Source organism: Comamonas sp. SY3 (assembly GCF_041730275.1).
GTDB lineage: Bacteria > Pseudomonadota > Gammaproteobacteria > Burkholderiales > Burkholderiaceae_C > Comamonas > Comamonas sediminis.
In genome coordinates, this window is sequence record NZ_JBGTYN010000010.1 from 57,672 (window position 1) to 169,200 (window position 111,529).

The window sequence follows — 111,529 nt, forward strand, 5'->3', positions numbered from 1 at the left end:
ATGACCGCATCACGGTCTCTGGGGCGGATCGGTGCGTTCATGCTTCCAGCTTCTCCAATAGTTCAGGGTTCACGGTCACGACATCCTCGCCTTCGGTGAACGGTACGTCGTGCAGGTCGAAGGCCGCCTCATTGAGGGTTTCAATGGCGCCGTCGAGCATCAGGTCCAGATCTGCTGCTGCATCGCCAAGTTCGTCCTTCGTCCACTCCGGCCGCGACAGCAGCAGGCGTGCGAGCGCACTGTGCGCCTCGTCCAGGCCAAGCAGTCCAGGTGGCGTCGGCTCCACATCACCTTCAGGCTCGGGTTCGGCGAACACCGGCTCGGGCGGGCTCTCTTCTTTGAAGATACCCGACAGCAGTGCTGATACGGCCTCGGTGTCCTTCTGGAGGGCGGCAATGCGTGCGGGATCGAGCTTGAACCCCGTTTCCTCGACCTTCGCGGTAGCCGCCGCCGTTGGTTTTGCCCCCGCAGCCACTGCATGCACGTCGGAAAACACCTTCTTGGGTTCGACGCCGAGAGCCTTGTAGACCTTCTCCAGCATCTTCACTTCTGTCGGCGACACATTTCCATCGGACTGCGCAACCGTGGCCATGAAGGTGGCTATGGTCTCCTTAGCGCCAGCGTCCAGCGGCTCCAGCTTCTTTCTGAGCGTGGTCAGCGATGCCGGCGTCGTCATCAGCAGACGTAGGTGCGCCAGAAGCCTGCGGACATGGTTCGGCGTGAGATGCGCCCAGGACTGCACCTGCGCCCGGAGATACCCCATTTCCTCGACACTGAACTCGCCATCAGCCGCAGCCACGGCCGATGCCAAATCCAGCGTCAACGCGGCGGCTTGATAGTCCGGCGTCGATCGGCTGGTGACCTCTCCTGGCGGAACGGAGAACAGCACGACCTTCTCGTCCGCCTTGGGCAGCTTGGCCCCACCCAAGACATCGGGCTCGATGCCGATGTTCAAGGATTCGAGAGCTCGCGCCAACGCCAGCGTTCGGTCCCTCGTCAGCGTCGTCTTCGCATCCAGGCTGCCAAGCAGTTCCTGGAACGACATGGCGATCATCCCCTCGCCCATACGCGCTTTCAGGGCGTGCAAGGCCTTCTGGGCACCTTCGGGCCACAACGCGGCGGGCAATTGCAGCAGCCCCTCCAGCGCATGCCTGGAATCCGGGTTCCGCCCCACATAGCGGCTGAACGGCTCCAGTTCCTTCGTGGCCGCCTCAACAACCTGGCGCAGCTTGTTGATGGGCCCTGTAAGGACCGTGACGTCGGGCGTGTTCCCAAAGGACAGGCTCAAATCCGTGTACCCGCGAAAGCCGGCGGAGGCTGGTCGGTGAACCAGCTTGATCTTGGTCTTGTTCCTGGGAAGAACCAAGCCCTCCCCAAACGTCTCGTGGTACTTGGATACGAACAGCTTGTCGAACTCCTCCGCGCAACGCGTTGCCGGTGTTCGCAGGTAGCTGGTCGGATCCAGCTTGGCCCAGGCCAGTGCCAGTTGCGCTGGCACCGGCACACCATCCACCGCCGCCTGCCCCAGGGCGACACGGATGTAGAGCGGCAGCTCGTAGGTCTTGGGAAAACTCGGAATGGGCTTGAGATAGGCTTTCTCGGGGTGCTCGGCCAACGAGACCCAATCGAGCAGCGAACCGGCGTAGCTTTGGAATGAGCCCGACTTGGCGCCATAGATGTCCAGCAGCCGACGCAGCTCTGCCGCAATCATGGGCCAATCGCCCTTGGCCGCCTCGTCCTTCGAGGCATCCAGAATGGCGCGACGCTCCAACCCGTAGAAGAAGATGAAGACGTACCCGACATCCGCCTCGGGATCCTGCCTGCCGCCCGCCAGCCAATTCAGGTAGGCACGCCGGGCGGAAGGCGAAATCTCCGAGTAGCTCGGCCAGTAACCCATCTGCCGCTCTGTGTAGTCGCCATGCGACGCAACAGACTTCGATGGGTCGATGAGACACGGATCATTGCCACCCATGGGCGTCGGCAACGACGTACCAACATAGACCAGGCCACCGGAAATCAAGATACCACCGACTTCTATCGTTTCTCCAGCAGGGATCCAGGCACCAGGACCGAAACGCTTGGGCGCTGCCGGAATGCGAAACGACGGTGCGGCAGGCGCCGGGCTCGCCGCGACCGGTACAGGCTGTTGCTCATCCGAGAGCCGGCTGGCCACGCGGGAATTGACCACGGGACTCGACACAACCGGTGCGCGACTCTCGGGACGAGGGACAGCGGGAGCGGGAGGAGCGGCCTCCTGTGGGGCAGCTTGCGCACTGCCCTTGGACTTGAGATAGAGATAGATGCCGACGCCAACGGCGGCGAGTACTCCAACCCCGATCCAGACCTCGCGCGGAATGGCGGCCAGTAGCACCAGCAGCCCCACGACGACTGCGCCAATTCCCCCTCCGGCCCCCGCTTTCTTCCGCCTCGCCATGCTTTGCACCCTCCTACCGCTGCAAACAATCGTTACGAATATTGTGCACGGCAATCAGGAACACCCTACTTCCTTACTCGTATTTGGGAAGGAGCGCGATCTTGATATGGCGTAACCAATGAACACCTTCAATGAGCTTATGAGCTAATGGGAGGTCTAGACAAATATATATTCAGATATCAGAATACAAATTCAAATATCGCCCACCAGTAATTGTGATATCGATACTGCCCCAGACGCTCCTGAAACTGTCTACATGGAACGGGTCCCTTGAAGACCTCGCCGCAACGGCAGGGCAGTTGCTGCTCGAGCAGGGCAGTTGGCAAGGACATCCTCTGCGAGCACCCACTCGATCCGTGGTCGTGGACTACCGCAACGTGGGCATCATCGCCCCTGCGCTGCGCAAGCGCTATCAGTGGCGCCACTTGGTGCAATTGGTTGTGGCTTGCGTGCTCGTACAGCTCGGCCAGACGCGAAAGTCAGTGAGCAAGCGCATGCAGTCGCTGGCGCCGACCGAGCTTGTTGCTTTGCTTGAGCACGCATCTTCAGAAAACGCCTCGCCGCCCGGACCACATGCACCATCAGTGACCGTTGACGAGTCGCGGGCGCTGGAGCTGGCGCACGAGGCCGTTCCATTGTTGGCGGCCGGGCTCGCGGATCATTTCCGGCGCGCACGTGCGGGGCAACCTCTCGTGCACGACGCTGCCATGTCCCACTGGCTGCGCGCTGCGATGCTGCGCCTGGCCAGCCTGTATGTACTTTACGGCCGACCGGTGCAGGCCGATGGCGCCCACACACTCGTGGCCAACAGTACACTGCCCCTGCGCGAGCGCGAATGGGACTTGCCCGTCTTCGACACTCCGGGGTTCCGCTTTCATGGCGTTCGGTTGCTGGACCCAGGCACGAGGCTGCCGACCATCGAGTGCATCGACCTGGCACGTCAGACCGCGTCTGAACTCGACCTGAAGGAGCAGCAGGCCTTCGCTCAACTGGAATCCGCATGCGACCTGTTCGGATCGCGCGGCAGCGAGGTGTACTCGGCGCTGCGCGAATTCATTACGCGCCACCCGATCAGCTCGGCCGCGGAGCAGCGCCGTTTTCTCGAGGCCGGCAATCTTCAGCTTGCGGCCCCTTTTTTGGCCTCTTGCTACGAGCAAGTTCAGCCGCATCACCTTGTCAAAGGAGGTTTATTCCGATGCGCAACGTGTGGGGCGCCTTTGATCGAGTCCACGATCGATGCACACGTGAGCTGCACAGTCCGGCAGTGCAAAGCCTTTGAGTCGCCGGTGCCGCGAGAGCTCGCACGCGCAGTCACGCTACAAGACGCACTGATCGTCAAGGCACACATCTTGGTGTACTGGTGTGGTCCTGGCCAGGACGAGATTGCCCTGTACGACACGGCGACAACCGAGCCTTCTGGATTGGATGCCGCGCTGTACCCAGGCCGTGACCGATGCGATTTGAGCCTTGACGCCGAAGGCACTGGCATCGACGTCAAGAGCCACGCAAATCCTTTTGTCCTTGCCGCTAGTCTCAATCGCAGCCTTGGTGGTCTCGAGCTCTACACCACGAAGGTCATCGCCATCAACGACCAAGCGCTGTCGCGCTTCCCCGACTACTTGGATATCTTGCGCCGGGAGTGCAACCGGCATGACGTCGAGTTCACATCCGTGAGCGCCCTGCGGCGTGATTTGAGGGCCAGGGCATGATCGCTGAGCGCCTAAAGGCCCTGCAATTGCACCGCCTGGATCTGCTGGCGGGCTTCTTCTTTCACGAGCTGGGAGTCAGGTCGCTGCAAAACGCGCCGGCGCTCCTGATGGGCTTTCGCAGCGTCGCGCGCACGCCCTTGCTGCGTGAGCGCGAGACAGAACTCGACAACCTTCGCCGCGCGTGCAGCGGCTTGTCAACGCTTGCCGCTCTGAAAGGGGCAGCTGTTCGCTATAACGACATTTCGCTGGCGTCGGGGCACCGACGGCTGTTTCGGATTGACGAACGGACCTTGGCAATCAAACCGCAGTTCGACATCGTTGCGCCGGAGCTCAGCGAAGCCCTATCCGCCCTGAAAGTGCCCCATGTACCCCAGCCCCATGGCATGACACTGGCTCGGCCAGACAAGCCCATAGCGATCCATGTGCAATTTGCCGGGGAGTCGCGCCGCTACGCCGTCCAGTCTCTTCCCTCCAGCCTGCCGCCACCGACGAGACACGACGCCGAGCGCCCTACGCGGCGTCCGATCATGGTGAGCTGGTCGGACCTCATCAATGAGGCACGGGAGATGGATGCGATCGATGAACGCCTGCATGTCGCACGTCGAGGCAACTGGGCCCAGCGCCTACAAGCCGTAGCATTGCAAAGCGTTGACGCTGACGGTGAGTTCAAGGTGGAGGGTGAGCTGGCGCTGGACGGGCTGAAGCACCTGATCGGCCTGCCAGGCGCTGGCAAGACGACGCTGCTGATGTGTCTGCTGCGCTATCTGGGAGTGCGTGGCATCAAGGCTGCCGTCTTCTTCCCGTCGATCGAGGTGTGTCGTCAGTACCTCGAGGACTTGTGCCGCTACGGTGTCGCCGCAGGCCTACTAGTGGGTCAGTCACGCGACACCCGATTGCGTCACGCGCACAAGCTTGCCGAGGCGTTGGCAACAGACGACCCCCTGCGAGGGTTCTGCACGACAACGGCCAGCGCGGCATTGTTCGAGGGCGTCTGCGCCCTGCCCGCCCTGACATCCGCGCCCAGCGCAGCCTTCGCTATCGCTGACAGCTTTTGCTCACGCATTTGGCAGCGCCGTACAGCGGAACCGAGTGACGATGCCGAAGGCAAGGACCTCGAGCGCCGGCTGTGCCCAGTGTGGTCGCTTTGCGGTTTCACACGGGCACCGCGTGAGCTGCCAACTGCCAGCGTTTGGTTGGGCCACATCCTCTCGGCAGACACTCAAGTTCCTCGTCAGACCACGGCACTCGACGAGCGCTACTTCGACCTTATCGCGCGTGTCTTCGATGTCGTGATCTTCGATGAGGCCGACCGAGCGCAACAAGACCTGGATCGCGGCGGGATTGCCGAACTTAGCCTCTCGGGTCACGACAGGTCATTTCATCGCCAAGTGCAGCGCGGCACGCTGCAACCCATCGCCTCGGGACAGAATGCAGTGCTGCATGGCGTCGACTATGCTCAGTTGGCCATCGAGATCGCCGAGTTCGAGAAGCTCAATGTCGCTCTGACGCACGCCGTCCTACGCCTCACGGACGATCTGCGCAAGGCGTTTGACGGGTTGCTGATGTCTCCGCTTCGCATCATCGGTGATTGGCTCTCGCCCAAACGTCTTAGCACTCTGGCGGACGATCTCGGTGCTGACCCTCAGGCGCAGGCCAAGGATGCACTGTGCGAACTGTGGGAGGGTGCGGCCATTCGCGCGTTTCAGCTACGTGGCGCCCGCTCGGGCAGCGTTGCCGCAGCGCCGGACGCCATCGCCCGTACCGCCAACGCGTTTGGCCTGTCGATCGAGCGCGCTGCGGCCTTACACGACGAGCTCTCGAAGTCGATGTCCGATTGGCTGGCCGAGTCGAGCCTGCAGGAGCTAGCAGGGTTGACCAAGCGCATCGCGGAACAGTTGCGCGAAGTCCGGCGAACCTCCAGCGACGCGGAGGCACAGCAGCTCGTCGGTCTGCTGTTGCCGGTGACCTTCACCATCCTCAGCTATCGCCGCCTGTCGCCTCGGCTCAATGACATGATCGATCAGGGGCTACTCGATCCCGTGCATGTCGACGAGCTCGTGTCCAAGGCTCTCTTGCTGGCCTCTCCAGACAACATCCTCGGGTCTTTGAGCGGCGTGCGCTTCTTTTCAACGCCGTCGCCGCGTGACCCGCTGGGACGCGCCGTCGATTTGCAGTTGCAATACGTAGTGTTCGCCGGCACACCTCGGCTGCTCATGTATCGGATGCACGAATGGATCAAGCGCGCAGACGGCACGCGCGACGGTCCTGCGGTGCTGCTGACCAGCGCCACCAGCTTTCTCCCCCCAAGTCCGGCACACCATGTCGCAGTTGCGCCCCACTATGTGCTGCAGCGCTTGCGCCCGGAGCGTGAAGACGCGCCCGATTCCTACTACGAATTCCGCCCCATCCGAGACGGCCAAGCCGCCGATGCTCCCTTTCTTCGCTTCAGCGGGGAGCGCTCCGAGACCGTTCGCATGGCCAATCTGGAAAAGATGGCGCTAGCACTGCTCGATGGCGGGCCAATCAACTCGCAGCTGGCGCGAGACTGCGCCAAATTCGACCCACGGGATGGCGTGCCGCGCAAAGCTGCCTTTGTGGTGAACAGCTACGACCAGGCACGGCGCCTGAAGCACTTCATCGATCTGCGCCTGCCGGCCTGGCGGGACAAGGTCGTCGCTGTCGTCGATGATCTGCCCGACTTCGGACTCACGACAGGTTATGTGACCTCCTCTCGCGTCGAGAGTCTGGGCGACGACGACCGCTGGCAGGTACTGATCTTTCCGCCCGGGGCCCTCGGACGAGGTACGAACGTTGTGTTCACCACAGGACCCAGGCAGCGTGACGCGGCGATCGGCACCCTGTACTTCTTGACCCGACCTCATCCAACGCCTCACGACATGAGCCTGCCGGTGAGCATGGCTGCGAAGGCAACGCTCGACTTCGATCTGCGCCAGGACGATTCCACGTCGCTCGAACAGCTCGGCCGCCGGTGGCTTGGCGCACGCCGGCAGGCTTATCAGCAGATCGGCCGATTGCTCCGCCGGCCTCTGTACGCGCGCGGGCTAGGCAAGTTGTTCGAGCCCTTCACGGCAAATATCGCCGTGAACCTGATGCAGACGATTGGACGAGCCATGCGCAATGGCTGCCCGGTGCAGTGCTTCTTCGTCGATCGAGCGTGGGCCGAAAAGACCTCGCGGGGCGAACTGGACAATGAAACGAGCAGCATGCTCGTCCAGCTACGCGTCATCCTAGAAAAGGGTGTGTCCTCCGACGACCCGAGGGAAGCTGCGCTCTACCAGGCTCTGTACGGCGCGTTCCTGCGACCGCTGACAGACATGCACGGCTTGAACGTGGCCCCGGTGCTTGAGGACACTTCGGTGGAAGAGGAATGGCACGACAACCCGTTATGGGCGGCCGATGCCCCATTGAAAGTGGAGGAAACTTGATGAAAGCCATTTCGCGCGATGCGGCATTCGCCATGGAATTTGCTGATGACACCACGCCGCTGACGCGCAACGTCGTCGCGGTATCGTGGACCGTTGATGCGCTCAGGGTGCTCAAGCAAATCCGCGATGAAGCAACAACACGTGCGCAAGAAGAAGACGAAGAGGCATTCCTTCATCTACCGTACGCGCACCTTCGTGCCCAGTTGCATTTGCAGATCGACGCCTGGGTTGGCATCGATGACGACATCGGCTTGCGTTCCCTGTACGTGCCGTCGAATTCGGCGGCCGCCCCCGAGGCCTGGGGCTATCTGGTAAGTGCCGATGCGCGCGCAGACCTGCAGAAGATCAAGGATGCGTTCGCGACATGGTCGGAAGGCGTCTTGGCGCGCTACTGCGAGTCACGCGGGGCCTATGCTCCCGGAGTCGCCGCGTTGCGGCGGCTGGGCCAAGAAGATCGGATCGTCCGCACCACCCCATCAAGGGTCCAGATATTTCCCTGGGGCGGGATGCCCCAAGCCAAGTCCGGCACGCCCACGCCATTTGATGTCACGGCCGGGGTGTTGGCTTCCCACCTGGCCGGCCAGGAACTCTTCCCTGGACTCGGTCCGGTAGTGCGCGTGGTCGGAGGCCCTGAACACAACAGTGCAGAAGTCATGACGCGGCCGCACATCGCTGCGGGCGGCCGCTTCAGCCTAGTGTGTGAGCTCAGCGTGCAGACGCTACCTGGCTCCACCAAGCCGTTGATCTATTGCGAGTTCAAGCGCCGCCGCTGGGCCGATGGCCTGAAGAGCGGCTACACCGTGAGTTCGTCGATTCGAGGGTTCGTCCTGCCGCACGCGATGCGGCCGCAAAGTGCATACCGCTTCAGCGTGATGCGCCAGCGAGCCGGGAAGTGGATAACCGACCTCGGCTACCAACAGTACGAATATGCCTTCAACTTGGTCCCTGGACACGAAAACGAGGGCGTCTTCACCTACCCAAGCGAAGAGTCAGCCAGCGTCCTGGTCATGCTCAAACCCGAGGTGACCGAACAGCACCACTCCAAGCTGCAAGCCGGCGTTCCGCTGGTCGACCAGGCGGACGCGTTCGAGCGGATCTCCGCGGTGCTTGGCGAACTAGGCCTGCGTCCCTTCACCGATTTCAGCGCAGCCAAAGCAGTGACCGTGAAGGCCCCGCCCTTGGCGATGCTTAAGGCTGAGGTCACGCTCGGGCGCCTGCTCGATCGCCACGAGCACGACGATGACGAGGCGCCACCCGGTAAGGCACTCGAGGCCATCACGTCAGTTTCTCCTGACCGCTGGTTCAAGGCGGACGTTCCTGCCCCCGATGCCGAACGCGACAGGGTGGTCGCGGCGGTTCGCAAGCTGACTGCAGATACGGCATATATAGCCGACACATCCCGTCATCAGCTCTATGTGGTCACTCAAACACCCGAGGACGTCGAATGGATCAAGACCACGGCAGCAGCCATGCTGGGCGACGTCATCAAGGTGTTAAGCGTGCCATTGCCAGCAAATACCCACGGCCCCATGCAGAGCTTCACCGAAGGCCGGCGCAAGCAGCGCTTCGACGCACGTGTGCGCGAATGGCTCAAGTTCGGCGAGAGCCTCAAGCTGGGACCCCGCTCGATGGTGCTAGTCCAGGCGCCCATGTTCTATAAGGTCGAGGGCGACAAGTTCAAACCCGACGACAACGTCAACAAGCTTGCGGCGCGCAAGGCGCTCGGCAGCCTGGGTTGTACCGTCCAGTACCTGCTGCCTAGCGAGCACGGTCGCGTCGACAAGTTTCTGCCGCGTGTGCAGGCCGCGCTTCTCGACCTGGTGTTCGGCCACGCAGGCTCGGTCTGGGGCCTGAAGCAAGCCGGTGAGGCATGCTTCACGGGATCAGCGTCGCCCCCACGTTGGGTCGGTGCAGTGAGTTCACTGGTCGTGCAGTCCGAATGGTTCCGCGACCGTGCGCAGTCCGTGTTCGTCGCCACCCGCATGGACTGCGAGACCGGTCAGGCTTGGGTGCGTTTCGCCCATCAGACGGCCGAGATCGTGCAGACGGACTGGATGCGCTTCGACGAGGGGGCCAAATACCTGGCATCCACCCGAATGGAATTGCCAGCCCCTTGGGCCGCAAGGCGCGAGCTACTCGCGCAGTTCTTTCAAAGCACCTTCGACGACATGGTCGCCGTCGATCCAAACGCCGTGGTCTTCATCGACTCGACTCGAGCTGCTCGACTGGCTTCGTGGTTGTCTGATTCGGGCATGCGCGAGACCTCGCGCCAAGTGGCACCAGGTGTGTTGACCGCGCAGCGCTGGCCCACCTTGCGCTTGATCCGGATTCGTGAGCAGGCCCCGACGATCGGCCAAGAGAAGATCTTCGGCGTTTCCAACGGGGCAGAGGCGCCGCTGCGTACCTGGACATCCACGCCCCGCCTGTTTCGGGTCAGTGGCGCTTCAGCGCCGACCTTCTGGTCACTGGCCAGGCCCGGGACACATCACAAGCGGGGGGCAAGCTGCTACCGAGAGATGCTCCTGCCGAACAGCAATCAAACAGAGGACAACCCAAAAGCGTTCGTCCCCTTTCCTGCACAGCCCGACAAGCAGCATCTGAACTCCCGAGCCGTGGAGGTCGTCATCCTGCAGAAGCAGGCCGATGACGACGAGGTGCAACTCGCCTCGTTCGCGCAGCATTTGCGGGCCGGCTTGTTAACGGCACGCAATGAGCGATGGGTCACGGCCCCTACCCCGCTGCGCATCATCGACAAACTCACCGAGTACATGAGGGGCGGTTGACGATATCGCGCTTACCCCTCCCCCAGCCAGCCATGCCCCTCACCTACCTCAACGTCGAATACGCTCAGCGCGGCGCCGTAAAGGCGCTCGGCGCAAGGTGGGATGCAGAGGCGCGCAAATGGTTTGTGCCCGAGGGGCGTGACCTGGCGCCCTTTGTCGCTTGGCTGCCTGCTGAGCGGCGGTTCACCGACACGGCTGTTGCGAAATCGAGCAGCGGTGCCGTGCAAGTGCAGCGTCGAGGCAAGTCGCTATCGCTGCTGTTGGCCGGTGTGGCGGATGCTGTCAATCGGACCTTCCACCAGGGCGAGTGGACTATCGTCGACGTCGTGCAGGTCTCCGTCAGGAAGCATGTGTTCCTGGAGCTTGCCGAGCGAGACTCAAATGGCGTCGTGCTTGCCAAGGCGAATGCCATGATCTGGGCCAGCATCGCCGACCAGATCCTGCCGCCGTTCGAAGCGGCAACTGGGATGTCCATCGGACCGGGCATGAAGCTGCTCGTGCGGGCTCGCCCCATATTCAACGTGCAGTACGGCTTCAGGCTCATCCTCGATGCCATCGACCCGGACTTCACTCTGGGCGAGCTTGAGGCCCGCAAGCGGGAAATCCGCGCGCGCCTGCAACAACAGAACCTGTGGGGACTCAACAAGGCGTTGGACTTTCCTTGGGACTTCCGCGCCGTGCTTGTGATTGCACCACAGGACGCTGCCGGGCTCGGCGACTTCCGTGCCGAAGCTCAACGGCTGGACCGTGCCGGTGTTTGCCGCTTTGTGTACGCACACAGCCGCTTTCAGGGTCCTGGCGCCGCAGAGGAAATCATTGAGGCGGCTCGCACTGCGCTGACCGCGGGGAATTCTGTGGGGCAAGTTCTGTTCGACGCAATCGTCTTCATCCGCGGAGGCGGTGCAGTCAACGACCTCGCCTGGCTGAACAACTACGAGCTAGCGCGCTTCGTCTGCGAGCTGAAGTTCCCTGTGCTCACGGGCATCGGTCACGAGCGCGACTCGACGATTCTCGATGAAGTGGCGCACACGAGCTTTGACACTCCGAGTAAGGTCATCGCAGGTATCGAGGCAACCATCGCCAGACGAACCAGGGAAGCACAGACCGCGTTTGCGGAGGTGGTCGCCGCAGTGCAGCGACGCATCGGCCTAGTTCGGCAGGGTGCAGAGCAGGCGAGTTCGCATATCCGCGAAGGCGTATCGCATCAGCTTTACACGGCCCGCGCCGCAGGTGCTGAGGCCATGGCTGATGTTCGCCTGCTGGCACTGCGTGAAGTTTCCGTGGCGTCGCGGCACTCGGGTGAGCTCGTGCGCGACGTTCGCGCATTGACGAGCACCCAGTTGGCCATCGCCAAGGAGAGAGCACCGCTGCTGCTGATACAGACCCGAGATCAAGCGGGAGCGCATTTGCGCACAGCGACGGCCAAATCGAATCAGGCGCTGAACGCGGTGCTGGACCGTGCACATTCAGATGCAGGTCGCGCCACCCGGGACGCCTCTGGCGCCCTGACCGGTCTGATGCACAGTGCACGGCAGCGGGTGACCGGCGCCCGTAGCGGCTCCGAGGCGCTGCTGCGTGAGATCAGCGGCCAGGGCCCACGGAAAACACTGGCCCGGGGCTTCGCGCATATTCGGGATTCGAGTGGGCGAACCGTGATGAACGCGGGATCACTCGCCGCAGGCAATGAGTTCAGCGTGACGTTCCATGACGGAATGGTCGAGGCGAAGGTGCAGGGCGAGGAAAACAAGCAATGACAATGACGTTCAAGGAAGCCTATGGCGTGCTCAATCGGCATGCACAGACTCTGCGCAACCAGCAAGAGCCCAATATCGACGATCTCCTGGGCATCGTTACCGAATCGGTCGAAGCCTACAAGATCTGCAAGCAGCGCATCGATGCGGTCGAGGCGGCGCTAGAACAGGCGTTGGCCGACCCAGCCGTCGCCTCCTCCACATCCGTCAGTGGAGAGGACGGTGCCGCGCTCCGCCCCGCTCCCTCGTCGGCTCGCCCACCGAGCCGCGGAGGCGCGAAGCCGAGCGGATTCGATGACATGGACGACGACATTCCGTTCTAGAAGGGACTGGCGCCGATGGGACTCAATGAACAAACAATGGGAGGAATGCCTTTGACTACCGGAATCAAGCCACCTACGCCCAGCGGAGTGCGCGTGACCGAAGTGCGTGTCTCGAATTTTCGATCACTGGTCAACGTCGTCCTCGAGCTCGACGATTTAACCGTCTTGGTGGGCGCCAACAACGCGGGCAAGACGAGCTTCCTTGACGCGATGTATGCCGCGATCGGCGCAGGGCGCAAGACGCTGGGTCAGGAGGATGTTCATGTGGCTGCAGCCGAGGCGGTCGCACCGCAGGATCGCGTGGTCACCGTGGATGTGCGCGTTCAGCCGTTCGACGCCGACGGCAAGCCTCTTCAAACCTTCCCACAGGGCAGCTACTGGACGTCGCTGTGGGGCACGGGTCTATCTCAAGACCTCGATTTCAACGACTTCATGGCTTTTCGCACCACCTTGTCGTGGAGCGACGTCAAGGGCGACTACGCGCTCGAGCGCAAGTTCCTGACCGAGTGGAAACCCGCAGCGGACTGGCTGTCTGCCACAGTATCGGCGGAAGGCGTCAGCGCCGAACAGCTCGAACATGTAGCGCTGCACTACATCGATGCCAAACGCGACCTCGAGGACGATCTGCGCCGACAGGGGTCGTTCTGGCGTCGCCTGACCGACAACCTTGGACTGACGGAGGCGGATGTCGACGAGTTCGAGCAAGCGCTTTCCCAGCTGAACGACGAGATCGTCTCGAAGAGTTCGGTGCTGCAGCACCTCAAGACAAATCTTTCCGACATGTCCTCAGTCGTCAGCGCAGACAGCGCCGGCGTGGATATCACGCCAGTGGCTCGCCGCCTCAGAGACCTCTCCAAAGGTGTCGACGTCACCTTCGCGACCACTGGCGCACAGGCATTCCCGCTCGCTCGGCACGGTATGGGAACGCGCAGCCTCGCGTCGCTACTTGTCTTCCGGGCTTTCATGTCCTGGCGCTATGCGCTGGCTGAAAAGCAAGGTGACCAGACACATTCGCTGCTTGCACTTGAGGAGCCCGAGTCGCACTTGCACCCGCAAGCCCAGCGGGCGCTGTTTGCCCAGATCAAGTCTATCCCCGGCCAACGCATCGTCAGCACGCATTCGCCTTATTTCGCCGGCCAAGCCAAGCTCGGCGAACTTCGGCTCTTCAACAAGCTGGCCGGTGTGACCGTGGCTCAGCGACTGGACCTCACGAAGTTGACCGCAGACGACATCCGCAAGCTCGAGCGGACGGTGATCGCTACGCGCGGCGACTTGCTGTTCGCTCGCGCGGTGATTCTTTTCGAAGGCGAAACCGAAGAGCAGGCCTTTCCGCTCTGGGCTCAAGCGTACTGGGGCGCGAGCGCACACGAATTGGGCTTCAACTTCGTGGGTGTCGGAGGCACCGACTACTTCCCTTTCATCTGGCTGGCGAAGAGCTTCGGCATTCCCTGGTACGTCTTCTCTGACGGCGAGGATCAGCCCGTCACAAAGCTCAAGGCCGATGCCAAACGCGCCGGAATTGATGACATTGCCAAGCACGCCAATATCGTCGTCATCCCCAACAAGAAGGATCTAGAGGCACATCTGCTCGATGCAGGCTACATGGACGCTTTCGAGGCTGCCATTGCCAATTTCGCCGGTGCAACGGCCCTGGACGACTACATCAAAAGCCTGCATGGCAAGCCAGGCAAGTCCGTGGGTGGAGTCGCCCAAACTCGGGACTATTCCGGCGCCGCAGGGCGCGAGCGCGCGGCGCTTGACATGGTCAGCGACAAGAAGACGCGCTATGCGACGCCCATGGCCAGCGCCATCCTGGCGCTTCAGGACCCCGAGCGTCGTGTTCCCACGCTGGTCGCACAGTTGTTCGAGGCCATTGGCACCAAGTTCGGTCTGAAGAAGGTCGATGCTGCCAAGATGGTCCTTCCTTGACGGAGATGATGATGTCCACTGTTCGCCTCTCTGCAACGCAGCGGCAGGTTGTCGACTTCGGCGAAGGCGCCCTAGCGGTCATCGCGGGCCCCGGATCGGGAAAGACGCGCGTTCTCACCGAACGTATCCGCCGCCTGCTGACCCAAGTGCCAGGTCACTTCCGCGTGCTGGCTTTGACTTTCACGAACAAGGCCGCCAAGGAGATGACCGATCGCCTGGGTGACTTGGCTGAGGCGCGCAAGCGCGCATTCATCGGCACCCTGCACGGCTTCTGCCTCGATGTCCTTGCGGATCGCGGAAAGCACATCGGTCTCGCCACCATGCCGCAGATCTTCGAGCAATACCAGGATCGCAAGCAAATCCTCGCGCAAGCGGTCAGCGAGGATGCAATGCTTTGCAGCGAGATATCGCACTTGTCGACAAAGGAGCAAGCTCAGCGCCTAGACGATTGGCTTAGGAGCGTCGGGCATATCAAGACGCATCCGATCACCACGGCGGTCAGTGGCATCGACGACCCCATCATTGAGCGCGTGTATGAGGGATACAACGCCGGACTGCAAGCCTGCGGTGCTTGCGACTTTGACGACCTGCTGCTCTACACCTATCGGCTGTTCTCTGAATTTCCTCAGGTCGCCGATCTCTATCGGCGCGTCTATGGCTATGTCTGCGTCGATGAGGCTCAGGATCTGAACGAAGCCCAGTACGCCGTCATCCGTGCGATGGCTGGCGATTCGCTGCGCAACATCATGATGGTCGGCGACCCCAACCAATCGATCTACGGCTTCAACACCTCGAGTCCGAAGTACCTCACTGACGACTTCAAAGCGGACTTCAATGCTGCCCAGATTTGTCTTGAGGAGAACTATCGATCTTCACGCGCAGTGGTCCGCGTAGCGCAGTCCCTCGATCCGACTTACACCGTCGCTGGCCAACTTGCCGTGGAGGGTTACGCCCGGAAGATGGTTGGCGATAGTGAGGCCAACGAGGCTTCACGCGTTGTAGACGAATTGACGCGTCTGATGGCTGCGGGACACCCGGACATTGAGGGACCCATAACACCAACGAGCTTCGCCATTCTCGGACGGACTCGCTATACGCTGATTGGCGTCGAGCGTCAGCTCAAGGAGCGTGGCCTGCCCTACTTCAAGCGCTTGAGCGTCACGCACGAAAACGAGTCCGATCTAGCCGATGAGTTCCAACTGGCGCTGAGGGTGCTGTCCAATCCCAAGGATGCCGTGCACCTGAGCGCGCTTCGCAAGCGGTGGAACCTACCCGGCCCGGTCACTGCCCCTGCCGATGCGGCACAGGTGGTGCAGATGGTCCAGTCCATGTCCACGGCAACACAAGGGCCGGGGTGCGTGGCCATCGCCGACGCGCTGGCGGCCGTGCATGCGACCACCGCTCGCCGTCTGGACTTCATGCCCGCCTTCAAGGTCCTGGAGGCGCACGCGGACAAGCTGGATGAGCCGGATCGACGAGCTATTCGCGAAGACGTGGCGGTTTTGCGCGAGGAGTGGGACCACTTTCTGCGATCCGAAGGCTCACGCGCGCGAACACTTCAGAGCTTCCTGAGCAACATCGCCCTGGGCACTTCTGGCCAAGCCACGCGGGACGGCGTAGCGCTGCTGACCGTGCATTCTTCCAAGGGTCTTGAGTTCGATGTAGTCTTCGTCGTAGGCATGGCTGACGGCGTGTTCCCTGACTACCGTGCGACCACCAAGAAGCAAAAGGATGAAGAGCGCCGCAATGCGTTCGTCGCAGTGACGAGATCCAAGCGGTTGCTGTACCTGTCCTATCCGCGCCAAAGGCTTATGCCCTGGGGTGATGTGTGGCAAGGCGCCCCTTCACCCTACATCACAGCAGCGCCGCTACAGAGGCCCTGAAAACTCCGAGGTGGCCAAGAGCACATAAGCGTCGCGCATCCCGATGCTCCACCGAGCATGCCTTAGACATTTCCGAACGAGCAATGGGTACGGGTGCGTCGATTGGAGCGCTATTGCCGTGTTCAGCCAGTTACAGGTTTTGGGGCAGTGTCCCGCCCCCTTTGAAACCCCCGATCCCTCGCCATGAACGCATCCAGCATATGCGGAATCAGAACCACCGCATCGACCGCCTCGCCATACGCCTGCGCGTGCACCGCGGCGTAGCGGTCGAGGTCGACCTTCAGATTGGCCGGGCAGTTGAAGGTCAGCTTGACAGTCTCGGTCTTGGGCAGCGGCCCGAGCCGTAGCTTCTTGGTGGTGTTCATTTCGCAGCTCCCCGGTTGAAGAACAGAGGCTGGTACGGTCGCAGCACCAAATCGCGGTTGACGATGATCCGCACCGACAGGCCCGGACGCTCCGTCAGTGTCGGCTGGATGTTCATGTTGCGCCGGGTCATCTCCTGGCCCACTTGGTTCACGCTGTCCTGCAGGCTGTCGCGTCCGGCGATGATGACGCGGTTGCCGTCTTGCCAGTTTTGCGGCGCAGCTAGCTCGGCACCCACGCCCAGCAGCGTCGTTAGCGCCGCGCCGGCAAAGACGCGATCCCAATGCCAATCGACACCATCCTCCAGGCCAGAGTAGCCGGCCGGATCGGTGCCGGCGAGGTTGTCGAGCTTCAGCGAAGACGTGTCCGGCAGGATGACGCGGTTCCACACCACCTGCACGCGGCTCTGCCCGTAGCTCACCTGGCTGTTGTACTTTCCCAGGATGCGCGAACCTTGGGGGATCAACAGGAACTTGCCCGTGGCCGTGTCATAGACCGGCTCCGTCACCGTGGCGATCACGTCGCCCGGAAGATCGGACTTGATACCCGTCACCAGCGCACCCGCGATCACGGTCCCAGCCATGACCTGGTATGGCGAGGCCGGCATCTGCAGATTCCCGGAATTGCGGGTTTCTGTAGAACCGCCTTTCAGGAAAGCCTCTTTCTGGTCTTGCCGGTTCTGCACGGCGGTCGGGTCGGATGGCTGGGCCGCCGTCGAGGCCGGCCCGGCCGCCAGCGGATCGAAGCCCGCCAAGGCGCTGCCAGGCGAAGCCGCAGCGACTTGGGCTGCGCCAGGCACCGCGGCCTTGCCCTGGTTGCCCGAGCGAAAGAACACCGTCGAGGCCGCTGCGGCCTCAGCCTCCTTGCGCCGTGCATCCTCCGGGTCATGGCCCGGCGGCGCATAGGCCGGCGTCACCGACTGCTGCGACTTCACGATGGCCGGGCCGAGGTCGCCCGGCAGCGGCGGCCCCAGCTCAGGCACCTTCGGCGGCAGCTTGGAGTAATCCGAAGGCAGGCCATCCAGCCCTTCGGACTTCGAGACGCGATCCACGTTGTAAAGCTCGGTCTGCTCGCCCGCGCCGCGCCGATGCGGCTGCAATGACCAGATCGTGGCCCCGAGCACGGCGACCGACAGGCCGCCGACGAGGATGGCCAGCGTGCGCCGGTTCAGGCGCGTGACCGGGCGCGGCTGGGCGCGCAGCGCCACCGCCTCGGGCGCGACCTTGCCCGCTCGCGGAGCAAGGTCAGGGGAATCGTCCTGGTTCATGGTCAATTCCTCCGCGTTCCGTCCGTGCGCTCGACCCGCACCACATCGCCCTTGTCCCCGCCCAGGCGCAGTTCGGCCGCACCAAACAGCCTGTCGACGATGTAATACGGCGACCGAAAACGGTAGTTCACCAACTGCCCGTCGCCCTGCACACCGATCACGAACAGCGGCGGCAGCTCGCCCTGGGCGATGCCTGGCGGGAACTGGATATAGACCTTCTCGCCATCGTCGAAGGCCCGCAGCGGCTTCCACGGCGGATTGCTGCCGCTGACCGCATAACGGAAACGGATCTTCTCCAGCGACAGGCCAGCATCGACCGGCGCGGCGGCGCTGGCCGCCTGCGACTGGCGCTGCAAGGCCAGCATCTTGTCCTTCGGATATTCCCAGGACACCGAGGCCATCCACGTCTTCTCGGTCGAAGTCAGCTCCAGCAGGTAGGTGCGCCGACTGGTCGTGATGACCAGGTTGGTCTTCAACCCTGAGCGGATCGGCTTGACCATCACGTTGACGCGCAGCGCATCACCGCTGCCGCTCGATGTGTCGCCGACGATCCACCGGACGGTATCGCCAGCGGCCACCGTCACCAGTTCCTCACCCGGCTGGAGCGCGATCACCGTCGCGCGGCCCACGGCTGCATAGACCTGGTACAGCGCGCCATCGGTGAAGGGCCAGACCTGGATTGCGTTGACGTAGCCCTCGCGCGTCGGCGCGATGCGCGCCTCGGCGTTGGCGCGGGACACCCGCACGGTTTCATCGGCGGGTTCCGGCGTGGGCTTGGCATCCGGCACAGGTTTCATCTGCGCCGGCATCGGCAGCACCTGCGGCACGGCCACCACTTCCACAGGCGCAGGCGGCTCCGGCAGAGGCTGGGCCTGCACCGGCTCATCGAGCGAAATGGACGGCGGCGGCTTGCCCTGCGAAGCGCAGCCTGCAAACAGGACGGTGGATACCAGCAGGATCACCGGCAAGGCGGATTTACGGAAATGTGCGTTCATGGTTTTGCTCCTTCGTTTCCTTCCAGTTCGCGGCTCCACGACAGACCATTGACGTAGATGCCCAAGGGGTTCTTGCGCAGACGCTGCTCGGTGCGCGGGGCTTGCAGCACCGTGGAAACCACCGCGTTCCAGCGCTCGGTGCGATCCAGCGCACCGTTCACAAAGCGGGTCTCCGTCCAGCGCACGTTGAAAGACGTGTCGCTGGCGCGGGTCACGCTGGTGATCTGCACCGTCACCGACTCCTTGCCGATGCGCGCGAACGGATCGTTCACCCGCGCGTACTCGTTAAGCACCACGGCGCCCTTGTCGGTCGTGTAGTCGTAGGCATCGAGCCAGTTCTGCCGCACCACGATGGGGTCGATGGACAGCGAGCGCACCAGCCCGATGAAGCGGCCCAGGTGATAGGCCATCTGGGCATCGCTGGGCCGGTATGGCGTGGCGGCTTCGCCGACAGCGCGCACTTGGCCCACGTTGTCCACCTCCACCACGTAGGGCGTAACGATGGACTGCGCCGAGCGCCAGACCAGGCCGCCGGCCATCAGTACGGCCAGCGTGAGGCAGCCGAAGGCCATGAAGCGCCAGTTCTTCGCCTGCACGCGGGCCGAACCGATGCGCTCGTCCCAGACCTGGGCGGCGGATTGGTATGGGGTAGCAGGCTGCGGCGTATCGGCGTAGCGCACCTGCGGTCGTTTGAATCGCATGGGAGTTCTCCTTATGAGTCGGAATCGCGAAGGCTTGGGCCTTGACTGGAGCTGCCGCCATCGCCGCCGCGCAGCGTGTGGGCGGCGGTGGTCGCCGCATGGGTGAGCTGCTGCCTGCGATGCAGGCGCTTGGCCCACGCGGGTTGTTCGGCAGATGGAGCCGATCCGGCAGCGTCAGGGCCGGTGGGTGCGGCGCCGGAGGCTGATGTGTCATCGGGCCGGAAGGCGGCAGCGACACGCTCCTTCATCGAGCGTGCGCCTTCGGCCACCTTCTGCCCCGCCGCCTGCGCGCCAGTCTTGGCAACATTGCCCACGCCCGCGGCGGCACCTTTCAGGCCTCCACCGGCCGAAGCGGAGCCCGCCTGGTACGCCGACCTGGCGCTGCTGGCGGTCGATGCCATCGAGCGGGCACCGCTGGCCGCTGCTTTGGCGGCTGCGGGCGCCATGCGCGCGCCAGCCGCCACGGCGCTGCCGACGCCAGTAGCCGCGGCACCGACCGCCACAGCGGTTCCGGCTGCACCGATGGCAGCACCGGCCATCGCGCCCGCGCCGAGCTGCGGCCCGCCCGATACCAAGCCCGTTGCAATGCCCGGCCCGAAGATGCCCAGGGCGAGCAGTGACAACGAGGCCAGCATGATGACCAGCGCCTGGTCGATGGACGGCTCGGAGCCCGGCGGTATCCTGAATTCGGCGAACAGCCCCGAGCCGATGCCCACGATGACGGCGAGTACCAGCACCTTGATGCCCGAGGACACCACGTTGCCCAGCACCTTCTCGGCCAGGAACGCCGTCTTGTTCCAGAGGGCAAACGGAACCAGCACGAAGCCCGCGAGCGTGGTCAGCTTGAACTCGATCAGCGTGACGAAGAGCTGCACCGCCAGCACGAAGAAGCTGACGATGACCACCAGCCACGCGAGGAACAGCACGACGATGGGCGCGATATTGATGAACACCTCGGGGAAGCCCGCCATCTCCCGGATCTGGTCGAGGATGGGCGCCGCCGCGTCGATGCCGGCCTTGGCCAGCCGTCCCGGCTGCAGGAAGTTGCCCATGCTCAAGGTCGAGCCGCTGGCCGTCAGGCCCAGCCCGGCGAAGGAACGGAACAGGATGCCCGCCAGGGTGTTGAAGTTGCCGATGATGTAGGCGAAAGCACCCACGTATAGCACCTTGCGGATCAGCTTGGCGATCACGTCCTCGCCCTGGCCGGTGGCATGCCCCATCGCCCAGAACAGCCCGGCCAACGTCATGTCGATGACGATCAACGTTGCGGTCAGGAACGCCACCTCGCCCTGCACCAGGCCGAATCCCGAGTCGATGTAGCGCGAGAAAACGTCGAGGAAGCGGTCGATGACCGAAACGTCGTTCATGGCCCGGCTCCGTCAGCGGCTGTAGAAGTTCACGGGCTGCGGCGTGTACGGCGTGCCAGTGCCCACGAAGCGCCGATTCACCTCGCGGCCACGCTCCACTGCGGCGGCCTGCCGCGCCAGCTCCAGCGAGGCCGCGCGGTCCTGCGTGATCTGCAAGCGCTGGGTCTGAATGGACTGCTTGGCCTGCAGGGCCAGCAACTGGTTCATGGCCTGCATCGCCTGGAGAGCGCCCACGGCGGACTGGCTCTTGCCCACGAGGTCGGCCAGCACGCCCTCGTCATCGCTCAGGTTCTGCGAAGCCTGGGCCTGCATCTGCATGGTGGTCTGAAGGCCAGTGAGCGTGTTCTTCCAGCGCTCCTGCGCATCGCGGTACATCTGATTGCCGCTGACGGTGGCGGAGTACTGTTCGGGGTACAGACGCTGGAACATCTGGTCCATGTTCGCCACGTCGTAGGCCATGCCCTTGGCCTGGGCGATGAGCCGCTGGGTGGTCGCCAGGTTGGCGCGCAGCTGGCCCACCACGCTGGACGGCAGGCTGGCCAGGTTGCGCGCCTGGTTGATGAGCATCTGCGCTTCGTTTTGGAGCTGGCGGATCTGGTTGTTGATCTGCTCCAGCGTGCGAACGGCGGTGAGCGTGTTCTGCACCAAATTGGTCGGATCGAACACGATGTCGCCAACGCCGAACAGTGCATGCGCGGGCTGCGCAATGCCGAAGGCGAGCACGCAGGCGGTGGTCAGCGCGGCGAGATTGTGGGCATGGGGTTTCATGGCAGGTTCTCCTGGGAATGGCTGGGGATGGGGGCGGCACCCGGCGCGGGGCCGGGGAAATCGCGCAGCAGATCGGCCGCCCAATCGAGGCTGCGGTGGCGCAGCCATGCGGCTGCGAACGGGGTGGAAGCGGAAGGTGTGGAGGTGCTGGCGGCAGCGAGCACCGCGTCGATGTCGCGCTGGTCCTGCGCCGTGGATGCGCCCGCGAAGGCCAGCGTCGCCGGTCCCAGGTCGAGGTCGAACAGGCGATTGCCGAGGCGGGATTGGTAGTAGTAGTCGCGCTTGGGCTGCGCGGTGGCGACGATCTCGATCTGGCGCAAGTTCAGCCCAAAGCCTTCGTAGATCGTGCGAATCTGCGGCTCGGTCGCCTGCGGGTTCGGCAGGAAGATGCGGCTCGCGCAGCTTTCGATGATCGCGGGCGCGATGCTCGAATCCTTGATGTCGGCCAGGCTCTGCGTGGCGAAGATGACCGACACGTTCTTCTTGCGCAACGTCTTGAGCCACTGGCGAATGCGCGCGGCAAACACCGGGTCATCGAGGAACAGCCAGGCTTCATCGAGGATCAGCAGCGTGGGCGCACCGTCAAAGCGCTCATCGAAGCGCGCAAAGAGGTAGTGCAGCACGGCCATGACGGCGGCCTTGCTGTGCATCAATTCCTCCATCTCGAAGCACTGCACGGAGCCAGCGCCCAGGCGATCCGAATCCGCATCCAGCAGCTTGCCGTGGGCGCCGCCCAGCACGTACGGCGCAAGCGCCTGGCGCAGCGCATTCGATTGCAGCAGTACCGACAGGCCCGTCATCGTGCGCTGTTCCATCGGCGCACCGGCGAGACTGCCGAGCGCCGACCAGATAGCGGCCTTCTCTTCGGGGCCGACGGCCACGCTCTCATGCCGCAAGCGCCCTTCGATCCATTCGGCGGCCCAGGTGCGGTAGCCCTCGCGGTCGATGCGGGCGAGAGGCTGAAACGCGATCTCGCCATCCATCCCGAGGTCGTAGTGCTCACCACCCAGCCCGAGGATGGTGGCGCGCATCGAGCGCCCCATGTCGAAGGCAAAGATGCGCGAGCCGCGATAGCGCCGAAACTGCATCGCCAAGGTGGCGAGCAGCACCGACTTGCCCATGCCCGTAGGGCCAGCCACCAGCGTGTGGCCCACGTCGCCGATGTGCGTCACCAGCCGGAACGGCGTCGCGCCCTCAGTGCGCGTGACGATCAGCGGCGGGCCGTCGAGGTGCGCGTTCTTCTCCGGCCCGGCCCATACCGCCGACACCGGCATCAGGTGCGCCAGGTTCAACGTGGAGACGATGGGCTGGCGGACGTTGGCGTAGGCATGGCCCGGAATGGACGACAGCCACGCATCCACGGCGTTGAGCGTTTCGGGGATGGTGACGAAGCCACGCCCCTGGATGACGCGCTCCACCCTGCGCAGCTTCTCGTTGGCCACGGCGGCATCCGCGTCCATGACGGTGACGGTCGCTGTCACGTAGCCGAAGGCCACTTGATCGCTGCCCAGCTCCTGCAAGGCGGCATCGGCATCGGTGGCCTTGTTGCTGGCGTCGGTATCGACCAGCGGGCTTTCCTGCTGGAAGATCGTCTCGCGCAGCAGCGCGATGACGTTCTTGCGTTTGGCGAACCACTGACGGCGCAGGCGGGCGAGTTCTTTTTCCGCCTCGGCTTTGTCCAGGCAGAGAAAGCGCGTACTCCAGCGATACGCGAAGCCCAGACGGTTGAGGTCGTCCAGAATCCCCGGCCAAGTCGAGATCGGAAAACCGCGCACCGACACCACGCGCAGGTGCTGGTCGCCCAGCATCGGCGCCAAGCCACCGATCAGCGGCGCGTCGGCCAGCAGCGCATCGAGGTGGAATGGCACCTCGGGCACGCCCACGCGGTAACGCCGTGTAGACACGGTGGCGTGCAGGTAGGTCAGCGTCTGGCTATCGTCGAGCCAGGCGATCTCCGGCATCACGCCGTCGAGCAGGTCAAAGATGCGTTCCGTCTCCGCGATGAAGGCAGTCAGGCGCTCGCGCCAATCGACGCCTTCGGTCAGCCGGTTCTCGTACAGCAGGCCCGCGGCACGGGCACGGGCCTCCTCGGGCGGCAGGTACACCAGCGTGAGGTGGTAGCCGCTCTCGAAGTGATTGCCCAAGTCCTCAAAGGCGGCCCGTCGCTCCTCGTCCACCAGCCACGACAGCGGCTCGGGAAACTCCGAGTGCGGGTAGTTGGCGGCGGGCCGGCGCTCGGCTTCGATGAACAAGGCCCAGCCCGAACCCAGCCTGCGCAGCGCGTTGTTCAACCGTGCTGACGTAGAGATCAGCTCGCCCTGCGTGGCACTGTCGAGGTCTGGCCCCCGAAAGCGCGCCGTGCGCTGGAAGGAGCCATCCTTATTCAGCACGACGCCCGGAGCGATCAGCCCGGCCCAAGGCAGCCAGTCAGCCAGCAAGGCCGGGCGCTGGCGGTATTCGGCAAGGTTCAGCATGCGATATCTCCCTTTGCCCCTACACGTCCAGCAGCGGCCGGTGCTTGATATGGCGCGCGAAGACTTGCATGAACCGCGGATCGACACGCGCGCCCCAGACCGCCAACGCATGGCCGGCGATCCAGAGCACCAGGCCCGGAATCCACAGTTGCAGGCCCAAGCCCACGGCCGCGGCCAAGGTGCCATTGGCAATCGCCACCGTGCGCGGCGCGCCGCCCAGCAGGATCGGCTCGGTCAGCGAGCGGTGCAGTGGCACTTCGAACCCCGGAGCGAACCCCTGCACGCCATCGTGGGCCGCGCTCATACGACAGCCCCGCCCGAGAAGCTGAAGAACGACAGGAAGAACGAGGACGCGGCAAACGCGATCGACAGACCGAAGACGATCTGGATCAGCTTGCGAAAACCGCCCGAGGTATCGCCGAAGGCCAGCGCCAGGCCCGTGGCGATGATGATGATGACCGCGATGATCCGGGCCACCGGACCCTGGATCGACTCCAGGATGGATTGCAGCGGCCCCTCCCAAGGCATCGAGGAACCGGCGGCCTGCGCGGTGCCTGCGAGCAGCAGCATCAGCGCCGCGAGCATCAGGCCCTGCAGGGCTGGGCGTGCCAAGCCATCCAGCCGCGCGGGACGGCAGCGCAGGGCAAGCGGGTTTGCAGAAATACGGAAAGCAGGAACGATCATCTGCGTCATGGCAGTTCTCCAGGTTGGTCAGGGGACAGGGAAGAAAGGTCGGACTGCGACAGCAGCTCCGGGAATGGAGCCTCCAGCGCATCCGCCAGTTGGTAGCCCGCGCCATCGAAGCCGACGACGCGGGCGATGCTCTCGATGCGGCGCTTGCGTCCGCGCCCGGCGATGTGGATGACCACGTTGACCGCTTCCGCGATCAGCGCACGGGGCGGGTTCTCCGCCACTTCGAGAATCAGTTGCTCCAGGCGCAGCAGCGCGCCCAGCGCGGAGCCGGCGTGGATGGTGGCGATGCCGCCGGGGTGGCCCGTGCCCCATACCTTGATGAGATCCAGCGCCTCGGCACCACGCACTTCGCCAACGATCACGCGATCCGGGCGCAGGCGCATGGAAGAGCGCACCAGCTCGGTCATCGACACCACGCCCTGGCGCGTGCGCAGCGGTACGTGATCGCGCGCCGCGCATTGCAGCTCCACCGTGTCTTCAAGCACCAGCACGCGGTCACCGGTAGCGGCAATCTCGGCGAGCAAGGCATTGGCGAGCGTGGTCTTGCCCGTGCTGGTGCCGCCTGCGATCAGGATGTTCTGGCGCTCGCGCACGGCGCGCACCAGCAGGCCCGCCTGCGCGGCGGTCATCATTCCGTCCTCGATGTAGCGCGACAGTGGGATCACGCCAAAGGCGCGCTTGCGCAAGGCGAAGGCCGGCCCCGGCGCGGCGGGCGGCAGGATGCCCTCGAAGCGTTCGCCCGTCTCGGGCAGCTCTGCCGTCAACAACGGCTGGCCCCGATGAACTTCCGTGCCAACGTGAGCTGCAACGAGGCGGATGATGCGTTCGCCATCGGCCTCGGACAGTTCCACGCCCATCGGCGCGCGGCCCGTGGACAGACGATCCACCCAGAGCGTGCGATCGGGGTTGAGCATGATTTCCACCACGTCCGGGTCTTCGAGCGCGGCAGCGATCAGCGGCCCCATGGCCGTGCGCAGCATCTGGATGCGGCGATCCAGCGAGGTGGCCGTGAAGGAGGAAGGAACGGCGCTCATAAGGCACGCTCCTGGGCATCCGCGACGGCCGCAGCGCCCTCCGGTCGCGTCGGATCGGTGTGCAGTTCCTCCACCACATCCCGCACCAGGCTGCGCCCGCGCAGCAAATGGCGACCGAGCTGCTCGACGAACTGCTCGAAGCGGGCCTTGCCCTGGGCGCGAGCGGCATCCTGATGGGCCTCGGGCACGGGTGTGCTCACCGTGAGGAAATAGCGGATGAACAGCGCCAATGTTTCGATGGCAATGTTCTGGTCGCGCTCCAGGCGCTCGGCGTGGCGCGACAGGCGGTCCAGCCGCTTGGCAATTGCCGCCTCGCGCTGGTCGGCCGCATCGGGCGACAGCCAGGAGGCCAGGGCCGCCGCGACGATGCTGGACTTGGACACGCCCTTCTTGGCGGCCAGTTCATCGAGCCGCTTGCTGTGCTCCGGCTGGATGAACACATTGAGGCGGTGTTGGGTCATAGGTCGATTCCGTCGTCAGGGTCGAGGGAAGCCAGCCGGGCCGTGCGCTGCAGGGCCGGATCGAGCTGGCGAGGAAGGGGATGCGGCATGTCGTCGTCATCGAGCAGCCCGAGGTCGGCTGCGGGCGCAACCAGGTCGGGGTCGTAGGTGACGGCTTCGGAAAGTTCGGGCTGGCGGCGTGGGCCGCTGTCGTCGGCCGAACCCAGGTTCTCCAGCCCATCGGCGGCGTCGGCCGTCGGTGCGACCGGCATGGCGGGAATCGCCAGCCCGCTCCAGTCGTCGGCGCGTTCCGGTGGCACATCGGCATAGCGCCCCTGCATGGACAGGGTTGCAAGCACCGGCGGCGGAAGCACGCGCCGCTTGAAATTGCTGTCCGCGTAGTAGCGCAGCTTCTTGGCCTTGATGGGCGCCACGCTGGACACCATCACCACGGCCTCGTCGGGCGGAAGCTGCATTACCTCGCCCGGCGTGAGCAGCGGACGTGCCGTCTCCTGGCGCGACACCATCAGATGCCCGAGCCATGGCGCGAGCCGGTGGCCGGCGTAGTTGCGCTGCGCGCGCAGCTCGGTCGCGGTGCCCAGCGTTTCGGAGATGCGCTTGGCGGTGCGCTCGTCGTTGGTGGCGAACGTCACCCGGACATGGCAGTTGTCCAGGATCGAATGGTTCTGGCCGTAGGCTTTGTCAATCTGGTTGAGCGACTGGGCGATGAGGAAGCTGCGGATACCGTAGCCGGCCATGAAGGCCAGGGCCGTCTCGAAGAAGTCGAGCCGTCCGAGCGCGGGGAACTCGTCGAGCATCAATAGCAGCTTGTGGCGGCGCGCGATGCCGTCGCTGCCGTCGAGCGATTCCGTCAGCCGTCGCCCGATCTGGTTGAGGATCAGGCGAATGAGCGGTTTCGTCCGCGAAATGTCCGAAGGCGGCACCACCAGGTACAGCGACACCGGATGCTCGGCCGCGATCAGGTCGGCAATGCGCCAGTCGCAGCGCGAGGTGACTTCGGCCACCGTGGGGTCGCGGTACAGGCCGAGGAATGACATGGCGGTGCTCAACACGCCGGAACGCTCGTTGTCCGATTTGTTCAGGACTTCGCGCGCTGCCGATGCCACCACCAGATGCGGCCCACCACCGATGTGCGGCGTGGTCATCATCCGATGCAGGGTCAGCTCGAAGGGACAGGCCGGGTCGCTGAGGAAGTTGGCGACTCCGCGCAGCGTCTTGTCTTCGCCTGCGTAGAGCACGTGCAGGATGGCCCCAACCAGCAGCGCATGCGAGGTCTTCTCCCAATGGTTGCGCCGCTCCAGTGCTCCTTCGGGATCGACCAGAATGTCTGCGATGTTCTGCACGTCGCGCACTTCGTGCGCGCCGCGCCTCACCTCCAGCAGTGGGTTGTAGGCCGACGACTTCGCATCGGTCGGGTTGAACAGCAGGCAATGCGAGAAGCGCGAGCGCCAGCCGGCGGTGATGCTCCAGTTCTCGCCCTTGATGTCGTGAATGACGGCCGATGCAGGCCAGCTCAACAAGGTGGGAACCACCAGGCCCACGCCTTTGCCCGAGCGGGTGGGCGCGAATGTCAGGACGTGTTCCGGGCCTTCATGGCGCAGGTACTGCTGGCGATGCAGGCCGAGGAACACGCCCGCAGGCTGGTCAAGGCCCGCCTTGTGGATGTCCTCCGCATTGGCCCAGCGGGCCGAGCCGTAGGTCGTGACCAGCTTGGACTGGCGCGAGCGCCAGATCGACATGCCGATGGCAACTACCATCGCGATCAGGCCGCTGCCTGCGGCAATGGCACCGCCCGCGTCGAAGATATGCGGCGCGTAGGCGTCGAAGAAGAACCACCACTCGAACAGGCCCCAGGGGTGGTAGACCGGCGTACCGAAGAAGTCGAACCACGGCGAGCCCAGGCGTAGCTGGTAGCCCAGGGCCGCTGCTGTCCATTGCGTGGCGCTCCATACGCCAGCGATCACGATGCCGAAGACGACGGCAATCTGACCGAACAGCACGTTCGTTCCTTGCATTGGTCAACCTCCCACTACGGCACAGGAACGTGCCGTAGTGCCGAGGATCAAGGCGAGCGTGCAGGCCGGTCAAAGACCGTTATGGCGGGGATTCAGGCCAAAAGAGCCAGACTTCTTGCGGTGGCGAAGACAATAAAAATGCCGCATGCGCGAGCGCGCTGCGGCGTGATGAGGTAACTGCGAGAACTTTGTCGCGGCGCCGCGACGGAAGGTTACCTTATTGGGACTTCTGCTCCGGCCGGTCACCAAAGAAGCGGCGATTCGCGGCCTCGGCGGCACGTCGGCAGAGTTCTTCGCCGGCCTTCGCGCGCTCTTCCTTGCACAGGCGCTGGACTTCCTTGAGACGCTCAGGATGGGCCACGAGGAAGTCCACGGTTTCCGTCGGTTGGGATGGCCCACAGGAGGCTGTCAGTGCAGCGGCCATCAGCAGCGACAGGAATCGGGGCATGGCTTGGGTCCTTTCAGCAGGTGGATCAGGAGTCCTCGGCGGCGCTGGAGCCATCCGCCGAATCAATGGAGTCCACTCGTGCGATGAACCGAGCCAGCATTTCGGAGGGCTCCACGTCACGGTGCAGCAGATACGTGGCCAGCATCTGCGACTTGCCCGCCAAGCGCCGGGCCACAACACCTGGCCCACGGCCGGATGCAATGTGCGCGGCGCCCGCCAAACCAAGTGCCAATCCGGCGGAGACTAAGGTCATCATCACCTCATAGGACGCCACGCGCTGGGCGATCAGTGGCTGTTGCTCGTAGCGCTGCAAAACGCGATCAACTTGGCGTGCATGGCCTTCGCATATCGCCGGATCGCATAGCGCCAGCGGATAGCGCAGCACTTCTTCCAACGGAACGTGCTTGTGGGCCAGCACAGGATGGCGAGCTGGGACCGCCACCATCAGCTCGTCTTCCCACGCAGGCCTGACCACAATGCCGTCGCCCACCTCTTCGGCCATCGAAAAGCCGACGTCATACAGGTCATCGTGCAGACCCTTGATCTGTTGGTCCAACGGCATCTCAAATAACCGAATGTCAATCTCTGGATCTTCCTCTCGGCACCGTGCCAGCAGCGTCGGCATTCGCGAGGGCGTGATGCCATCGGACAAAGCGATGCGCAACTGTCCCTGAAACCCACTGGCGGCGGACTTGACGCCGTCACACGCCTGTTTCAGAGCTTCGAAGATTCGCGGCACCCGCTCCAGGAATGCCATTCCGGCAAAGGTCAGGCGGGTGCTTCGCGTGGTTCGCGTGAACAGTTGCGCCCCGAGCTCTTCCTCTATCTCCTTGATGGTGCGCGACAAAGGGGACTGATCGATGTGCAGCTTTTCCGCTGCGCGGCCAAAGTGAAGTTCTTCGGCCACCGCTATAAAGCAACGCAAATGCCGAAGCTCCATGGTGTATCTCATCCAAGTTAAAAGGCCTTGACGAGTTCCGGCACAGCCGCGAACAGGTCCGCCTCCAGCCCGTAGTCGGCCACGCTGAAGATCGGCGCCTCCGGGTCCTTGTTGATCGCCACGATCACCTTGGAGTCCTTCATGCCCGCCAGGTGCTGGATCGCCCCCGAGATGCCCGCCGCCACGTACAGCTGCGGCGCCACGATCTTGCCGGTCTGGCCCACCTGCAGGTCATTGGGCGCGTAGCCCGCATCCACCGCCGCGCGGCTCGCGCCGATGGCCGCGCCCAGCTTGTCGGCCAGCGGGGTGATGACTTCGTCGAATTTTTCCTTGCTGCCCAGCGCACGGCCGCCGGAGACGATGATCTTGGCCGCCGTCAGTTCGGGCCGGTCGCTCTTGGCGATTTCGCTGCCCACGTAGCTGCTCTTGCCGGTGTCTGCCGCTGCGGTTGCCGTTTCCACTGCTGCGTTGCCTCCGGTCGCCGCTGTGGCGTCGAAGCCGGTGGTGCGCACGGTGATGACTTTGGTGGCGTCGCTGCTTTGCACGGTGGCGATGGCATTGCCGGCGTAGATGGGGCGTTCGAAGGTGTCGGCGCTCACCACCTTGGTGATGTCGCTGATCTGGGCGACGTCGAGCTTGGCGGCCACGCGGGGGGCCACGTTCTTGCCGCCGGCCGTGGCCGGGAACAGGATGTGGCTATAGTTGCCGGCGATGGCCAGCACCTGGGCGGCCACGTTCTCGGCCAGGCCGTGGGCCAAGCCTGCGGCGTCGGCGTGGATGACCTTGGCGACACCGGCGATCTGGGCGGCGGCTTGTGCGGCAGCGCCGGCATTGTGGCCGGCCACCAGCACGTGCACGTCGCCACCGCAAGCGGCTGCAGCCGTCACGGTGTTCAGGGTTGCGCCCTTGATGGATGCGTTGTCGTGTTCAGCAATAACGAGTACCGACATTTAGATCACCTTCGCTTCGTTCTTGAGTTTTTCGACCAGGGCGGCCACGTCAGCCACCTTCACGCCGGCGCCGCGCTTGGCGGGTTCGGTCACCTTCAGGGTCTTCAGGCGCGGGGCGACTTGAACGCCGAGGTCTTCGGGCTTGATGGTGTCCAGCGGCTTTTTCTTGGCCTTCATGATGTTGGGCAAGGTGACGTAGCGCGGTTCGTTCAGACGCAGGTCGGCGGTGATGACCGCGGGCAGCGTGAGGCTAAGGGTTTCCAGGCCGCCGTCCACTTCGCGGGTCACGGCTGCCTTGTCGCTGGCGAGCTCGACCTTGGAGGCGAAGGTGGCTTGCGGCAGACCGGCCAGCGCCGCCAGCATCTGGCCGGTCTGGTTGCAGTCGTCGTCGATGGCCTGCTTGCCCAGGATCACGAGGCCGGGCTGTTCCTTGTCGATCAGGGCCTTAAGCAGCTTAGCCACGGCCAGCGGCTGCAGTTCTTCATTGGTCTCGACTAGGATGCCGCGGTCGGCACCGATGGCCATGGCGGTGCGCAGCGTCTCCTGGCATTGAGACACGCCGCACGAGACGGCGACGATCTCCGTTGCCGCGCCTTTCTCCCTGAGCCGCACAGCCTCTTCGACGGCAATCTCGTCGAAGGGGTTCATGCTCATCTTGACATTGGCGATGTCCACGCCGCTGCCATCGCTCTTGACGCGGACCTTGACGTTGTAGTCAACCACCCGCTTGACGGGAACCAGGATTTTCATGGGAGGGTTTCCTTTCAGGATCATTCAGAGTTGATCGTCCGCCAGGGCCAGCGTGCTGGCGGCGCCGCCCGTGACGATGTCGCGCAGCATCGGCGCCTGCACCAGGACATGCGCCGCGTAATGGCTGGCTGTGGCGCGCTTGGTACCGAGAAAGCCCGCATCGCCCGCGCCCGCCGCGAGTTGCGCGGTAGCGGCTTCGGCCATGCGCGCCGACAGCCAGCCGCCGATCACGGTGCCCGCCAGCCGCAGGAAGGGCACGGCGCCCGCCGCGCACTGCGCGGGTTGACCGTCGTGGGCCAGCAGCCAGTCGACCGCTTCGTCCAGCGCCTGGGCAGCGGCTGCCAACGCGCGGCCGATCTGCGCCAGCACTGCATCGGGCGATTCGACCAACCGGCGCGCATCGCCGTCGATGCGGCCCAGCAGCGCCTTCAGCGTGCGCCCGCCCTCGCGTGCCAGCTTGCGGCCGATCAGGTCGTTGGCCTGGATGCCCGTGGTGCCTTCGTAGATGGTCGTGATGCGCGCGTCGCGCATGTGCTGGGAGGCGCCGGTTTCCTCGACGTAGCCCATGCCGCCATGCACCTGCACGCCGTCGGACGTGATGCCCTGCGCGCTGTCGGTACACCAGCCTTTGACCACCGGTATCAGCAGGCCGACCAGGGCCTGCGCCTGCGCGCGCTCCTGCGCATCGGCGTGGCCCGCGGCGCGGTCCATCTGACCGGCGCAGAAGTAGGCCAGCGCGCGCATGGCCTCGGTGCGGGCCTTCATGTCCATCAGCATGCGCCGCACGTCCGGGTGGCCTGCGATGGCGGTGCTGCCGCTGATCAGCGGCTTGCCCTGCACCCGCTCCAGCGCATAGGCGCGTGCGCGCTGGTAGGCGCGCTCGGAAATGCCCACGCCTTCCAGGCCAACGTTCAGCCGCGCGTGGTTCATCATGGTGAACATGCAGGCCAGCCCCTGGTGCGGCTCGCCGACCAGGTAGCCGATAGCGCCGCCGCTGTCGCCAAAACTCATCGACGCCGTGGGGCTGCCGTGGATGCCCATCTTGTGCTCAATCGACGTGCAGGCCAAGTCGTTGCGTTCGCCCAGGGTGCCATCGTCGTTGACCAGGTACTTCGGGCACAGGAACAGCGAGATGCCTTTCACCCCCGGTGGCGCATCGGGTAGGCGCGCCAGCACCAGGTGCACGATGTTCTCGGCCATGTCGTGCTCGCCCCAGGTGATGAAGATCTTGTTGCCGCTGACGTGGTAGTGGTCGCCCTCGTGTACGGCACGGCTGCGCAGCGCGGCCAGGTCAGAGCCGGCCTGGGGCTCGGTGAGGTTCATGGTGCCCGTCCAGCGGCCCTCGACCATGGGTGCCAGGAAGCGGCGCTGGAGTGCGTCGCTGCCATGGTGCGCAATGGCCTCCACCGCGCCCAGCGTGAGCATCTGGCACAGGCTGAACGCGAGGTTGGACGACTTCCACATCTCCAGCACGGCGGTGGAGACCAGCGTGGGCAGGCCCTGGCCGCCCCATTCGGTGGCAGCGGGCATGCCGTTCCAGCCGTTCTCGCAGAAGCTGGCCCAGGCTTCGCGAAAGCCGTCGGCGGGCGTGACCCGACCATCGTGCCAGCGCGCGCCCTGCACGTCGCCGGGGCGGTTGAGCGGATCCAGCACGCCAGCGGCGTAATTAGCCGCCTCCTGCAGGATGGCCTCGACCAGGTCGGGCGTGGTTTCTTCATGGTCGGGCTGGGCGCAGATCGCGTCCAGGCCGCCGACCTCTTTCATGGCGAACAGCATTTCGCGCAGGGGGGCTATGTAGACAGACACAGCGAATTTCCTTGATGGCTACGATCAGGCGTTTTGCGGCGTCTGTTGCGACGGGCGCAACTCGCGTGCAGCCTCTTGCGGGCCCACCGACGCCGGGCCGCCATGCCTGATGAACGCCAGGGCGATCGAGCCGATGATTCCGAAAGCCCCGATCACCAGGAAGTTCTGCTCCAGCGGCAGCTCAAGCGCAACGATCTGGCCGATTAGCAGCGGCGCCGCGATCGCGCCCAGGCGCCCCACGCCGGAGGCCATGCCGATGCCGGTCGAGCGGATGGACATCGGGTAAAACTGCCCGCAGTAGGCATAGGCCACCAATTGCGCGCCGGTGGTGCAGGCGCCGACCGCGCCGATGATCAGATAACGCAGCTCGGTCGAGGTCTGGAACGTCATCAGGTACAGCAGCACGCCGCCCAGCGCATACATCCCCACCAGCACCCACTTGATGTTGAACTTGTCGGCGAGCCACCCGCCTCCCACGGCACCGATGATGGCGCCAACGTTCAGCGCGATCACGAAGCTGAGGGCAGACCCCAGGCTGTAGCCAGCCATAGCCATCAGCTTGGTCAGCCAGCTGCTGAGCGCATAGACCATGAACAGGCCCGAGAAGAAGGCGATCCAGAACAGCACCGTGCTCGGGCCTCGCCCGTCCTGGAACAGCCGGGAGACCGGCGCACCCGCCACGCGGTCGGCGGTGGGCACGACGAACTGGGCGTCCGCCGGGTGCTTGACTCCCGGCTGGAGATTACGGGCCACTTCGGCCAGTTCGCCGTTGCGGCTGCGCGAGATCAGGTAGGTCATTGATTCCGGCACCAGCTTCAAGATGAACGGAATCAGCAGGACCGGCACACCCGCTGCGATGAAAACGACCTGCCAGCCGTACTCGCCGATCAGCTGCTTGCCGAGCACCGCGGCCAGGATGCCGCCCAGTGCGTAGCCCGAAGTCATCAGCGCCGTCATCAGGCTGCGGATCTTCTTGGGCGAGTACTCGACCATCTGTGCCACGATGACCGGCAGCACACCGCCAATCCCCAGGCCCGCGATGAAGCGCACCACGCTGAAGCTGATGGGATCCTTGGTGAATCCGGCGGCCGCGGTGAACACGCTGAACAGCATGACGCCAATGGAGAGGGCCCAGCGCCGACCAATCCGGTCGGACAGCGTGCCCAGAACCATGGCGCCGAACATCATGCCGAACAGGGCCGAACTGGCCATGAAACCGGCAGTCGATGCGTTCACGCCCATCTGCTGCATGATGGACGGCAGGGCGATGCCCACCACGGCGATGTCATAGCCGTCGATGATGAGAATCAACAGGCACCACAGAAGCACCTTGGCATGAAAGCGGTTGAAGCGAGCGTCGTCGGCGAGCTTCTGCATGTCGATTTGGCACACGTGTTTGTCTCCTTTGAGTTAGGCTCTGGATCGTGGGGCGGCGGTCATCGCCGCTCCGCTACATGTCGTCCAGCGCACACAAGGAATCCTAGGTGCCGGTGCTGCGAGCCGCGATGACGAAGCGCCCCGATCGAATGACAAACGGCCCCTTTCTGAGAGCACTGTTCAAGTGCGCCAAGAGGTCAGGCGTCAAGCTGAATATGGTCGCCGCGTGCGGCTGATATTCCAGCACGAAGGGCGCTTCTGCCTGCTGGGAACACCCCGGCAGTGTTGGGTGCCCAGGGGCTCACGCCCCATCGTCGGCGCACGCCTCAACGCCAGACCCTGTACGCCTTCGCCGCCGTCAGCACGCACGATGGCGTGATTGACTCTCTGGTGCTGCCCTGGGCCAACGCTGAGACGATGCAGGTGTTCCTGGCCGAGATGGCGCGACGCCATGCCGTCGAGTTCATCATGATGGTCATGGATCAGGCGGGTTGGCACATCGCGGGTCACTTGGATGTGCCACAGAATATGCGCCTAGAGTTTCTGCCAGCCTTGAGCTGAACCCGGTCGAGCATCTGTGGAAGGTGCCGTGCCAGGATTGGTTTGCCAACACGGTGTTCAAAGAACTGGAGGCCGTACACGACGCGCTGGTGCAAGGACTCATTGCTCTCGAAACACATCAGCAAAGAACCCAGTCAATGACAGGCTTGATTGGGTTACTTCTATATCCTTGAGGGCAAATTAGTGCATCAGGCGAGCCGATAGCGCATTGCGCCGTCTTCGTCTTCTGCAGACACGATTTCCCCACGCTGGTCGAGATAGTTTAGGTGGGCGAGCGTCTCTCCGGTCGCGAGGTTGAGGTGCATTTGCTCCGCAACAATGGACGAACGGTACAGGGCGCGAACCAGGTCGATGACCCTCAGAGGCTGCGCAAGTTGTTGCCTGACGCGGTCGGTGCCTCTGACGGTGCTCGCACGCAGTTGCTCCAACCGTAGGTGCAGGCCATGGAAAGGTTCGTTGTGGGCAGGCAGAATCAGGGCGCTCCCAGGTACGCGTTGCATCAACCGGTCGATGGAATCGAGCCAACCCTGCAGAGGATTCGCATGCGGCTCGGTGGCGTACACGGAGGTATTGGAACTGATCCTGGGAAGAACCTGATCCCCCGATATCAGCAAATCCAGTTCGCGCGAGTAGAAGCACGCGTGCTCGGGGGAATGTCCTGTGCCGACGATGACTTCCCATTCCTGGTCCCCGATCCGCAACATCTGGCCATCCGTGAGCCGCACAAAGCTGTCAGGCAATGGATGGATCATTTTACCGAAGTCACCGAACCGGGTGCGGTACTCATCCACCTCGGTGTCGCTCCATCCGGCCCTCCGATAGAAGCGAACGCCATCGACTGGCGCTTCCCGCCCCGTATCGGCAAGCATCACCCGACAGCTCAAATACTCGTCTCGTGTCATCCAAAGCGCGCATTCGAAGCGACGTGTCAACCATCCCGCCATGCCCACATGATCCGGGTGCATGTGCGTCGCTATCACACGGGAGATGGGTCGGCCGGCTAGCGGCCCCTGCGGAGCGAGCAAGGCGAGCCACGCGTTCCTGACGTCCACGCTGCGAATGCCCGTGTCCACGACCGCCCAACCAGGACCGTCGCTCAATGCCCAGAGGTTGATGTGATCCAGGGAAAACGGCAGCGGCATGCGCAGCCACAGCACACCAGGCTTGATTTCCGTGGCTTGGCCAGGGAGTGGGAGATCCGAGAACGGATACGAGAGTGCCGGGGCTGCGTCGGTCATGATGCTTGATTTACATTCTGGCAGTGCTGCTCCTAATGGCGCAGAGCCATCACTCCTATGCAGTGCGAGCTCAGTTTTAGCTTAGGAAGCTTAGAAGTCAGCCTCAACGGTGGCAATGACGAATGACCTCGATAGGCTGACGGAAAGCGTTCTGCTTCCTGGCGCAGCCTGTCGCTGCGCTGCCGTCGGTGCAACTGCCAGGGCTGCAAACAGTCTCTTGAGCGCACGAGAGCCTCGCTCGATGTGGGCCAAGACCCGGCAGCTATGAAGGCGCCGATCTTCTCGGTGGTCGGCTACAGCCTCGTGGCCGTGCCGGAATTGGTCGAATGCCTCTATGTAGGGTGCTGCGGGCTACGCGAGCGGGCGCGGTAGGCTCCCGGCGCGCTGCCGGTCCAGACCTTGAATGCGCGCTGGAAGGCGGTGCTGTCGGTGAAGCCCAGGTCGGCGGCGATGGCGATGAGCGAGGCTTCGCTGCTGGTTAGGCGCACGATCGCCATGTCGCGCCGCAGTTGGTCCTTCAGTGCCTGGAAGGAAGTGCCCTCGGTGGCCAGGTGCCGCTGCAACGCACTCACCGACATATGCAGGCGCTGCGCGGTGACGGGCAGGTCGGGCCATTCGGGGTTGGCCAGCTGCAGCACCATGCGGACCCGCGCGCTGGCGCTGCGCTCGTTCAGGTGCGGCCCCACCACGTTGCCCGGCGTGGCGCGCAGAAAGGACTGCAGCGCGTCCCGATCGCGCCGCACCGGCAGTTTGAAGGCGTCGGCGTCGAACCAGGCGGCCGTGCGCGGCTGCCCGAAGCACAGCGAACCGGAAAAGATGCGCCCGTAGCTCATCGCATGGAGCGGCAGCGCAAAATTGAAGTCGAATCGCTGCGGCACCAGCCGGCCGCCGTGCAGCCACAGCAACAAGCGCCAGAACACGCGCAGCAGATGTGCATGAAGGAATTCGGCATGTGCGCCCGGGCCGCCGCGCATCTCCAGCGCGAAGCCCCCCAGCGCGCCCTCGGTCACGGGCACCAGCGTCACGTCGTCCTGCAGCAGGGCGAAGGATTCGCTCAGGCGACGCAGGGCGCATGACAACGAATGGGCAGTGAACGCGCTGCGCACCATTAGCGCGAAGCTGCCCGGGCGCATGGGTCGCTCATGTAGGTAGCCCAGGCACTCGTCGTTCAGGCTGTCCTTGACAGCGATAAATAGCGCGTTGAACTGCTCCACGGTTACGCGCGAATCCTCGAGCTCCAGCAGCGATTCGCTGATGCCGGCGCGCCCCAGCACGCCCTTCAGCCATTCTTGCGTGGCCAGCCCCTTGCCGCGCGCGCCGTCCAGCAGGCCATGCACGGCAAAGATAGGAGCGGTGAAGACGGGTTGCAGCATTGCGTGTGATCGAAGGAGCCAACGCCGGTCGCGCGGGCCAAAAGAAGTTATTTGTCAGTTGATTGAGGCAATCCGCTATCGCCCTTGCAGGGGCCAATTATTACGATTGTCGCATCCCCAAAAACACTTCGGCAGTGGCGCTGTGCGGAACGCCCGGTGCGGGGTCAGAAGCCAACATACAAGGAGACATGCCCATGCTGCCACAGCTGTATCGCCACGCCTGGATGGACCACGAGATCGACGCTTTTCGCGAGCAGGTGCGTCGCTACGTTGCCGCCGAATTCACTCCCCGGCTCGACGAATGGCGCCGCCAGGGCTACATCCCGCGCGAGGTCTGGCGTCTGTTCGGCGGGATGAGCTTTCTGCTGCCCGAGATGCCCGAGACCTATGGTGGTGCCGGCGCCAGCCTCGCCTACCAGCTGGTGGTGCAGGACGAACTGGCCAAGGCCGAGATGCCGGTCAATATCGCGGTGCACACCATCGCTTCGCATTACATCCTGGACTTTGGCACCGAAGCGCAAAAGCAGCGCTGGCTGCCCAAGGTGACGAACGGCGAGATGCTGGCCGCAATCGCGATGACCGAGCCGGGCTGCGGCTCGGATCTGAAGGCCATCTCCACCCGGGCCCGGCGCGACGGCGACTACTACGTGATCGACGGCGCCAAGACCTTCATCACCAACGGCTTCACCGGAAACCTGCTGATCGTCGCGGCGCGCACCAGTGGCGCGGGCAGCAAAGGGGTGTCGCTGTTCGTACTGGAGACCGAGAACCTGCCAGGCTTTCGTGTGGGCCGCCTGCTTGAAAAGATCGGCATGCAGGCCTCGGACACGGCGGAGCTCTTCTTCGACAGCGTGCGCGTTCCAGCCGACCAACTGCTGGGGAGCGTTGAAGGACAAGGCTTTGGGCAACTGATGGGCGCGCTGCCCTACGAGCGCATGGTCATTGCAGTGCCGGCGGCGGCCGTCATCGACCGGGCGTTGGAGCTCACCATCGAATACACGAAGCAGCGCAAGATATTCGGTGCGCCTCTGTTCGACATGCAGACAACGCGCCAAAAGCTGGCCGAGATGGCGACCATCGCGCATGTGGTGCGCAGCTTCGTCAACGACTGTACACAGAGACTGCTGGACGGCACACTCGACAACGAGGCCGCCTACATGGCCAAGTGGTGGTGCACCGAACAGCAGTGCCGCGTGGTGGACGAGTGTCTCCAATTGTTCGGCGGCTACGGCTACATGGCCGAGTATCCGATCGCGCGGATGTATGCCGCTTCGCGAGTGCAGAAGATCTACGGCGGCGCCAACGAGGTCCTGAAAGACCTGGTTTCGAGGAAGCTGTGAACATGCCGCACACGCTGCAGTTGCCTCTGCACGGCGTCCGTGTGGTGGAGTTTGAGGGCATCGGTCCAGGCCCTCTGGCCGCCAGGATGCTGGTCGACATGGGCGCCGAGGTGATCGCGCTGGCACGGGCCGAGCAGGCTGCTGGGGCGCAGCGGCTGGGCGGGGCGGTGGAGAACCCGCTGCACCGCGGCAAGAAGGTCGAGGTCATCGACCTGAAGTCGCCCGGTGGCAAGGCGCGCGCACTGGAACTGATTGCCCAGGCCGACGCTCTGATCGAAGGCTTTCGCCCAAGGGTGATGGAGCGGCTGGGCTTCGGCCCCGCAGATTGCGCGGCGCTCAATCCCCGGCTGGTCTATGGCCGGATGACGGGCTGGGGCCAGGACGGGCCACTTGCCCAGGCCGCGGGCCACGACCTGAACTACGTCGCGCTGACGGGCCTGCTGTCGCTGTCGGCGCACAGGGGGCAGGCGCCCATCGTGCCGCCCTCGGTACTCGGGGACGGTGCCGGGGCGCTAGGCATGGCTTTTGGCATCGCCTGCGCGCTGGTCGATGCACGGGCCACCGGCCGTGGCCGGGTTGTGGACGCAGCCATCGTGGACATCGTGGCCATGCTGGGCACGCTGGTGCACTGGATTCGCGCCAACGGGCAGATCGACGGCGCACAGCCGAGCCCGTTCCACGATTCGCCGTTCTATGACGTGTACGTCTGCGCCGACGGCGGCTTCATCAGCCTCGGCGCGATCGAGCCGCCGTTCTACGCATTGCTGTTGTCCAAGTTGGGCCTGGCGGACGTGAACCCTGCAGACCAGTACGACACGGCGGCGTGGCCAGCGTTGAAGGAGCGCATCGCGGCCCTCATCCGCACCCAGCCCCAGGCGCACTGGTGCGCGCTGCTTGAAGGCAGCGACGCCTGCTTTGCACCCGTGCTCAGCCTGGCCGAGGCAGTGCGGCATCCGCACAACGCGGCACGGGGCATCTACCAGACCACCTCTTTCGGCGCCATCGAAGCGGCCTCGGCCCCACGGTTCCAGGCACTCAACGCAACCACCACCCAGGAGACAAAGAAATGACTGCTACCACCCACATCGTCCGCGGCTGCCCGTCCACCACGGGCAACGACCGCCAGCTCAACACCACGACGCTGATCCGGCACGCCGCGCGCACCCATGGGGACCAGGAGATCGTCTACCGCACACCCGATGGCGGCTGGGATCGCTACACCTACGCGGACTGCTACGCGCGCATCTGCCGCAGCGCCAATGCACTGCGCGCGCTCGGTGTCGAGCCCGGCGACCGGGTCGGCATCCTGGACTGGAACAGCCGACGTCACTTCGAGCTGTACTGGTCTATTCCCGGCCTGGGTGCTGTCATGTTGCAGATGAATCTGCGCCTGGGCCCAGAGGACCTGGGCTACGTGGTCGACCACAGCAAGGTGTCCTACGTTTGCGTAGACGAGTCATTGCTACCCCTTGCCGAATCCGTCGCAGCGAATTCGCCCCAGATCAAGGGCTGGATTGTCATGACCGACAAGCCGCTGGACCAGATCAAGACCACGCTGAAACCGCTGCTGCACTACGAAGACCTGCTGGCCGCCGCCGACACGAAGATCGACTGGCCCGAGATCGACGAAACCTCGGCCTACAGCGCCTGCTATACCACCGGCACCACAGGCAAGCCCAAGGGCGTGTACTACTCGCACCGCGGCATCTATCTGCACTCCACGGCCATGGCCACCAATCTGGGCATGACGCTGGACGACTGCGTCATGCTCATCACGCCCATGTTCCACGGGCAGTGCTGGGGCCTGCCACAGGCCGCCACGCTGCTGGCCGACAAGATCGTGCTGCCGGGCCGCTACGCTGCCGAAGACACCAAGCCGCTGGTTGACGCCATGATCGCTGAGGGTGTGACCATCACCAACGGCGCACCGGCCATCTTCCAGCCCATGCTGCAGTACATCGAGACGATGCAGGTCAAGCCGGACTTCAGCCGCATGCGCATGCTGTCTGGCGCCTCCGAGCCGCCGCTGTCGATGATGATCGGTTTCTACGACCTCACGGGTGCTGAGGTGGTGCACGCCTACGGCGCCACCGAAGCCACGACGCTGGTGACGATGAACCGCCTCAAGTCCACGCTCAAGAAGCGCTTGACCGAGGAAGAGAAGTGGAACCTCAAGCGCAAGCAGGGTCTGGTGCTGACCGGGGTGGATATTCGCATCCTCGATGCCGACGACAAGGACTTGCCGCACGACGGAAAGTCAGCGGGCGAGATTTGCGTGCGCGGCCCCTGGATCACGGCCAGATACCACGACATGCCTGATTCCGCAGACCGTTTCCTGGAAGGCGGCTGGTGGCGCTCGGGCGATGTCGGAACGGTGGACGAGAACGGTTACCTCAAAGTTACCGACCGCATCAAGGACGTGATCAAGAGCGGCGGCGAATGGATTTCTTCCATCGACATGGAAAACCTGCTCATGGGCCACCCCGCCGTGCGCGACGCCGCCGTGGTCGGCGTTCCGCATTCGAAGTGGCAGGAACGGCCGCTGGCCCTGGTGGTGCTCAAGCCCGACCAGCAGGCGACCCAGGAACAACTGAAGGAGTACCTGGGCAGCGCCTTCGCCAAGTGGCAGTGGCCGGATCAGGTCCTGTTCGTCGAAGCCATCCCCAAGACCAGCGTCGGCAAGCTCGACAAGAAGCGCATCCGCGCCGAGCATGCGGGCCGCTACGCCGAGTGAGCCAACCTTTTGAACCAGGAGAACAACATGAATGACCATGAACCCGTCATCGTCGGTGCGCTGCGCACCCCCGTGGGCAAGCGCGGCGGGCGCTTGCAGAAATGGCATCCCGTCGATTTGTTGGGCGAGACGCTGCGCCAACTGGTCGAGCACTCCGGCATCAACCCGGCCGATCTGGACGATGTGATCGTCGGCTGCGTGCTGCAGTGGGACCAGCAGCACGGCAACCTGGGCCGTCATGCCGTATTGGCGGCGGGGCTGCCCGAATCCGTGCCGGCGGTGACGGTCGATCGGCAATGCGGGTCGGGCCAGCAGGCGGTGAGCTTTGCCGTGCATGGCATCCGGGCGGGCGCTTACCAACTGGTCATCGGTGCCGGGGTCGAGTCGATGTCGCAGGCCCCCATGCCGCCGTCGTTCAAGCCCGGCGCGCCGCTGGGCTCGCAATACAGCCCGAGCGAACTGGCGCGCTACCAGGACAACCCGCTGATACCGCAGGGCGCTTCCTCGGAGTTGATGAACAAGCGCTTCGGTCTCACGCGCGAGGCCTTGGATGCCTTCGCCGTGCGTAGCCATCGGCGGGCCACCGAGGCCTCGCAGGCTGGCCGCGTCAGGGATCAACTGGTGCGGCTGACCGAGGATCCGGCCGATCCGGACAGCCCGATCGTCGCCGCCGACGAGGGCGTGCGCGCGGACCCCAACCCCGAGAAGATGGCCACGCTGAAAGGCGTGTTTGCCGCCGACGGCGCCACCACGGCCGCCAACTCATCGCAGATCAGCGACGGTGCCGCCGCGCTGCTGATCGCCAGCCGTGCCTACGCCAAGCAATACGGCCTGAAGCCGCGTGCGCGCTTCGTCAGCACCGCCGTGGCAGCCGCCGACCCGGTGATCCAGTTCACCGCCGTGCTCGACGCCACCCGCAAGGCACTGAAGGAATCGGGTCTGACCCTCGACGATATCGATCTGTTCGAAGTCAACGAGGCCTTCGGCGGCGTGCCGCTGATGTTTCAGCAGGAGTTCGGCATCCTGGACGACCGCCTCAACGTCAACGGCGGCTCGATAGCCATCGGCCATCCGCTGGGCTCTACCGGCGCGCGCATGCTCACTGACCTGCTGTGCGAGCTGGAGCGCCGGGGCGGCCGCTATGGCCTGCAGACGATTTGCGAGGCCTCGGGCACGGCCAACACCACCATCATCGAGCGGCTTGGATGAGCGGGGCCACCATGAGCGAAGCCAGCGAAGTGCTCGTCAGCCGCGATGGCGCCATCGCCACCTTGACCATCAACCGCCCGCGCGCGAAGAACAGCTTGAACCGCGCGGTATTCGATGGCCTGCGTGCGCAGCTTGTGCAACTGCGCGACGACGATACCGTGCGCGCGGTCATCATCACCGGCGCCGAGGGCGTGTTCTGCGCCGGGGCCGACATCACGGCCTTCGATGCGCTGCGCGCCGAGCCACTGCTGGGCGATCGTGCGGCAGCAGGCGGCCACTTTTGGTCGGAACTGGAGCGCTTCCCCAAGCCCGTCATCGCAGCGGTGGAAAAGCTCGCGCTGGGCGGCGGCACAGAATTAGCGCTGGCCTGCGACATCGCGATCGCTGGCGAGTCCGCCAATTTCGGTGTGCCGGAAGTCAAGCTGGGCGCCATTCCGGGTGCCGGGGGCACGCAGCGCCTGATCCACGCTATCGGTAAGTCCAAGGCCATGGCCCTGTTGCTGACCGGCGATTTCATCGACGCCCGCAAGGCTTGCGATGCAGGCATGGTCGCCGAAGTGACGGCTGATGGCCAGGCCCTGCCGACGGCGTTGGCGATGGCCAACCGGATTGCAGCCAATTCGCCGCTGGCCGTGGCGCTGGCGAAAGATGCGGCACTGGCCAGCTTTGAGACTCCGCTCGCGCAAGGCCTGGAGCATGAGAAGCGCAATTTCCTCGTCGCTTTGCGTTCGGCCGACAACCTGGAAGGGCAAGCGGCATTCCTAGGCAAGCGCACACCCAACTTTACCGGCCAATAACGCCTGTTTCTCACCCATCGAGGAAAAACCATGCAACTGAACTCCGACATCTCTGCCGTCATCACCGGGGGCGCTTCCGGCCTGGGAGCCGCCACGGCCCGGCGTTTGGCCAGCCATGGCGTCAAAGTCGCCATCTTCGACATGAACGAAACCTTCGGCCAGGCGTTGGCTAGCGAACTCGGCGGCGTTTACTGCAATGTGGACGTGATGTCCGAGGAGCAGGTGGACGCCGCCTTCGCCAAGGCCCGCGCGGCCATTGGGCAGGAACGCATTCTGGTCAACTGCGCCGGCACTGCCGATGCCGTCAAGACTGTCAGCCGCGACAAGAAAACCGGCGAAATCCGCCCATGCGCGGCAGATCGTTTCAATCGCATCATTCAGATCAACCTGGTGGGCACCTTCCGCTGCATCGCCAAGTCAGCTGCGGGCATGTTGACGCTCGCGCCGCTGGCCGATGGCGACCGCGGCGCCATCGTCAACACTGCTTCGGCCGCCGCGCAGGACGGCCAGGTCGGCCAGGCCAGCTATGCGGCCAGCAAGGCAGCCATCGTGGGCATGACCCTGCCAATCGCGCGCGACATGATGGACGAAGGGATCCGGATCAACACCATCATGCCGGGGATCTTCGGTACACCGTTGCTGCTGGGTCTGCCGGACAACGTCAAACAGGCGCTGGCGGCCAGCGTGCCCTTCCCCAAGCGTTTAGGCGACCCCGATGAATTCGCGCAGGCCGTCGAGTTTCTCGTTACTTGCGGCTACATGAATGCCGAGTCCATTCGTGTGGATGGTGCCATTCGCATGGCGCCGCGCTGACGCTGAAATTTTGATCAATCAGGGAACGTCAGCATGCCTGGAAATCCGGTAATTCTCGAAAAGAATGGTGCCGTCGCGACCATAACACTCAACTCGCCAAAAAAAATGAATGCGTTGAGCACGTCGGTCGTAAACGTGCTCGCTGGTGTCATTGCAGATGTCGAACGCGATGGCTCGATTCGAGCTTTGCTGCTGCGCGGCGAGGGCCGGATGTTCAGTTGCGGAGGCGACATCGAAGAAATGGTGGCCGCAGGCGATGCGTTGTCTACCTTGGTCGATGACGAACTGAGAGTGGCCGAAAGCATGATTCCTCAATTCGCCAGCCTGCCGTTCCCGGTAGTCTGCGCCGTACAAGGCGCGGTAGCCGGAGGCCGGAGGCGGTCTCGGGCTTGCCTTGGCCTCTGACTACCTGATTGCCGCAAGTGGGACGAAGTTTGTGGCGGCCCATACCGGCCTCGGATACGCGGGGGATTTCGGCATCAGCTGGCTACTTCCACGCGCAGTGGGTGGACGACGCGCACGAGACATGATCTTGACCAATCGCGTAGTCAGTTCGGACGAGGCCTTGGCCTGGGGATTGGTCGAGAAAGTGGTTCCTGGCGAGAGCCTGCTGGGCGAAGCGCGGCGTATGGCGGTGCAATTTTCGGTCGGACCAACGCAAGGTTATGCGGGCGCCAAGCGCCTGCAACTCGCTGCCTTCGAGAGTGATCTGGCGACCTCATTGAGGCTGGAGGCGGCCGAAATGAATCGAGCCTCGAAAACCACAGATTCGCTGGAAGCGGTTCACGCGTTCGTCGCAAAGCGAGTCCCGCAGTTTGCCGGACGCTGAACGGCTGTAGACGCATCCGGTCGGTAGGTGCTCAATCGCTGCTGGCGTCAGGTAACGGATAAACCCTGCTGCCGTCGGATTTGCCAGGATAGGGTGCCACCATGTACCTGCCCAGAAATCAGCATGCCGAGTCGTTGTTCGATGACCGGCGTCCATGGCACCAAGCTGAACCCCATACCATCATCGAGCATGGCAAAGCGGCCACTGGCGAGCATGAGGCTGCGCCGGTAGATGCCGGTCACGCGCTGGCCATCGGCCGCCAGACGGTGTTCCAGCCCGGTTTCGGTGGCAATATCCTTGGCAGCCCGAATCACATCCCGATCGCGTAGTGTCGCCAATAGATTGCGCGCGAGGATTACGCGCTGCCCGCGCCGCTCTGCCAGCCCCTGTTCGGCCAGGAATTCGGCGCGCTGCTGCATCGCCTGGTTGACCTCGCTGCCAAAGCCCAGGTTGCCCAGGCCCGAGCCGCCGCCGATCAACTGCTGGTCGAGCCAGGTGGCTCCGATCACGCGGGCCTGCCGCTCGATGGGCAGGTGCGATTTCAGCTCCACCGCCACGCCGCCCAGGCGCTGCGCATCGTAGCGACGGCCCTGCTCGGGCAAGTCGTCCGGCACCTTCCATAGCCCCTCGGCCACCCGTTCCACGATACCGGCACGGCGCAAGGCTTCCAGCCGGCGGACGTGGGACGCGACCACTTCCTGCGGATCGCGGCCGGGCACGGCCTGACCCTGCGCGATGGCAAGGTGGTGGTCGGTGCGGTACAGGCCATCGCTCGCCAACGCGGCGATGTTCTTGTCGGCCGCGCGCACGTCAGCCGATCTCCTTGCCTCCACCACGGCGCCGGTCGGATAGTTCGCCAGCTCGTCGCGGGCGTTGAGCGCAACGTAGTGGGCCTTGCCGTCCACGCCGTCGATGACCAGATAGCCCCGGTCGTGCAGTTCGTCGGCCAGCCCCTTCGCGGCCACGCGGCCGAGGATGGTTCGGCCATCGTCCCCAGGCTCGAACACCGCCAGTTCGCGTGGCTCGCCGCGCATGGCCCGCTGCATGGTGCGGATGATGTCGCCGCGCTCGCCCAGGGCGCGCAGGGTCTTTTCCGCATCGTTGTGGACGGTCCACGTGCCGGGCTGGGCCTCGTCGGCCAGGCCCAGGCGCTGCAAACGCTGCAACCTGCCGATCAGCAGCAGACGCTGGCGTTGCAGTCGGGGTTCGTTGAGCCGTTCGACATGCACCATGCCATCGTCGCCGGCCTCGCGCTTCAAGGTGCGATCCAGGCTCGTCCACCGCTCCTGATCCACCTCGCGCCGCAAGGTCTGCTGGATCTCCAGCTCGGTGCGCGGCCCCAGCCATTCGGTCGCCAGTTCGGCGGCGCGATGGCGGAACCCATCGGCGATGTAGTCGCCCGCGATGATGAGGTCTTTGCCGGTGTCGTCGCGCCCGCGCACGACGATGTGCGTGTGCGGGTTGTCGGTGTTCCAGTGATTGACGGCCACCCAATCGAGGCCCGTGCCAAGGTCGGCCTCCATGCGACCCATGAGGTGCCGGGTATAGGTGCGCAGGTCTTCCAGCTCCGCGCCATCTTCGGGCGAAAGGATAAAGCGGAAGTGATGCCGGTCGTCGGCGCAGCGTTCCTTGAACGCATCGAGGTCGGCGGCATCGGTCTGCGGCCCGTAGGCTTGGCCCGACTCGCCATCGCGGCCCACACCATCGCGCTCGATATAGCGCAGGTGCTTGGCAAGCGACTGCGGGCTGGCTCGGTGCTGATTGAGCAGCAGCGTCTTGATGGTCACACGCCGCGACATGGACGTGAGCTTCGCCCCCGCGAAGCGCGCCGCCGTGTGGCCGCGTCCCAAGCGTGAGCCGGGCCGCTGGCCGGAGCCGGCACTCTTGCTACTGCCACCAGGACGGCGCACCGAGGACTTACCGCCGCTGGCCTTGCCCGCCTGCTTGAGTACCTTGGAGACGAAGCTCTGGCCCCGGTTCTTCGGGGCGCTGGGACGGATGCGGAAATCGTCGTCGCGGCGGTCGGTCATGGCTGTGCTCCTTGCAAGTTCTGGCGTGTCCGGGCGTGCGAAGCACGCGGACATGCCCGCATCGGCGCGGGCTTCGCGCCCCACGCGGCACGGTGGCGAAGCCGCTGCGTGTCGCGCCACCCCCATGTGCAGACTGGCTTTGCGGGCCGACAGGTGCCGCACCCTTTTGTCTTGCCTTCCGCATTTGCCTCTCGCATCCGCTCCCGGCAACTGCGGCCCGGTGGCAAGGCTGCACCAGCAGCCAGCGCACCGGCGAACACGGCGATGGCCGCAGGCCAGCCGTGTTCGAGGCAAGACGCCTGCACGTGGGACGGCTGCGCCGGAGGCAGCGCGAAGTGCCGCGCGGATGCGCTCGCACTGCACGCACGACGACACCGCGACAGCAGCCCGAACGACACGCCCAATAGCACGACGATGCGCAGCGAATCGGCGGCCGTCATGGGCGCGACTCCAACCAGACCGGACGCGCAACGCCGATCACGGCGGCTGCGCTGACCGGCCCGAAATACCGGCTGTCGAACGACGCCGGATTGGTGACACTGAGCAGGAACAGCTCGCCAGGCCGAAGGCGGTGGCACTGCTGCCAGGATGGCAGCGGCCGGCCCCAGCGATCGGCAGACAGCACGGCGGCCGAAGGCACGCCGTCGATAAGGACTCTGCCGTCGGCGATACACACCTCCTGCGGCGCCACCGCGCCCACGCGCTTGAGCAACGGGATGCGCGTCGGCAGGTAGCCGCGCTGCGCAGCGAGCGCGGCAGCCTCGGCAGGCAGCGGCACCAGCACGATGCTGCCCACGGACAAAGGATGTGGCGGCGAGCTGGTGCGATGGTCGAGCGGATCGACGCGATACCAACCGACCGCCACGCTGTCGGACGGGTTGTAGGTCAGGCGCGGCAGTGGATGCACGAAGGACGCCCAGGCCAGCGCAGCGAGGCCGCAGACGGACAGGCCCGCCAGCACGATGCGAGCGCGCAGGCGCGAGCGAGGATGCGTGACAGCAGTGGAAACAGAAATCGTGGTCATGACAGCGCTCTCCCGGCCAGCCAGGCGGCGTGCCGCTCGGCGCTGTATTCGGGCAACTGCAGGCGCGCCGCGAGCCGGTTGCCCAGCGTGCGCCAGTACGCGGGCGAAGCGCCAGCAGGCACGATGCCCAGCGCCTCGATGGCGTCGATGCGTGCCAGCACCGCACGCACCGACTGCTCACCCTCGGCGTGCAGCAACAGGCGCGCGCCTGGCTGCACGCCGGGGATGCGCTGCGCGCCATCCATCGACATGCACGCCTGCATCACCATGAGCTGCCAGCGGATCGTGCCGTAGTCGTTGGCCTGCCAACGGATGCGGCAGAGAACCGCATTCGGAGTGAACACCGCGCAGCGGCGCCAGCGATCCAACCGGATGATGTGAGCAGGATCACCGAAGCGCAGGTAGAGGTCGAAGCGTTGGTCGATGTATGCGAGCGCAACGCGCGTCAGCGGCACGCCGTCGGCCACGCCGACAGGCGGGATGGACGGCGGTGCCGATGCAGTCGAAGTCGTTGAGGCGGACGTGTTCATGAGGACTTCTCCGGGAATTCGCGCTCCAGCAGCGCGCGCAGCAGATCGGCCACCGTCACGCCTAGCGTGAAGGCCGATACCTTGATGCGCGCCCGCATGGCGGGCGTGATGTCGAGGGTCAGGCGAGCTGTGTAGAGGTCGCCTTTCTGGAGGTCATCGGCGCTGCCCTGGCGAATCCACGCCTCAGCGTGCGGATTCGCGGGCGGACGCGCGCCGATACCGACGCGCTTTGCCGTGCGCTTGCTGGCGGGACTGCTCATGACGGCCACCGCAGCAGTTCATCGACCAGCGCAGCGATTTCGCGCGCGGCGGCGCTGTCCGGCGCCGTCTCGCGTGCAAGCCGGCCAGCGGCCACGCTGTCGGCGAACACGATGCGCTGATGCATTTCCGCGCGCAGCGCAGGCAGCGGCTGCTCGGCCAGCGCGCCACGTGCCTCGCGTCCGATTACGGTGGTGCTGACGCGCCGATTGATGACGAAGGCCGCGCGCAGCGCTGGCCGGAACACCTGCGCCTCGCGGATCAGCGCCACCATCTCGGCAGAAGCCCACAGGTCGTAGGGGCTGGGCTGAACCGGGATCAGCACGCGCTCGGCCGCCAGCAGCGCGGAGCGCGCCAAGGCGGCGATGCGCGGCGGGCCGTCGATGACGACATGATCGGCCCGCCTGGCGAGTTCTGGTGCTTCCTGATGCAGCGTTTCGCGTGCGAGGCCCACGGCGCTGAACAGCCTTGGCAAACCTTGCTGGCTGCGGCGCTGTGTCCAGTCCAGCGCGGAGCCCTGTGGATCGGCATCCAGCAGGATGACCGACTGCCCGCGCATCGCCAGCTCGCCGGCGATGTGGGTGGCGAGCGTGGTCTTGCCCACGCCGCCTTTTTGGTTCAGCAGCGCGACGATCATGGCCTGGCCCTCCGCGTTGGAAAGCCTGGCTGTTGCAGCTGGATTTCGGGCAGCGTGGTGGTTGTCCACCGTGGCGCGGCGCTTCTACTATCAGTTAGATGTTTTAAGTTAGGGAAGTTAAGGGAGGCCGAAACCCGCGCCAGCATTGGCTTTGCGGCCGATGGACACGCCTGATAGCACGATAGTCCCACGCCTGATAGCACGACACCGGGCACGCCTGATAGCACGAGTCCGTCCACAGGGCGCGCACCGTTTATCCCCGTGCCGCGGACGGCACGGGACGCCCTGGCCGGAACGTCAGCAGCTCGGCGCCATCCAGCCGCTCGATGCCCAGGACGTAGCCCGGTAGCGACTGCCGCGCCACCAGGGCGCGCAGGTCGCAGGCGAAGTCGTAGGGCTTGGCCGTGCTGCCCGACTTGCGGTGCAGGTGCCGGAAGTCGAATTGCCAGCCGCCCGGCTGTCGCCCGCCGTGCTTGCGCACCAGACGGTACAGCCACCGCTCGATCCCGCCCGTCAGCTGGAAATACGCCGGATCGATGGTCAGCACCAGCGCGGCATCGAGCACGCCCGCATAGAACCAGTCCGGCAGGATCAGCTCCAGCCCCAAGGGCGTGCCCTTGGCATCGGCCAGCTCCTTCCACTCGTTGATCCACGAGAAGCGATGCAGGCGCCGCCCAGTCGTCTCGCGGATCGACGTGGCCACCGTCGTGGATTGCAGGCGATCCAGCGCCGCCTTGAGGCGCTGGTAGTCTCGCAGCGACGTACCGCGCCCGATGAAGCGCAGGATCTCGTAGGGCGTGGCCTGCATCAGCCGCGACGGGCGCAAGCCCGCGTCGCGGGCTTCCACGATCTGCGAAGCCGCCCAGATCAGCACGTCCGCGTCCCAAATCGTGGCGATGCCGTGCTCCTGCGTGCCCTCCACGCGGATCGTCACGCCGCTGGCCTGGAAGTCGATGGGCGCCGTGCGCCGCGACTTTGCCAGCGAGAAGAACGGAAAGGCCATCAGGTCCTGGCTGTCGCGCGGCGCCATGTTGCCCGGCAAGGCGCGGAACAGATCGAGCTGTTCGCGCTCCTGCCTGACTGCCCCGGATGGGCTGGACATGGCGAAGGCCACCCGCACTCCAGCGATCAGCGCGCACGGCTGTCCGCCGAGTGCTGCTCGGCGTATTCGGGATCGGACGTGCTCTCGAAGCTGCGATCCGCAGCCCAGGCATCGAGGTCGGCCACGGCGTACATGACGCGGCGGCCGAACTTGCGAAACTTGGGGCCGCCACCCAGCACGCGCTGCTTTTCCAGCGTGCGCGGCGACAGCCGCAGGTAATCGGCAGCCTCGTCGTTGGTGAGATAACGCTGCGGTTGCGCGGCAGCGGTCGAGACAGTAGCGGCAGGCCGCAAGGGAGCAGGACGCATGGTGAGAACCTCCATCGGTTGCAGGGCTCCGGCCACACAGCGCAACCGGATGGAGGCAGTCTCAGAAAACGAAGCCCTCGTGCTCAGGGTCGTTTTGCGCTCTCTTCAAAACGACCCTTCTCAAGCGGCGGCAGTTGTGCTAGGCGGCGATAGCCGCCGCGCATCAGCGCATCGCCGCGCCGCACCAGGCGGCGCACCTTGGAGCGCAGGCCGCCGTCGCTGTACCAACCAGCTGCGGCATCCGCGCCGAACAAGCCTTCAGCTACGTCGCGTAAGGACGCACCCGCCAGGGTCGCATCGAGCGCCTGCAGGGTGTGCAGCTCCAGCAGCGCCGCAGGCGGTGGCCTGGGCCGCGCCATTGGCGCAGGCGTGTCGGGCACATGCGTGGTGCCGTGACCGCGGTGGGCGTAAGCCACGGCCATGCCGTCCTCCAGGCCAGGCGCCAGCGCATAGCGCAGGCAATGGCCTGAACTGCGCGCGATCAGCGCCAGGCCCTTGCCGTCATGCAGCAGCTGCTTGTGACCGGGGATGCACCAGAAGGCGAAGGCCGCAGCGTCAGGCGGCGGATCGGCATCCGGGTGGAGCTGCACCACGGCTTCATGGCCAGGCAGCCAGGCCGGATGCGCGTCACGCGCATCCAGGGCCGGGTCTTCCAGCAGACGCAAGCCCCAGCGATGCGCAGCATCGAGGCGGCGCGCACGGTGGAGCCAGTCAAGCCGGTAATCGGGATGGCGGCGCAGATACTCCCAGGCCAGTGCCAGCGTATCCAGGCACAGCACGTAGAGGTAGGCGGCAGTCGGATACCAGTGCGCGAGGTGGTGCGGTTCGGCCATGACGCAAACTCCCGTAGAGCAGGACGGCCGTCACCGGTTTCACACGCAAACGTCACCGCATCGAACTAGCATCCAATCGTGAATAAGCTGGTAGATTAGTAACTTGCGTGTCAAGACGAAAAGCATCCGATGGATTGCGTGGATCGTCTGAATGCGACGGTGGCGCGCGAGGAAATGCGGCCTCCTGCGATACCCACCGTGCCCGATGGCACGGCCGGCATCATGACTGTTTGCGTCAGGATGGCACCGGTTTGGTGCAACAGTGCGAACTAAGACCTGACAGGTCTGAAGCAAGACCGAAATAGTCTCAATGCGCCCGGCTAGACCGTGGCGCGAACGGCTCAATCGAGGACGGAACCGTTCTCCTTAGCCAGCCGCAGGTACTCCGACAACGGGCGCACCGCCCGGAAATACCGATCCCGCATGACGGGTTGCTGGCGTGGCCCGACGATGGAAGCCAGGTCGGAAAGTTTCACCGTCCCCAACTCGGGCATGCTGATTCCCAGGTCGATCAGGCCGTAGGCCGTGTCGCCATCGACGGGATCGAGCGAAGTCAGCAGCCAGGTGGCGTGCGCATCTGGCGTGAACAACCGCACCACGGGCAACGGGTCATTGGCCAAGCCAGCGGCCCGGACCCGGCCGTGTTCCAGCAGTTGCTTGCGCTCGTCCTCGGTGATGAGCCGGTTCATAGATACCCCCTCATTCGTACAAAACCGCCGAAGAGTGAAAGCGCAGAACCGTATCGGCGGGTTTGAGGAAAGGCACGCAAGCGGCTTTGCGCTTCCGTCCAAAACCGCAGATACGGATTTCCGTAAAAGCACAAAAGCGGTAGGTTTACATGAATGAACACTATAGGTTGTAGTCCTATAGGGCGCAATCGACTGTCATCTTGGATTTTGGGGAGATCCAAGGTTGGCAGCGAAACATACATTGTCGGAGGCACTAAAGACCATCAGGAAAGCGCGTGGATTGAGCCAGGAGGCGTTCTCCGACGTGTCCAGCCGCACCTACATGAGTACGCTGGAGCGCGACCTCAAAAGTCCGACCCTGAACAAGCTCGCCGAGCTGTGCGAGGTCATGGAGATCCACCCGCTCACGCTGCTGACGCTGGCCTATGCCGGCGACGACCTGCAGCAGGTCGATCAACTGCTGGCGCAGGTGCGCCAGCAGTTGGAGACTGTGACGAAGAAGAGTGACACGCCATAGCGTGCGACGTCGCTGGCGTGGCCGATCCGGCGCCGCCGGTTCGGGGACTGCAGGGGCGCCAAGCATCGCGCGGCGGGGATAGGCCGCAGGGCTTTCCCCGGGAAGCAAGCGAAGCGCGCAGCGCCGTAGGCGCGAAGGCGTGAGGGATTGAAGCCGGATGGCCGTGACGGCGAAGTCGGCACGGGGCGCAGCCCGCAAAGCCCGGCGGTGCAAGGCACCGACACGCCCGGCCATTCTTGCAACCGAAGGCTGCAACGCCCAGGAAGCAACTCGACACGGCGCAACCCAGGCGATGGTGTCGCCTCCTTGAAGTGCCGCGAAGGCAGCACTGCGCCCCGCCGCGGTGGACGGGGCGCTGGCGGCCGTCAGGCCGCCTGGGGCTTGCTGCGCGACCAGATCAAGTCGTGCGTGCCGTTCTCGCCTTCGATTAGCCGGGCATAGACCGTTGCCGGAAACGAAGGATCATCCAGGGTCACAGAGATGTACTCCCGCCCAGCTTCGCTGGTCTTCTTCCACGCCGCGCCGATGTCGTGACTGGCCGCCTGCAGGCGGAAGTCCGGGGCCTTCTCGTTGTCGCCCTTGTCGTTGGGCACCAGCTTGACCTTGACGTTGAGCGTCAGGGTGCGAAGCGTGCCGGTGAAGCCGTCTTTGTCTGCGGTGAAGGTGCCGATGTTGGCCATGATGGATCTCCTTTTGGTGGAACAAGGTTCGCGCCCATCGCGTCCTTGTTGTGATCCGGCCGGCGGGGGACGGGCGGGCTGCACCGCTTGCGGGCGCAACGCAGTGGAGCACCGGGAGGAGAAAACAATTTGGCCCGCGAGGAATCTGCGCAGCAGAGGGGAAATTGTTTTCGCTGGACGGTTGCAGCCATGAAGCCCGAGGCGCAGCCGCGCCACCGCCAGGATTCACAACAACACAAGGACGCCTTGGGCCGAACCGCACCGAACGGAGGCAGGGCCGGCTCGGCATCCCCGCACAAAGGCTGCACCGGCTCGCCCACTGACGCGGGCCAGGTCAACCACCCGACGACAAGCGAAAACGCCCCGGCCGCACCGAGCGGCGCCGGTCTTGAGGCGTGGCGTGGAAGCTCCATAGCGAGGCCGGGCGGGCTGTCCGTGAACCGTCCTTCGTGACGTGATGGGTGAGAACCTCCAGCGTTGAGGACGGCACCGATTCGCACAACCTGCCGCAGCAAGCTCCAGCGTGTTCGCCAACCCGTCCATTGCGGCGAGGCACTGGCCGGCCCGATCCGGCACAGCCGGTTCGGTGGTATCGAGGGGCGCCAAGCCTGCGCGGCGGGGATGGGCCTTGCGCCCATCCCCTGGAGGCAAGCGCAGCGCGCAGCGCCGCAGGCGCGAAGGCGTGAGGGATTGAAGCCGGATGGCCGTGACGCCGGAGTCGGCACGGGGCGCAGCCCGAAAGCCCGGCGGCGCAACTCGCCGACACGCTCACCTCACGCTGTCATTCTTAAAGCGCGCGAATGGAAACGTAGGCAACCTTCCCATCCGTGGAAAACCGCACTTCGTCAACCCAAGATCCAGCAACTCCGGGATGGTCAGCGCTTTCGAGCGTGACATTTGGCGGGAGACTCAGAACGCTTCTCGCAATCTCCCTAACGCGCGCCGTGTCACCGACAGAGGTGTTGAAAGACCCCCTGTCGTGACGAGAACCATCGTCATTCCATGAGGCCTGCATACCTTTTGAGCTGGTGTGCTTGCTCCTTGCAATGTGGATGTGACGTTTCAAGGGAATGCTTGGATTTTCCGGGTCAACACGGTACATCCAGTCTTTATGCCCAGAATGTTCCCATCGGCTTTCCAATGTGATTTGCAGGCCGCAGCGCTTCAAAATTTCCGACGTGACTTCAATCAAAATTTCGTCCGGATCTTTCTCTGCGTCAAGGTCCTTCAAAATATCAGCAAGCTTCATCTAGATTCCCTCCTGAAGACACTGTTTTACAAACATGAAGCAAGCAATATGAGGGGGCCAGCCGAAATCTCAATGCCGCACTGAGCCATTGCGAAGGCTGCGGCGTTCTGATTGGACTATTGGCCTTCAACACCGGGCGCGGCCACCGCCGCGCCCGGATTTTTTGAAGTTCACCGCGCCCAGGGCGGAACGGCCTGGGCGCGGTGTTGACGACGGTTATTCCTTCGTCTCGATGATCCACCACATGGCGCGCACCAAAGCGCGGCCCGTGATGGGGTGAATATCGGTGAGGTCTGCGCGGGCCGTCCAGCCCGAGGGCGGGCGGTAGCCGCGCACGTCGCCATCGCCGTGCCAGCGGCGAGCGCGTACCGTGCCGGGGGAGTAGATCGCCGCCATGCGCGGGCGGCTGGTGGTGGTGCGGGTCATGGGGGGTGCTCCTGACAGCGAAGCGCCCCGGTCGAGGCCGGGGCGCGCGCCTTCAGCGCGGGTCAAGCGGCCAACACTTCAGTGGGTTCATCCGCCTCGGTGGCGACTTCCTCCGCACCGTCCTGCGGGCCTTTCTCGGGCCCGTCTTCCGTCTTGAAGATGGCAGGCATCCAACCCTTGCCGTTCACCAGCCGCTCGGCCTCGCTGGCAATGTCGGCCTTCTTGAGCTTCGCCAGCCGATTGACGCTCTCGGGCGCAAATTCGCCCACGGCTTGCAGAACCACCACCTTCGGAACGTGCTTGAAATACCCTTCGGCGGTCGGCTTCCACCATGCGGCCATATCGAGGCCCACGGCCTGCGCCAGTTCCGCACCGGGTTGCTGCGCCGTGGCGCGCGGTGTCACCACATCAACCGTCGAGGCCACGCACACCGCCAGCAACTTGACCAACTCGCCTTGCTCCATCGCCAGCAGCGCGGCGAACAGTTCGGCACTGTCCTCGGGTAGCTTGCCGCTCCATGCCTCTTGCAATTCGCGCAGTGCCACGGCGGCAGGCGATTCCGGCCAGTCCGGGGCCATGCCTTCCAGCCGGTCCTGCACCGTGAGGCGCACGCCCAGCGGTAGATCGTGGCCGTAGTAGCGGCCTCGCAAGACGGTCTGCACCATGCCATGCATCAGCGCGGCCAGTGCGACTTGCGGATGCTGGGCCACTTCGATTTGCAGCGCAGCGGTGCGATGGGCGCTCAGGCGCTGGGCCAGCCGGTCGGAAATCGCTGCGGCCTTGGGCGCTTCGTCTTCCTCGCCTTCGTCATCGCTGGCAGCATCCGCGCCACTGAACCCTAGGCGCAGCTTTTCGAGCGTGCGCAGCGCCTTGGCCTCGGCCTCGCGCAGCAGCCCGCGATGAATCACGGCCTCGCCGTTGCGGTCAATGGTGACGATGGCCCCGGCTGCGGCCTTCACGTTCGCGGCATATCCCTGCAAGCCATCCTCCAGCGCCTGCAACTGCTCGCCCAGCCGCTCGCCTTCCTCTTGCAGCGCGTCGGCCTTGTCCTCGTCCTCGGCGTCCACCGCGGCATCCACCGCTTCGGCGACCTCCTGCATCTTGGCTTGCAGCTTCTCGATGCGCTGCGCTTCGCGCTTGTTGGGTTCGCGCCGCTCTCTCGGAGCACGCTGGAAGGCGTGCAGGTCAGCGTGGGTCACGCCCGGCGTGGCATCGGCCCAAGCCCAGCCCTCGGCCTTCACTTCGGCGGCGATGCCCGCCAGCTTGTCTTGTGCCAGCCGTTCCAGCAGCGCGGCGTCGGTCAGGTACACGCCCGTATCACCTTCCGCGAACAGGTCGCGGCGGATGCCGCCGCCTGCGGCTTCGTAGCTGTCCAGTCCGACGAAGCGCACCAGAGGATGGTGGTAAGCGTCAATCTCGCGCTCGGTGAGGCGTTCGCGCAGCGCGGACGGCTGACGTTGCCATTGCGGCGCATCGTAAAACGCGCTTTCCTGCGCGGCGTGGTCGTCGGTGATGGAAAGGGCCATCAGTTGGTCAAGGCTCACGGCGTCGGCCCGGTAGTCCGCCATCAGGCGCGGCGAGACGTTCGCCAGCTTCAAACGGCGCTGCACCACCAGCGGCGTGACGGAGAAATCCGCTGCAATGTCCTCAATCGGTCGGCCTTCGGCCACCAGCGCCGCGAAGGCTTCAAACTGGTCGGCCGGGTGCATGGCTTCGCGCTGCACGTTCTCGGTGAGGCTCGCCGTGCGTGCGGTGCCATCGGCCACCTGCAGGCAAGGCACGTCCCAATCCTTGGCGATGCGGTGCTTTTTCGCCAGCAACTTCAATGCGGCCAGCCTGCGCCCACCGGCCACCACCTCGTAATGCAGGCCATCGGCGGCGGGAATCACGATCAGGTTTTGCAGCAGGCCCACGCGCTGAATGGACGCGGCCAGTTCAGGGATGGACATGCGCGGGACAGCCTTGCGCACGTTGCGGCCCGTGGGACGCAGCACCAACCGCGAGAGCGGAACCAGAATCATGTGCTTGCTCGGGTCGGCGGCTTGCAGCACATTGGCGCGGGTGTCGAGGGCTTGGGTTTCGATGTAGGTAACGGCGTTCATGGTGAATCTCCAATCGAGTGAAGCAAGGGAATGGAGGGGAAACCGCCCCTCCGGCGGGGGAACGGCTAAGCTTTGAGGGCGCGCATGCCATCGGCCAGCAGCCACAGGGCGCGGTTCAGTCGAATGTCGGAATCAATGCCCTGCACGGGCCGGGTGCTCTGGCGGCGTCCATTGCTGCTGCGGCCATGCAATCCGCCCTTGGTCAAGTTCTCCTGCGTGCGGTTGAACACACTCCACAGGTCGGGGCGGCGGTCTTCAAACCGGCGCGGCATCAGGATTTGCGATTCCGTGACGGGCGCGGGCTTGTTCGGGTCGTCGTACTTGAGTGCCAGCGCGGCGCGGGCGAACACTTCGGATTCACCATCGTCCAAGGTGATTGCGCGCATGGCATCGCGGGAATCGCGCACGCGGTCAAAGCCGCTCAGTACCTGATACGCGCCTTCGATCACCAGTCCGGCCACGTCGCCTTTGTGGGGCACGCGCACATCGGCCACCGTGTCACCACAAACAAGGCCATTGCTGCAAACGAACCTGAACTGGCCCGCCAGCATCTGATAGCTGCTCGTGCCATCGTGCGAGTTCAGCAGCACAATCTCGTTAGCTTCCGCGCCGTTGATCTGGCTGGCGTGGCGCAGACGCAGCATGTGTTTGGTGTGCTCGCGCTTGCCTTCATCGCGCACGCGGGTCTGCGTCACCATGAAGGGCTGAAACCCCTCCTTGCGCAGTTCGGTCAGAACCGCAGCCGTGGGGATGTAGGCGTACCGCTCGGAACGGCTCTCATGCGGGGCATCCGCGAAGATGGACGGGGCCACCCTGCGAATCTGGTCATCCGACAGCGGGTAGTCGCTGCGCAGCGTCGGGGAGTGGGAGGCGAAACGGGTTGCAAGCATGTCGTTCTCCTGAACAAAAAGGCTGTTGAAGAAAACCGCACACCGGATTCCAAGATTCGGAGCCCAGCCTTTCGGCTGTTCGGTGCGGTCGGCACGAGGAACCCGGTTGGCCCTGTTGCCACCGTCTTTCCTGAGTTCATCGCCCGCGACGGAAGGGAGCCCGTGGACGGGGGCCGTCAAGGAAACAAGCGCAGGGTTGGTGCGGCCCGCAGCGCAGCGAGGACACGGCCCTGCGCGCCTTGACGGCCCACGGCCGCGGGCTACAGTCGCGGACAAGGTGATGAAGTCAGGGGAGACGGCTGGACAAGGCAACGGCCCTGCAGCACGCCGACTGCACGGCAAGCGAAGCGCGCAGGCCCGAAGCTGGAAGCCGGGCCGGAGGCGCCAGCCGAGCGGAGCGAGGGAACGATGGAAGCCCGGCAGGGGCGAAACCCCGTAGGGGGTTCGATGCGCAGCACGACAGCGCGACCGGCCATCTCTCAGGTGGCCGGGGACGCCCAGGTTTCAGCGTGGAATGAGCAACAGAGTCACGACGAACCCGTGCCCACGGGGTAGCGGATCAGTGATTGCAGGTGCCGTCTGACCGAGCCGTCGCAGGCAGCTTTGAGCCCCTTTTCCTACAACCATTACCCGGGAGAACGGAGAGCACAGAGAGCACAGGGATAAACAGGAGGACGAGGAGCACCGAAACTTCTAAATAACACGTTGATTTATAAGTGTTTTTCTGAGAAATTTCTGCGGAATCATGCAATCTCAATCTATCAAATTACGTGATTCAGCTTATTTGATAGGTACTTGATGGCGATAGACTCAAACCGAACCGTGTGATGTTCAGCGTATTCAATCATTGAAGTTGCGCGGATTCGAGCGTCCAATAGGTCCATCAAAAATACTCAAAGGACTGACATGGCAACGCAGAAGCAATCGCGAACCGGCGGCTCAACATGGCCGAGCGCGCCAAGCAGCAGATGGACATCCAGTTCCCCGGCCACCCGGATGCGCTGCTCTGGCACCGCAAACTGAATGATGGCTACTCAACGATCCCCCGCACACTGCCACTGGCGATACAGGCCATCGACGCTCAATCCAAGGGACAGCCTGCGGGGCACACGCTGCTGTGCCTGTGGATTCGCGCACCTGACCACCCTTTTCTCACGATTGAGGCCCCGGCCACCTTCGCCGCTGAAGCGGGCTTCGATGGTGAGCGTGCGGTTGATACCTGGCGCCGTCGTATGCGCGCGCTGCGCGATCTGGGGTTCATCGAGGCAAAGAAGGGGCCTACCGGTGACTTCCACTACGTACTGCTGCTCAACCCCAACGTGGGCATCGAAAAGCTGAGGCGAGCGGACAAAGTGCAGACGGTTCTCTATGGACGCTTCCGGGATCGCTTGATCGACATCGGCGCGCAGGACGACATCACGGACTATGACAACTACCTGGAGGATCTCAAGAAGGCCGAAGTGAAGGCCGCTGCGAAAGCGCCGAAGACTGCCAAGAGCCCTGCCGCTTCTGCGGACGCATCGACCAAGACGGCCAGTGCCTCCGCAAAGCCCAAGTCAAGGACTCGTTCGAGGGTGAGAGAGGAATGATGATGTCCCGTATCAAAGATCCTCCAGAAGAAAGCAGCTTGTTCGGTCGATGGGCTCGATGGGCGGCTGCGCCGTACTGCGAATTCAAAGACGACCGCGCCCGACTGCTTGCCCTGGTTGCGCGCGATGTACGCAAGGTGGCCATCGTGATCGTGCTCGCGGTCACGGGTGTCTCGGTGCCGTGGCGTGGGTGGGCAGCCTTTTTGCTAGGATGAGCCCGGCGTGTCGCTCAATGCTGGCTGGCCAGCCGATCCGGCGCTGCCGGGTCGGCAGTATTCAGGGGCGCCAAGCCTGCGCGCAGTTATCACGCGGCGCGGGCGCGTGTGAAGGGGCGTCCGACGACGCCCCAAGGCCGAGTCAGACAACGACACGTCCGGCCAGCCGCGCATCGCGCGCATAGGCGCTCAATCGCTTCTCGGCGCGAAACGACAAGTCGCGCTCGATCGGCAAGCCCAGCCCGCCGCGCACCGTCGCCAGTTCGCCCAGGCTGACCCAGCCGATTTTCGGCATCCCCAGGCCCAGGTCACAAAGACCAAAGGCATGGTCGTGGTCATCGGGATCAATCTCGGTCAGCAGCCAGGTCGCGCCAGCGTCAGGCGTGAACAGCTTGACCACAGGCGCCGGATCGAAGTCCGGGTTCTCCAGCGATTCGCGGCCGTTGGCCAGCAGCACGACGCGCTGCTCGTCGGTGATGAGTGCGTGGTTCATGGTGAACTCCTGAAAGGTTGCCGGGCGGAATTGCCCAGCCCTTCCGGGGCACTGCGCAGCGCAAGCAGTCAAGGGTCAACGACGGCCGCAGGCCGCCAGCGTGCAAGGCACGCGCCGCCCTTGCACAGCGAGCACGCCGTGACACGATGAAGGGAACAGCAAGCCGCCACACCCCACCCCCAGCCATACCCGCCCCGGTATTGGCAAGCGAAGCGCGCAGGCCCCAAGCTGAACGCCGGGCCGGAGGCATCAGCCGAGCGGAGCGAGGGAGCGATGGAAGCCCGTCACGGGCGAGACCCCACAGGGGGCACGATGCGCTATGCGCACGACAGCACGACCGGCCATGTTTCCTGGCCGGAAACGCCCAGATTTCAAAGGGCAACCTCTTGGAGTCGAGAAGGGCCTTGACGGGACCTACCGCCATAGCAACTTGACGTCTCTGCGTAAATCTGGTTACGATTCAATCGCGGTTCAGCCGAACCGTGGGTGAGTTGCTCCCGTCAGTGCACGCACCGGACACCTGTCCGGCCTGGCAAAACCAGCGTGAAGTACCCCCTTCATTTTCCCGGCTTGGTTTGAGTCCCGGAAAGCCGAACAACGCGTGCCGTTCTTCATTGTGCTTTCCATGACGGAGCTCAATCCATGGCAACGCCCACTTCGGGTTCTTCGGCCGCCACGGCCGCATTCCCTTCCCCCTCTGCTGCTTCGGCGGCGCCGCTGACCGACGAAGCACGCGCCGGTGCTCTCTGGACCTTTCTCCAGGCCCAGGCACCACGCTTCACCTTCGACCAGGCGCTCGAGGTTGTCCAGTCGCTGCGCATCGACCCACGCGAGGATCACAAGACGCTCGCCAAGCGTTTGCGCAAGGCGCTGCAAGAGCGGCGCATCGCGCTCAAGCACGTGAACGCCCTGCATGCTGCCGCCCGGCTGAACGGCCACGCCAGTTGGCACACCGATGACGAGGCGGCAGTTGCGCGCCTGCGCTTCGAGGTCATCGAGAGCGGCCCCCAGATGCGGCGGTCCGAGTTCGCGTCCTGGAGCGAGCTCGCCGTAGAGCTGCGCGTCTGGGCAGACAAACTGCATGCCAGTGGCCAGTTGCCACTGGGCGTGCTGGCGATGAACTTCACGGGTCGCTCGCTGCGCTTCACGGTTCCGGCGCCCAAGCAAGGTGAAGGTGCTGCCCCGGGCCGCAACGAGCTGTGGACGGTAGCTGGCGTTGGACCAGTGTCCGACGATGACCAGGACTGGCTCGCCGAAGCGCCGGCCGCGCTGGAGAAGCTGCGCCGGCACCTGGAAGAGACCGGCAAGGCCGTGCTGGACGGCTACGCCACGCTCTACCTGTGCGCCAACTCCCATGACCGGGCCGGCGACGTCAACGCCGTGGCTGCTGGCGATGTCGTGAATTCGGAACTGGTGCTGCTGCGGGAGCCGGATGAAGACGACCCGCACAGCGGCTACGAAATCGCCCGTGGCGACGAGCTGACCTGCTGGCACCAGTTGGAGCTGTCGCTGCGCGACGACCAGACCGCGCGCAAGCCGGCTTCCATCGATGTGCACATCCCGCAAGAGGGTGTGGGGGCCTGGTTCGTCAATGGCGAGCGCTATGTGTGGGCGCTGGAAACGTTGAAGCCCAACGAATTCGTGCCGGGGCGCGTCAACCGGCAGCTCGGCATCCCGGACTGCGAGCGGCTGCTGCGTCGCTACAAGCTCGCCCGTCGCCTCCACGACGGCGGCTTCCGCCACCACGACATGACCAAGCGCGTCGACTATCTGGGCGGGCCGCTGGAGACCTGGCGTGTCGATCTGCACCGGCTGCTGCGCATGCTGAATGAGGCTGGCCTGACCTGGGAGGGCTACATCGAGAAGTTCGGCGCCGAGCCGCTGCCGATGAAGGCCGCCCTGCCAGTGGGCTTCGTGATGCAGATGCTGGAGGATCTGAAAGTCGAAGAGCCGAACAAGGTGTTCGCCTGGCCAACGCTGGCCGAGATGGCACTCGTCACGAACGACAAGCTGCTGTACAGCCTGCTACCGCGCGTGGATGCTGTCCGCTACGTCAAGCCGAAGGACCTCGACACGCAGACTGCGGCCGACGTGCACAAGGCCATCGATGAGTTCGCCAGCGCGCTGCAGGTGCACAAGATGGTCGCGGCCGGGGCGCTGCCCATGAAGGACGAACTGCCGTACCTAGTGTATGCCAACGATGCCCAGGAGCTGCGCATGTCCGCGGAGGCCCTGGGCATGCGGCTGTACGTGGCGGTGTCGCCGCACCTCATTTCGACCAAGGGCCTGCTGCCCGAAGTACCGGGGGTGAAGACCTGGCCGTGGGCGTTCGCACACGCGCTGCTCGTGCGCTACGAGCGCGAAGGAGCTGCGCAATGACGCCGGCAGCCGAGAACCTGCGCGTGCTCCTCGAAGCCCGCGACATTGACGGCTTCCTGACCGCCTTGGAGGCCTACCGCCAGCAGCACCCGTTCGAGCCGGTGGTCACCGCCTTGACCCAGCGGGTGTTCCCGCCGCTGCTGCGCACGGCGTTCCAGGAAGAACGCCTGCCGCCCGCCGTCCTGGCCCGGCTCTACCGCATGGTGCGCTCCGGTCAGTTAGTGCTCGTGGAGAACGACCTCCTGGTCGCCATCAACTTGCGCATCGACGATGCCATCCGCGAGGTAGAGCCGGCGACGGTCACGCCGGTGCCGCCGCTGGTCACCAAGGAGGATGTCAGGCCGAAGGCCGTGCAGTGGTCGCCGCCCTCGATGCCAGGTGGCCAGCGGGTGGCCGCGACAGAGATGAAGCGGATTGCTGTCGTCAGCGCCTTCACCTTCGGCACCTGGGCTGCGGTCGACGCCTTCGACTTCCGCCGCAACGCCTGTGCCAGCCAGCAGGAGCGCGAGTTCCTGCGCGCAGTCCGCCAATTCTTCCCGTCGCTGCAGGCCTATCCCAACATGCCGTTGAAGAACTTCATCGACATCGACAAGCTTGAGGCGACCGTTCCGGCGCGGGTCCGCCAATACGCGTGGCTGGCGCAGGTGGATGTCCTGCTGTGCACCGCCGACGAAGACCCGGTTGCCGGCATCGAGCTGGACTCCATGCACCACGACACCGAGGAAGCGGCCGAGCGCGACGAGCTGAAGAACATGCTTTTCAGGCTCGCCGGACTGCCCCTGGTGCGTATCAGGGCGGACGACGAGAAGGCGGTGCGGGCGGAAGACTTCTACGACCTGCTGATGGCGGAGTCCAAGACACTGGATGCGCTCAGGCCACGGCGCATGCGGCCGAGAAGGACTCACGACTTCCTGGTGCCGGCGGAGTCGGCCACACGCACAGCGCCTGCAAGCATGGCTCGGGGATAGGCATGGAAGAAGGAATCTCCCCGTTTCAGCATGAGAGCGACGCCCGCCTGCGGCCTGCCCGGCGGCGGGCGCAGGAGCGGCCCATTCCAGGCGAGCCGCTTGCGCTCGACAAGCCCGAGGTCAAGGAGGTGATGGATACCGAAACGGGCAGGCATCTGCCTGTGTCGGTCGTGATGGGCACCGACTACGAGAAGCTCATGCAGCTGCGCATGGCGGTTCGCACTCAGATGCGCAAAAGCGATCCGCTCTACCGGTGCTCGCTGTGCGGCGTCGCGGTCCACATCTGCCGCGCCAAGGACAAACCAAAGTTCTTCTTCCGGCACCAGCACGAGGATGGAAGCTGCCCCGCGCAGACCAAGGGCGAGTTGAGCCAGGATGAGATCAACGCCCGCAAGTACAACGGCGCCAAGGAAAGCAGGCTACACCGCCGGATGAAGGACTGGCTCTGCCAGTGCCTGGCGGTGGATGGCCGGTTCGAAGACATTGCCCAAGAGCCCACCTGGAAGGGCCCGCTGACCGGCAGCCGCCGGCGACCGGATGTCAGAGCCGTATACAACGGGCTGCCCATCGCCTTCGAAATCCAGCTGTCCACGACGCATCTGGATGTCATCGCCGCGCGGCGCGACTTCTACATGCAGGAAGGCGGGCTGCTGGTCTGGCTGTTCGCCGAGTTCGACACCGAGCACCGGCGCATGACCGATGACGATGTCTTCTACAACAACAACCTGAACGCCTTCGTCGTCAACGCCAAGACGGTTGAAGCGTCGCTCGAAGCGAAGGAGTTCCTGCTGGACTGCATCTGGGCACAGCCTGTCAAGGGTGGTGGCCATTCAGGCCTATATCGCCGTGTCGTGCCCTTCCACGAACTGCGGCTTGACCCGAAGACCCAACAGGCATACCACTTCGACTACGAGACAGCGAAGCGACAACTTGAGGCAGAGGTCGAATCCGAGAAGCAATTGCTGCGCAACGACTTCGAGGCCTGGATGGGGGCTACCGGCTACTATGGCCCAGAGGCCTCCACACAATGGTCCACGTTCCGCAGGCGCTTCAAGCAGTTCGATGTCGAACTGCCACAGTACCTTGGTGAATTTGACAGGCCGCTGCTGACCTGTCTCTATTCGGCGAAGAACAACCGTCCGTGGGGCCAGAAGCACAAGCATCTGGTCGAAGTGGCGCATCGTGTCGCCAACAGCGAGAAGGACCACCTCAAATGGTTCATGCACGCGGTGCGCAAGTATGGGCGACTCGAATCAATGAAGGCCGAGGGACAGCACGGGCTTTGGCAGAAGCGGTACGGCGAGCTTCGCACGGAATACGACACTGACCCAGCCCCGTTCGAGCCCGCGCGAGAACTCCAGCCGATGGTGTCGCTCCTGTTCCCGGAGCTCCTGCCTTTGCCCTGAGCGGGTGCCTGCTGATGCGCGAAGGTGTAGACGTACTATGCCCTTCTGCGCCACAGCAGGTTGTGCCGATAGGTACTGAAATTCACCATATCTCCATGCAGCGTACTCATGGAGTCCAGGGTGGAACAACTATCGCAAACATCCAATACCGCCGACATCGACGCCGGCCAGGCCCTCCCCTTGCCGGGCACGGAAGGTTATGAGGCACTGCCGCAGTTTCCGAAGCGCAGCGCCCTTCCCTTCCGGCGCACCATCCGCCGCCAGGAACTGCGGCAGATCGTCCCCCTGGCCGAAACGACGATCTACGAAATGGAACGCCGCGGCGAATTCCCACGCCGCTTCAACCTGACGGCGCGCTGCGTGGTGTGGGACCTGGCCGAAGTCGAGGCGTGGGTCGAAGAGCGAAAGCAGGCACCTCGCGGCCGCACCACCAGGCCAGATGTCCACCAGCGAAAAACCCGCCCAGTCCGAGCGAGTTCGAGCAAGACATGAGGCTGGGCAACGGCCTCATCCAACCAGAGCTTCCAGTGCCTTGGACGCCGAGCGCGGTAACCGCCGCCCCTCCTTCGCCACATTGACCTGCAAGGCCACCCGAGCCACGTCAAACACATCCTTGGCCAGCGCATAGCTGCCCTTGGCCTGCAACCAGGCCAGCACATCTGCCAGGTGCCAGATCGACGCGCTGCCCTCGTGCACGGGCGCCGGAAAGCTGCCCGGATGGGCCAGCATCAGCTTGCGCATGTTCTGCCGCGACACGCCCACGATGTCGGCCACGTCGGTCAGCCCGACCAGATCCGGCGCCACTTCGATCAGCCGGGCTGACGGTGCAGCATGGCGCACGTCGGCGAGCGCGCTGCGCACCGCCTCGTCCGCATCGGCCGCCTCGCGGGTGAACTCCAGCGCCAGCCGCCCCGGTTGCCCGATACCGACCAGGGCATCGTCGCAACCGGCTTCGCCCAGACGCTCGACCAGCGCATCGGCGTCGCGGTCCTCGTCCGCAAGCTGGTATTTCAAGGTGAACGTGTATTCCATCGCGCTACTCCTGGGCACCGTCGTCAGCCTCGCGCTGCTGGCGGTGCGTGGTGCAGTTGTCCACGACGCGCCGCAAGGCGCGGGCGTGGTTGCCGGGGTTCTTCGGCGTGCTCCAGACACTGGTGATGCAGAACTCGCCGCAGCGGCATTCCTCATCGTTATACGGGCAGTAAATTCGCCCCCAGGCATGACTGCCGCCGACTTCGACGCGCCAGCCCTGCCCTTCGGCGTGTCTGAGGGCTTCCTCGACCTCTTTCTTGGGATGAGAGGGGCGAACCATCAGTAGCCTCCAGTATCAGCACAAGCCATAAGGTTGTCAAGTGACAACCTTATCTCGGCAGGATTGACCCGCATACCGCGCGGCTCGGCCATCAGGAAGTTCAAATTTCCAGGTTTTCGATCACTCTGAGTGATCGTTTTCTCAAAACAATAAACCTGACGCAGCCCGGCAAAGACCGATTCAAGGCAAACCATGATGCGGCCCTCCTACGCGATCGCGCTCAACGCTGGCACGGTCACGTTCTCTGGCATCAGCTTCGGCACGTAGGTCTGCCCACCGCCCCAGGCATCGACCAAGTGGGCCCACTCTTGCAGCATGTGGCGCCGCTGCACGGCGTATTCGGCCTTGTTGTAGACCGAGCGCGAGGAACGCCCCTCCTCGTGCGCCAAGCACTTCTCGATCCAGTCGCGGTTGAAGCCGATTTCGTTCAGCAGCGTCGAGCCAGTGCGGCGCAGGTCGTGGACGGTGAATGGCTGCAGCGGCAGACCCTTGGCCTTAGCGCCTTCTGCCACGAGCATCGTGATGCGATTCAAGGTCGCATTGGACATGCACCGCCGTGGATCATAGCGAGAAGGAAAGACGAAGCTGGAGCCTGCGGCGCACGCGTGCAGCGTGACGAAGATGTCGAGCGCCTGGCGTGACAGATAGACCACATGCGGATTGCGCCCCTTCATCCGCTGCTTCGGAATCGTCCACGTCGCGTTCTCGAAATCGACCTCATCCCAGGTGGCCTGGATCAGTTCGCTCTTGCGCACCAGCGTCAGCAGGATCAGGCGCAACGCCAGCTTGATGGTCGGATAGGTCGCCACCGTCTCCAGTTGCTGCACCGTCAGCCGGATTTCCAGCGGCGACAGGGCACGATCCTTCGGCACGAAGGTGGCGATCGAGGACGGTCCCACGCTGTCGGCCGGGTTGACCACCTTTTCGCCGTGGGCGATCGCGTAGACGTAGACCTGCTTCACGATGTCCCGGATCTGCACCGCGGTGGCCGGCGCCCCGCGCTCCTTGACCTTGTTGCACAAGATCCGCAGGTCTTCGGCTTGGATTTCGGTCAGCAGGCGATTCTGGAAGACCGGCAGGATGTCCCGGTCGATGATGTGCATGCGCGCGGCGCGGGTGCTGTCGGCCCACCTCGTATGGGCGAGGAACGTCTCCATCGCCGCGCCGAAGGTCTTGATGGCGCGAACCCGGCGCTTGTCGCGTTGCTTTTCCAGCGCGGGCGAGATGCCCTGGAGAACGGCTTTGCGCGCCTCCAGGAGCAGTTCGCGCGCCATTGCCAGCGAAATACCAGCTGGCCCGTAGCGGCCGATGGTCAAGGTCTCGCGGCGGCCGTTGAGACGGTAGTCGTATCGGAAGGTGACGGTATTTGCGGGCGATACCGTCACGTACATCCCATCCCGGTCAGAAACCTTATAAGTCAAGGACTTAGGCTTCAGATTGCGCAGCGCTGTGTCGGTCAGCATCGAGGTTTTCTCCTGTTTTTTTGACGGCTTTTACCGTCAGGGACCAGGAGACCCGCTGATGCCCGGAAAGCCGCATGAAACAAGCTTTCCCGAGAAGGCTTTTACCGTCAAAGACGGTAAAAGTCTCAATAGTGAACGAGAGTGTCTTAATTGCGCATCAATTCTTACCGTCAGCTCTACCGTCAACCGTTTTTGCTGGTCGGCGATAGCCATCGATAGTTACCGCGACGTATTTCTTTTTAAATCAACACGTTACAGCGGCCTTGTCGATAGCTGGCGATAGTCCTTGAAGGACCTAAATTCACTCCCACTCGATCGTCGCAGGCGGCTTGCTCGACACATCATAAGTAACGCGATTGATCCCGCGCACTTCATTGATGATCCGGTTCGAGACACGCTTGAGCAGACCGTAAGGCAGTTCCGCCCAGTCGGCGGTCATGAAGTCACTGGTCTGCACGGCGCGCAGCGCCACGACGTAGTCGTAGGTGCGGCCATCGCCCATGACGCCCACGCTCTTGACCGGCAGGAAGACGGTGAAGGCCTGGCTGGTCAGGTCGTACCAGGTCTTGCCGGTGGCGTCGTCCACCCAGTTGTTCAGCTCTTCGATGAAGATGGCGTCGGCGCGGCGCAGCAGGTCGGCGTATTCCTTTTTCACTTCACCGAGGATACGCACACCCAGGCCCGGTCCGGGGAACGGATGGCGGTAGACCATGCCACGGGGCAGGCCCAGGGCCACGCCCAACTCGCGCACTTCGTCCTTGAACAGGTCACGCAGCGGCTCGAGCAGCTTCAGGCCCAGTTGCTCTGGCAGGCCGCCCACGTTGTGGTGGCTCTTGATGGTGACGGCCTTCTTGCTCTTGGCACCGCCCGACTCGATCACGTCGGGGTAGATGGTGCCCTGGGCCAGGAAGGTGGCGCCCTTGTGGCCGCCGTCGCCAGCCTTGAGCTTGGCGGCCTCGGCCTTGAACACGTCGACAAACAGGCCGCCGATGATCTTGCGCTTGGCTTCGGGATCGCTCACCCCAGCGAGCTTGCCCAGGAACAGGTCCGAGGCATCCACGCGGATGACCTTGGCGTGGAGCTTGCCTTCGAACATCTCCATGACCATGTCGCCTTCGTTGAGGCGCAGCAGGCCGTGGTCCACAAACACGCAGGTCAGCTGGTCGCCAATCGCGCGGTGGATCAGCGCGGCAGCGACGGACGAATCCACGCCGCCGGACAGGCCCAGAATCACCTCTTCGTCACCGACTTGCTCGCGGATCTTGGCAACCGCTTCTTCGATGTAGTCACCCATGATCCAGTCGGCCTGGGTGGCGCAGATGTCGAGCACAAAACGGTTGAGCAAGGCCTGGCCTTGCACGGTGTGCGTTACCTCAGGGTGGAACTGCACCGCGTAGTAGCGGCGCGCTTCGTCGGCCATGCCGGCGATCGGGCAGGATGGCGTGGACGCCATCACCTTGAAGCCTGGGGGCAGTTCGGTGACCTTGTCGCCGTGGCTCATCCAGACCTTGAGCATGCCGTGGCCTTCGGGGGTGACGAAGTCCTCGATGCCCTTGAGCAGTTCGGTGTGGCCATGGGCGCGCACTTCGGCGTAGCCAAACTCGCGGCTGTTGGAGCCTTCAACCTTGCCGCCCAGTTGGGTGGCCATGGTCTGCATGCCGTAGCAGATGCCCAGCACGGGAATGCCCAGCTCGAAAACGGCATCCGGCGCGCGGTCGTCCACTTCGTAGACGCTGGCGTGGCTGCCGGACAGGATCACGCCCTTGAGCTTGCCGTCAGCGGCAAACTCGCGCACCCATTCGCTGCTCACATCGCAGGGATGCACTTCGCAGTAGACATGGGCTTCGCGCACGCGGCGGGCGATCAGTTGGGTGACTTGGGAGCCAAAGTCAAGGATGAGGATCTTGTCGTGTTGCATAGCAGGATCGTTGGGTTTGGATGGAGAAAAAACGGGGGTGATGGGTCAAAAATCGTCGGCGGCCAGCACGGTGATTCCGCATTGCCGGGCCGCTGCCACCTGCGCGGCATCAAAACTGGCCAATGGCAGGCGCAGCGACTGCGCGAGCCACAGATAGGCGGCATCGTAGACCGGCAGGCCAGTGGCCAGCGCCACATCGAGCACGGCCTTGTGCTGGGCAGGAGCCAGCTCATGCAGCTCCACCCTGTGGCGTATGGCGTCGAGCACGCCCCAGAGGCCTTCGACGCTGCCCAGCGGGATACGGCCGCTGTTGGCGCCGGTGGCCACCAGGTTGCTGCATTCCCAGAACCACAGGTTGGGCGCTTGCGGGTCCACCTCATGGCGGCGAATGCGGGCGTAGAGGCGCTGGGTATGGCTGCTCGCCGCCTCGGGCAGCAGCCAGGCTGCAGTGACCGAGGCATCGAGCACAAAGGCGCTGAAGGCGGCGCTCATGCAGCGCTCCTGCCGCGGCGGCGCAACTGGGGCACCGAATCTGCCTCGGGCGGCGGCGCAATGCTGGCCTGCAAGGCCTCGATCTGCGCCAGCTCACGGGCGATCTGCTCGTCGGTGATCACCGGCTTGCGCCGCATCGGCAGCATGCGCACCACTTCTTTGCCGTGGCGCGTGATGCGCACTTCCTCGCCCTGCTCGACCAACTCGACCAGCGCTGAAAAACGGGTTTTGGCTTCGTAGATACCGACGCTGTGCATGGAAGTAGGTGACAAAAATCTGGCCTGAACATCAATTCAGACCAGATTCTATCATTCAGACCAGTTTTATGCCAACAGACCAGAATTGAAGGGGTTTTGGCTGTGGCCTCTTGTGGCGCGACAGCGCAGCACGGGCTGGTGTTACACGAGGGAGGAGCGCCGCGTCAGTGCAAGGTAGTGAGGTATACGCTGTCAAAAGTACCGGGTGCGGGGTGACGGGCTGATGGGTAAGCCGTGTATTGAGCACGTTTGCGCTGTCCTCCGCGCATCCAGAGGGACCCAGTATGTTTTCAACCCCCTGGCTCCCGGCCGGGGTCTTTGCACTCGCCCGTGGCGCTCCAAAAACTAGCTGATCATCCCTTGTTGAATCCTTGAACGGTTAGGCCGCCACCTCGACCTGCCAATTGGCCGATTGCAGCACCACATTGGTCTCGCGGATGCGGCGCGACAGGTCATCGGCCTGCTTTTGCAAGCTGGCCACGTTGATCTGCGGCAGCCATTTGATCTCGCGCTGGCTGTAGCGGTCCACATCCTTGTGGGTGGCGGCGATGGTGGCAACCAGCAGCGAATGCTGGGCCACCAGGGTATCGCGCTCGGCCAGGATGTCGGCCAGCAGACGCCCATCGGCCAAACGGGCCGTCTCGTTGGCGGTGTTGATGGCGCGCACCAGCTGCTGCTGCGCCAGCAAGGTCGAGGTGGCCTCGGCCAGCAGGTCTTCGACCCGCTCCTTGGGCTGCTCGCCCTCCTGCACGATGGCATTGCGCGCAATGCGTTCACGCAAGGAGAGCAGCTTTTTCTTGTGGTCGGCGCGGAGCAACAGGGCTTCGGCAAGCTTCATCGGCATTCCTTCGCAGGGTTCGAAAAAATGGCTGCCAGCGGCAGCCATTCTCTGGACCATCAGTCAGCGCGGTAGTTCGGCGCTTCTTTGGTGATCTGCACGTCGTGCACATGCGATTCACGGATACCGGCTGCGGTGATTTCCACAAACTCGGCCTTCTCGTTCATCTCTGCAATCGATGCGCAACCGCAGTAGCCCATCGACGCACGCACGCCGCCTGCCATCTGGTAGACGATGGCTACCATTGAGCCCTTGTAAGGCACGCGGCCTTCAATGCCCTCGGGCACCAGCTTGTCGGCATTGGGGTTGCCGGTGCTCGATTCCTGGAAGTAGCGGTCGGCCGAGCCTTGCTGCATCGCACCGATCGAGCCCATGCCACGGTAGCTCTTGTACGAGCGGCCTTGGTAGAGGATCACTTCGCCAGGGGCTTCTTCAGTACCGGCAAACATGCCGCCCATCATGATGGTGGATGCGCCAGCAGCCAGAGCCTTGGAGATATCGCCGGAGAAGCGGATGCCGCCGTCAGCGATCAAGGGCACGCCGGTGCCTTGCAGCGCCTGGGCCACGCTGTCGACAGCCATGATCTGGGGCACGCCCACACCGGCCACGATACGGGTGGTGCAGATGGAGCCGGGGCCGATACCGACCTTGACGGCATCCGCGCCCGCCTCGACCAGTGCCAGCGCTGCGGCGCCGGTGGCGATGTTGCCGCCGATCACATCGACTTGCGGGTAGTTTTGCTTGACCCAGCGCACGCGCTCGATCACACCACGGCTGTGGCCGTGGGCCGTATCCACCACCAGGGCGTCGACACCGGCCTTGACCAGCAGGTCCACGCGCTCTTCGGTACCAGCGCCCACGCCCACGGCTGCAGCCACGCGCAGACGGCCCGCGCGGTCACGGGCGGCATTGGGGAAGGTGGTTTGCTTGGTGATGTCCTTGACGGTGATCAGACCCTTGAGTTCAAAGGCATCGTTCACCACCAGAATGCGCTCGAGCTTGTGCTTGTTGAGCAAGGCTTTGGCAGCGGCGGGCGTGGTGTCGTCCTTTTCGTTGACGGTCACCAGCTTCTCGCGCGGCGTCATGATGTCGCGCGCCTTGACGTCGTAGCGGGTCTCGAAGCGCAGATCGCGGCTGGTCACGATGCCCACCACCTTGCCGCCGTCGCAGACCGGGAAGCCGGAAATGCCGCGTTCGTCGGACAGCTGCATGATCTGCAGCACCGTGTGCTCCGGCGTGATGACCACCGGGTCGTGCACAACGCCCGATTCATGGCGCTTGACCTTGGAGACCTCGGCAGCCTGCTGCTCGGCGGTCATGTTCTTGTGGATCACACCAATACCGCCCTCCTGGGCGATGGCAATCGCCAGTCTGGCTTCCGTGACCGTGTCCATGGCGGCAGACACCAGGGGCAGGTTCAGGCGGATATTGCGGGTGAATTGGGTGGCGAGAGAGACGTCCTTGGGCAGGACTTGGGAGTATGCGGGCACCAGCAACACATCGTCGAAGGTGAGCGCTTTTCCGATCAGGCGCATTGTGAAGGCTCCAAAAAAAGGATTCTACCGTCTTTTGTAAGCAGCTTGCAGGGCGGCGGTATGACAGCCCCTCCAACGCAGGTTGTTATCTCCAACCAACAACTTCGTGCGGCACCGACAATCGGCACGCTACACTCGCCTTCTATGAAACTCATCAAGCTGCTCTTGCTCTCGGTAGCCATTGGCATTGGCGCGCCCGCCATGGCCCAGTGGCAGTGGATCGACAAAGATGGCCGCAAGGTCTTCAGCGACCGACCACCGGGGCTGGAGGTGCCGGAGAAGAACATTGTCAAGCGCCCCAAGGGTTATGGCGCGCTCAAGGGTGTGCAATCTTCGGGCACAGGCCCCGCGCTGCGCGATGCCAGCCCTGCCCCGCAAGAGGGCGAAGCCAGCGATGCGGCAGCGGCACCAGCGGCCGTAGCGGCCGCCCCTGCTGCCAAGGCAGCCGCCGGCAAGGACAAGGAGCTGGAGGCGAAAAAAGCCGCAGACGCCAAGGCCAAGGCCGATGCCGAAGCTGCTGAGAAGGCCAAGCAAGCGGCGGCCAGGGCGGACAACTGCAAACGTGCGCAGCAGGCCAAGGCGATGTATGACACCGGCAAGGCCGTCCGTGCACCGAATGAAAAGGGAGAGATGGTGTTCCAGAATGCCGAACAGCGCGCCTCCGAGATCAAGCGCACCGATGAGGCCATCTTCAACAACTGCTGATCACCCGCGCCACCCGCCAAAAAGCCAAGCAGATGCTTGGCTTTTTTCCATTCAAGGCGCGCGGCGGTCAAGCGCCATAGCCGGCTTTGGACTGCGGCCTGCGCCGGGCAAACAGGCCTGTACCGCGGGCGCCCTGCTTGGCAAAGCGCTCACGGCGGGCCTTTTTCGGATCGACCTTGAGTGGCTGGTACAGCTCCACCCGGTCGCCATCTGCCAGAAGCTGGCTGCGGGAGCGCAGCCGGCCCCAGATGCCAGCGTCCTGCGTATCGGCAAACACCTGGCCGGTTTGTGCGCTGGCAGCAGCCAGGGCCTGGGCCAGGCTGGCACCGGCGGGCAGCCGCAGTTGCACGCTGTGGGGTTCACCATTCTCGGCCCAGACCACTTCGACCTGCATCAGGCCTGCAGCCGCCCCAGCGGGTGCTGCTGCCGCCGTGTCTGCATCAGCCATAGATTTTCTCGGCACGCTGGATGAACGCGTCCATCATCGTCGCGGCGATCTTGTCGAAAATGGGGCCGACCACGGCGGCCAGCGCCATGCTGTCAAAGCCGTAGCTCAGGCTCAGCGATACCTTGCAGGCGCGCTGGCTGCCGTCGCCCACCGGCTCAAAGCGCCAATCACCCTGCAGTTGCGAGAACGGCCCTTTGACCAGCGCCATCTGCAGGCGCTTGCCCGGCTCGTAGGTGTTGCGGGTGACAAAGGACTTTTTGATACCCGCCAACGCAATGCCTACCTCGGCGGTGACGCCATCGGCGTGCTGCTCCAGCACATGCGCGTGGTCACACCAGGGCAGAAAATCTGGGTAGCGTGGCACATCGGCCACGAGATCGAACATCTCCTGGGGGCTGTACCAGATCAGGACGGACTTGTTGACAGTTTTCATGCAGACAGGAGAGCGGGCTGCAGCAGCAAACCGGCCGCCGCCCAAAACATTCATAAAATCATAGACCAGAACAAAAAGCGCTGCATCCAGCAGCCCTAAGGGCTTGGGAAAGCCGTTTTGCCCCTAATATTGCAATTATGTCGAAGACGAACAACACCAACAGCCGCATAGCCGATAACAAGAAGGCTGCATTCAACTATTTCTTTGAGGAACGTTTCGAAGCGGGCATGGTGCTGCATGGCTGGGAAGTCAAGGCACTGCGCGAGGGCAAGGCCCAGCTGACCGATGGCTACGTGCTCGTCAAGAACGGCGAGCTCTTTCTGATGGGCTGCCAGATCAACCCGCTCAAGACCGCCTCGACCCATGTGAGCCCGGATGCCGCGCGCATCAAGAAGCTCTTGATGAAAAAGGACGAGATCAAGCGCCTGATCGGCAAGGTCGAGCAAAAGGGCTACACCTTGGTCCCCATCAACCTGCACTGGAAGAACGGCCTGGCCAAATGCGATATTGCACTGGCCAAGGGCAAGGCCGAGCACGACAAGCGCGACGTGATCAAGGACCGCGAAGGCAAGCGCGAGGTCGAGCGCGCGATGAAGGTGCACAACCGCTGATCGGCGACAACTTCCGCGTAACTGCCATGGGGCCACCATCACGAGTGGCCCTGTTTTTTGCTCTCTATCTCTTGTAGCGAGGTCCGCATGGGAACTTGGTCACACGGCAATTTTGACAACGACGCAGCACTGGACTGGCTCGGCGGCACCACCAGCCAGCTGATTGCAGAGATCCGGGAAGCGATGGCATCGCCGGACAGCATGCAGGCCGATGAATGGGATGGCGATATCGTTCCCTGCCGCATCGAGCTGCTGTGCGTGATGGCAGAAAACGGCATGGCGCCGCGCTGGCCTGATCTGCAGGAGCTGCAGCAGTGGAAGCTTATCTATTTGCGCGAGTGGGACGGCAGCATCGACGAGCTAGACCCGGATGAGGACTACCGCCAAAACCGCCGCGACACCCTGGCCGCCACCTTTGACCGCATGCTGAAACTGGCTGCCGCCAGCGCTGAAGCCGGGCGCTGAGGGCTGCGATATAGCGCGCCCGTCTGACACGGCACTACATCAGCGCGCACTATATTGGTCGGCACCATCAACCAACCTGGATGCTGTCTATGTTCTCCAAGCTCGCAGTACTGGCCATTCCGCTGTCGGCCGTCCTTTTGACCGCCTGTGGCTCGATGCACCACAAGGACCACAAGGAAGCCGCCACCAGCACCCCGGTGCGTTCCGCCGATGGCGTGCTCGTCGGCCCCGATGGCCGCACGCTCTACACCTTCACCAAGGACACTGCTGGCAGCGGTGCATCCACCTGCTACCAGCAGTGCGCCACCAACTGGCCGCCACTGGGCGTGGCCCCAGGCGCCAAGCCGATTGGTGATTTCAGCATCATCACCCGCACGGACAACACCCAGCAGTGGGCCTACAAGGGCTGGCCGCTGTACTACTTCGCCAAGGACAGCCAGGCGGGCGACAAGCGTGGCGACGGCATGGGCGGCGGTGTGTGGAAGCTCGCCACGCCTTGATCGGCCAGCGGCCCTGACCGTCAGCGCATACAACAAGAGGTGGCCCTGCGGCCACCTCTTTGCATGGGGGCATGCCGCCCCGCACGCCAATTATTTGGATTTATCGCGCAGATTGCTGCTGTAGCGCTCCAGCCAGGCGGACAGCTTGCCGAAAGCCTGGCCGCCCTTGCCCAGCAGCTGCGCCAGCTCCGATTCAGCACGCTCGCGCAGGGTCTCGTCGTTGTCGGGTAACGGCGGCAGAATGTGGGCGAAATAGGTCTTGCCCAGCACGCGGTGCAGCAAACGTTCACCGACAAAGGGCTGGTTGCCATTCAGCGCCCGCGCACCCTTGATGATGTTGCGGATGTCGTACTGCGTGGGGCTGATGTCGGGCACCTGCTTGGGCAGGCCCAGCAGGGTGTAGACGCCGATGCGCGCCGTGCGCACCGAGCTCTCCATCGTGAAGATGACATCATTGCTGGTCTCGACAAACTGGCCCAGCAAGGCCAGGTTGGTGCAGCCCTCGGGCACCACATGGGGCCGGTCGCCGGCGGCGCGCGGCATGAACTGCGCGGTGATGTAGGGCATCAATGCCAGGCGCACCTTGGTATTGGCCGCCACCGCATCGATCTGGTCGGCAATACCGAGGTGGTAGCACAGCTCGGTCAGAATCTCGCGGCCCGTGCATTCAGGCATGGTCTTGGGCACATGGTTGCCCTTCTTGTCCATCAGCAGTGCGTAGACCCACAGCACCAGCACGTCGCCGGGCTGGTCGGGGAAATGCGGCTGGCGGTTGCAGGTAAAGCTCATCACCCAGTTCGAATCGGTGAAGGTGATGACGCCGCCGGTCACCGTCTTGCCCGAGTAGGGATCGTTGACCGACAGTTCCTTGAGCTTGTCGATCAATGGCGAGGGTTTGCAGGTCAACGTGGCCGACTCCCACATCGAGCCCTTCACATCGCCATAGAACTTTTCGGGCCGGCCAAACACCGGCGACTTGGCTGCCAGGCGCTTCCACAAGGTCCAGTCGCTGTCATCGCCCGGCTCCTCATTGCCTCGCGCCAGCACCGGCACCGTATCCAGATCACCATATGCCGTGCCCTCGGTCATCGAGCCGGTCAGCGCAAACACGACATCGTGGGGACCGACGTCAATCTGTACCTCCTGGCCCGCCGATCGGCAGCGGATCGCGGTGACCGTGCGGCTGCCCGCTTCTTCGCGCATGTCCAGGTCATAGGCGCGGGTGTTGAACTGCACCTTCACGCCCTTGTCCTTGAGCATGCGCGTCAGCGGTACGACGAAGCTGTCGTACTGGTTGTACTTGGGGAACACCAGCGCCGACATGTCGGTCAGCCCATCGATGGCATCGAGAAAGCGGTGCATGTAGAGCTTCATCTCCAGCAGGCTTTGCCAGTTCTCGAACGCGAACATCGAACGCCACAGGTACCAGAAATTGGTCTCCAGAAAGCTCTTGCTGAAATAGGATTCGATGCTGATGTCGTCCAGCTCCTCCTTGCGCTTGAGCAGCAGCTTGACGATCTCCCACTGGTGCGCCTTGGTCAGGCCCAGGGTGGAGAAATCGCGGATCTTGCCTTGCTGGTGCATCAGCCGGGCCTTGGACCAGTTGGGGTCGTTGTCATTGACGTAGCGGTACTCGTCGAGCACGCTGTAGCCCTCGGGCAGCTCCAGCGCCGGCACGTCCTGGAACAGGTCCCAGAAGTTGTCGTAGTTCCAGTTCATCTCGCGGCCACCGCGCACGATATAGCCCTGCTCGGCATTGCCCGCACCATCGAGCGAGCCACCCGCCACATCCAGGGTATCCAGAATGGTGATGTCTTCGCCAGCCATGCCGCCGTCACGGATCAGGTAGAAAGCTGCGGCCAGGCCGGCGATGCCGCTGCCGATGATCCAGGCCTTGCGCCCCGCAACCGGCGCCCCCAGCACCGGCCGGTTGCGCATATAGGCGCCCGTCATATCGGGTGGCGGCAGGCTGTCTTGGGGGCCCTTGCGCCAAAAGCCTTCACCAATGTTCGCCTCAACGCGCAGCGAGGAGGTCCGGGAGTCTGCATGCTTCATGCTGTTGCCTTTCATGGATAGCTTGACGATCAGACGTCAAGGTATAGCACACCGGCTCCCACCCGCTATTGATGAGCGGCAAGCGCCTACGCATCCACGTAGCCGCTTGCGCTGTCCTGTCGCTCAGTTCAGCGCCAGCAGCGGGTGCGCCTCCACAGGCCAGGGGCTGGCAAACATCTGCGCCACTTCCTGCAGGTTCACGTCTTCGATGCGGGCGGGGCTCCACTGGGGGGCGTGGTCCTTGTCCACCGCCAGTGCGCGGATGCCTTCGAGCGTCTCGCTCTTGCGGTCGGGCCGCAGATAGAAGCAGTGGCGCACCATGTCGCGCTCCATGCGCAGGTCGTCAGCCAGGCGCATGCCGCGAGCGCGGCGGATCTGCTCGAGCACGACAAACAGCATCAGCGGTGAGCGCTTGCGCAAGGTCTCGGCGGTGGCGCGGGCAAAGTCGCTGTTGCCGGCCTCCAGCGCGGCGATGATGGCCGGCACATCGGCCAGGCCAAAGTACTGGTTGATCTCTGCATCGGGATTAGCTGCACGCTCTGGTGCAGGTGCCAGGCCGGCTTTGACAAAGGCCTGCACCGCGTCGCCGTTGGCAAAGCTGCCGCTGGCCAGCCCGTCCCACAGCGCCTGCTGCTGCGCGCTGGGCAGGTAGCCATCGGCCAGCCGGTAGGCCAGTGCATCGGCCGCGCCGATCATCTGGCCGGTCAGGCCCAGGTACTCGCCCACATGGCCGGGGCAGCGGGACAGGAAGTAGCCGCCGCCCACATCGGGGAACAGGCCAATGGCCGTCTCGGGCATCGCCATCTTCGTGCGCTCGGTGACGATGCGCAGGCTGCCGCCCTGGCTGATGCCCATGCCGCCACCCATCACGATGCCATCCATGAAGGCGATATAGGGCTTGCCGAAATGATGGATCAGGTGGTTGAGCGCATACTCCTCGGTGAAGAAATCCTCCAGCTCGGGGTTGCCTGCCATGCCGGCGGCATGCAGAAAGCGGATATCGCCACCAGCGCAGAAGGCACCAAACGCGCCCTCCTTGTTGCTGCCCCGGATGGCGACGGCCAGCACCTTGTCGTCCTGCTGCCAGCGCAGCAGCACATCACGCAGCTCGCGCACCATCGCCAGCGACAGCGCATTCAGCGCCTTGGGCCGGTTGAGCGTGATAAAGCCCAGCTGACCACGCACTTCGCTTTGCACATCTTCGGTGTAGACCGACATAAGACTTGACTCCTTGTTCTTCTGAAAACAACCGCCACCATAGCCGAAAAACGGCGCTGGCTGCGGTCAATCAGGTGCCAAATCAGGCTACCGGCGCGCTGCTGTCCGTGATCTGGCGGATCACATCGAGCGCCATGCCATCGGCAGCCAACAGCGCTTGGCCCGCCTGCAGCTGCCAATAGCTTTCGCTGCCGGCCGTCTGGCGCCACAGGTGCAGGCGGCGGGTGTAGAGCTGCAGGTCAAACTCGGTGGTAAAGCCGATGGCGCCGTGGACCGAGTGTGCGAGCGAGGCCACCTCGACAGCCGCCTCGCTGCTGCGCGCCTTGCCCACCGCCACCTTGAGCGGGTCTGCCACCACGCCATCGGCCTCGCAGGCGATCTGTGCGGCCATGCGCGCGGCGCTCACATGCTCGGCCATCACCGCCAGCTCATGCTGGATCGCCTGGAACTTGCCAATCGGGCGGCCGAACTGCTGGCGTTCGTTGGCAAAGTTCAGGCTGCTCTCCAACACCGTCAGCAGGCTGCCCGCCAGCAAGGCCGAGACCAGCCCCGCCTGCGCGACCAGCAAGGAGGCGAAGGCCGGCACGCGCGGGGCAGAGGCCAGTGCTGCTTCGGGCCAGAGCAGATCCGCATCCAGCACAAAAATGCTGGCACTGGCCTGCGCCGCAGCCACCGGCAGCAGCAGCAGATCGGCGCCCTGCTGGCCCAGCACCCATTGCGCCACGCGGGCGCCGCGCACACCGGTGGCCCGCACGCCACCGGCGGCCACTGCCAGCTGCGGCGCCAATGCAATGGCGCCCTGCGGCAATGGCACACCGGCGGTTGCCAGCCAGGCCCGCGCCAGCATGGTGTCTGCCAGCGGCAGCGGCATCGCATGCTGGCCCAGCACATCCCATACGCCAAAGGCATCGCGCAAGGCCAGGCCTGCACCGCCAGCGGCCTCGGGCAGCAGCAGGTCGGCAAAGCCGGTATCTTCAATCTGCTGCCACAGGGCCGCAGCAGCCGGTGATGCCCCAGCACTTGCTGCCGCTTCGCTCTCGATGGCGCGCACCACGGCGGGCGTGCATTGGCCGCTCAGCAGATCGCGCAAGGCCTCGTTAATCAAATGGTCCATGTTTTTCTCCTTGCGCTCAACGCAGGCCCAGGCCGCGCGCGATCATGCCGCGCAAAATGCTGCGGGTGCCGCCGCGCAGCGTGTAGCAGGGCGAGACGAGTGTGAGGTAGTTCAGGGTCAGCAGCAGTTCATGCGGCACGGCCTCGCCATCCAGCGCCATCAGGTCATCGGCAATCGCGGCCGGAATGTACTGCTCCAGCACGGTGCCCTGGTCCTTGACCAGCGCGGCCTCGACGATGGGGCTCTGGCCCTGCACCAGCTTCTCTTGCACCGCCACCGACAGCGCGCGCAGCGGTGCCAGGCGCGTCAGGATCTGGCCGGCCAGCTTCAGCGATTCGGCGCGTGGCGCCGCCTGACTGCGCAAAAAGGCCAGCCACTGGTCCAACAGCACCACCGACGAGAACAGGCGCTCCGGGCCGCTGCGCTCATAGGCCAGCTCGGCGGTGACCTGCTCCCAGCCCTGCCCTTCGGCGCCCACCAGTGCATCGGGAGCGAGCTGCACGTTGTCAAAGAAGACCTCGCAGAAATGGCTATCACCTGACATGTCCTCAATGGGCCGCACGGTGACGCCCGGCAGGCTCAGGTCCACGATCAACTGCGACAGACCTTTGTGGCGGTCAGCCGCCTCGCCCGAGGTGCGCACCAGCGCAATCATGTACTGGCAGTGCTGGGCGTTCGTCGTCCAGATCTTCTGGCCGTTCAATAGCCAGCCCCCCTCATGGGGCACGGCGCGGGTGCGCACGCTGGCCAGGTCGGAGCCGGCATTGGGCTCGCTCATGCCGATGCAGAAAAAACTCTCGCCCCGCGCCACCGGCGGTACATAGCGCTGCTTTTGCGCCTCGGTGCCGTATTTCAGAATGAGCGGCGCGCTCTGGCGCTCGGCAATCCAGTGCGAACCGACCGGGGCGCCGAAATTCAGCAGCTCCTCGACCACCACATAGCGCGCAAACGCGCCCTGCGCGTGGCCGCCATAGGCCTTGGGAAAGGTCATGCCCAGCCAGCCCTTCTCGCCCAGCTTGCGGCTGAAGGCGGGGTCATAACCGCTCCATGACTTGGCGCGGATATGGGCGGGCATGTCTTTGACCGCCTCTTGCAAAAAGGCACGCACCTCGGCGCGCAGCGCCTCACCCTCGGGCGGGATGCGCGTCAGCGCCAGTCCGTTGAGAATCGTCATCGTCTTCGCTTTCGTTCAATCCAGGGACACGCCCGTGCTCTTGACCACGCCGGCCCAGCGCTTGATCTCGCTCTGGATGTAGTCGCCATAGGCCTGCGGGGTAGAGCCCAGCGGCTCGGTGCCCTGCACGCGCAGCTTCTCCAGCACGCCCGGGTCCTTCAATGCCTTCAGCAGTTCGGCGTTCAGGCGCTGCACCACCGCATCGGGCGTCTTGGCAGGCACCATCACACCCTGCCAGGCACCGGCCTCAAAGCCGGTCATGCCGCTTTCGGCCAACGTGGGGGCGTTGGGGAAATTCGGAATGCGCTGGGCCGTGCTCACCGCCAGCAGCCTGAGCTTGCCGTCCTTGATGAAGGGCGCCACCGAATTGATGGTGTCGGTCATGAACTCGATCTGGCCCGCGACCAGGTCCACATCGGCCGGCGCACTGCCCTTGTAGGGCACATGGCTGGCATCGATGCCATAGTGCTGCACCACCTGAAAGGCGGCCAGGTGGGTGACATTGCCATTGCCGGCCGAGCCGTAGGAGAGCTTGCCCTTGTTGTCCTGCGCGTACTTCACCAACTCCTGCACCGTGTGGGCGGGCACCTTGGGGTTGACCACCAGGCCCAGCGGCACCACGGCCGTCAACGCGACAGGGCGCAGGTCCCTGGCCACGTCGTAGCTGAGTTTTTTGTACAGCGATGGGCTGAGCGCAATCGACGAGGTGTTGTAGAGCACCGTATAGCCATCGGCGGCAGCCTTGGCCACCAGCGCATTGCCGATATTGCCGTTGGCGCCAGGCCGGTTGTCGACGATCACCGTCTGCCCCAGCTGCTGGCCCACCTGCTGTGCCAGCACCCGCGCCACCATGTCCGTAGGCCCGCCCGGCGGAAACGGCACGACCAAGGTGATCGGCTTGCTGGGCCAGGGATCCTGCGCCTGCGCAGCCCCGCCAACAGCCACCAGCGCCAACGCGAGCAGGGCCGAACGGCGTACAAAACCATATTGCATCTTTGTCTCCTGTATTGGTTCTCTCATCTGACGCAGGCCGTGGTGGCCACCTACCGCAATGCCGCGCTAGCGCCCGGCCAGCAGGCGCACGGCGGTGTAGACCATCACCTGCTCCTGGCGCTGGTTGTAGACCTCGATGCGCGAGGTCACCACCGCCCGGCCACCTTTGCTGGTGGGCTGGATACCGGTTACCTCCACCAGCGCCTCGATCGTGTCGCCCACCACCACCGGGCCCAGAATCTTCTGGTGCAACTCCAGCATGGCCAGGCCCGTACCCTGGATCATGCTTTGCAGGATGAAGCCTTCGATCAAGGTGTAGGTGAGCGCACCGGGTACCGGCCGGCCCCGGATCGCGCCGCCGTCGTAGCCGTCCTCGATAAAGATGGCTTCAAGCATGCCGGTGGTGTTGATGAAGTTGACCAGGTCGGTCTCCGTCACCGTGCGGCGAAAGGTGCGCAGCTGCTGGCCGACCTGCAGGTCCTGCCAGACAAAGCCCTGGCCCATGCGTGCGGTGCCGGCCAGCGTGGCGGCGCGGTTCTCGGTGGAAGAAATCCAGTTAGGGGCGGTCATGGCGTTTTTTCTTTCAGCGGTTCATCAGCCACGGGGGGCTGCAAGGCGGCAATGCGGGCATCGCCCCACCCGGCTTCGCGCAGCAGTTGCTGCGTGTGCTCACCCAGGCGCGGTGGCATGCCGATGGGCGCCTGCGCCCCATCGATGCGCACCGAGGAGCGCGGAAAACGCACCGTGCCCATGGCGGGATCGTGCTTTTCGACAAAAAAGCCGGTGGCCTGCAGGTGCGGGTCGCGCGGCAGGTCGTCCATGCGCGCGACGGGGGCGGCGGGGATCTCCAGCGCCTCGCAGGTCTGCAGCCAGTAGGCGGTGTCCTTTTGCGCGACATAGCTGCTCATAATTTCCAGCAAGGTCGCGATATGGCGCGTGCGCTGGGCCTGGGTGGCAAAGCGCTCGTCCTGCGCCAGCTCTGGCTGGCCCACGGCGGCGAAGAAGCGGCGCCAGTGGCCATCGGTGTAGGGCATCATGCAGACATGGCCATCCAGGGTTTTATAGGGCTTGCGCCAGGGCGCCATCACGCGCGGGTAGCCGGCGCCGCTGAGTGCCGGCTCAAAATGCATGCCGTAGAAATGCTCGACCAGGTTGAAGCCCACCATGGTCTCGTACATCGGCACCTCGACAAAGCTGCCCTCGCCCGTGCGTTCACGCTGGAACAGGGCCGCCATCACCGCATGCGCTGCCACCAGGCCACAGGTCTTGTCAGCGGCAATGGTCGGCAGGTAGCGGGCCTCGCCAGTCTGGCGCTCCATCAAGTCGGCTAGGCCACTCATGCCCTGGATCACATCGTCATAGGCGGGCAGGCCGGCATAGGGGCCATCTTCACCAAAGCCATGCAGGCCCACGTAGACCAGGCGCGGGTACTGGCTGCGCAGCCGCACCGGGTCCAGCCCCAGCTTGGCCAGTTTTTGCGGGCGCATGCTGTGCATGAAGACATCGGTGGTCTTGAGCAGCGCATGCAGCGCCTCCTGGGCCTCGGGCGCCTTCAGGTCCAGCACCACGCTTTTCTTGCTGCGGTTGGAGCCCATGAACAGCGCCGACATGCCGGCCTCGGCAGCCGGCCCGGTGTAGCGCGTGGAGTCGCCGCCGGGCGGCTCGATCTTGATCACCTCGGCGCCGTAATCGGCCAGCACCTGGCTGGCCAGCGGCCCGAAAATCACGCTGGATAGGTCCAGCACCCGCAGGCCTGTCAATGCACTCAAGGCTTGTCTCCGTCTTTGTGGTGATAGCGATGAATGGCATTATTTGATATGTTTCACAACTGTGTCTATGTCGCAATTGACAGGTACTGATACACAGGAGATATCAATGGACTTGCGCCAACTGCGCCACTTTGTCACCCTGGCGCACACCCTGAACTACCGCCAGGCGGCCGAGCAGCTGCATATGTCGCAGCCGCCGCTGTCGCAGTCGATCCGCAAGCTTGAAGACGACCTGGGCGTGCAGCTGTTCGAGCGTGACCGGCGCGGCACCGTGCTGTCGGGCGCGGGCCGGGCTGCGCTGGAGAGCGCCAAGCTCGCGCTCTACCATGCGCGCCAGGTGCAGGCGGTATCACAGGCCACTGCCAGCGGCGAGCTGGGGCGCCTGCACATCGGCTTTATCGGCTCGGCCACGTTCTCGCTGATTCCCAAACTGGTGCAGGCCTTCCGGGCCGCCTACCCTGCCATTGACCTGGTGCTGACGGAATCGACCACGCGTGAGATTTGCGCCCAGGTCGCCAGCGGCGATTTTGATGCCGGCCTGCTGCGCTACCCGGTGACCCAGGCCACCGAGCTGTCCATCACCCCGGTAGAGCCCGACCGCCTGATTGCCGCGCTGCCCGCTGGCAACCCGCTGCAGATCAAGGAGAGCCTGCAGCTGATCGACCTGGCCGACCAACCCTTTGTGAACTACCGCCCCAGCGAGGTGCCAGGCCTGCATGCGCTGGTGGTGCTGGCCTGCCAGAACGCTGGCTTCATGCCGAAGATCAAGCAGCATGCCGTGCAGGCACAGACCTTGGTAAGCCTGGTGGGCGCGGGCCTGGGCGTCGCCTTGGTGCCCGCCGTCGTCGCCAAGGCCGCCACGCCAGGCGTCGTCTTCCGCGAACTGACCGACACCCAGCACCTGCCGCAGATCGGCATTGCGCTGGCGTTAAACCAGCGCCAGCCGGTGGCCACGGCGCAGCGTTTGAAGGAACTGCTGCTCAAGCTCCAGCCTACGGGCTGACGCCTCCAATACGCAAAAAAGGCCGCAGATGCGGCCTTTGCTGGTGTTGGATCACGTCGCAACGCAGGTTATGCGTTTTCGCGCGATGCGCGCTTGCGGTCGTGTTCCTTCAGGTGGCGCTTGCGCACGCGCAGGCTGGTGGGGGTGATTTCCAGCAGTTCGTCTTCTTCGATGAACTCGACACCGTATTCCAGCGACAGCTCGATAGGAGGCGTGATCTTGATCGCGTCTTCCTTGCCGCTCACGCGGAAGTTGGTCAGCTGCTTGGTACGGGTGGCGTTCACGACCAGGTCGTTGTCACGGCTGTGGATACCGACGATCATCCCTTCGTACACGGGGTCGTTGGGCTTGACGAACATGCGGCCACGGTCGTCCAGCTTGCCCAGCGCGTAGGTGAAGATTTCACCGTCGTCCATCGAGATCAGCACGCCATTCTTGCGGCCGCCGATTTCGCCCTTGTGCGGCTCGTAGCTGTCGAAGATGTTGGCGATCAGGCCGGAACCACGGGTCAGGTTCAGGAATTCGTTGGTGAAACCGATCAGGCCACGGGCCGGAATGCGGTATTCCAGACGGACGCGGCCGCGGCCATCGGGTTCCATGTTCACCAGCTCGCCCTTGCGCTCGCCCAGCGCTTGCATCACGCCGCCTTGGTGGCCTTCTTCGATGTCGGCCGTCACCAGCTCGATAGGCTCGTGCTTGACGCCGTCGATCATCTGCATCACGACGCGTGGCTTGGACACGGCCAGCTCATAGCCTTCGCGGCGCATTTCTTCCAGCAGAATGGTCAGGTGCAGTTCACCACGGCCAGCCACTTCAAAGATACCGTCTTCGTCGGTTTCCTTGACGCGCAGGGCCACGTTGGAGCGCAGTTCCTTTTGCAGGCGGTCCCAGATCTGGCGGCTGGTCACGTACTTGCCTTCACGACCTGCCAGTGGCGAGGTGTTCACGCAGAAGTTCATCGTCAGCGTAGGCTCGTCAATCTTCAGCATCGGCAGAGGCTGTGGATTGGCCGGGTCGGTCACGGTTTCACCGATACCGATGTTTTCGATACCGCTGATCAGCACGATTTCGGAAGGACCGGCTTCGGTTGCCTGCACGCGGTCAATACCTTGGAAGGTGTGGACCTGGTTGATCTTGCCGGTGTAGCTCTTGCCGTCCAGGCCGGCCATCACGGCCACTTGCTGACCGGGCTTGAGCGTGCCCTGGGTGATACGGCCCACGCCGATACGGCCCACGAAGGTGGAGTAGTCCAGTGCGGAGACTTGCATCTGCAGCGGTGCAGTGGCATCGCCTTGCACCGATGGCACGTGTTCCAGAATGGTTTCGAACAGGGCCGACATGTCGGGACCCCATTGCGCGCCTGGCTCGCCTTCTTCCTTCGACGACCAGCCGTTGATGCCCGAGGCGTACACCACGGGGAAGTCCAGCTGTTCATCGGTCGCGCCCAGCTTGTCGAACAGGTCGAACGCAGCGTTGACGACCTTGTCGGGGTTGGCACCGGGCTTGTCGACCTTGTTCACCACGACGATGGGCTTGAGGCCCAGGGCCAGTGCCTTCTTGGTCACGAAACGCGTTTGGGGCATGGGGCCTTCTTGCGCGTCGATCAGCAGCACCACACCGTCCACCATGGACAGCGCGCGTTCCACTTCACCACCGAAGTCCGCGTGACCGGGGGTGTCGAGAATGTTGATGTGGGTGCCGTTCCAGGACACGGCGCAGTTCTTGGCCAGGATGGTAATGCCGCGCTCACGCTCGATGGCGTGGTTGTCCATCACGGTGTCCACGACTTTTTCGTGTTCGGCGAAGGTACCAGACTGGCGCAGCAGCTGGTCCACCATGGTCGTCTTGCCATGGTCAACGTGGGCGATGATCGCAATATTGCGGATTTGTTTGCTCATGATGTTTCCAAAATGCCGCTGGCTTGTGGGCGCGGCGTTCCTTCCAAAATTTGTTGAATCTCGACGGGGCTCAGGAGGCGGTCGGGAATAAGCTCGCGCGCCCGGATGTGTGCCACACCCAAAAGCGCAGGAGGCTCTTCTCCATAAACGGCCACTGCATCGGCATCGGCCCATTCACCCCGCCGGCGCAAGCCGGACAAAAATCTGCCTGCATTATCACCATCGAGCGTGACACGGGTGTGCGCTGCAAGCAACGTGTCGACGGGCAACACGGTCTGCAGGCGCTCGGCGTCGGGCGTCGCTTCCAGGGTTTGCAGGCTGATGCAGCGGGACAGATCGATCCCGCCGGTCTCTATGCGGCGCAGGCTGCGCAGATGCGCGCCATAGCCAAGCGCCTGGCCAATATCCTCGGCCAGCGTACGCACATAGGTGCCCTTGCTGCAGCGCACCGTCATCTTGAGCGCGACATACGCCTGCTCTTCTTCAACGCGGGAGAGCGTCAGATGCAAGATGGTCACGGAGCGCGGCTCACGCTCAAGCGTGATGCCGGCACGGGCGTATTCGTAGAGGGCCTTGCCATCGCGCTTGAGCGCGCTGTACATCGGCGGCACCTGGCTGATGGGTCCGGTGAACCGGGCCGCCACAGCAGCCAGGTTTTCGGAGGTCAGCGCCTGTGTGTCCACCTCCCAGGTCTGCAGCACTTCTCCCTCGGCATCGCCGGTGGTGGTGGTGGCGCCCAGGTGCACCAGGGCCTCATAGGTCTTGGGGGCATCGAGCTGCAATTGGCTGAACTTGGTGGCCGCGCCAAAACACAGCGGCAGCACACCGGTTGCCAAAGGGTCGAGCGTGCCGGTATGGCCCGCTTTTTCGGCGCGCAGCAGCCACTTCACTTTTTGCAAAGCGTCGTTGCTGGACAGGCCAATGGGTTTATCAAGCAGAAACACCCCGTGCACAGGGCGCCGCTGCACCCGTGTGCGAGAGGCATTCATCGGGTCAGCCTTCCTCGGGACCGCGCGATGCCACCGCCTTGGCGATCAAGGCATTCATGTCGGCTGCACGCTCGGTGGTGCGGTCGTAGATGAAGTGCAAGGTCGGCACGGTGTGGATGTGCAGGCGCTTGAACAGGCCGTTGCGCAAAAAGCCAGCAGCCTGGTTCAATGCGTCCTGGGTCTGGTCAGGGTCACCGATCAGCAAGCTGAAATAGACCTTGGCGTGGGCATAGTCCGGCGTCACCTCAACGGCTTGCAGGGTCACCATGCCCACACGTGGGTCCTTCAACTCACGGGCGATCAGCTCCGACAGATCGCGCTGGATCTGGTCGGAGACTTTGTAGTTGCGGTTGGGCGCAGCAGTTTTCTTGCGAGTTGCCATCGGAAATTACAGCGTACGAGCGATTTCCTTGATCTCAAAGACTTCCAACATATCACCTTCTTTGATGTCGTTGTAGTTCTTGAGCTTGATACCGCACTCGAAGCCTTCCTTGACTTCCTTGACGTCGTCCTTCATACGGCGCAGCGAGTCGATCTCACCCGTGTAGATGACCACGTTGTCGCGCAGCAGACGGAAGTGTGCATTGCGGGTAACGTGACCCTGGGTGATGTACGAACCTGCCACGGTACCGATCTTCGAAGCCACGAACACGGTGCGGATCTCGGCCATACCGATGATCTCTTCGCGTTGCTCGGGAGCCAGCATGCCGGACATGGCCGCCTTCAACTCATCGACAGCGTCGTAAATGATGTTGTAGTAGCGGATATCGACATCGTTGCTCTCGGCGGTCTTGCGCGCCTGCGCATCGGCACGCACGTTGAAACCAATCACGATCGCCTTGGAGGCCAGCGCCAGATTCACATCCGACTCGCTGATACCACCCACGCCGGTGTAGACCATCTGCACCTTGACTTCGTCGGTCGACAGCTTGAGCAAGGAGGCAGCCAATGCTTCCTGCGAACCCTGGGTGTCGGCCTTGATGATGATCGGCAGCGATTGCACGTTGCCTGCACCCATTTCGGCGAACATGTTCTCCAGCTTGGCAGCCTGCTGCTTGGCCAGCTTGGTGTTGCGGAACTTGCCTGCACGGTAGGTGGCGATTTCACGGGCGCGGCGCTCATCGGGCAGCACCATGAAGTCATCACCGGCTTGCGGCACATCCGACAGACCCTGGATTTCGACGGGCAGCGATGGGCCCGCTTCCTTGGCGACCTTGCCGTCTTCGTCGACCATGGCGCGCACGCGGCCATAGGTTTGACCTGCCAGCACGATATCGCCGACCTTCAGGGTACCGGACTGCACCAGCACCGTGGCCACTGGGCCGCGGCCCTTGTCCAGCTGGGCTTCGATCACCAGACCCTTGGCATTGGCTTCCACCGGTGCCTTGAGTTCCAGCACTTCGGCCTGCAGCAGCACTTGTTCGAGCAGCTCGTCAATGCCTTGGCCGGTCTTGGACGACACGGCCACGAAGGGCGAGTCACCACCGTACTCTTCAGGCACCACTTGCTCGACCACCAGCTCCTGCTTGACGCGTTCGGGGTTGGCATCGGGCTTGTCCGCCTTGGTGATAGCCACCACGATAGGAACACCAGCCGCCTTGGCGTGCTTGATGGCTTCCTTGGTCTGGGGCATCACGCCGTCGTCGGCAGCGGCCACCAGAATCACGATGTCGGTCGACTGTGCACCACGGGCACGCATGGCCGTGAAGGCCTCGTGACCGGGGGTGTCCAGGAAGGTGATCATGCCGCGTGGCGTTTCCACGTGGTAGGCACCAATGTGCTGCGTAATGCCGCCGGCTTCGCCCGCAGCCACCTTGCTGCGGCGGATGTAGTCCAGCAGCGAAGTCTTGCCGTGGTCGACGTGACCCATCACGGTCACCACCGGAGCGCGTGGCAGCGCTTCGGATTCGGCCTGGGATTCCTCTTCGGCGGTGAACGCTTCCGGATCATCCAGCGCAGCAATGTGCGCCTTGTGGCCCATTTCTTCCACGACGATCATCGCGGTGTCCTGGTCCAGCGGCTGGTTGATGGTGACCATCTGGCCCATCTTCATCAGCGACTTGATCACCTCGGAGGCCTTGATGGCCATCTTGTGGGCCAGCTCGGACACGGTAATGGTCTCGGGCACATAGACGTCGAGCACGCGCGCTTCAACCGGCGCAGCCGATTGCGCGCCACGGTTGTCGTTGCGATCGTTGCCACGGCGGCCACGGGGGCCGGAGCGCCAGTTGTTGCCACGGCCAGCCACGCCACCCGAGGAATCTCCACGGGTCTTGAGCTCTTTCTTCTTGCCATTGCTGTCGTTCTGGTTGCTCCAGCTCGACGACAGCTTGGCCGACTTGACTTCCTTGTTGCCAGGCGCTGCGCCAGCGGCAGGCTTGGCAGCGCCAGTCCCGGTGGTGGCAGGCTTGTGCAAGGTGCCCTTCTTGGCATCAGCGGCCTTGACATCCTTCTTCTCTTCCGAAGGCTTCTTGGCCACCAGCACCTTCTTGGGCGCGTTCATCATCGCGCGAATGGCTTCCGCTTCGGCCAGGGCCTTGCGGCGGCGCTCGTCCAGATCGACAGCGCGCGCGGTTTCCTCCGCCTCGCGGGCCTTGGATTCGTCTTCAGCCTTTTTCTTGGCTTCAGCCTGCGCTTCGTTGCGGGCAGCCAGCTCCTGGGCATGGCGGCGGGCCGCTTCTTCCTGCTCGGCAGCTTCCTGGGCCTTGCGCTCCTGCGTCTTGGCCACATAGGCAGCGGCGCGCTCCTCGGCCTCGCGCTCCTTGCGCTCGCGGTCTTCGCGTTCGGCGCGATCGGCACGCTGCTGCACCAGGTCCGCTTCCTGCTTGCTGATCAGCTCAGCTTCGCGGCGGGCTTCCTCTTCGCGCTTGACCAGCTCAGCCTTGTGTTCGGCTTCCTTTTGCTTGGCTTCGGCGTGCTTGAGCGCTTCTTCGGAATCGGGCTCGGCAACTTCGTCACGTTTGACGAAGGTACGCTTCTTGCGCACTTCCACCTGGATGGTGCGTGCCCTGCCGGTGGCGTCGGCTTGTTTGATCTCGCTGGTAGATTTCTTGGTCAATGTGATCTTCTTGCGGTCGGCAGCGCCGTGGGCGGCCTGCAGATGGGACAACAGCGCTTGTTTGTCCGATTCGGTCAGTGCATCGGATGCATTTTGCTTGGACACACCTGCAGCTTGCAATTGTTCCAGCAATGTATCCGGTGATTTCTTGAGTTCAACAGCGAACTCGGCGACAGTATTACTCGACATATCTTGTTCCGTGCCTCCTGACCTTATTCCTGTCCATCAAACCAATGTTCGCGGGCCTTCATGATCAAGGCTTTTGCGTCATCGGCAGACTGTCCGGTCAGCTCGGTCAATTCATCAATGGCCAAATCGGCCAGGTCGTCACGCGTGTGGATTCCACCAGCTTCCAGCTGGGCTACCAACTCAGGCGTCATCCCTTCCAGATCACGCAACTCTTGGGAAACACGGGCAACACTCTCTTCGTGGACGATTTCCATCGTCAGCAGCGCATCCTTGGCACGGGTGCGCAGCTCATTGACGGTCTCTTCATCGAAGCTCTCGATTTCCAGCATTTCCTGCAGTGGCACATAGGCCACTTCTTCCAAGCTGGAGAAACCTTCTTCGATCAGGATGTCAGCGATTTCCTCATCCACATCCAGCTTTTCCATGAACAGCTTGCGGGAAGTGCTGGTTTCCTCTTCCTGCTTCTGGGCCGACTCGGCCGCGTCCATGATGTTGATCTTCCACCCCGTCAGATCGGAGGCAAGACGCACATTCTGACCGCCCCGGCCGATGGCGATCGCGAGGTTTTCCTCGTCCACCACCACATCCATGGCGTGCTTTTCTTCGTCCACGACGATCGAGGACACATTGGCCGGAGCCAGTGCACCGATGACGAACTGGGCGGGATCCTCGGACCACAGCACGATGTCCACGCGCTCGCCGGCGAGCTCATTGGTCACCACGTTCACGCGGCTGCCGCGTACACCCACGCAGGTGCCGATCGGGTCAATGCGCTTGTCGTGGCTCAGCACGGCAATCTTGGCGCGGCTGCCCGGGTCACGGGCGCAGCTCTTGATCTCCAGCAGGCCTTGCTCAATTTCGGGCACTTCGTTGCGGAACAGCTCGACCATGAACTCGGGCGCAGAGCGCGACAGCAGGATCGGCGCGCCGCGCAGGGTCAGGTCCACATCCATGATCATGGCGCGGACACGGTCACCATTGCGCAGATTTTCCTTCGGAATCATTTCACCGCGCTTCAGGCGGCCTTCGACGCGGCCGGACTCGACGATGATGTCGCCCTTGTCCATGCGCTTGACGGTGCCGTTGAAGATCTTGTCGCCGCGCGCCATGAAGTCGTTGAGCAGCATTTCGCGCTCGGCATCACGGATCTTTTGCAAAATGACCTGCTTGGCCGCCATCGCACCGATACGGCCGATAGGCACGGATTCGATCTGCTCTTCGATGTAATCGCCGACCTGCACATCTTCCTTGCGGTCGACCGCGTCCATCAGCATTTCTTCGGCGTCTGGGTTTTGCAGGCCCGCATCATCGGGCACCACCAGCCAGCGGCGGAAAGTGTCGTAATCGCCGGTATCGAGATCGATAGCCACACGCACATCCACTTCGCCGGGATACAGCTTTTTCGTGGCCTGGGCCAGGGCAGATTCCACGGCGCCAAACACCACATCGCGCTCTACGTTCTTTTCGCGCGCGATGGCATCCACCAGCATCAACAATTCGCGATTCATGCGACGACTCTCCTATTTCAATCTTTAACCAGAAGGCAGCATCAGCAGCGCCACCATGTGCGGGGCCAATCAGGCCTGGGTATCGTCGGCGGCCTCTGCCGCCGCCCTGCCCTTGAAGCTCACGATGGGGGCCAGACGCGCTTCACGCAATTCATCGAGCGTAAAGCCCAGGCTTTGCAGCGGTGCGGGCGGGCGCTTCTTGCTCACGCGGGCACCAGGCTTGACGGGTGGCGCATCGCTCCAGACGATCTGCCAGCCACCGGCCTCGGTACGCTCGAGCGTGCCGCGAAACTTCTTGCGATTGGCGCTGATGGTCGTGCCTTCGGCAGCGGCACCGATGGACTCCTTCAGCGTCAGGTCCACCACCGCGCCGGTGAAGCGGATGAAATCCTGCTCATGGCGCAATGGGCGGTCGATACCGGGCGAGGACACTTCGAGGCGCTTGTACTCCACGCCATCGACTTCCAGCGCAAACTGCAGCTGGCGGGTGACTTTCTCGCAATCCTCCACCGTGACAAACTGTTCTGGCACGCCTTCCGGGCGGACGTCATCCGCACTCCAAGGCAGGTCGATGGTGATGCGCAAAAGGCCGCTGGCAGAGCGTTCGATCTCCACCAAGTCGTAGCCCAGGCCGCTCACCGTTTGTAGGGTGGTTTCTTGCAAGCTCACGTGTGCTATTTATCCCGCAAATACAAAAAACCCGAGAACCACGGAATGTTACACATTCCGCAGCATCGAGCTGAAAAACATGCGACCAAAAAAAATGGGCGGTTGGCACCGCCCAGTTGGTCGTGTAGACATCAATTATAGGGGCAAACCAGTATCGATGCAATGAGGCAGGGTAGCTTTTAGGCGCAGTGGCGATCAAGCCTGCGCGCTGCGGGCCTGCACAATGGCCAGGGTTCGGTGCAGCAGCGCGTGGGCCTCATCGCCGCCGGGCAATGCGGGCGCATCGCCCTGCGAAAAGCGCTCGAGCATGCGCTGGAGCACACCGGCCTGGGGCAGGACCGGGCCCAGAAACAGCGCGTCGGAGCCCCGGCCCAGCAGGACGGTGGGAAACGTGGTGATGTCCAACTCGCCCAAGGCCTCTTCCTCGTCCTCCACGTCGAGCCAGACAAAGTCCATTCCGGGCCACGCCTTGGCCAGCGCATCGAACACCGGCTGGTACTGGCTGCAGGTACCACACCACTGCGCGCATAAACACACCACCAGCCAGCGCGCATTCGCAGCGTCGGTCATACCAAGCCCATCCCGCAAACAAAGGCGTATTTTTACCACCATTGCGGTATCCGACGGGCCCAACGTCTTTGTGAATACGCGCTTCTCTGACTTGCATCAGCGTCAAAAGCAACTAAGTTCTAGAAAGTGATTGACCAATGGGCAGTTGCCGGTACAACGGCAAACTGCCACATCTTCGGGAGCAGGCATGGATTCCAAAAACTACTACGAGGTTCTGGGCGTGGATAAAAAGGCCAGCGCAGACGAGATCAAAAAGGCATTTCGCAAGCTGGCGCGCAAATACCACCCGGACCTGAGCAAGGAAAAAGACGCCCAGCAGCGCATGGCCGCAGTCAACGAGGCCAATGCCGTGCTGTCGGATGCGGAAAAGCGCGCTGAGTACGACGCGATGCTCGACGCTCCGCGCGGTTTTGCGTCCGGCGCGGGCAACCCCTTCCGGGGTGCCGAGGGCTTTGACAGCGGTGATTTCCAGTTTCGCCGCCAAAGCATGGGCGGGGATGCGGATTACAGCGATTTCTTTCGCCAGATGTTTGGCGACGCTGCACGGGGGCAACGCGGCGGCCGTGCGGGCGGGCCGCGTGCCGCCATGCGGGGCGAAGACCAGCATGCCAGCATCGAGCTGGACCTGACGGACAGCTACCGCGGCAGCGAGCGCATGCTGACCCTGCACGGCCAGGAGATCACCGACGAGGGCGAGGTGCGCAGCCAGGAACGCCAGCTGCAGGTGAAGATCCCCGCCGGCGTGCGTGAAGGGCAGATGATTCGTCTGGCCGGTCAGGGCGGACCCGGGTACCAGGGTGGCCCGGCGGGCGATCTGCTGCTGGAAGTGCACTTTCGCGCTGACAAGCGCTGGCGCGCCGAAGGCAAGGATGTCTATATGCCGATGGCCGTCAGCCCCTGGGAAGCGGCACTGGGCGGTAGCGCCGAGGTGCACACCCCCGCAGGCACGCTGGAGGTGCGCATTCCGGCGGGCTGGTCGGCCGGGCGCAAGCTGCGCATCAAGGGCAAGGGCCTGCCCGCTGCCACACCTGGCGACCTGTACCTGGAGCTGCAGCTGCACATCCCGCCAGCAACCACCGAGGAGGAACGCGCCGCCTATACCGCCTTTGCCCAGGCCTTTCCCCAGTTCCAGCCTCGCCAAGGAGCGTAACCATGCCCCACACCACCACCGTACACACCACCACTGTGCAGATCATCGACGACGACAGCCTGGATGCCGCCAGCCTGGCGCAGGCCTGCCAACGCAATCTGGACTGGGTGCAGGCCCGTGTCGTCGATGGCGTGCTGACGCCCAGCACGGGCACGCGCAACCCCGATGCGGTCACCAGCTGGCGCTTTGCCGCCACCTGCATCGTTCGCGCGCGCCGCGTTGCGATGCTGGAGCACACCTATGACGCCGACCCGCAATTGGCCGCATTGACTGTCGACCTGATGGAAGAGGTGCTGGAGCTGCGCCGCCGCCTGCAGCGCTGAAGTCCCTTTGCACAGACGCAAAAAAGCCCGCCAAAGCGGGCTCTTTCTTACCGAAAAGGCACCATCCGCATGCCGCGCCTGATCGTGGCAAGCGCGGCATGCGGACGGGGCAAAACCGGTATGCGGTATCAACCGCCCTTGTGCGTACGCTTGCCTGGGTTCTTCTTGGAACGGGTAGCGGTGCCACGGGCACGGCTGACCTGTTGGCCACGGCCAGCGGTAGGCAGGCTCTTGCCGTTAGGCAGGGCCGGTTGGGGGGTGAACTTGCGGTCAGCTTCCGTAACGATTTTGTTGCCCATCCTGGGACCTCGCGATAAACAAAACCGACATTAGGCCACAGATGCCAGGCGAGCAGATAAAAATACCTGCTAATTCCGATGGCTGGGTGCGAAATTAGGCATACACGCCGCAAGCGGAGCCCGCAAATCAGGCGCTTTGCTTACATTTGGCCCGCTCTACCAGCTTGTAAATTACGGCTATCTGGTTAGGATTCATAAAACAAAACAAGGAATATTTGCTTATGCACGAGCTCGATCATCAACAACGACCGCAGCAGCGCTCCCTCTGGCTCCCCGTAGCAGCGGGTGTTGCAGCGTTGGCCGTTTACTGGTGGACCAGCAAGCCCTCCCGCAAAGTCGTGCCGGTCGACCTGATTGAGCCGGTGGCCGACTTTGATGTTGAGCGCTTTGTCGGCGACTGGTATGAGATCGCCCGCATCGAACGCGGTCTGGGCAAGCCGCTGACACGTTCACGCGTCGAATACGAACTGCTGAGCGACGGCAGCCTGGGCATCACCACCCGGGGCTTTCATGCCGGCACCCACCGCTGGGTGGAAGGCCATGGCATTGCCCGCTTTGTCGGCGCGCCCCACTTTGGCGCGATGAAAGCCTCGTTCATGGGCCCTTTCCACGAGGGCTACCATGTGGTCGCGATCGATCCCGAGTACCGCTGGGCCATGCTGATGGGCGACACCACCGACTCCTTCAAGCTGCTCTCGCGCAAGCCCGTGCTCGACGGCAAGACCACCGACATGCTGGTGCACCAGGCCGCACTGATGGGCGTGGAGACCTCACGCATCCATTGGGTGATGCAGGACGGCGTCAATCCCACGGGCCACTGGTAAGCGCCGCCAACACAAGCCTTGACACATCGTTGCCTCGCCGGCCGCACCAAGCCTGTTCGTACTGCTGCACTGCCTGTGACTTGACGCGTTGTCGGGGCGCCCCGCTTCAATCGCAAACCTTCGGTTTGCTGGGTTGTGTTAACGGCTCCAGGCCGCAGCCCCCTTCAATCGCTGCGGGGCACCCAAGCCTGCACGTGCCGCGTGCAGGCTTTGCTTTGCCGGTTGGCATTTCAGACGCCGATCCGCTTGGCGCCAGCACGTTCCTCATCGATCAGCACCTGCATGCTGCCGGCAAACTGGATCGTCCCTTTCTCCAGCACATAGGCCCGGTCGCTCACCAGACGTGCAAAGTGCAGGTTTTGCTCACACAGCAGAATGCTCACGCCGCGCTGCTTGAGCTGCAGGATCATCTGTGCCATCTGCTCGACGATGACAGGCGCCACGCCCTCGGAGGGCTCGTCGAGCAGCACCATGTAGGGATTGCCCATGAGCGTACGGGCAACGGTGAGCATCTGCTGCTCGCCGCCACTCATCTGCCCTCCTGGCCGCTGCGGCATGGCCGCCAGATTGGGAAAGAACGCCAGCAACTCGTCGACCGTCCACGCACTGGCCTGGCTGCCATCGGCCCAGCGGCGGGCAGGCTGGCGGCCCACCTCCAGGTTTTCCAGCACCGTCAGACCGCTGAAGATGCGGCGCTCTTCGGGCACATAGCCCAGCCCCAGGCGCGCTATACGCCAAGAGTCGGCCTGCGCAATGTTCTGGCCCATGAACTGTACGCTGCCCTTGCGCCGCTCCACCAGGCCCATGATGGCCTTGAGCGTGGTGGACTTGCCCGCACCATTGCGGCCCATCAGGGCCACGACCTCGCCACGCCGCACCTCCAGGCCCACATCAAACAGGATATGCGCCTCGCCGTACCAGGCGTTGAGCTGGCTCACCTGCAACAGCAATTCAGCCGTTGCATCGGGGGTCTGCGTGTTCATAAGGCGGGCTCCTGGCGCATGCCGTCACTGTCGTAAGTGCTGCCCTTGCCCAGGTACACCGCTTGCACCTCGGGGTTGCGCCGCACGTCCTCAGGTTGTCCCTCGGCAATCAGCCGGCCCCGCGCCAGCACAATGATGCGGTCGGCATAGGCAAAGACGACATCCATGCTGTGCTCGGTAAACAGCACGGCCATGTCGCGCTCGCGGGCCAGTTGCCGGGTCAGCGCCATCAGCTGCAGGCGTTCGGCCTGCGCCATGCCGGCCGTGGGCTCGTCCATCAGCAGCAGCACCGGCTTGTGGGCCATCGCCAGCGCCAGCTCCACCCGCTTCACATCGCCATAGGCCAGCGCATTGCAGGCGCGGTCAGCCTGGTCCTGCATGCCCACCAGCGCCAGCAACGCCAGTGCTTCGTCACGCTGAAAGCCGGCAGCCTTCTGCCACAGGCCAAAGCTGCGGCCCGCAGCAGACAGCAAGGCCATCTGCACATTCTCGGCCACCGTCAGTGAGGCGAAGGTCTCGGCAATCTGGAAGGTGCGCCCTACTCCGAGGCGCCAGATCTCACGGGGCCGCTTGCCGCCCAGGGCGGTGCCATTGAGCAGCATGCTGCCGGCATCAGGCACCAGCTGCCCGCCCAGCATGTTGAAGGTGGTCGTCTTGCCCGCGCCATTGGGGCCTATCAGCGCCAGCACCTCGCCGCGGCGCAGCGTAAAGCCCACGTCCGCCACGGCCTGCACGCCGCCAAAGCGCTTGCCCAAACCGGTCACTTGCAGTAGTTCTGTCATGGATTTCCAAGGAATACCACAGGCGCCTTGAGCCGCCTGCAGATACGTCAATCTGTGTCGTTCGGGCCGGTTCAGCCCAGCTCCAGGCTCGCCGCCATCAGCCGCTGTGTGTAGGGCTGGCGGGGTGCGTCCAGCACCTGCATGACGTCGCCGCTCTCGACCACTTCGCCATCCTTCATCACCAGCACCTCATGCGCCATGGCGCGAATCACCGCCACATCGTGCGTGATCAGCACATAGCTCAGGCCGCGTTCACGCTGCAGGCGCTGCAGCAAGGCCAGCACCTGCTGCTGGATGGTGACATCCAGCGCGCTGGTAGGCTCGTCCAGCACCAGAATGTCAGGGTCTACGATCAGCGCGCGGGCAATGGCCAGGCGCTGGCGCTGGCCACCCGAGAACTCATGCGGATAGCGGTCGAGCAGGCCCGGGAACTGGGCCTCGGTCATGCCCACCTCCTGCAGGAGCGCCCGCACCTGCTGCTGCAGCTCGGCAGCGGCCAGGTGAGGCTGCGCCAGTTGCAGGCCTTCGCCCACAATCTCCTGCACCGTCATGCGTGGCGACAACGACGAGAACGGGTCCTGGAACACCACCTGCACCTGGCGGCGCAGTTGCTGGTTGGCGCCACTGTTGCGCTGGGCCGGCAACTGCCAGGCCTGTTCGCCAATGCGCAGCTCACCCTCGCTGGGCAGCAGACCCAGGATCGCCTGAGCCAGGGTGGATTTGCCCGAGCCCGATTCGCCAATCACGCCCAGGGTCTGGCCCCGGGGCAGGCGAAGACTGGCGCCGCGCACCGCCTCAAACCGGCCCTTGCGGAACCAACCGGCAAAGCCCGGCAGCGGCGTCGCATAGGCCACATGCAGGTCACGTGCCTGCAGCACCGCCGGCGCCTCGGGCTGGCGCGCCACGACCTGGCGCTGGGGCGTGCTGGCCAGCAGCTTTTGGGTGTAGGCATGCTGGGGCGCGGCAAACACCTCGGCCACGGCGCCCTGCTCGACCAACCGGCCCTTCTCCATCACGGCCACCCGGTCGGCGAAATGGCGCACCAGCGGCAGGTCATGGGTGATCATCAGCACGGCCATGCCGGTCTGGCGTTGCAAGTCACTCAACAGCTCCAGGATCTGGCCGCGCAGGCTCACATCGAGCGCGGTGGTGGGTTCATCGGCGATCAGCAGCTTGGGCCGGCAGGCCAGCGCCATCGCAATCATCGCGCGCTGGCGCTGGCCACCGCTGAGCTGGTGCGGATAGCTGCCGGCGCGGCGCTGCGGCTCGGCAATGCCGGTGGTGGCCAGCAGCTGCACGGCCTGCTCCCAGGCCGCCTTGTCGCCCAGCCCCTGCTTGAGCTGCAGCACCTCGGCAATCTGCGCGCCCATGGTCATCAGCGGGTTCAGCGCCGTCATCGGCTCCTGAAAGATCACCGCAATCTCGTCGCCCCGCACCGCTTGAATCTCGCGCTCGGAAATCTGCAGCAGATTGCGCCCGCCCATCAGCGCTTCGCCGCGCAGCTGGGCCTCACCCACCAGGCGCAGCAGCGACAGCGCTGTGATCGTCTTGCCCGAGCCGGATTCTCCGACCAGCGCCAGCTTCTCGCCAGCCTGGATGCAAAAACTCAGGTCCTTGACCACATCCTGGCCGCCGAAGCCCACATGGAGGTGGTTGACCTGCAACAGCGGCGCGGGCACCGCCACCGGGGCTTGTGTTGGCTCAAGCATGGCGGGCCTCCTTGGCATCTGCGCCGGCTGGTGCGGCTGGCTGGGCCGGCACTGCCACCGGCGCTGCGCCCGCACGGGGCGCATTGAGCTGCTTGCGCGGGTCCAGCGCATCCCGCAGCGCATCGCCCATAAAGGTCAGCAGCAGCAAGGTGCCCACCAGCACCGCAAAGGTGGCCAGCGATATCCACCAGGCGTCGATGCTGTTCTTGCCCTGGCTCAGCAACTCGCCCAGACTCGGCGTGCCGGGCGGCACACCCAGGCCCAGGAAATCCAGCGAGGTCAAGGTCAGAATCGAGGCGCTCATCTGGAACGGCAGGAACGTGACCACCGGCGTCATGCTGTTGGGCAGAATGTGGCGCCACATGATTTTCCAGCTGGGAACGCCCAGCGCCCGCGCCGATTTCACATAGTCCATCTGGCGGTTGCGCAGAAACTCCACCCGCACATAGTCGGACAGCGCCATCCAGCCGAACAAGGCCAGCAGCACCAGCAGCAGCGCAGCGCTGGGGGCCAGCACGGCACTGAAGATGATCAGCAGGTACAGCACCGGCATGGCGCCCCATATCTCGGTAAAGCGCTGGAACATCAGGTCCACCTTGCCGCCGAAAAAGCCCTGTATGGCACCTGTCAGCACGCCGATCACCGTGCCCACTGCCGTCAGCGCCAGGCCAAACAGCACGCTGACCCGAAAGCCATAGATCAGCTGGGCCAGCAGGTCACGCCCCCGGTCATCGGTGCCCAGCCAGTTGTCGGCCGATGGTGCCGACGGCGTGGGTGACTTGGCAAAGTAGTTGATGGTGTTGGGGCCATAACGGTTGAGCGGAAAGAGCGCCCAGTTGCCCTCCTTGCCCAGTTGCTGCTGGATGAAGGGGTCCAGGTAGTCGGTGGCGGTGTGGAAATCGCCGCCAAACGTGGTCTCGGGGTAGTCCTTGGCGAGCGGAAAATAGGTCTGCCCCTCGTAGCGCACGACGAGCGGCTTGTCGTTGCTGATCAGCTCGGCAAACAGGCTGAGCACCACCAGCACCACAAACAGCAGCAGGCTGTAAAAGCCCAGCTTGTTGGACTTGAAACGGCGCCAGGCGCGGGCAGCGGGCGAGCGGCCCGGCGGGAGTGGGGAAACAGGCTCGGTCATCGTCATGGTCTGCAGAGGCGGTGTGGGCACCGTCCCCCTCCTGTCACTGAATAGGGGGGCCTGGGGCCTTGGGGGGCGACGGTAGCGACTGTGGCGGCGATGGCACTGGCAGCCGCGTTGTCGCTGTTGGCCGACAGCCAAACGGCGCGCCATCGGCCATGCTCTGCGCCATGCCAGCCAGCACCAGCCCCCCAGCCTTGCGCACCGCGCTCAAAAGCATTGCCATTTTTGAAGCGCTCAAAGGCCTTGCCGCGCTGCTGGGCCTGTTGGGGCTGCTGAGCCTGCTGCACCACGATCTGCACCGTCTGGCGCTGGAGCTGATCGGGCACTTCGGCCTCTCGCCCAACGCCCGCTACCCGGCCGTACTGATCGGCTGGGTGGACAAGGTCAATGCCACCTCCATCCATACGCTGGTGCTGCTGGGCGCGGCCTATATCGCGCTGCGCTGGCTGGAGGCCTGGGGCCTGTGGCATGACAAGGCCTGGGGCGAATGGCTGGGCGCGCTGTCCTCGGGGCTGTACATTCCCTTGGAAATACAGCACCTGCTGGCGCACCGCCACTGGCAAGGGGCGGTGGTGCTGCTGCTCAACATCGTGGTGGTGGCCGTGCTGCTGCGGCGCCTGTACCTGCGGCGCAAGCACTGAAGCACCACAGTATCCCGCTGCTGTCGGGTGGGCCAATGCGGGCATGCGCGCCTCAGTCAAACTTGACACGCGGATCCACCCAGACATAGCACAGGTCGCTCACCAGCTTGGTGAGCAGACCGATCAAGGTAAACAGGTACAGGGTGCCCAGCACCACCGGGTAGTCGCGCCGCAGCACACTCTCGTAGCTGAGCAGGCCCAGACCATCGAGCGAGAACAAGGTTTCGATCAACAGCGAACCGGTGAAGAAAGCCCCGATGAAGGCCGCCGGAAAGCCGGTGACAATGGGCAGCAAGGCATTGCGGAACACATGGCGCCACAGCACCTGGCGCTCGCTCAGGCCCTTGGCCTTGGCGGTGATCACATACTGCTTGCGGATTTCTTCAAGAAAGGCGTTCTTCGTGAGCATGGCCGTCACCGCAAAGCTGCCAGCCACCATGGCGGTCACCGGCAAGGTGATGTGCCAGAGATAGTCCACCAGCCTGGCGGCCCAGCCCATCTCTTCCCAGCCCGATGAGGTGAGGCCGCGCAGCGGAAACCACTGCAGTTGACCGCCAAAGATCACCAGCAGCGCCACGCCCAGCACAAAACCGGGTATCGCATAGCCCACCAGCACGATCACCGTGGTGACCATGTCGAAACGGCTGCCCGCGCGCACCGCCTTGGCAATGCCCAGCGGCACCGCAATCAGGTAGCTGATGAAAAAGGTCCACAGCCCCAGGCTGATGGAGACCGGCAGCTTGTCCTTGATCAGCTGCCAGACGCTCTTGTTCTGGAAAAAGCTGTTGCCCAGATCAAAGCGCGCGAACTGGCCCAGCATCTGCACAAAGCGCTCGACGGGCGGCTTGTCGAAGCCGTACAAGGCCTTGATTTCTTCGAGCCGTTTGGGGTCAATGCCCTGCGCGCCCCGGTAGCCCATGCTTGCGCCTTCAGCCCCCCGGTTACCGGCCTTGGCCTCCGCCAGGTACTGCTCGACCGGGCCGCCCGGCACGAACTGGATCACCACAAAGGTCAGCAGCAGGACCCCGAACAACGTGGGAATCATCAGCAGCAGACGTTTGAGGATGTAGGCAAACATGCGGTGCGGGCTCCAATGTCAGCACGGGCGGGCAAGCGCCGTGGCACTGTGGCAGAAAAGGCCTGGGCAGCGCGGCAGGCGCGCCGGGGCGGTGAGAGGGATCATATAACGGCTGGGCCCTGCCTCAGACCGGCTCATGGCTTGGCCGTGTCAGCAGTGATCGGCGGCATGCGCGCCCACCAGTAGTACATCACCCAGGTCTCGCCCGGCACATAGGCGGGCACCTGCGGCGGCTCCACCAGGCGCCAGGCGTCATACACCACCCGGTGGCTCGCCGCATACCACTGCGGGATGAGGTAGTGGCCCGCCACGATGATGCGCTCCAGCGCATGGCAGGCAGGCAGCAGCTCCTGCTCGCTCTTGGCGCTGGCCATCTTGGCAATCATCGCGTCGACGGCCGGGCTTTTAAGGCCAATGAAGTTGCCCGAGCTTTCCTGGTCCGCCGCCGCGCTGCCGAACAGTTCGGCATATTCCTGGCCTGGGATATTGGTGCCCGGGATGTTGACCGATATCAGGTCATAGTCGAACTTGTCGACCCGCTGCTGGTAGAGCGCATAATCGGCCACCCGCAGCCGCAGCTTGATGCCGAGCTTTTCCAGATTGCGCATCCAGGTCGATACGGTGCGCAAGCCGCCTTCGTTGCTGTCCAGAAACTCCAGCTCCAGCGCCTCGCCGTTGGCATTGCGCAGCACGCCGTTGGCGTCCACCTTCCAGCCGGCTTCGGCCAACAGCGCCTGCGCCTTGCGCAGGTTGTCGCGCAGGCTGCTGCCCTGGTCGGTACGTGGTGGGCTTTGTATCGGGCCCAAGGTGCCGGCGGGCAGGTCCTTCTCAAAAGGCTTGAGCAGGGCCAGCTCGGCGTCGCTCGGGCTGCCGTGGGTCTCACACACGGTATTGCCAAACAGGCCATGCACGCGCTCGTAGGCACCGTAGAACAGCTGGCGTTGCATCCACTCGTAGTCAAAGGCCAGGCCCAGCGCCTCGCGCACGCGCACATCCTGCAGCACCGGGCGGCGCAGGTTCAGAAAATAGCTCTGAAAACCGGACGGCAGCTTGTTGGCAAATTCCCCCTTGCGCAGCTCACCCCGGTCAAAGCGCTTGCCATACAGGCGCCGCGCCCAGTCACCGGCGCTGAAAAAGCGCATCACATCGAATTCACCGGCCTTGAGCGCCTCCAGCTTGGCGGTGTTGTCCTTGTAGATCTTGATCGTGATCCGGTCAAAATTGGCGCTGCCCACGCGCACCGGCAGGTCCTTGGCCCAGTAGCCGGGGTCGCGCACATAGGTGATGTCCCGGCCAAACACCACCGGGCCGATCTTGTAGGGGCCGCTGCCGATCGGCATATCGGTCACGATCTGGTCAAAGCGCTTGGGCTTGCCATCGGCGCCCAGGCCCCAGTCGCGGCTGAAGACCGGCAGGCTGCCCACGGTCAGCGGCAGATCGCGGTTGGGCTTCTTGAAGCGAAAGCGCACCGTGCGGTCATCGATGACATCGCAGCCTTCCACATCGGCCAGCAAGGTCTTGTAGCCGGGCGCAGTGTACTGGCTGATCAGCGCCTCGTAGCTGTGCTTCACGTCCTGCGCCAGCACCGGTTTGCCGTCGTGAAAGCGCGCCGCCTTGCGCATCTTGAACGTGGCGGACAGGCCATCGGCTGCCACATCGATGTCCTCGGCCAGCAGCCCGTAGCCGGTCGTCGTCTCGTCCAGGCTGGCGATCAGCAGGCTGTCAAACAGCATCTCGGTCAGATAGGCCGGGGGCGAACCTTTGATCGTGAAGGGGTTGTACTTGTCAAACGTGGAGTAGCGCAACGCGCTGACCAGCCGCAACTCTCCGCCCTTGGGCGCATCAGGATTGGCATAGGCAAAATGCTTGAAATCCGCCCCGTAGCGCGGCTCGCCCCAGAGGGCGTAGGCATGGTTGGCCCAGGCAGGTGCTGCCGCAGCAGCCCACAAAATCAGCGGAAGGCAGAATCGCATGCGACAATTCTGCCCTAGCTGGCCACCTGTGCAAGCGTTTACCCCCGAGAAACGCTCTGCCCCGGTGCCAGGTCTTTTTTGGCCATGCCTCATGGCCTGGAACTCATCAGGAGAAGAACAATGGGATTTCTGACCGGCAAGAAACTGCTGATCACGGGCGTGCTGTCCAACCGCTCCATCGCTTACGGCATCGCCAAGGCCTGCCACCAGCAAGGCGCCGAGCTGGCTTTCAGCTACGTGGGTGAACGCTTCAAGGACCGTATCAGCGAATTCGCTGCCGAGTTCGACTCCACGCTGGTGTTCGACTGCGATGTGGCCGATGACGCCCAGATCGAGAAGATGTTTGCCGACCTGGCGGGCACCTGGGGCAAGTTCGACGGCTTTGTGCACTCGATCGGCTTTGCACCGCGCGAAGCGATTGCCGGCAACTTCCTGGAGGGCCTGTCGCGCGAAGGCTTCCGCATTGCGCATGACATCAGCGCCTACAGCTTCCCGGCGCTGGCCAAGGCCGCCCTGCCCTACCTGAACGACAAGTCGTCGCTGCTGACCCTGTCCTACCTGGGTGCCCTGCGCTCCATCCCGAACTACAACACCATGGGCCTGGCCAAGGCGTCGCTCGAAGCCTCCGTGCGCTACCTGGCCGAGGCCGTGGGCCGCACCGAAGACGGCCGCGCGATCCGCGCCAACGGCATCTCCGCCGGCCCGATCAAGACCTTGGCCGCTTCGGGCATCAAGGACTTCGGCAAGCTGCTGGGCCGTGTGGCTGATGCCTCCCCGCTGCGCCGCAACGTGACCATCGAAGATGTGGGCAATGTCGCCGCCTTCCTGCTGAGCGATCTGGCCTCGGGCGTGACTGCCGAGATCACCTATGTGGACGGAGGCTTCAGCCAGACGGCAGGCCTGTCGGCCGACCAGGTCTAAGCCCTTCCGCTTGAACAAAAGCCCTGCAGGCTGGGAGCCTGCAGGGCTTTTTCATGTCCAGCCGCATTGTCTAGACGCTAAAACGGCGCAGCCGCAACGCATTGGCCAGCACAAACACACTCGACAGCGCCATCGCCCCCGCGGCAAACACCGGCGACAGCAGGGTGCCATTGATCGGGTACAGCAGGCCTGCGGCGACCGGGATCAGCGCCACGTTGTAGGCAAAGGCCCAGAACAGGTTCTGGTGGATATTGCGCATGGCGGCGCGCGAGAGCCCGATGGCGGTCACGACGCCGCGCAGGTCGCCGCCCATCAGCACCACATCGGCCGACTCGATCGCGATATCGGTGCCCGAGCCCACGGCAATACCCACATCGGCCTCGGCCAGCGCGGGCGCATCGTTGATGCCATCGCCCACATAGGCCAGCGCACCATGTGCGGTCCGCAGGCGTTTGACGGCCTCGACCTTGCCATCGGGCAACACCTCGGCCACCACCTCGTCAATGCCCAGCTGCTGGGCAATCGCCTCGCCGGTGCGGCGGTTGTCGCCGGTGATCATCGCCACCTTCAGCCCCATCGCATGCAGGCCCTCAATGGCGGCCCGTGTCGTCGGCTTGATCGGGTCGGCCACGGCAATCATGGCCGCCAACTGGCCATCGATGGCCGCATACAACGGCGTCTTGCCTTCGGCGCCCAGGCGGGCCGCCTCGTCGGCAAACACCGCCACACCGGCGCCCAGCTGCTGCATCATGCGGTCTGCGCCGACTTCCACCCGCGCGCTACCCACTTGGGCACGCACGCCAAATCCGGTCACCGATTCAAAGCCGGACAGCGGTGGCAGTTGCAGGCCTTCAGCCTGCGCGGCCTGCACAATGGCCTGCGCAATCGGGTGCTCGGACTGGCTCTCGACGGCTGCCACTGCCGCCAGCACGGCGGCGCGCTCAAAGCCGGGGGCCAGCACCAGGTCGGTCAGCGCGGGCCGGCCTTCGGTCAGGGTGCCGGTCTTGTCGACAGCCACCACCCGGGCGTCTTTCAGCAGCTGCAAGGCTTCGCCCTTGCGGAACAGCACGCCCAGTTGGGCGGCGCGGCCGGTGGCCACCATGATCGAGGTCGGCGTGGCCAGGCCCATTGCACAGGGGCAGGCAATGATCAGCACGGCCACCGCATTGACGAGAGCCAGACTCAGCGCCGGCGACGGGCCCAGCAGCAGCCAGAGCACAAAGGTCAGCAAGGCGGCGGCCATCACGGCGGGCACAAACCACATGGTCACCTTGTCCACCACCGCCTGGATCGGCAGCTTGCCGCCCTGGGCCTGCTCGACCATGCGGATGATCTGCGCCAGCACGGTGTTGCCACCCACCTCGGTGGCCTCCAGCGTCAACGCGCCCTTTTGGTTGATGGTGCCGCCCACCACCTGGGCGCCATGGGTCTTGTGCACCGGCACGGGCTCGCCGCTGATCATCGATTCATCGACATAGCTCTCGCCCCCGGTCACCCGGCCATCGACCGGAATGCGCTCGCCAGGACGCACCTGCACCGTGTCCCCGGGCTGCACCGCGTCAATGGCCAGTGACTGCCAATCGCCATCACGCAGCACCCAGGCCGTCTTGGCTTGCAGCTGCACCAGGCGCTTGATCGCCGCCGAGGTGTTGCCTTTGGCGCGCGCCTCCATCCAGCGGCCCAGCAGAATCAGCACCACGATCACCGCTGCCGCCTCGAAATAGACATGCACGGTGCCGGCCGGCAGGACGCCAGGCGCAAAGGTGGCCACCAGCGAGTAGAGGTAGGCCGACAAGGTTCCCACCGCCACCAGCGAATTCATATCCGGCGCAGCGCGCACGAGCGCGGGCAGCCCCAGGCGGTAAAAGCGGCGGCCCGGCCCTGCCAGCACCAGGCTGGTGAGCACCCATTGCAGCAGCCAGTTGCTCTGCTGCGGCAGCCATTGGCTCACCCAGTGGTGGAAGCCCGGCAGCATATGGCCGCCCATTTCCAACACAAATACCGGCGCAGCCAGCAGGGCTGCGATCCACAGATCACGCCACAGGCCTTGCTGTGCCTGCTGCTGGCGCTGGGTTTGCGCATCATGGGCATCGGCTGCCCCGCCAGCGTCTGCCACCTGCGGCAGGCTGCGGGCGGTATAGCCGGCCTTGGCCACGGCGGCCAGCAGTTGCTCAGCCTGCACGCCCGCCGTCAGCTGCACCATCGCGCGCTCGGTGGCCAGGTTCACGGCTGCGGTCTGCACGCCGGACACAGCCTTCAACGCCCGCTCGACGCGGCCCACGCACGAAGCACAGGTCATGCCCTCGATCTCCAGCTCCAGCGCATGCGCAGGCACCTTGTAGCCCGCTTTGTGCACCGCTGCCACGGCCTGTTCCAGCAGTTGGGCGGCGGGGGCCTGGTCGCCCAGTTGCAGGCTGGCCTGCTCGGTGGCCAGGTTGACATGGGCGCTCAGCACGCCAGGTACGGCCTGGAGCGCACGCTCGACACGGCCGACGCAGGAGGCGCAGGTCATGCCCTCGATCGGCAGTTGCAGCAGTGGGGTAGCAGAGGAGATGGTGGGGGCAGTCATGGCGGTTGTCTTTCTATCCATGGCAGCCACTTTAAAGATTGCCATGGTGTGAATGTCAAGCCCCTGCCAACAGCGGGTGCAAACGCAGCGGGGGCAGCGCGGGCAGCGCCGCCCGCCCCCTTACCAGTTGCTCTGGATCTTGCGCCGGCCTTCCTGCGGGAACGCGGGCTTTTGCGGCACATAGCCGCCAGGCTGCGGCTGGGGCGCGGCCTGGCTGCCCGCCGCTGCTGCGCCTGCGCGCGCACCCGAGCCTGGTGCAGCGGCGCCGGCCTGGGTCAGCCAGGTCACCACTTCCGAGCGGTCGGCACGGGTGGCAAAGTCGCTGGCGGTCAGACCTTGCTGGTTTTTCAGCTTGGGGTCGGCCCCCTCCTTGATCAGCAGTTGCACGGCGCTGCGCGTGCCATACTGCGCCGCCATCATCAACGGCGTGGTGCCATTGGGTGATGCGGCATCGATATAGGCATGGTGCTCCAGCAGCAGCGCCACCATCTGCAGGTCGGAGCCGTCTTCACTGGGAGCCGATACGGCATAGTGCAGCGGCGTCCAGCCCTCGCGGTTCACATCGGCACCCCGGGCAATCAAGGCCTTGGCCAGATCGACCTGGCCCTTGATGGCGGCCATCATCAGCGGTGTTTCGCCCTTGGCATTGGCCAGGTTCACGTTGGTTGCCGGCAGCGCAATCATGCCCTTGGCTGCGCGGTAGGAATCGAGCTTGAACGCCTGGGTCAGCCCCGTCTCGCCCTTCTCGCTCACGGTGTTGGGGTCAAAGCCGCGCTGCACCAGCGCCTCGATGCCCTTGGCATCGTCGCGGATGATGCGGGTGAAGAAATCGTCGTAGGAGCCCGCTTGCGCGACCGCGCAGGCGAGCGACAAGGCTGCGGCACAGGCCGCACGCAGCGCAGACAGGGAACGAGACTTGGGCTTCATGACAGCACTCCGCTGAACAATCGGTCGAAATTGCGGTTGGTGGCCTCGGCCACCGCTTCCACGCTGATGCCGCGCACCTCGGCAATCTGCGCGGCCACATGGGGCACGTAGGCAGGGATATTGGTCTTGCCGCGAAACGGAACCGGGGCCAGATAAGGGCTGTCGGTCTCGATCAGCAGGCGGTCCTCCGGCACAAAGGCCGCGACGTCGCGCAGATCCTGGGCCTTCTTGAAGGTGATGATGCCGGAGAACGAGATATAGAAGCCCAGATCCAGCGCTGCGCGCGCCACCTCCATGCTCTCGGTGAAGCAGTGGAACACGCCCCCTGCAGCATCAGCGCCACCGGTTTCGCCCTCTTCACGCAGCAGACGCAAGGTGTCGTCCGAAGCGCTGCGGGTGTGGATCACCAAAGGCTTGCGCACCTGCTGGGCCGCACGGATATGGGTGCGAAAGCGCTCACGCTGCCACTCCAGATCGGCAATCGTGCGGCCACCCTTGCGGTCTTCCATGCCGTAGTAATCCAGGCCGGTCTCCCCAATCGCCACCACCCGGGGCAACGCCGCGCGCTCGACCAGGTCCTGCACGCTGGGCTCGGCCAGCCCTTCGGTATCGGGGTGCACACCCACGCTGCACCAGAAGTTGTCATAGCGCATCGCCAGCGCATGCACGTCGGGAAACTCTTCCATCGTGCAGCTGATGCACAGCGCGCGGGTCACCCGGGCCTCGTCCATCTTGGCACGGATGGCCGGCAGGTCCTGGGCGAGCTCGGGAAAATTGAGGTGGCAGTGGGAGTCGGTGAACATCAATCGTCAACGCTGCAGACGAACGGAGCGCCGCAGTCCAAATACAAACAACTGCTGCCATTGTCCGCGCTCCGGCCCCGTGGCCGGTGGCTGCCACCGTAAAACCCTGTCAGCCCGGCTAAGAAATGCGGGTGGGACAGGGTCGAAGCTGCGTGCTTAGATCGTCTGCGTCGCGCGGTCGGCCTGCAAGGCGGTGCCCAAGATCTGTTCAATCTTGTAACGCAATTCGTCGGTTTTGGGGTCCTTGGGAAAGCGTACCCCGATGCCCTGGGTGCGGTTGCCGCTGGCGCCTGCCGGGGTCACCCAGCCGACCTTGCCGGCAATGGGGTAGCGCTGCGGGTC

106 protein-coding genes (2 of these 106 only partly in view) are annotated in these 111,529 nt (G+C 64.1%); 33 read left to right on the forward strand and 73 right to left on the reverse strand.

From position 1 onward, the window contains the following. Together ACCQ08_RS14365 and ACCQ08_RS14370 are read right to left on the reverse strand one after the other, a co-directional pair. On the reverse strand, positions 1 to 41 hold the start of the coding sequence (locus ACCQ08_RS14365; RefSeq protein ID WP_373450213.1) for an ATP-binding protein. It extends 1,264 nt beyond the left edge of the window; 41 of the gene's 1,305 nt are visible here — the first part of the coding sequence; its start codon is at positions 39 to 41; the stop codon falls past the left edge of the window. Further along, a complete protein-coding gene (locus ACCQ08_RS14370) occupies positions 38 to 2,383 on the reverse strand; it encodes a TerB N-terminal domain-containing protein (RefSeq protein WP_373450214.1) in 2,346 nt (781 codons plus the stop codon). Before ACCQ08_RS14370 ends, ACCQ08_RS14365 begins: the two co-directional genes overlap by 4 nt. A gap of 413 nt (positions 2,384 to 2,796) precedes the next feature. On the opposite strand from ACCQ08_RS14370, the gene ACCQ08_RS14375 reads away from it, so the two are divergent. From ACCQ08_RS14375 to ACCQ08_RS14405, 7 genes are all read left to right on the forward strand, one after another. Continuing rightward, a complete protein-coding gene (locus ACCQ08_RS14375; RefSeq protein WP_143044648.1) occupies positions 2,797 to 4,143 on the forward strand; it encodes a hypothetical protein in 1,347 nt (448 codons plus the stop codon). Continuing rightward, positions 4,140 to 7,589 (forward strand): ATP-binding protein, encoded by a 3,450-nt coding sequence (locus ACCQ08_RS14380; RefSeq protein WP_373450215.1) that lies wholly within the window; start codon positions 4,140 to 4,142, stop codon positions 7,587 to 7,589. The genes ACCQ08_RS14375 and ACCQ08_RS14380 overlap by 4 nt, the downstream gene beginning before the upstream one ends. After that, positions 7,589 to 10,372, forward strand: coding sequence for an RNaseH domain-containing protein (locus ACCQ08_RS14385; RefSeq protein ID WP_373450216.1), 2,784 nt, complete (start codon positions 7,589 to 7,591; stop codon positions 10,370 to 10,372). Before ACCQ08_RS14380 ends, ACCQ08_RS14385 begins: the two co-directional genes overlap by 1 nt. A gap of 32 nt (positions 10,373 to 10,404) precedes the next feature. Beyond that, positions 10,405 to 12,126 (forward strand): exodeoxyribonuclease VII large subunit, encoded by a 1,722-nt coding sequence (xseA, locus tag ACCQ08_RS14390; protein WP_074923318.1) that lies wholly within the window; start codon positions 10,405 to 10,407, stop codon positions 12,124 to 12,126. Next, the gene (gene xseB, locus ACCQ08_RS14395) at positions 12,123 to 12,446 is read left to right on the forward strand and encodes an exodeoxyribonuclease VII small subunit (protein ID WP_083393655.1); all 324 of its coding nucleotides are present in this window, start codon (positions 12,123 to 12,125) and stop codon (positions 12,444 to 12,446) included. The genes xseA and xseB overlap by 4 nt, the downstream gene beginning before the upstream one ends. Before the next feature lie 93 nt (positions 12,447 to 12,539). After that, positions 12,540 to 14,375, forward strand: coding sequence for an ATP-dependent endonuclease (locus ACCQ08_RS14400; protein WP_244160537.1), 1,836 nt, complete (start codon positions 12,540 to 12,542; stop codon positions 14,373 to 14,375). A gap of 11 nt (positions 14,376 to 14,386) precedes the next feature. Beyond that, positions 14,387 to 16,258, forward strand: coding sequence for an ATP-dependent helicase (locus ACCQ08_RS14405; protein ID WP_074923317.1), 1,872 nt, complete (start codon positions 14,387 to 14,389; stop codon positions 16,256 to 16,258). A 122-nt stretch (positions 16,259 to 16,380) separates the two neighbouring features. On the opposite strand, the gene ACCQ08_RS14410 is transcribed toward ACCQ08_RS14405, so the two are convergent. The 18 genes from ACCQ08_RS14410 to ACCQ08_RS14495 all read right to left on the reverse strand — a co-directional run bounded on the left by ACCQ08_RS14410 (position 16,381) and on the right by ACCQ08_RS14495 (position 34,682). Beyond that, positions 16,381 to 16,623, reverse strand: coding sequence for a DUF2274 domain-containing protein (locus ACCQ08_RS14410; protein ID WP_074923310.1), 243 nt, complete (start codon positions 16,621 to 16,623; stop codon positions 16,381 to 16,383). After that, on the reverse strand, positions 16,620 to 17,888 hold the full coding sequence (locus ACCQ08_RS14415) for a TrbI/VirB10 family protein (RefSeq protein ID WP_373450217.1): 1,269 nt from the start codon (positions 17,886 to 17,888) through the stop codon (positions 16,620 to 16,622). The genes ACCQ08_RS14410 and ACCQ08_RS14415 overlap by 4 nt, the downstream gene beginning before the upstream one ends. Before the next feature lie 2 nt (positions 17,889 to 17,890). Beyond that, entirely contained in the window at positions 17,891 to 18,883 is a 993-nt protein-coding gene (gene trbG / locus ACCQ08_RS14420; protein WP_074923308.1) for a P-type conjugative transfer protein TrbG, read from the reverse strand. Continuing rightward, complete coding sequence (trbF, locus tag ACCQ08_RS14425; RefSeq protein ID WP_074923307.1) at positions 18,880 to 19,584, reverse strand: conjugal transfer protein TrbF; 705 nt, start codon at positions 19,582 to 19,584, stop codon at positions 18,880 to 18,882. Before trbF ends, trbG begins: the two co-directional genes overlap by 4 nt. An 11-nt stretch (positions 19,585 to 19,595) precedes the next feature. Continuing rightward, on the reverse strand, positions 19,596 to 20,951 hold the full coding sequence (trbL, locus tag ACCQ08_RS14430; RefSeq protein ID WP_074923306.1) for a P-type conjugative transfer protein TrbL: 1,356 nt from the start codon (positions 20,949 to 20,951) through the stop codon (positions 19,596 to 19,598). Between the two features lie 12 nt (positions 20,952 to 20,963). Next, complete coding sequence (gene trbJ / locus ACCQ08_RS14435; protein ID WP_012436237.1) at positions 20,964 to 21,719, reverse strand: P-type conjugative transfer protein TrbJ; 756 nt, start codon at positions 21,717 to 21,719, stop codon at positions 20,964 to 20,966. Further along, positions 21,716 to 24,193 carry a conjugal transfer protein TrbE gene (gene trbE / locus ACCQ08_RS14440; RefSeq protein WP_012436236.1) on the reverse strand — a complete coding sequence of 826 codons (2,478 nt, stop codon included), beginning with the start codon at positions 24,191 to 24,193 and terminating at the stop codon, positions 21,716 to 21,718. The genes trbJ and trbE overlap by 4 nt, the downstream gene beginning before the upstream one ends. A 19-nt stretch (positions 24,194 to 24,212) precedes the next feature. Further along, positions 24,213 to 24,497, reverse strand: coding sequence for a VirB3 family type IV secretion system protein (locus ACCQ08_RS14445; protein ID WP_012436235.1), 285 nt, complete (start codon positions 24,495 to 24,497; stop codon positions 24,213 to 24,215). Then, entirely contained in the window at positions 24,494 to 24,886 is a 393-nt protein-coding gene (locus tag ACCQ08_RS14450; RefSeq protein WP_012436234.1) for a TrbC/VirB2 family protein, read from the reverse strand. The genes ACCQ08_RS14445 and ACCQ08_RS14450 overlap by 4 nt, the downstream gene beginning before the upstream one ends. Beyond that, entirely contained in the window at positions 24,883 to 25,920 is a 1,038-nt protein-coding gene (gene trbB / locus ACCQ08_RS14455; protein ID WP_012436233.1) for a P-type conjugative transfer ATPase TrbB, read from the reverse strand. The genes ACCQ08_RS14450 and trbB overlap by 4 nt, the downstream gene beginning before the upstream one ends. Beyond that, positions 25,917 to 26,381, reverse strand: a complete 465-nt coding sequence (locus ACCQ08_RS14460) for a CopG family transcriptional regulator (protein WP_012436232.1) — start codon at positions 26,379 to 26,381, stop codon at positions 25,917 to 25,919. Before ACCQ08_RS14460 ends, trbB begins: the two co-directional genes overlap by 4 nt. After that, on the reverse strand, positions 26,378 to 28,396 hold the full coding sequence (locus ACCQ08_RS14465; protein ID WP_012436231.1) for a conjugal transfer protein TraG: 2,019 nt from the start codon (positions 28,394 to 28,396) through the stop codon (positions 26,378 to 26,380). The genes ACCQ08_RS14460 and ACCQ08_RS14465 overlap by 4 nt, the downstream gene beginning before the upstream one ends. Positions 28,397 to 28,613: 217 nt before the next feature. After that, a complete protein-coding gene (locus ACCQ08_RS14470) occupies positions 28,614 to 28,844 on the reverse strand; it encodes an EexN family lipoprotein (protein ID WP_012436230.1) in 231 nt (76 codons plus the stop codon). Positions 28,845 to 28,869: 25 nt separating this feature from the next. Then, the gene (locus ACCQ08_RS14475) at positions 28,870 to 29,784 is read right to left on the reverse strand and encodes a LysR family transcriptional regulator (RefSeq protein WP_012436229.1); all 915 of its coding nucleotides are present in this window, start codon (positions 29,782 to 29,784) and stop codon (positions 28,870 to 28,872) included. A gap of 17 nt (positions 29,785 to 29,801) precedes the next feature. Next, complete coding sequence (locus ACCQ08_RS14480; protein ID WP_012436228.1) at positions 29,802 to 30,734, reverse strand: electron transfer flavoprotein subunit alpha/FixB family protein; 933 nt, start codon at positions 30,732 to 30,734, stop codon at positions 29,802 to 29,804. Further along, positions 30,735 to 31,484, reverse strand: coding sequence for an electron transfer flavoprotein subunit beta/FixA family protein (locus tag ACCQ08_RS14485; protein ID WP_012436227.1), 750 nt, complete (start codon positions 31,482 to 31,484; stop codon positions 30,735 to 30,737). Between the two features lie 24 nt (positions 31,485 to 31,508). Then, positions 31,509 to 33,290, reverse strand: coding sequence for an acyl-CoA dehydrogenase (locus ACCQ08_RS14490; protein WP_012436226.1), 1,782 nt, complete (start codon positions 33,288 to 33,290; stop codon positions 31,509 to 31,511). A gap of 24 nt (positions 33,291 to 33,314) precedes the next feature. Next, entirely contained in the window at positions 33,315 to 34,682 is a 1,368-nt protein-coding gene (locus ACCQ08_RS14495) for an MFS transporter (RefSeq protein ID WP_012436225.1), read from the reverse strand. A 360-nt stretch (positions 34,683 to 35,042) separates the two neighbouring features. Between ACCQ08_RS14495 and ACCQ08_RS14500 the strand changes: the two genes are divergently transcribed. Further along, entirely contained in the window at positions 35,043 to 35,228 is a 186-nt protein-coding gene (locus tag ACCQ08_RS14500) for a hypothetical protein (RefSeq protein ID WP_274754688.1), read from the forward strand. Positions 35,229 to 35,416: 188 nt separating this feature from the next. Here the strand turns inward: ACCQ08_RS14500 and ACCQ08_RS14505 are convergent, their stop codons facing one another. After that, positions 35,417 to 36,466, reverse strand: coding sequence for an MBL fold metallo-hydrolase (locus ACCQ08_RS14505; protein ID WP_012436223.1), 1,050 nt, complete (start codon positions 36,464 to 36,466; stop codon positions 35,417 to 35,419). 332 nt (positions 36,467 to 36,798) lie between these two features. Next, positions 36,799 to 37,839, reverse strand: coding sequence for an AraC family transcriptional regulator (locus tag ACCQ08_RS14510; protein ID WP_027015141.1), 1,041 nt, complete (start codon positions 37,837 to 37,839; stop codon positions 36,799 to 36,801). 194 nt (positions 37,840 to 38,033) lie between these two features. On the opposite strand from ACCQ08_RS14510, the gene ACCQ08_RS14515 reads away from it, so the two are divergent. The 8 genes from ACCQ08_RS14515 to ACCQ08_RS14550 are packed head-to-tail and all read left to right on the forward strand — an operon-like array spanning position 38,034 to position 45,561. Next, positions 38,034 to 39,179, forward strand: a complete 1,146-nt coding sequence (locus ACCQ08_RS14515) for an acyl-CoA dehydrogenase family protein (RefSeq protein ID WP_035479518.1) — start codon at positions 38,034 to 38,036, stop codon at positions 39,177 to 39,179. A gap of 2 nt (positions 39,180 to 39,181) precedes the next feature. Continuing rightward, on the forward strand, positions 39,182 to 40,249 hold the full coding sequence (locus tag ACCQ08_RS14520; protein ID WP_027015142.1) for a CaiB/BaiF CoA-transferase family protein: 1,068 nt from the start codon (positions 39,182 to 39,184) through the stop codon (positions 40,247 to 40,249). Then, positions 40,246 to 41,913: a long-chain fatty acid--CoA ligase gene (locus ACCQ08_RS14525; protein ID WP_035479516.1), complete on the forward strand. Its 1,668-nt coding sequence runs from the start codon at positions 40,246 to 40,248 to the stop codon at positions 41,911 to 41,913. The genes ACCQ08_RS14520 and ACCQ08_RS14525 overlap by 4 nt, the downstream gene beginning before the upstream one ends. 27 nt (positions 41,914 to 41,940) lie before the next feature. Further along, on the forward strand, positions 41,941 to 43,122 hold the full coding sequence (locus ACCQ08_RS14530; protein WP_035479512.1) for a thiolase family protein: 1,182 nt from the start codon (positions 41,941 to 41,943) through the stop codon (positions 43,120 to 43,122). Further along, entirely contained in the window at positions 43,119 to 43,919 is an 801-nt protein-coding gene (locus tag ACCQ08_RS14535) for an enoyl-CoA hydratase/isomerase family protein (RefSeq protein WP_034386985.1), read from the forward strand. The genes ACCQ08_RS14530 and ACCQ08_RS14535 overlap by 4 nt, the downstream gene beginning before the upstream one ends. A 30-nt stretch (positions 43,920 to 43,949) precedes the next feature. Then, entirely contained in the window at positions 43,950 to 44,732 is a 783-nt protein-coding gene (locus tag ACCQ08_RS14540) for an SDR family NAD(P)-dependent oxidoreductase (protein WP_035479509.1), read from the forward strand. 33 nt (positions 44,733 to 44,765) lie between these two features. After that, on the forward strand, positions 44,766 to 45,137 hold the full coding sequence (locus ACCQ08_RS14545) for an enoyl-CoA hydratase/isomerase family protein (protein WP_230965136.1): 372 nt from the start codon (positions 44,766 to 44,768) through the stop codon (positions 45,135 to 45,137). After that, positions 45,127 to 45,561, forward strand: coding sequence for an enoyl-CoA hydratase/isomerase family protein (locus tag ACCQ08_RS14550; RefSeq protein ID WP_230965135.1), 435 nt, complete (start codon positions 45,127 to 45,129; stop codon positions 45,559 to 45,561). Before ACCQ08_RS14545 ends, ACCQ08_RS14550 begins: the two co-directional genes overlap by 11 nt. 47 nt (positions 45,562 to 45,608) lie before the next feature. Here the strand turns inward: ACCQ08_RS14550 and ACCQ08_RS14555 are convergent, their stop codons facing one another. From ACCQ08_RS14555 to ACCQ08_RS14595, 9 genes are all read right to left on the reverse strand, one after another. Further along, positions 45,609 to 47,591 carry a relaxase/mobilization nuclease and DUF3363 domain-containing protein gene (locus tag ACCQ08_RS14555; protein ID WP_012436214.1) on the reverse strand — a complete coding sequence of 661 codons (1,983 nt, stop codon included), beginning with the start codon at positions 47,589 to 47,591 and terminating at the stop codon, positions 45,609 to 45,611. 436 nt (positions 47,592 to 48,027) lie between these two features. Then, complete coding sequence (locus ACCQ08_RS14560) at positions 48,028 to 48,615, reverse strand: S26 family signal peptidase (RefSeq protein ID WP_012436213.1); 588 nt, start codon at positions 48,613 to 48,615, stop codon at positions 48,028 to 48,030. Continuing rightward, the gene (locus tag ACCQ08_RS14565; RefSeq protein WP_012436212.1) at positions 48,612 to 49,145 is read right to left on the reverse strand and encodes a DUF2840 domain-containing protein; all 534 of its coding nucleotides are present in this window, start codon (positions 49,143 to 49,145) and stop codon (positions 48,612 to 48,614) included. Before ACCQ08_RS14565 ends, ACCQ08_RS14560 begins: the two co-directional genes overlap by 4 nt. Then, positions 49,142 to 49,405 carry a hypothetical protein gene (locus tag ACCQ08_RS14570; protein WP_012436211.1) on the reverse strand — a complete coding sequence of 88 codons (264 nt, stop codon included), beginning with the start codon at positions 49,403 to 49,405 and terminating at the stop codon, positions 49,142 to 49,144. Before ACCQ08_RS14570 ends, ACCQ08_RS14565 begins: the two co-directional genes overlap by 4 nt. Continuing rightward, complete coding sequence (parA, locus tag ACCQ08_RS14575; RefSeq protein ID WP_012436210.1) at positions 49,402 to 50,040, reverse strand: ParA family partition ATPase; 639 nt, start codon at positions 50,038 to 50,040, stop codon at positions 49,402 to 49,404. The genes ACCQ08_RS14570 and parA overlap by 4 nt, the downstream gene beginning before the upstream one ends. Positions 50,041 to 50,293: 253 nt before the next feature. Next, a complete protein-coding gene (locus ACCQ08_RS14580; RefSeq protein ID WP_012436209.1) occupies positions 50,294 to 51,142 on the reverse strand; it encodes a replication initiator protein A in 849 nt (282 codons plus the stop codon). A gap of 26 nt (positions 51,143 to 51,168) precedes the next feature. Next, positions 51,169 to 51,450 carry an AlpA family transcriptional regulator gene (locus tag ACCQ08_RS14585; RefSeq protein ID WP_012436208.1) on the reverse strand — a complete coding sequence of 94 codons (282 nt, stop codon included), beginning with the start codon at positions 51,448 to 51,450 and terminating at the stop codon, positions 51,169 to 51,171. Between the two features lie 83 nt (positions 51,451 to 51,533). Further along, positions 51,534 to 52,283, reverse strand: coding sequence for a DUF2285 domain-containing protein (locus ACCQ08_RS14590; RefSeq protein WP_012436207.1), 750 nt, complete (start codon positions 52,281 to 52,283; stop codon positions 51,534 to 51,536). Between the two features lie 341 nt (positions 52,284 to 52,624). Continuing rightward, a complete protein-coding gene (locus tag ACCQ08_RS14595) occupies positions 52,625 to 52,972 on the reverse strand; it encodes a DUF2958 domain-containing protein (RefSeq protein ID WP_012436206.1) in 348 nt (115 codons plus the stop codon). Positions 52,973 to 53,195: 223 nt separating this feature from the next. Here ACCQ08_RS14595 and ACCQ08_RS14600 point away from each other — a divergent pair, with 223 nt between their 5' ends. Beyond that, positions 53,196 to 53,489 (forward strand): helix-turn-helix domain-containing protein, encoded by a 294-nt coding sequence (locus tag ACCQ08_RS14600; RefSeq protein WP_012436205.1) that lies wholly within the window; start codon positions 53,196 to 53,198, stop codon positions 53,487 to 53,489. A 365-nt stretch (positions 53,490 to 53,854) separates the two neighbouring features. Here the strand turns inward: ACCQ08_RS14600 and ACCQ08_RS14605 are convergent, their stop codons facing one another. From ACCQ08_RS14605 to ACCQ08_RS14625, 5 genes are all read right to left on the reverse strand, one after another. Further along, complete coding sequence (locus ACCQ08_RS14605; RefSeq protein ID WP_003056203.1) at positions 53,855 to 54,169, reverse strand: DUF736 domain-containing protein; 315 nt, start codon at positions 54,167 to 54,169, stop codon at positions 53,855 to 53,857. A 787-nt stretch (positions 54,170 to 54,956) separates the two neighbouring features. Beyond that, complete coding sequence (locus tag ACCQ08_RS14610; protein ID WP_012436204.1) at positions 54,957 to 55,418, reverse strand: DUF6367 family protein; 462 nt, start codon at positions 55,416 to 55,418, stop codon at positions 54,957 to 54,959. Positions 55,419 to 55,634: 216 nt separating this feature from the next. Continuing rightward, entirely contained in the window at positions 55,635 to 55,844 is a 210-nt protein-coding gene (locus ACCQ08_RS14615; RefSeq protein ID WP_012436203.1) for a hypothetical protein, read from the reverse strand. Positions 55,845 to 55,906: 62 nt separating this feature from the next. Continuing rightward, positions 55,907 to 57,946: a ParB/RepB/Spo0J family partition protein gene (locus ACCQ08_RS14620; protein WP_012436202.1), complete on the reverse strand. Its 2,040-nt coding sequence runs from the start codon at positions 57,944 to 57,946 to the stop codon at positions 55,907 to 55,909. A 65-nt stretch (positions 57,947 to 58,011) separates the two neighbouring features. Continuing rightward, on the reverse strand, positions 58,012 to 58,836 hold the full coding sequence (locus ACCQ08_RS14625) for a DUF932 domain-containing protein (RefSeq protein ID WP_012436201.1): 825 nt from the start codon (positions 58,834 to 58,836) through the stop codon (positions 58,012 to 58,014). Between the two features lie 944 nt (positions 58,837 to 59,780). On the opposite strand from ACCQ08_RS14625, the gene ACCQ08_RS14630 reads away from it, so the two are divergent. Both ACCQ08_RS14630 and ACCQ08_RS14635 read left to right on the forward strand, forming a co-directional pair. After that, positions 59,781 to 60,425 carry a hypothetical protein gene (locus tag ACCQ08_RS14630; RefSeq protein ID WP_143044651.1) on the forward strand — a complete coding sequence of 215 codons (645 nt, stop codon included), beginning with the start codon at positions 59,781 to 59,783 and terminating at the stop codon, positions 60,423 to 60,425. A 2-nt stretch (positions 60,426 to 60,427) separates the two neighbouring features. Then, the gene (locus ACCQ08_RS14635) at positions 60,428 to 60,640 is read left to right on the forward strand and encodes a hypothetical protein (protein ID WP_143044646.1); all 213 of its coding nucleotides are present in this window, start codon (positions 60,428 to 60,430) and stop codon (positions 60,638 to 60,640) included. A 142-nt stretch (positions 60,641 to 60,782) separates the two neighbouring features. Here the strand turns inward: ACCQ08_RS14635 and ACCQ08_RS14640 are convergent, their stop codons facing one another. Then, positions 60,783 to 61,133, reverse strand: a complete 351-nt coding sequence (locus ACCQ08_RS14640) for a DUF2958 domain-containing protein (protein WP_074923302.1) — start codon at positions 61,131 to 61,133, stop codon at positions 60,783 to 60,785. A 642-nt stretch (positions 61,134 to 61,775) separates the two neighbouring features. Here ACCQ08_RS14640 and ACCQ08_RS14645 point away from each other — a divergent pair. The 4 genes from ACCQ08_RS14645 to ACCQ08_RS14660 all read left to right on the forward strand — a co-directional run bounded on the left by ACCQ08_RS14645 (position 61,776) and on the right by ACCQ08_RS14660 (position 66,378). Then, the gene (locus ACCQ08_RS14645; RefSeq protein ID WP_074923301.1) at positions 61,776 to 63,512 is read left to right on the forward strand and encodes a hypothetical protein; all 1,737 of its coding nucleotides are present in this window, start codon (positions 61,776 to 61,778) and stop codon (positions 63,510 to 63,512) included. Then, the gene (locus tag ACCQ08_RS14650) at positions 63,509 to 64,480 is read left to right on the forward strand and encodes a DUF2726 domain-containing protein (protein WP_074923300.1); all 972 of its coding nucleotides are present in this window, start codon (positions 63,509 to 63,511) and stop codon (positions 64,478 to 64,480) included. The genes ACCQ08_RS14645 and ACCQ08_RS14650 overlap by 4 nt, the downstream gene beginning before the upstream one ends. A gap of 2 nt (positions 64,481 to 64,482) precedes the next feature. Then, positions 64,483 to 65,886, forward strand: a complete 1,404-nt coding sequence (locus ACCQ08_RS14655; protein WP_083393653.1) for a DUF6035 family protein — start codon at positions 64,483 to 64,485, stop codon at positions 65,884 to 65,886. A 108-nt stretch (positions 65,887 to 65,994) separates the two neighbouring features. Then, positions 65,995 to 66,378 (forward strand): AlpA family transcriptional regulator, encoded by a 384-nt coding sequence (locus tag ACCQ08_RS14660; protein ID WP_074923299.1) that lies wholly within the window; start codon positions 65,995 to 65,997, stop codon positions 66,376 to 66,378. A gap of 15 nt (positions 66,379 to 66,393) precedes the next feature. Here ACCQ08_RS14660 and ACCQ08_RS14665 read toward each other — a convergent pair whose 3' ends face one another. The 9 genes from ACCQ08_RS14665 to guaB form a co-directional block, all read right to left on the reverse strand. Further along, positions 66,394 to 66,918 carry an AlpA family transcriptional regulator gene (locus ACCQ08_RS14665; RefSeq protein WP_074923298.1) on the reverse strand — a complete coding sequence of 175 codons (525 nt, stop codon included), beginning with the start codon at positions 66,916 to 66,918 and terminating at the stop codon, positions 66,394 to 66,396. A 4-nt stretch (positions 66,919 to 66,922) separates the two neighbouring features. Continuing rightward, entirely contained in the window at positions 66,923 to 67,198 is a 276-nt protein-coding gene (locus ACCQ08_RS14670) for a hypothetical protein (protein WP_074923297.1), read from the reverse strand. Then, positions 67,198 to 67,392 (reverse strand): hypothetical protein, encoded by a 195-nt coding sequence (locus ACCQ08_RS14675; RefSeq protein ID WP_143044645.1) that lies wholly within the window; start codon positions 67,390 to 67,392, stop codon positions 67,198 to 67,200. Before ACCQ08_RS14675 ends, ACCQ08_RS14670 begins: the two co-directional genes overlap by 1 nt. A gap of 12 nt (positions 67,393 to 67,404) precedes the next feature. Continuing rightward, on the reverse strand, positions 67,405 to 68,661 hold the full coding sequence (locus ACCQ08_RS14680; RefSeq protein WP_074923296.1) for a tyrosine-type recombinase/integrase: 1,257 nt from the start codon (positions 68,659 to 68,661) through the stop codon (positions 67,405 to 67,407). Between the two features lie 301 nt (positions 68,662 to 68,962). Next, entirely contained in the window at positions 68,963 to 70,579 is a 1,617-nt protein-coding gene (gene guaA, locus ACCQ08_RS14685) for a glutamine-hydrolyzing GMP synthase (protein ID WP_312462345.1), read from the reverse strand. Positions 70,580 to 70,624: 45 nt separating this feature from the next. After that, positions 70,625 to 71,071, reverse strand: coding sequence for a type II toxin-antitoxin system VapC family toxin (locus ACCQ08_RS14690; RefSeq protein WP_239811728.1), 447 nt, complete (start codon positions 71,069 to 71,071; stop codon positions 70,625 to 70,627). Next, entirely contained in the window at positions 71,068 to 71,328 is a 261-nt protein-coding gene (locus ACCQ08_RS14695) for a type II toxin-antitoxin system Phd/YefM family antitoxin (protein WP_230777299.1), read from the reverse strand. Before ACCQ08_RS14695 ends, ACCQ08_RS14690 begins: the two co-directional genes overlap by 4 nt. 379 nt (positions 71,329 to 71,707) lie before the next feature. Then, positions 71,708 to 72,166 (reverse strand): DIP1984 family protein, encoded by a 459-nt coding sequence (locus ACCQ08_RS14700; protein ID WP_373450218.1) that lies wholly within the window; start codon positions 72,164 to 72,166, stop codon positions 71,708 to 71,710. Positions 72,167 to 72,225: 59 nt separating this feature from the next. Continuing rightward, positions 72,226 to 73,701: an IMP dehydrogenase gene (gene guaB / locus ACCQ08_RS14705; RefSeq protein ID WP_239811726.1), complete on the reverse strand. Its 1,476-nt coding sequence runs from the start codon at positions 73,699 to 73,701 to the stop codon at positions 72,226 to 72,228. A gap of 144 nt (positions 73,702 to 73,845) precedes the next feature. On the opposite strand from guaB, the gene ACCQ08_RS14710 reads away from it, so the two are divergent. Continuing rightward, a complete protein-coding gene (locus ACCQ08_RS14710) occupies positions 73,846 to 74,406 on the forward strand; it encodes a DUF4124 domain-containing protein (protein ID WP_373450219.1) in 561 nt (186 codons plus the stop codon). Positions 74,407 to 74,473: 67 nt separating this feature from the next. Here ACCQ08_RS14710 and ACCQ08_RS14715 read toward each other — a convergent pair whose 3' ends face one another. Then, positions 74,474 to 74,800 (reverse strand): RnfH family protein, encoded by a 327-nt coding sequence (locus tag ACCQ08_RS14715; RefSeq protein WP_312462373.1) that lies wholly within the window; start codon positions 74,798 to 74,800, stop codon positions 74,474 to 74,476. Positions 74,801 to 74,846: 46 nt separating this feature from the next. Beyond that, a complete protein-coding gene (locus ACCQ08_RS14720; protein WP_239811724.1) occupies positions 74,847 to 75,287 on the reverse strand; it encodes a type II toxin-antitoxin system RatA family toxin in 441 nt (146 codons plus the stop codon). Between the two features lie 137 nt (positions 75,288 to 75,424). Here ACCQ08_RS14720 and smpB point away from each other — a divergent pair, with 137 nt between their 5' ends. From smpB to ACCQ08_RS14735, 3 genes are all read left to right on the forward strand, one after another. After that, a complete protein-coding gene (gene smpB / locus ACCQ08_RS14725) occupies positions 75,425 to 75,898 on the forward strand; it encodes an SsrA-binding protein SmpB (protein ID WP_021027262.1) in 474 nt (157 codons plus the stop codon). Between the two features lie 87 nt (positions 75,899 to 75,985). After that, positions 75,986 to 76,363 carry a DUF4259 domain-containing protein gene (locus tag ACCQ08_RS14730; RefSeq protein WP_373450220.1) on the forward strand — a complete coding sequence of 126 codons (378 nt, stop codon included), beginning with the start codon at positions 75,986 to 75,988 and terminating at the stop codon, positions 76,361 to 76,363. 89 nt (positions 76,364 to 76,452) lie between these two features. Next, positions 76,453 to 76,863, forward strand: a complete 411-nt coding sequence (locus tag ACCQ08_RS14735; protein ID WP_239811722.1) for an ATP-binding protein — start codon at positions 76,453 to 76,455, stop codon at positions 76,861 to 76,863. Positions 76,864 to 76,953: 90 nt separating this feature from the next. On the opposite strand, the gene ACCQ08_RS14740 is transcribed toward ACCQ08_RS14735, so the two are convergent. From ACCQ08_RS14740 to ACCQ08_RS14770, 7 genes are all read right to left on the reverse strand, one after another. Further along, the gene (locus ACCQ08_RS14740; protein WP_373450221.1) at positions 76,954 to 78,918 is read right to left on the reverse strand and encodes an oleate hydratase; all 1,965 of its coding nucleotides are present in this window, start codon (positions 78,916 to 78,918) and stop codon (positions 76,954 to 76,956) included. Between the two features lie 123 nt (positions 78,919 to 79,041). After that, on the reverse strand, positions 79,042 to 80,136 hold the full coding sequence (locus ACCQ08_RS14745) for an enoyl-CoA hydratase/isomerase family protein (protein WP_373450222.1): 1,095 nt from the start codon (positions 80,134 to 80,136) through the stop codon (positions 79,042 to 79,044). Between the two features lie 82 nt (positions 80,137 to 80,218). Next, complete coding sequence (locus tag ACCQ08_RS14750; protein WP_312529878.1) at positions 80,219 to 81,250, reverse strand: acyl-CoA dehydrogenase family protein; 1,032 nt, start codon at positions 81,248 to 81,250, stop codon at positions 80,219 to 80,221. Between the two features lie 16 nt (positions 81,251 to 81,266). Next, positions 81,267 to 82,424: an acyl-CoA dehydrogenase family protein gene (locus ACCQ08_RS14755; protein ID WP_373450223.1), complete on the reverse strand. Its 1,158-nt coding sequence runs from the start codon at positions 82,422 to 82,424 to the stop codon at positions 81,267 to 81,269. Between the two features lie 15 nt (positions 82,425 to 82,439). Next, a complete protein-coding gene (locus ACCQ08_RS14760; protein WP_312408856.1) occupies positions 82,440 to 83,417 on the reverse strand; it encodes a tripartite tricarboxylate transporter substrate binding protein in 978 nt (325 codons plus the stop codon). Between the two features lie 66 nt (positions 83,418 to 83,483). After that, entirely contained in the window at positions 83,484 to 83,921 is a 438-nt protein-coding gene (locus tag ACCQ08_RS14765) for a MaoC family dehydratase (RefSeq protein ID WP_373450241.1), read from the reverse strand. A 62-nt stretch (positions 83,922 to 83,983) separates the two neighbouring features. Next, a complete protein-coding gene (locus ACCQ08_RS14770) occupies positions 83,984 to 85,186 on the reverse strand; it encodes a CaiB/BaiF CoA-transferase family protein (RefSeq protein WP_239811715.1) in 1,203 nt (400 codons plus the stop codon). 106 nt (positions 85,187 to 85,292) lie between these two features. Here ACCQ08_RS14770 and ACCQ08_RS14775 point away from each other — a divergent pair, with 106 nt between their 5' ends. Beyond that, positions 85,293 to 86,189: a LysR family transcriptional regulator gene (locus ACCQ08_RS14775; RefSeq protein WP_312462358.1), complete on the forward strand. Its 897-nt coding sequence runs from the start codon at positions 85,293 to 85,295 to the stop codon at positions 86,187 to 86,189. A 68-nt stretch (positions 86,190 to 86,257) separates the two neighbouring features. Here ACCQ08_RS14775 and typA read toward each other — a convergent pair whose 3' ends face one another. The 7 genes from typA to ACCQ08_RS14810 form a co-directional block, all read right to left on the reverse strand. Continuing rightward, the gene (gene typA / locus ACCQ08_RS14780) at positions 86,258 to 88,087 is read right to left on the reverse strand and encodes a translational GTPase TypA (protein ID WP_239811713.1); all 1,830 of its coding nucleotides are present in this window, start codon (positions 88,085 to 88,087) and stop codon (positions 86,258 to 86,260) included. Beyond that, complete coding sequence (truB, locus tag ACCQ08_RS14785) at positions 88,084 to 89,076, reverse strand: tRNA pseudouridine(55) synthase TruB (protein WP_373450224.1); 993 nt, start codon at positions 89,074 to 89,076, stop codon at positions 88,084 to 88,086. Before truB ends, typA begins: the two co-directional genes overlap by 4 nt. Positions 89,077 to 89,080: 4 nt before the next feature. Continuing rightward, the gene (gene rbfA / locus ACCQ08_RS14790) at positions 89,081 to 89,458 is read right to left on the reverse strand and encodes a 30S ribosome-binding factor RbfA (RefSeq protein WP_373450225.1); all 378 of its coding nucleotides are present in this window, start codon (positions 89,456 to 89,458) and stop codon (positions 89,081 to 89,083) included. A gap of 6 nt (positions 89,459 to 89,464) precedes the next feature. Continuing rightward, positions 89,465 to 92,323: a translation initiation factor IF-2 gene (infB, locus tag ACCQ08_RS14795; RefSeq protein WP_373450226.1), complete on the reverse strand. Its 2,859-nt coding sequence runs from the start codon at positions 92,321 to 92,323 to the stop codon at positions 89,465 to 89,467. A gap of 23 nt (positions 92,324 to 92,346) precedes the next feature. Continuing rightward, positions 92,347 to 93,831, reverse strand: coding sequence for a transcription termination factor NusA (gene nusA, locus ACCQ08_RS14800; RefSeq protein ID WP_230776252.1), 1,485 nt, complete (start codon positions 93,829 to 93,831; stop codon positions 92,347 to 92,349). Between the two features lie 69 nt (positions 93,832 to 93,900). Then, positions 93,901 to 94,500: a ribosome maturation factor RimP gene (rimP, locus tag ACCQ08_RS14805; RefSeq protein WP_239811710.1), complete on the reverse strand. Its 600-nt coding sequence runs from the start codon at positions 94,498 to 94,500 to the stop codon at positions 93,901 to 93,903. A gap of 195 nt (positions 94,501 to 94,695) precedes the next feature. After that, the gene (locus ACCQ08_RS14810; protein WP_239811709.1) at positions 94,696 to 95,070 is read right to left on the reverse strand and encodes a thioredoxin family protein; all 375 of its coding nucleotides are present in this window, start codon (positions 95,068 to 95,070) and stop codon (positions 94,696 to 94,698) included. Positions 95,071 to 95,257: 187 nt separating this feature from the next. On the opposite strand from ACCQ08_RS14810, the gene ACCQ08_RS14815 reads away from it, so the two are divergent. Next, positions 95,258 to 96,220 (forward strand): DnaJ C-terminal domain-containing protein, encoded by a 963-nt coding sequence (locus tag ACCQ08_RS14815; RefSeq protein ID WP_373450227.1) that lies wholly within the window; start codon positions 95,258 to 95,260, stop codon positions 96,218 to 96,220. A 2-nt stretch (positions 96,221 to 96,222) separates the two neighbouring features. Continuing rightward, a complete protein-coding gene (locus ACCQ08_RS14820; RefSeq protein ID WP_239811708.1) occupies positions 96,223 to 96,543 on the forward strand; it encodes a MerR family transcriptional regulator in 321 nt (106 codons plus the stop codon). A 128-nt stretch (positions 96,544 to 96,671) separates the two neighbouring features. Here the strand turns inward: ACCQ08_RS14820 and ACCQ08_RS14825 are convergent, their stop codons facing one another. Then, positions 96,672 to 96,842, reverse strand: coding sequence for a hypothetical protein (locus tag ACCQ08_RS14825; protein WP_239811707.1), 171 nt, complete (start codon positions 96,840 to 96,842; stop codon positions 96,672 to 96,674). Positions 96,843 to 97,063: 221 nt separating this feature from the next. On the opposite strand from ACCQ08_RS14825, the gene ACCQ08_RS14830 reads away from it, so the two are divergent. Next, positions 97,064 to 97,666, forward strand: coding sequence for a lipocalin family protein (locus ACCQ08_RS14830; protein ID WP_312408846.1), 603 nt, complete (start codon positions 97,064 to 97,066; stop codon positions 97,664 to 97,666). Positions 97,667 to 97,896: 230 nt separating this feature from the next. On the opposite strand, the gene ACCQ08_RS14835 is transcribed toward ACCQ08_RS14830, so the two are convergent. The 4 genes from ACCQ08_RS14835 to ACCQ08_RS14850 form a co-directional block, all read right to left on the reverse strand. After that, a complete protein-coding gene (locus ACCQ08_RS14835) occupies positions 97,897 to 98,649 on the reverse strand; it encodes an ABC transporter ATP-binding protein (protein ID WP_373450228.1) in 753 nt (250 codons plus the stop codon). Further along, the gene (locus tag ACCQ08_RS14840) at positions 98,646 to 99,431 is read right to left on the reverse strand and encodes an ABC transporter ATP-binding protein (RefSeq protein ID WP_373450229.1); all 786 of its coding nucleotides are present in this window, start codon (positions 99,429 to 99,431) and stop codon (positions 98,646 to 98,648) included. The genes ACCQ08_RS14835 and ACCQ08_RS14840 overlap by 4 nt, the downstream gene beginning before the upstream one ends. A gap of 71 nt (positions 99,432 to 99,502) precedes the next feature. Then, a complete protein-coding gene (locus ACCQ08_RS14845; RefSeq protein WP_373450230.1) occupies positions 99,503 to 101,140 on the reverse strand; it encodes an ABC transporter ATP-binding protein in 1,638 nt (545 codons plus the stop codon). Continuing rightward, a complete protein-coding gene (locus ACCQ08_RS14850) occupies positions 101,133 to 102,278 on the reverse strand; it encodes an ABC transporter permease (RefSeq protein WP_373450242.1) in 1,146 nt (381 codons plus the stop codon). The genes ACCQ08_RS14845 and ACCQ08_RS14850 overlap by 8 nt, the downstream gene beginning before the upstream one ends. Before the next feature lie 164 nt (positions 102,279 to 102,442). Here ACCQ08_RS14850 and ACCQ08_RS14855 point away from each other — a divergent pair, with 164 nt between their 5' ends. Beyond that, positions 102,443 to 102,916: a DUF2127 domain-containing protein gene (locus ACCQ08_RS14855; RefSeq protein ID WP_373450231.1), complete on the forward strand. Its 474-nt coding sequence runs from the start codon at positions 102,443 to 102,445 to the stop codon at positions 102,914 to 102,916. A 52-nt stretch (positions 102,917 to 102,968) separates the two neighbouring features. On the opposite strand, the gene ACCQ08_RS14860 is transcribed toward ACCQ08_RS14855, so the two are convergent. Further along, complete coding sequence (locus ACCQ08_RS14860) at positions 102,969 to 103,994, reverse strand: microcin C ABC transporter permease YejB (RefSeq protein ID WP_373450232.1); 1,026 nt, start codon at positions 103,992 to 103,994, stop codon at positions 102,969 to 102,971. A 134-nt stretch (positions 103,995 to 104,128) separates the two neighbouring features. Further along, positions 104,129 to 105,967, reverse strand: coding sequence for an extracellular solute-binding protein (locus tag ACCQ08_RS14865; protein ID WP_373450233.1), 1,839 nt, complete (start codon positions 105,965 to 105,967; stop codon positions 104,129 to 104,131). Between the two features lie 120 nt (positions 105,968 to 106,087). Between ACCQ08_RS14865 and fabI the strand changes: the two genes are divergently transcribed. Then, a complete protein-coding gene (fabI, locus tag ACCQ08_RS14870; RefSeq protein ID WP_239811699.1) occupies positions 106,088 to 106,888 on the forward strand; it encodes an enoyl-ACP reductase FabI in 801 nt (266 codons plus the stop codon). Positions 106,889 to 106,958: 70 nt separating this feature from the next. On the opposite strand, the gene ACCQ08_RS14875 is transcribed toward fabI, so the two are convergent. From ACCQ08_RS14875 to ACCQ08_RS14890, 4 genes are all read right to left on the reverse strand, one after another. Further along, complete coding sequence (locus ACCQ08_RS14875; protein WP_373450234.1) at positions 106,959 to 109,457, reverse strand: heavy metal translocating P-type ATPase; 2,499 nt, start codon at positions 109,455 to 109,457, stop codon at positions 106,959 to 106,961. A 120-nt stretch (positions 109,458 to 109,577) separates the two neighbouring features. Next, positions 109,578 to 110,384 carry an ankyrin repeat domain-containing protein gene (locus ACCQ08_RS14880; protein ID WP_373450235.1) on the reverse strand — a complete coding sequence of 269 codons (807 nt, stop codon included), beginning with the start codon at positions 110,382 to 110,384 and terminating at the stop codon, positions 109,578 to 109,580. Beyond that, positions 110,381 to 111,187, reverse strand: a complete 807-nt coding sequence (locus ACCQ08_RS14885; RefSeq protein ID WP_373450236.1) for a TatD family hydrolase — start codon at positions 111,185 to 111,187, stop codon at positions 110,381 to 110,383. The genes ACCQ08_RS14880 and ACCQ08_RS14885 overlap by 4 nt, the downstream gene beginning before the upstream one ends. A gap of 156 nt (positions 111,188 to 111,343) precedes the next feature. Next, positions 111,344 to 111,529: the final stretch of a PilZ domain-containing protein gene (locus ACCQ08_RS14890; RefSeq protein WP_239811695.1), read on the reverse strand. Its footprint extends 189 nt past the window's final position; 186 of the gene's 375 nt are visible here — the last part of the coding sequence; the start codon falls outside the window, past its right edge; its stop codon occupies positions 111,344 to 111,346.

Excerpts from the sequence above, each read along its gene's own strand:
- ACCQ08_RS14680 (WP_074923296.1), bottom strand. The coding sequence starts at position 68,661 with ATGCTGACCGACACAGCGCTGCGCAATCTGAAGCCTAAGTCCTTGACT.
- guaA (WP_312462345.1), bottom strand. The coding sequence starts at position 70,579 with ATGCAACACGACAAGATCCTCATCCTTGACTTTGGCTCCCAAGTCACC.
- ACCQ08_RS14585 (WP_012436208.1), bottom strand. The coding sequence starts at position 51,450 with ATGCGTCCTGCTCCCTTGCGGCCTGCCGCTACTGTCTCGACCGCTGCC.
- trbE (WP_012436236.1), bottom strand. The coding sequence starts at position 24,193 with ATGCTGAACCTTGCCGAATACCGCCAGCGCCCGGCCTTGCTGGCTGAC.
- ACCQ08_RS14515 (WP_035479518.1), top strand. The coding sequence starts at position 38,034 with ATGCTGCCACAGCTGTATCGCCACGCCTGGATGGACCACGAGATCGAC.
- ACCQ08_RS14445 (WP_012436235.1), bottom strand. The coding sequence starts at position 24,497 with ATGAGCGCGGCCCACGATGGCGTGCAGGGGTTCGCTCCGGGGTTCGAA.
- ACCQ08_RS14475 (WP_012436229.1), bottom strand. The coding sequence starts at position 29,784 with ATGGAGCTTCGGCATTTGCGTTGCTTTATAGCGGTGGCCGAAGAACTT.
- ACCQ08_RS14825 (WP_239811707.1), bottom strand. The coding sequence starts at position 96,842 with ATGGGCAACAAAATCGTTACGGAAGCTGACCGCAAGTTCACCCCCCAA.
- ACCQ08_RS14480 (WP_012436228.1), bottom strand. The coding sequence starts at position 30,734 with ATGTCGGTACTCGTTATTGCTGAACACGACAACGCATCCATCAAGGGC.
- ACCQ08_RS14615 (WP_012436203.1), bottom strand. The coding sequence starts at position 55,844 with ATGACCCGCACCACCACCAGCCGCCCGCGCATGGCGGCGATCTACTCC.
- ACCQ08_RS14470 (WP_012436230.1), bottom strand. The coding sequence starts at position 28,844 with ATGCCCCGATTCCTGTCGCTGCTGATGGCCGCTGCACTGACAGCCTCC.
- nusA (WP_230776252.1), bottom strand. The coding sequence starts at position 93,831 with ATGAATCGCGAATTGTTGATGCTGGTGGATGCCATCGCGCGCGAAAAG.
- ACCQ08_RS14450 (WP_012436234.1), bottom strand. The coding sequence starts at position 24,886 with ATGACGCAGATGATCGTTCCTGCTTTCCGTATTTCTGCAAACCCGCTT.
- ACCQ08_RS14565 (WP_012436212.1), bottom strand. The coding sequence starts at position 49,145 with ATGAACACGTCCGCCTCAACGACTTCGACTGCATCGGCACCGCCGTCC.
- ACCQ08_RS14655 (WP_083393653.1), top strand. The coding sequence starts at position 64,483 with ATGGAAGAAGGAATCTCCCCGTTTCAGCATGAGAGCGACGCCCGCCTG.
- ACCQ08_RS14405 (WP_074923317.1), top strand. The coding sequence starts at position 14,387 with ATGTCCACTGTTCGCCTCTCTGCAACGCAGCGGCAGGTTGTCGACTTC.
- ACCQ08_RS14875 (WP_373450234.1), bottom strand. The coding sequence starts at position 109,457 with ATGACTGCCCCCACCATCTCCTCTGCTACCCCACTGCTGCAACTGCCG.
- xseA (WP_074923318.1), top strand. The coding sequence starts at position 10,405 with ATGCCCCTCACCTACCTCAACGTCGAATACGCTCAGCGCGGCGCCGTA.
- ACCQ08_RS14745 (WP_373450222.1), bottom strand. The coding sequence starts at position 80,136 with ATGTCGGTCTACACCGAAGATGTGCAAAGCGAAGTGCGTGGTCAGCTG.
- ACCQ08_RS14775 (WP_312462358.1), top strand. The coding sequence starts at position 85,293 with ATGGACTTGCGCCAACTGCGCCACTTTGTCACCCTGGCGCACACCCTG.
- ACCQ08_RS14410 (WP_074923310.1), bottom strand. The coding sequence starts at position 16,623 with ATGAACACCACCAAGAAGCTACGGCTCGGGCCGCTGCCCAAGACCGAG.
- ACCQ08_RS14415 (WP_373450217.1), bottom strand. The coding sequence starts at position 17,888 with ATGAACCAGGACGATTCCCCTGACCTTGCTCCGCGAGCGGGCAAGGTC.
- ACCQ08_RS14700 (WP_373450218.1), bottom strand. The coding sequence starts at position 72,166 with ATGAAGCTTGCCGAAGCCCTGTTGCTCCGCGCCGACCACAAGAAAAAG.
- fabI (WP_239811699.1), top strand. The coding sequence starts at position 106,088 with ATGGGATTTCTGACCGGCAAGAAACTGCTGATCACGGGCGTGCTGTCC.
- trbJ (WP_012436237.1), bottom strand. The coding sequence starts at position 21,719 with ATGAAACCCCATGCCCACAATCTCGCCGCGCTGACCACCGCCTGCGTG.
- ACCQ08_RS14485 (WP_012436227.1), bottom strand. The coding sequence starts at position 31,484 with ATGAAAATCCTGGTTCCCGTCAAGCGGGTGGTTGACTACAACGTCAAG.
- trbF (WP_074923307.1), bottom strand. The coding sequence starts at position 19,584 with ATGCGATTCAAACGACCGCAGGTGCGCTACGCCGATACGCCGCAGCCT.
- ACCQ08_RS14675 (WP_143044645.1), bottom strand. The coding sequence starts at position 67,392 with ATGGTTTGCCTTGAATCGGTCTTTGCCGGGCTGCGTCAGGTTTATTGT.
- ACCQ08_RS14750 (WP_312529878.1), bottom strand. The coding sequence starts at position 81,250 with ATGGACCATTTGATTAACGAGGCCTTGCGCGATCTGCTGAGCGGCCAA.
- ACCQ08_RS14690 (WP_239811728.1), bottom strand. The coding sequence starts at position 71,071 with ATGAGCGCCGCCTTCAGCGCCTTTGTGCTCGATGCCTCGGTCACTGCA.
- ACCQ08_RS14510 (WP_027015141.1), bottom strand. The coding sequence starts at position 37,839 with ATGCTGCAACCCGTCTTCACCGCTCCTATCTTTGCCGTGCATGGCCTG.
- ACCQ08_RS14640 (WP_074923302.1), bottom strand. The coding sequence starts at position 61,133 with ATGAACCACGCACTCATCACCGACGAGCAGCGCGTCGTGCTGCTGGCC.
- ACCQ08_RS14755 (WP_373450223.1), bottom strand. The coding sequence starts at position 82,424 with ATGACGATTCTCAACGGACTGGCGCTGACGCGCATCCCGCCCGAGGGT.
- ACCQ08_RS14660 (WP_074923299.1), top strand. The coding sequence starts at position 65,995 with ATGGAGTCCAGGGTGGAACAACTATCGCAAACATCCAATACCGCCGAC.
- ACCQ08_RS14735 (WP_239811722.1), top strand. The coding sequence starts at position 76,453 with ATGTTCTCCAAGCTCGCAGTACTGGCCATTCCGCTGTCGGCCGTCCTT.
- ACCQ08_RS14765 (WP_373450241.1), bottom strand. The coding sequence starts at position 83,921 with ATGGGCCAGGGCTTTGTCTGGCAGGACCTGCAGGTCGGCCAGCAGCTG.
- ACCQ08_RS14860 (WP_373450232.1), bottom strand. The coding sequence starts at position 103,994 with ATGTTTGCCTACATCCTCAAACGTCTGCTGCTGATGATTCCCACGTTG.
- rbfA (WP_373450225.1), bottom strand. The coding sequence starts at position 89,458 with ATGGCAACTCGCAAGAAAACTGCTGCGCCCAACCGCAACTACAAAGTC.
- ACCQ08_RS14570 (WP_012436211.1), bottom strand. The coding sequence starts at position 49,405 with ATGAGCAGTCCCGCCAGCAAGCGCACGGCAAAGCGCGTCGGTATCGGC.
- ACCQ08_RS14835 (WP_373450228.1), bottom strand. The coding sequence starts at position 98,649 with ATGAACACGCAGACCCCCGATGCAACGGCTGAATTGCTGTTGCAGGTG.
- ACCQ08_RS14650 (WP_074923300.1), top strand. The coding sequence starts at position 63,509 with ATGACGCCGGCAGCCGAGAACCTGCGCGTGCTCCTCGAAGCCCGCGAC.
- ACCQ08_RS14545 (WP_230965136.1), top strand. The coding sequence starts at position 44,766 with ATGCCTGGAAATCCGGTAATTCTCGAAAAGAATGGTGCCGTCGCGACC.
- ACCQ08_RS14595 (WP_012436206.1), bottom strand. The coding sequence starts at position 52,972 with ATGAACCGGCTCATCACCGAGGACGAGCGCAAGCAACTGCTGGAACAC.
- ACCQ08_RS14815 (WP_373450227.1), top strand. The coding sequence starts at position 95,258 with ATGGATTCCAAAAACTACTACGAGGTTCTGGGCGTGGATAAAAAGGCC.
- ACCQ08_RS14505 (WP_012436223.1), bottom strand. The coding sequence starts at position 36,466 with ATGACCGACGCAGCCCCGGCACTCTCGTATCCGTTCTCGGATCTCCCA.
- ACCQ08_RS14580 (WP_012436209.1), bottom strand. The coding sequence starts at position 51,142 with ATGTCCAGCCCATCCGGGGCAGTCAGGCAGGAGCGCGAACAGCTCGAT.
- ACCQ08_RS14555 (WP_012436214.1), bottom strand. The coding sequence starts at position 47,591 with ATGACCGACCGCCGCGACGACGATTTCCGCATCCGTCCCAGCGCCCCG.
- ACCQ08_RS14525 (WP_035479516.1), top strand. The coding sequence starts at position 40,246 with ATGACTGCTACCACCCACATCGTCCGCGGCTGCCCGTCCACCACGGGC.
- ACCQ08_RS14380 (WP_373450215.1), top strand. The coding sequence starts at position 4,140 with ATGATCGCTGAGCGCCTAAAGGCCCTGCAATTGCACCGCCTGGATCTG.
- ACCQ08_RS14520 (WP_027015142.1), top strand. The coding sequence starts at position 39,182 with ATGCCGCACACGCTGCAGTTGCCTCTGCACGGCGTCCGTGTGGTGGAG.
- ACCQ08_RS14850 (WP_373450242.1), bottom strand. The coding sequence starts at position 102,278 with ATGACGATGACCGAGCCTGTTTCCCCACTCCCGCCGGGCCGCTCGCCC.
- ACCQ08_RS14665 (WP_074923298.1), bottom strand. The coding sequence starts at position 66,918 with ATGGAATACACGTTCACCTTGAAATACCAGCTTGCGGACGAGGACCGC.
- parA (WP_012436210.1), bottom strand. The coding sequence starts at position 50,040 with ATGATCGTCGCGCTGCTGAACCAAAAAGGCGGCGTGGGCAAGACCACG.
- ACCQ08_RS14610 (WP_012436204.1), bottom strand. The coding sequence starts at position 55,418 with ATGAAGCTTGCTGATATTTTGAAGGACCTTGACGCAGAGAAAGATCCG.
- xseB (WP_083393655.1), top strand. The coding sequence starts at position 12,123 with ATGACAATGACGTTCAAGGAAGCCTATGGCGTGCTCAATCGGCATGCA.
- ACCQ08_RS14810 (WP_239811709.1), bottom strand. The coding sequence starts at position 95,070 with ATGACCGACGCTGCGAATGCGCGCTGGCTGGTGGTGTGTTTATGCGCG.
- ACCQ08_RS14590 (WP_012436207.1), bottom strand. The coding sequence starts at position 52,283 with ATGGCCGAACCGCACCACCTCGCGCACTGGTATCCGACTGCCGCCTAC.
- ACCQ08_RS14695 (WP_230777299.1), bottom strand. The coding sequence starts at position 71,328 with ATGCACAGCGTCGGTATCTACGAAGCCAAAACCCGTTTTTCAGCGCTG.
- guaB (WP_239811726.1), bottom strand. The coding sequence starts at position 73,701 with ATGCGCCTGATCGGAAAAGCGCTCACCTTCGACGATGTGTTGCTGGTG.
- smpB (WP_021027262.1), top strand. The coding sequence starts at position 75,425 with ATGTCGAAGACGAACAACACCAACAGCCGCATAGCCGATAACAAGAAG.
- ACCQ08_RS14385 (WP_373450216.1), top strand. The coding sequence starts at position 7,589 with ATGAAAGCCATTTCGCGCGATGCGGCATTCGCCATGGAATTTGCTGAT.
- ACCQ08_RS14845 (WP_373450230.1), bottom strand. The coding sequence starts at position 101,140 with ATGCTTGAGCCAACACAAGCCCCGGTGGCGGTGCCCGCGCCGCTGTTG.
- ACCQ08_RS14620 (WP_012436202.1), bottom strand. The coding sequence starts at position 57,946 with ATGAACGCCGTTACCTACATCGAAACCCAAGCCCTCGACACCCGCGCC.
- ACCQ08_RS14670 (WP_074923297.1), bottom strand. The coding sequence starts at position 67,198 with ATGGTTCGCCCCTCTCATCCCAAGAAAGAGGTCGAGGAAGCCCTCAGA.
- ACCQ08_RS14715 (WP_312462373.1), bottom strand. The coding sequence starts at position 74,800 with ATGCAGGTCGAAGTGGTCTGGGCCGAGAATGGTGAACCCCACAGCGTG.
- ACCQ08_RS14820 (WP_239811708.1), top strand. The coding sequence starts at position 96,223 with ATGCCCCACACCACCACCGTACACACCACCACTGTGCAGATCATCGAC.
- ACCQ08_RS14630 (WP_143044651.1), top strand. The coding sequence starts at position 59,781 with ATGGCCGAGCGCGCCAAGCAGCAGATGGACATCCAGTTCCCCGGCCAC.
- ACCQ08_RS14460 (WP_012436232.1), bottom strand. The coding sequence starts at position 26,381 with ATGACCCAACACCGCCTCAATGTGTTCATCCAGCCGGAGCACAGCAAG.
- ACCQ08_RS14535 (WP_034386985.1), top strand. The coding sequence starts at position 43,119 with ATGAGCGGGGCCACCATGAGCGAAGCCAGCGAAGTGCTCGTCAGCCGC.
- ACCQ08_RS14540 (WP_035479509.1), top strand. The coding sequence starts at position 43,950 with ATGCAACTGAACTCCGACATCTCTGCCGTCATCACCGGGGGCGCTTCC.
- ACCQ08_RS14720 (WP_239811724.1), bottom strand. The coding sequence starts at position 75,287 with ATGAAAACTGTCAACAAGTCCGTCCTGATCTGGTACAGCCCCCAGGAG.
- ACCQ08_RS14645 (WP_074923301.1), top strand. The coding sequence starts at position 61,776 with ATGGCAACGCCCACTTCGGGTTCTTCGGCCGCCACGGCCGCATTCCCT.
- ACCQ08_RS14760 (WP_312408856.1), bottom strand. The coding sequence starts at position 83,417 with ATGCAATATGGTTTTGTACGCCGTTCGGCCCTGCTCGCGTTGGCGCTG.
- ACCQ08_RS14740 (WP_373450221.1), bottom strand. The coding sequence starts at position 78,918 with ATGAAGCATGCAGACTCCCGGACCTCCTCGCTGCGCGTTGAGGCGAAC.
- ACCQ08_RS14865 (WP_373450233.1), bottom strand. The coding sequence starts at position 105,967 with ATGCGATTCTGCCTTCCGCTGATTTTGTGGGCTGCTGCGGCAGCACCT.
- trbL (WP_074923306.1), bottom strand. The coding sequence starts at position 20,951 with ATGAACGACGTTTCGGTCATCGACCGCTTCCTCGACGTTTTCTCGCGC.
- ACCQ08_RS14840 (WP_373450229.1), bottom strand. The coding sequence starts at position 99,431 with ATGACAGAACTACTGCAAGTGACCGGTTTGGGCAAGCGCTTTGGCGGC.
- ACCQ08_RS14710 (WP_373450219.1), top strand. The coding sequence starts at position 73,846 with ATGAAACTCATCAAGCTGCTCTTGCTCTCGGTAGCCATTGGCATTGGC.
- ACCQ08_RS14880 (WP_373450235.1), bottom strand. The coding sequence starts at position 110,384 with ATGAAGCCCAAGTCTCGTTCCCTGTCTGCGCTGCGTGCGGCCTGTGCC.
- truB (WP_373450224.1), bottom strand. The coding sequence starts at position 89,076 with ATGAATGCCTCTCGCACACGGGTGCAGCGGCGCCCTGTGCACGGGGTG.
- ACCQ08_RS14730 (WP_373450220.1), top strand. The coding sequence starts at position 75,986 with ATGGGAACTTGGTCACACGGCAATTTTGACAACGACGCAGCACTGGAC.
- ACCQ08_RS14625 (WP_012436201.1), bottom strand. The coding sequence starts at position 58,836 with ATGCTTGCAACCCGTTTCGCCTCCCACTCCCCGACGCTGCGCAGCGAC.
- trbB (WP_012436233.1), bottom strand. The coding sequence starts at position 25,920 with ATGAGCGCCGTTCCTTCCTCCTTCACGGCCACCTCGCTGGATCGCCGC.
- ACCQ08_RS14605 (WP_003056203.1), bottom strand. The coding sequence starts at position 54,169 with ATGGCCAACATCGGCACCTTCACCGCAGACAAAGACGGCTTCACCGGC.
- ACCQ08_RS14885 (WP_373450236.1), bottom strand. The coding sequence starts at position 111,187 with ATGTTCACCGACTCCCACTGCCACCTCAATTTTCCCGAGCTCGCCCAG.
- ACCQ08_RS14530 (WP_035479512.1), top strand. The coding sequence starts at position 41,941 with ATGAATGACCATGAACCCGTCATCGTCGGTGCGCTGCGCACCCCCGTG.
- ACCQ08_RS14560 (WP_012436213.1), bottom strand. The coding sequence starts at position 48,615 with ATGACCACGATTTCTGTTTCCACTGCTGTCACGCATCCTCGCTCGCGC.
- typA (WP_239811713.1), bottom strand. The coding sequence starts at position 88,087 with ATGAGCAAACAAATCCGCAATATTGCGATCATCGCCCACGTTGACCAT.
- ACCQ08_RS14830 (WP_312408846.1), top strand. The coding sequence starts at position 97,064 with ATGCACGAGCTCGATCATCAACAACGACCGCAGCAGCGCTCCCTCTGG.
- trbG (WP_074923308.1), bottom strand. The coding sequence starts at position 18,883 with ATGAACGCACATTTCCGTAAATCCGCCTTGCCGGTGATCCTGCTGGTA.
- ACCQ08_RS14855 (WP_373450231.1), top strand. The coding sequence starts at position 102,443 with ATGCCAGCCAGCACCAGCCCCCCAGCCTTGCGCACCGCGCTCAAAAGC.
- ACCQ08_RS14465 (WP_012436231.1), bottom strand. The coding sequence starts at position 28,396 with ATGCAAGGAACGAACGTGCTGTTCGGTCAGATTGCCGTCGTCTTCGGC.
- ACCQ08_RS14635 (WP_143044646.1), top strand. The coding sequence starts at position 60,428 with ATGTCCCGTATCAAAGATCCTCCAGAAGAAAGCAGCTTGTTCGGTCGA.
- infB (WP_373450226.1), bottom strand. The coding sequence starts at position 92,323 with ATGTCGAGTAATACTGTCGCCGAGTTCGCTGTTGAACTCAAGAAATCA.